This is a genomic window from Stenotrophomonas sp. YJH_SMC_20 (assembly GCF_059367845.1).
Genome location: NZ_JCAFRG010000001.1, coordinates 558,279 through 668,466, shown reverse-complemented (window position 1 = coordinate 668,466; position 110,188 = coordinate 558,279). Strand labels below are relative to the sequence as shown.

General features: G+C 65.6%; 112 protein-coding genes and 6 tRNA genes (2 of these 118 only partly in view). 44 read left to right on the top strand and 74 right to left on the bottom strand.

What is annotated here, in order from left to right; all coding sequences use genetic code 11:
* From secY to AC5P6A_RS03200, 7 genes are all read left to right on the top strand, one after another.
* A protein-coding gene (gene secY, locus AC5P6A_RS03230; protein WP_005408215.1) for a preprotein translocase subunit SecY crosses the window boundary here: on the top strand, positions 1–325 show its 3' portion. It extends 1,043 nt beyond the left edge of the window; the window shows 325 of its 1,368 coding nt (coding positions 1,044–1,368); its start codon lies off the left edge, out of view; the stop codon is at positions 323–325.
* 347 nt (positions 326–672) lie between these two features.
* Complete coding sequence (gene rpsM / locus AC5P6A_RS03225) at positions 673–1,029, top strand: 30S ribosomal protein S13 (protein ID WP_004154500.1); 357 nt, start codon at positions 673–675, stop codon at positions 1,027–1,029.
* An 11-nt stretch (positions 1,030–1,040) separates the two neighbouring features.
* On the top strand, positions 1,041–1,430 hold the full coding sequence (gene rpsK / locus AC5P6A_RS03220; RefSeq protein ID WP_004145443.1) for a 30S ribosomal protein S11: 390 nt from the start codon (positions 1,041–1,043) through the stop codon (positions 1,428–1,430).
* A 15-nt stretch (positions 1,431–1,445) separates the two neighbouring features.
* Positions 1,446–2,075 carry a 30S ribosomal protein S4 gene (gene rpsD, locus AC5P6A_RS03215; RefSeq protein ID WP_004145446.1) on the top strand — a complete coding sequence of 210 codons (630 nt, stop codon included), beginning with the start codon at positions 1,446–1,448 and terminating at the stop codon, positions 2,073–2,075.
* A 55-nt stretch (positions 2,076–2,130) separates the two neighbouring features.
* Positions 2,131–3,129, top strand: a complete 999-nt coding sequence (locus tag AC5P6A_RS03210; RefSeq protein ID WP_005408216.1) for a DNA-directed RNA polymerase subunit alpha — start codon at positions 2,131–2,133, stop codon at positions 3,127–3,129.
* Between the two features lie 190 nt (positions 3,130–3,319).
* Positions 3,320–3,703 (top strand): 50S ribosomal protein L17, encoded by a 384-nt coding sequence (rplQ, locus tag AC5P6A_RS03205; protein ID WP_005408217.1) that lies wholly within the window; start codon positions 3,320–3,322, stop codon positions 3,701–3,703.
* 232 nt (positions 3,704–3,935) lie between these two features.
* Positions 3,936–4,442: a disulfide bond formation protein B gene (locus AC5P6A_RS03200; RefSeq protein WP_180877851.1), complete on the top strand. Its 507-nt coding sequence runs from the start codon at positions 3,936–3,938 to the stop codon at positions 4,440–4,442.
* A gap of 65 nt (positions 4,443–4,507) precedes the next feature.
* Here AC5P6A_RS03200 and AC5P6A_RS03195 read toward each other — a convergent pair whose 3' ends face one another.
* Positions 4,508–6,631, bottom strand: coding sequence for a TonB-dependent receptor domain-containing protein (locus tag AC5P6A_RS03195; RefSeq protein ID WP_180877850.1), 2,124 nt, complete (start codon positions 6,629–6,631; stop codon positions 4,508–4,510).
* Between the two features lie 217 nt (positions 6,632–6,848).
* On the opposite strand from AC5P6A_RS03195, the gene AC5P6A_RS03190 reads away from it, so the two are divergent.
* Together AC5P6A_RS03190 and AC5P6A_RS03185 are read left to right on the top strand one after the other, a co-directional pair.
* Complete coding sequence (locus AC5P6A_RS03190; RefSeq protein WP_155029004.1) at positions 6,849–8,240, top strand: class II 3-deoxy-7-phosphoheptulonate synthase; 1,392 nt, start codon at positions 6,849–6,851, stop codon at positions 8,238–8,240.
* Positions 8,241–9,080: 840 nt separating this feature from the next.
* The gene (locus AC5P6A_RS03185) at positions 9,081–10,268 is read left to right on the top strand and encodes a mechanosensitive ion channel family protein (protein WP_429001258.1); all 1,188 of its coding nucleotides are present in this window, start codon (positions 9,081–9,083) and stop codon (positions 10,266–10,268) included.
* A gap of 72 nt (positions 10,269–10,340) precedes the next feature.
* Here the strand turns inward: AC5P6A_RS03185 and AC5P6A_RS03180 are convergent, their stop codons facing one another.
* The 3 genes from AC5P6A_RS03180 to typA are packed head-to-tail and all read right to left on the bottom strand — an operon-like array spanning position 10,341 to position 14,331.
* Complete coding sequence (locus tag AC5P6A_RS03180) at positions 10,341–11,963, bottom strand: amidase (protein ID WP_180877849.1); 1,623 nt, start codon at positions 11,961–11,963, stop codon at positions 10,341–10,343.
* A 41-nt stretch (positions 11,964–12,004) separates the two neighbouring features.
* Entirely contained in the window at positions 12,005–12,472 is a 468-nt protein-coding gene (locus tag AC5P6A_RS03175) for a DUF2127 domain-containing protein (RefSeq protein ID WP_019659569.1), read from the bottom strand.
* An 11-nt stretch (positions 12,473–12,483) separates the two neighbouring features.
* Entirely contained in the window at positions 12,484–14,331 is a 1,848-nt protein-coding gene (gene typA, locus AC5P6A_RS03170) for a translational GTPase TypA (RefSeq protein WP_026346967.1), read from the bottom strand.
* 267 nt (positions 14,332–14,598) lie between these two features.
* Here typA and AC5P6A_RS03165 point away from each other — a divergent pair, with 267 nt between their 5' ends.
* The 6 genes from AC5P6A_RS03165 (at position 14,599) to AC5P6A_RS03140 (ending at position 21,422) form a co-directional block, all read left to right on the top strand.
* Positions 14,599–15,090: a peptidylprolyl isomerase gene (locus AC5P6A_RS03165; protein ID WP_005408225.1), complete on the top strand. Its 492-nt coding sequence runs from the start codon at positions 14,599–14,601 to the stop codon at positions 15,088–15,090.
* 118 nt (positions 15,091–15,208) lie between these two features.
* Positions 15,209–16,195: a malate dehydrogenase gene (locus AC5P6A_RS03160; protein WP_005415428.1), complete on the top strand. Its 987-nt coding sequence runs from the start codon at positions 15,209–15,211 to the stop codon at positions 16,193–16,195.
* A 122-nt stretch (positions 16,196–16,317) separates the two neighbouring features.
* The gene (locus AC5P6A_RS03155) at positions 16,318–16,932 is read left to right on the top strand and encodes an RluA family pseudouridine synthase (RefSeq protein ID WP_346714624.1); all 615 of its coding nucleotides are present in this window, start codon (positions 16,318–16,320) and stop codon (positions 16,930–16,932) included.
* 810 nt (positions 16,933–17,742) lie between these two features.
* Entirely contained in the window at positions 17,743–19,623 is a 1,881-nt protein-coding gene (gene prpE / locus AC5P6A_RS03150; protein WP_021202251.1) for a propionate--CoA ligase, read from the top strand.
* A 193-nt stretch (positions 19,624–19,816) separates the two neighbouring features.
* Complete coding sequence (locus AC5P6A_RS03145; RefSeq protein ID WP_134734632.1) at positions 19,817–20,320, top strand: hypothetical protein; 504 nt, start codon at positions 19,817–19,819, stop codon at positions 20,318–20,320.
* A gap of 46 nt (positions 20,321–20,366) precedes the next feature.
* Positions 20,367–21,422, top strand: coding sequence for a suppressor of fused domain protein (locus tag AC5P6A_RS03140; RefSeq protein WP_180877869.1), 1,056 nt, complete (start codon positions 20,367–20,369; stop codon positions 21,420–21,422).
* Between the two features lie 88 nt (positions 21,423–21,510).
* On the opposite strand, the gene AC5P6A_RS03135 is transcribed toward AC5P6A_RS03140, so the two are convergent.
* The 5 genes from AC5P6A_RS03135 to AC5P6A_RS03115 form a co-directional block, all read right to left on the bottom strand.
* A complete protein-coding gene (locus tag AC5P6A_RS03135; protein WP_019659563.1) occupies positions 21,511–22,122 on the bottom strand; it encodes a glutathione S-transferase N-terminal domain-containing protein in 612 nt (203 codons plus the stop codon).
* An 84-nt stretch (positions 22,123–22,206) separates the two neighbouring features.
* The gene (locus tag AC5P6A_RS03130; RefSeq protein ID WP_004154513.1) at positions 22,207–22,665 is read right to left on the bottom strand and encodes a cell wall hydrolase; all 459 of its coding nucleotides are present in this window, start codon (positions 22,663–22,665) and stop codon (positions 22,207–22,209) included.
* A 299-nt stretch (positions 22,666–22,964) separates the two neighbouring features.
* Entirely contained in the window at positions 22,965–24,995 is a 2,031-nt protein-coding gene (locus AC5P6A_RS03125; RefSeq protein WP_171952416.1) for an FAD-dependent oxidoreductase, read from the bottom strand.
* 139 nt (positions 24,996–25,134) lie between these two features.
* The gene (yczE, locus tag AC5P6A_RS03120; protein ID WP_180877870.1) at positions 25,135–25,764 is read right to left on the bottom strand and encodes a membrane protein YczE; all 630 of its coding nucleotides are present in this window, start codon (positions 25,762–25,764) and stop codon (positions 25,135–25,137) included.
* A 173-nt stretch (positions 25,765–25,937) separates the two neighbouring features.
* Positions 25,938–26,957: a zinc-binding alcohol dehydrogenase family protein gene (locus AC5P6A_RS03115; RefSeq protein ID WP_134734633.1), complete on the bottom strand. Its 1,020-nt coding sequence runs from the start codon at positions 26,955–26,957 to the stop codon at positions 25,938–25,940.
* Positions 26,958–27,314: 357 nt separating this feature from the next.
* Between AC5P6A_RS03115 and AC5P6A_RS03110 the strand changes: the two genes are divergently transcribed.
* The 4 genes from AC5P6A_RS03110 to AC5P6A_RS03095 all read left to right on the top strand — a co-directional run bounded on the left by AC5P6A_RS03110 (position 27,315) and on the right by AC5P6A_RS03095 (position 30,383).
* Complete coding sequence (locus AC5P6A_RS03110) at positions 27,315–28,406, top strand: OmpA family protein (RefSeq protein WP_019659558.1); 1,092 nt, start codon at positions 27,315–27,317, stop codon at positions 28,404–28,406.
* 220 nt (positions 28,407–28,626) lie between these two features.
* Positions 28,627–29,133, top strand: coding sequence for a hypothetical protein (locus AC5P6A_RS03105; protein WP_014646073.1), 507 nt, complete (start codon positions 28,627–28,629; stop codon positions 29,131–29,133).
* A gap of 20 nt (positions 29,134–29,153) precedes the next feature.
* Entirely contained in the window at positions 29,154–29,963 is an 810-nt protein-coding gene (locus AC5P6A_RS03100; protein ID WP_346714625.1) for a pseudouridine synthase, read from the top strand.
* Positions 29,964–30,047: 84 nt separating this feature from the next.
* Positions 30,048–30,383: a hypothetical protein gene (locus AC5P6A_RS03095; RefSeq protein ID WP_019659556.1), complete on the top strand. Its 336-nt coding sequence runs from the start codon at positions 30,048–30,050 to the stop codon at positions 30,381–30,383.
* Positions 30,384–30,501: 118 nt separating this feature from the next.
* Here the strand turns inward: AC5P6A_RS03095 and kbl are convergent, their stop codons facing one another.
* Positions 30,502–31,710, bottom strand: coding sequence for a glycine C-acetyltransferase (gene kbl, locus AC5P6A_RS03090; RefSeq protein ID WP_021202257.1), 1,209 nt, complete (start codon positions 31,708–31,710; stop codon positions 30,502–30,504).
* 200 nt (positions 31,711–31,910) lie between these two features.
* Between kbl and AC5P6A_RS03085 the strand changes: the two genes are divergently transcribed.
* Positions 31,911–32,606, top strand: coding sequence for a TorF family putative porin (locus tag AC5P6A_RS03085; RefSeq protein ID WP_021202258.1), 696 nt, complete (start codon positions 31,911–31,913; stop codon positions 32,604–32,606).
* A gap of 120 nt (positions 32,607–32,726) precedes the next feature.
* Here the strand turns inward: AC5P6A_RS03085 and tdh are convergent, their stop codons facing one another.
* Positions 32,727–33,749 (bottom strand): L-threonine 3-dehydrogenase, encoded by a 1,023-nt coding sequence (gene tdh, locus AC5P6A_RS03080; RefSeq protein WP_026346966.1) that lies wholly within the window; start codon positions 33,747–33,749, stop codon positions 32,727–32,729.
* Positions 33,750–34,227: 478 nt separating this feature from the next.
* Here tdh and AC5P6A_RS03075 point away from each other — a divergent pair, with 478 nt between their 5' ends.
* The 7 genes from AC5P6A_RS03075 (at position 34,228) to AC5P6A_RS03045 (ending at position 42,823) form a co-directional block, all read left to right on the top strand.
* A complete protein-coding gene (locus AC5P6A_RS03075; RefSeq protein WP_111097983.1) occupies positions 34,228–36,390 on the top strand; it encodes a S46 family peptidase in 2,163 nt (720 codons plus the stop codon).
* Between the two features lie 200 nt (positions 36,391–36,590).
* A complete protein-coding gene (locus AC5P6A_RS03070; RefSeq protein ID WP_005408242.1) occupies positions 36,591–37,235 on the top strand; it encodes a histidine phosphatase family protein in 645 nt (214 codons plus the stop codon).
* Between the two features lie 35 nt (positions 37,236–37,270).
* Entirely contained in the window at positions 37,271–38,542 is a 1,272-nt protein-coding gene (gene folC / locus AC5P6A_RS03065; RefSeq protein ID WP_134730175.1) for a bifunctional tetrahydrofolate synthase/dihydrofolate synthase, read from the top strand.
* Positions 38,543–38,622: 80 nt separating this feature from the next.
* The gene (locus tag AC5P6A_RS03060; RefSeq protein ID WP_021202992.1) at positions 38,623–39,666 is read left to right on the top strand and encodes an SPOR domain-containing protein; all 1,044 of its coding nucleotides are present in this window, start codon (positions 38,623–38,625) and stop codon (positions 39,664–39,666) included.
* A 46-nt stretch (positions 39,667–39,712) separates the two neighbouring features.
* Positions 39,713–40,492, top strand: coding sequence for a CvpA family protein (locus AC5P6A_RS03055; RefSeq protein WP_019659549.1), 780 nt, complete (start codon positions 39,713–39,715; stop codon positions 40,490–40,492).
* A 30-nt stretch (positions 40,493–40,522) separates the two neighbouring features.
* Entirely contained in the window at positions 40,523–41,989 is a 1,467-nt protein-coding gene (gene purF / locus AC5P6A_RS03050; protein WP_019659548.1) for an amidophosphoribosyltransferase, read from the top strand.
* Between the two features lie 9 nt (positions 41,990–41,998).
* A complete protein-coding gene (locus tag AC5P6A_RS03045; RefSeq protein ID WP_346714626.1) occupies positions 41,999–42,823 on the top strand; it encodes a ferritin-like domain-containing protein in 825 nt (274 codons plus the stop codon).
* Positions 42,824–42,845: 22 nt separating this feature from the next.
* Here the strand turns inward: AC5P6A_RS03045 and AC5P6A_RS03040 are convergent, their stop codons facing one another.
* The gene (locus AC5P6A_RS03040) at positions 42,846–44,303 is read right to left on the bottom strand and encodes a phospholipase effector Tle1 domain-containing protein (protein ID WP_346714627.1); all 1,458 of its coding nucleotides are present in this window, start codon (positions 44,301–44,303) and stop codon (positions 42,846–42,848) included.
* A 225-nt stretch (positions 44,304–44,528) separates the two neighbouring features.
* Between AC5P6A_RS03040 and AC5P6A_RS03035 the strand changes: the two genes are divergently transcribed.
* A complete protein-coding gene (locus AC5P6A_RS03035) occupies positions 44,529–45,782 on the top strand; it encodes a M12 family metallo-peptidase (protein ID WP_346714628.1) in 1,254 nt (417 codons plus the stop codon).
* Positions 45,783–45,869: 87 nt separating this feature from the next.
* On the opposite strand, the gene lpxH is transcribed toward AC5P6A_RS03035, so the two are convergent.
* The 10 genes from lpxH to AC5P6A_RS02985 form a co-directional block, all read right to left on the bottom strand.
* Positions 45,870–46,616 (bottom strand): UDP-2,3-diacylglucosamine diphosphatase, encoded by a 747-nt coding sequence (gene lpxH, locus AC5P6A_RS03030; RefSeq protein WP_019659544.1) that lies wholly within the window; start codon positions 46,614–46,616, stop codon positions 45,870–45,872.
* A gap of 65 nt (positions 46,617–46,681) precedes the next feature.
* Entirely contained in the window at positions 46,682–47,221 is a 540-nt protein-coding gene (locus tag AC5P6A_RS03025; protein WP_010483928.1) for a phosphatase PAP2 family protein, read from the bottom strand.
* Positions 47,202–48,347 (bottom strand): glycosyltransferase family 4 protein, encoded by a 1,146-nt coding sequence (locus AC5P6A_RS03020; RefSeq protein WP_346714629.1) that lies wholly within the window; start codon positions 48,345–48,347, stop codon positions 47,202–47,204. Before AC5P6A_RS03020 ends, AC5P6A_RS03025 begins: the two co-directional genes overlap by 20 nt.
* A gap of 143 nt (positions 48,348–48,490) precedes the next feature.
* Complete coding sequence (locus AC5P6A_RS03015) at positions 48,491–51,415, bottom strand: TonB-dependent receptor domain-containing protein (protein ID WP_227844982.1); 2,925 nt, start codon at positions 51,413–51,415, stop codon at positions 48,491–48,493.
* Positions 51,416–51,752: 337 nt separating this feature from the next.
* Positions 51,753–54,722 (bottom strand): TonB-dependent receptor domain-containing protein, encoded by a 2,970-nt coding sequence (locus AC5P6A_RS03010; protein ID WP_227844981.1) that lies wholly within the window; start codon positions 54,720–54,722, stop codon positions 51,753–51,755.
* 303 nt (positions 54,723–55,025) lie between these two features.
* Positions 55,026–56,552, bottom strand: a complete 1,527-nt coding sequence (gene ppx, locus AC5P6A_RS03005; protein WP_019659539.1) for an exopolyphosphatase — start codon at positions 56,550–56,552, stop codon at positions 55,026–55,028.
* A 170-nt stretch (positions 56,553–56,722) separates the two neighbouring features.
* Positions 56,723–58,810: a polyphosphate kinase 1 gene (ppk1, locus tag AC5P6A_RS03000; RefSeq protein ID WP_019659538.1), complete on the bottom strand. Its 2,088-nt coding sequence runs from the start codon at positions 58,808–58,810 to the stop codon at positions 56,723–56,725.
* Positions 58,811–58,814: 4 nt separating this feature from the next.
* Complete coding sequence (gene phoR, locus AC5P6A_RS02995) at positions 58,815–60,146, bottom strand: phosphate regulon sensor histidine kinase PhoR (RefSeq protein WP_346714630.1); 1,332 nt, start codon at positions 60,144–60,146, stop codon at positions 58,815–58,817.
* A 106-nt stretch (positions 60,147–60,252) separates the two neighbouring features.
* Positions 60,253–60,942 (bottom strand): phosphate regulon transcriptional regulator PhoB, encoded by a 690-nt coding sequence (phoB, locus tag AC5P6A_RS02990; protein WP_005408258.1) that lies wholly within the window; start codon positions 60,940–60,942, stop codon positions 60,253–60,255.
* 117 nt (positions 60,943–61,059) lie between these two features.
* Complete coding sequence (locus AC5P6A_RS02985; protein WP_164144128.1) at positions 61,060–62,706, bottom strand: M48 family metalloprotease; 1,647 nt, start codon at positions 62,704–62,706, stop codon at positions 61,060–61,062.
* 142 nt (positions 62,707–62,848) lie between these two features.
* Between AC5P6A_RS02985 and grxC the strand changes: the two genes are divergently transcribed.
* The 6 genes from grxC to AC5P6A_RS02955 all read left to right on the top strand — a co-directional run bounded on the left by grxC (position 62,849) and on the right by AC5P6A_RS02955 (position 67,230).
* Positions 62,849–63,139, top strand: a complete 291-nt coding sequence (gene grxC, locus AC5P6A_RS02980) for a glutaredoxin 3 (RefSeq protein ID WP_019659535.1) — start codon at positions 62,849–62,851, stop codon at positions 63,137–63,139.
* Entirely contained in the window at positions 63,136–63,528 is a 393-nt protein-coding gene (locus AC5P6A_RS02975; protein WP_005408260.1) for a carboxymuconolactone decarboxylase family protein, read from the top strand. Before grxC ends, AC5P6A_RS02975 begins: the two co-directional genes overlap by 4 nt.
* Positions 63,529–63,853: 325 nt before the next feature.
* Positions 63,854–64,858, top strand: coding sequence for an isocitrate dehydrogenase (locus AC5P6A_RS02970; RefSeq protein WP_058980324.1), 1,005 nt, complete (start codon positions 63,854–63,856; stop codon positions 64,856–64,858).
* Between the two features lie 133 nt (positions 64,859–64,991).
* Positions 64,992–65,402: a hypothetical protein gene (locus AC5P6A_RS02965; protein ID WP_279936850.1), complete on the top strand. Its 411-nt coding sequence runs from the start codon at positions 64,992–64,994 to the stop codon at positions 65,400–65,402.
* A 122-nt stretch (positions 65,403–65,524) separates the two neighbouring features.
* Complete coding sequence (locus AC5P6A_RS02960) at positions 65,525–66,268, top strand: cysteine hydrolase family protein (RefSeq protein ID WP_346714631.1); 744 nt, start codon at positions 65,525–65,527, stop codon at positions 66,266–66,268.
* Positions 66,269–66,321: 53 nt separating this feature from the next.
* Complete coding sequence (locus AC5P6A_RS02955; protein ID WP_346714632.1) at positions 66,322–67,230, top strand: LysR family transcriptional regulator; 909 nt, start codon at positions 66,322–66,324, stop codon at positions 67,228–67,230.
* Between the two features lie 78 nt (positions 67,231–67,308).
* On the opposite strand, the gene AC5P6A_RS02950 is transcribed toward AC5P6A_RS02955, so the two are convergent.
* A complete protein-coding gene (locus tag AC5P6A_RS02950; protein ID WP_021202979.1) occupies positions 67,309–68,067 on the bottom strand; it encodes a Bax inhibitor-1/YccA family protein in 759 nt (252 codons plus the stop codon).
* 181 nt (positions 68,068–68,248) lie between these two features.
* On the opposite strand from AC5P6A_RS02950, the gene AC5P6A_RS02945 reads away from it, so the two are divergent.
* From AC5P6A_RS02945 to AC5P6A_RS02915, 7 genes are all read left to right on the top strand, one after another.
* Positions 68,249–68,325: transfer RNA gene (locus AC5P6A_RS02945), tRNA-Pro, on the top strand.
* Positions 68,326–68,364: 39 nt separating this feature from the next.
* Positions 68,365–68,441, top strand: a tRNA-Arg gene (locus AC5P6A_RS02940).
* Between the two features lie 171 nt (positions 68,442–68,612).
* Positions 68,613–68,689, top strand: a tRNA-His gene (locus tag AC5P6A_RS02935).
* 79 nt (positions 68,690–68,768) lie between these two features.
* A tRNA-Lys gene (locus AC5P6A_RS02930) sits at positions 68,769–68,844 on the top strand.
* Between the two features lie 196 nt (positions 68,845–69,040).
* Positions 69,041–69,116, top strand: a tRNA-Lys gene (locus tag AC5P6A_RS02925).
* A 248-nt stretch (positions 69,117–69,364) separates the two neighbouring features.
* Positions 69,365–69,733 (top strand): hypothetical protein, encoded by a 369-nt coding sequence (locus AC5P6A_RS02920; RefSeq protein WP_019659530.1) that lies wholly within the window; start codon positions 69,365–69,367, stop codon positions 69,731–69,733.
* Between the two features lie 134 nt (positions 69,734–69,867).
* Positions 69,868–69,954: transfer RNA gene (locus tag AC5P6A_RS02915), tRNA-Leu, on the top strand.
* A 59-nt stretch (positions 69,955–70,013) separates the two neighbouring features.
* Here AC5P6A_RS02915 and AC5P6A_RS02910 read toward each other — a convergent pair.
* From AC5P6A_RS02910 to AC5P6A_RS02895, 4 genes are all read right to left on the bottom strand, one after another.
* Positions 70,014–71,258: a tyrosine-type recombinase/integrase gene (locus AC5P6A_RS02910; protein WP_150359505.1), complete on the bottom strand. Its 1,245-nt coding sequence runs from the start codon at positions 71,256–71,258 to the stop codon at positions 70,014–70,016.
* Positions 71,259–71,324: 66 nt separating this feature from the next.
* Positions 71,325–71,696: a winged helix DNA-binding protein gene (locus AC5P6A_RS02905; protein ID WP_109337022.1), complete on the bottom strand. Its 372-nt coding sequence runs from the start codon at positions 71,694–71,696 to the stop codon at positions 71,325–71,327.
* Between the two features lie 451 nt (positions 71,697–72,147).
* Positions 72,148–72,276, bottom strand: coding sequence for a hypothetical protein (locus tag AC5P6A_RS02900; RefSeq protein ID WP_004154552.1), 129 nt, complete (start codon positions 72,274–72,276; stop codon positions 72,148–72,150).
* A complete protein-coding gene (locus tag AC5P6A_RS02895; protein ID WP_258014520.1) occupies positions 72,273–72,401 on the bottom strand; it encodes a hypothetical protein in 129 nt (42 codons plus the stop codon). The genes AC5P6A_RS02900 and AC5P6A_RS02895 overlap by 4 nt, the downstream gene beginning before the upstream one ends.
* Before the next feature lie 69 nt (positions 72,402–72,470).
* Here AC5P6A_RS02895 and AC5P6A_RS02890 point away from each other — a divergent pair, with 69 nt between their 5' ends.
* Both AC5P6A_RS02890 and AC5P6A_RS02885 read left to right on the top strand, forming a co-directional pair.
* The gene (locus tag AC5P6A_RS02890) at positions 72,471–72,830 is read left to right on the top strand and encodes a hypothetical protein (protein ID WP_150359506.1); all 360 of its coding nucleotides are present in this window, start codon (positions 72,471–72,473) and stop codon (positions 72,828–72,830) included.
* Between the two features lie 137 nt (positions 72,831–72,967).
* On the top strand, positions 72,968–73,516 hold the full coding sequence (locus tag AC5P6A_RS02885) for a superinfection exclusion B family protein (protein WP_150359507.1): 549 nt from the start codon (positions 72,968–72,970) through the stop codon (positions 73,514–73,516).
* A 14-nt stretch (positions 73,517–73,530) separates the two neighbouring features.
* Here AC5P6A_RS02885 and AC5P6A_RS02880 read toward each other — a convergent pair whose 3' ends face one another.
* From AC5P6A_RS02880 to AC5P6A_RS02745, 28 genes are all read right to left on the bottom strand, one after another.
* The gene (locus AC5P6A_RS02880; protein WP_150359508.1) at positions 73,531–74,253 is read right to left on the bottom strand and encodes an antirestriction protein ArdA; all 723 of its coding nucleotides are present in this window, start codon (positions 74,251–74,253) and stop codon (positions 73,531–73,533) included.
* Positions 74,254–74,317: 64 nt separating this feature from the next.
* Complete coding sequence (locus AC5P6A_RS02875) at positions 74,318–74,578, bottom strand: hypothetical protein (RefSeq protein WP_150359509.1); 261 nt, start codon at positions 74,576–74,578, stop codon at positions 74,318–74,320.
* Positions 74,579–74,793: 215 nt separating this feature from the next.
* Positions 74,794–75,393, bottom strand: coding sequence for a DNA polymerase III subunit beta family protein (locus AC5P6A_RS02870; protein WP_150359510.1), 600 nt, complete (start codon positions 75,391–75,393; stop codon positions 74,794–74,796).
* 64 nt (positions 75,394–75,457) lie between these two features.
* The gene (locus AC5P6A_RS02865) at positions 75,458–75,628 is read right to left on the bottom strand and encodes a hypothetical protein (protein WP_004154558.1); all 171 of its coding nucleotides are present in this window, start codon (positions 75,626–75,628) and stop codon (positions 75,458–75,460) included.
* Positions 75,629–75,696: 68 nt separating this feature from the next.
* Positions 75,697–75,858, bottom strand: coding sequence for a hypothetical protein (locus AC5P6A_RS02860; RefSeq protein WP_155029018.1), 162 nt, complete (start codon positions 75,856–75,858; stop codon positions 75,697–75,699).
* Between the two features lie 1,050 nt (positions 75,859–76,908).
* Positions 76,909–77,109: a hypothetical protein gene (locus AC5P6A_RS02855; RefSeq protein WP_495222228.1), complete on the bottom strand. Its 201-nt coding sequence runs from the start codon at positions 77,107–77,109 to the stop codon at positions 76,909–76,911.
* A 216-nt stretch (positions 77,110–77,325) separates the two neighbouring features.
* A complete protein-coding gene (locus AC5P6A_RS02850; protein WP_495222227.1) occupies positions 77,326–78,159 on the bottom strand; it encodes a hypothetical protein in 834 nt (277 codons plus the stop codon).
* A 157-nt stretch (positions 78,160–78,316) separates the two neighbouring features.
* Positions 78,317–78,769, bottom strand: a complete 453-nt coding sequence (locus tag AC5P6A_RS02845; RefSeq protein ID WP_495222226.1) for a lysozyme — start codon at positions 78,767–78,769, stop codon at positions 78,317–78,319.
* Positions 78,766–78,957 carry an LPXTG cell wall anchor domain-containing protein gene (locus tag AC5P6A_RS02840; RefSeq protein WP_049434054.1) on the bottom strand — a complete coding sequence of 64 codons (192 nt, stop codon included), beginning with the start codon at positions 78,955–78,957 and terminating at the stop codon, positions 78,766–78,768. The genes AC5P6A_RS02845 and AC5P6A_RS02840 overlap by 4 nt, the downstream gene beginning before the upstream one ends.
* Positions 78,958–78,965: 8 nt before the next feature.
* Positions 78,966–80,630, bottom strand: coding sequence for a phage terminase large subunit (terL, locus tag AC5P6A_RS02835; protein WP_495222225.1), 1,665 nt, complete (start codon positions 80,628–80,630; stop codon positions 78,966–78,968).
* A gap of 8 nt (positions 80,631–80,638) precedes the next feature.
* Positions 80,639–80,884, bottom strand: coding sequence for a DNA packaging protein (locus AC5P6A_RS02830; RefSeq protein ID WP_032961803.1), 246 nt, complete (start codon positions 80,882–80,884; stop codon positions 80,639–80,641).
* Positions 80,881–81,150, bottom strand: a complete 270-nt coding sequence (locus tag AC5P6A_RS02825) for a phage holin family protein (RefSeq protein WP_005412393.1) — start codon at positions 81,148–81,150, stop codon at positions 80,881–80,883. The genes AC5P6A_RS02830 and AC5P6A_RS02825 overlap by 4 nt, the downstream gene beginning before the upstream one ends.
* 26 nt (positions 81,151–81,176) lie before the next feature.
* Positions 81,177–81,662, bottom strand: a complete 486-nt coding sequence (locus AC5P6A_RS02820) for a hypothetical protein (protein WP_495222224.1) — start codon at positions 81,660–81,662, stop codon at positions 81,177–81,179.
* Complete coding sequence (locus AC5P6A_RS02815) at positions 81,662–84,436, bottom strand: tail fiber domain-containing protein (RefSeq protein WP_495222223.1); 2,775 nt, start codon at positions 84,434–84,436, stop codon at positions 81,662–81,664. The genes AC5P6A_RS02820 and AC5P6A_RS02815 overlap by 1 nt, the downstream gene beginning before the upstream one ends.
* A 24-nt stretch (positions 84,437–84,460) precedes the next feature.
* Positions 84,461–86,908, bottom strand: coding sequence for a phage tail fiber domain-containing protein (locus AC5P6A_RS02810; RefSeq protein WP_495222222.1), 2,448 nt, complete (start codon positions 86,906–86,908; stop codon positions 84,461–84,463).
* Between the two features lie 39 nt (positions 86,909–86,947).
* The gene (locus AC5P6A_RS02805) at positions 86,948–90,112 is read right to left on the bottom strand and encodes a hypothetical protein (RefSeq protein ID WP_495222221.1); all 3,165 of its coding nucleotides are present in this window, start codon (positions 90,110–90,112) and stop codon (positions 86,948–86,950) included.
* Positions 90,113–90,118: 6 nt separating this feature from the next.
* The gene (locus AC5P6A_RS02800) at positions 90,119–92,293 is read right to left on the bottom strand and encodes a hypothetical protein (RefSeq protein WP_495222220.1); all 2,175 of its coding nucleotides are present in this window, start codon (positions 92,291–92,293) and stop codon (positions 90,119–90,121) included.
* 3 nt (positions 92,294–92,296) lie between these two features.
* Positions 92,297–92,695 (bottom strand): virion core protein, T7 gp14 family, encoded by a 399-nt coding sequence (locus AC5P6A_RS02795; RefSeq protein WP_049397861.1) that lies wholly within the window; start codon positions 92,693–92,695, stop codon positions 92,297–92,299.
* 32 nt (positions 92,696–92,727) lie between these two features.
* Positions 92,728–93,201: a hypothetical protein gene (locus AC5P6A_RS02790; protein WP_495222219.1), complete on the bottom strand. Its 474-nt coding sequence runs from the start codon at positions 93,199–93,201 to the stop codon at positions 92,728–92,730.
* A complete protein-coding gene (locus tag AC5P6A_RS02785; RefSeq protein WP_495222218.1) occupies positions 93,198–95,342 on the bottom strand; it encodes a phage nozzle protein in 2,145 nt (714 codons plus the stop codon). The genes AC5P6A_RS02790 and AC5P6A_RS02785 overlap by 4 nt, the downstream gene beginning before the upstream one ends.
* A complete protein-coding gene (locus tag AC5P6A_RS02780; RefSeq protein WP_495222217.1) occupies positions 95,330–95,920 on the bottom strand; it encodes a phage tail tubular protein A in 591 nt (196 codons plus the stop codon). The genes AC5P6A_RS02785 and AC5P6A_RS02780 overlap by 13 nt, the downstream gene beginning before the upstream one ends.
* A 100-nt stretch (positions 95,921–96,020) precedes the next feature.
* The gene (locus AC5P6A_RS02775) at positions 96,021–96,974 is read right to left on the bottom strand and encodes a major capsid protein (RefSeq protein ID WP_049397857.1); all 954 of its coding nucleotides are present in this window, start codon (positions 96,972–96,974) and stop codon (positions 96,021–96,023) included.
* A 26-nt stretch (positions 96,975–97,000) separates the two neighbouring features.
* Positions 97,001–97,786, bottom strand: a complete 786-nt coding sequence (locus tag AC5P6A_RS02770) for a capsid assembly protein (protein WP_004154576.1) — start codon at positions 97,784–97,786, stop codon at positions 97,001–97,003.
* Complete coding sequence (locus AC5P6A_RS02765) at positions 97,786–97,929, bottom strand: hypothetical protein (RefSeq protein WP_004154577.1); 144 nt, start codon at positions 97,927–97,929, stop codon at positions 97,786–97,788. Before AC5P6A_RS02765 ends, AC5P6A_RS02770 begins: the two co-directional genes overlap by 1 nt.
* Before the next feature lie 16 nt (positions 97,930–97,945).
* Positions 97,946–99,502 carry a portal protein gene (locus AC5P6A_RS02760; protein ID WP_495222216.1) on the bottom strand — a complete coding sequence of 519 codons (1,557 nt, stop codon included), beginning with the start codon at positions 99,500–99,502 and terminating at the stop codon, positions 97,946–97,948.
* Positions 99,495–99,647, bottom strand: a complete 153-nt coding sequence (locus AC5P6A_RS02755; protein ID WP_005412406.1) for a hypothetical protein — start codon at positions 99,645–99,647, stop codon at positions 99,495–99,497. Before AC5P6A_RS02755 ends, AC5P6A_RS02760 begins: the two co-directional genes overlap by 8 nt.
* Positions 99,648–99,667: 20 nt before the next feature.
* On the bottom strand, positions 99,668–99,847 hold the full coding sequence (locus AC5P6A_RS02750) for a hypothetical protein (RefSeq protein ID WP_004154580.1): 180 nt from the start codon (positions 99,845–99,847) through the stop codon (positions 99,668–99,670).
* 64 nt (positions 99,848–99,911) lie between these two features.
* Positions 99,912–100,448, bottom strand: a complete 537-nt coding sequence (locus tag AC5P6A_RS02745) for a deoxynucleotide monophosphate kinase family protein (protein WP_315806040.1) — start codon at positions 100,446–100,448, stop codon at positions 99,912–99,914.
* 68 nt (positions 100,449–100,516) lie between these two features.
* Here AC5P6A_RS02745 and AC5P6A_RS02740 point away from each other — a divergent pair, with 68 nt between their 5' ends.
* Positions 100,517–100,825, top strand: coding sequence for a hypothetical protein (locus tag AC5P6A_RS02740; RefSeq protein ID WP_111007466.1), 309 nt, complete (start codon positions 100,517–100,519; stop codon positions 100,823–100,825).
* A 25-nt stretch (positions 100,826–100,850) separates the two neighbouring features.
* Here the strand turns inward: AC5P6A_RS02740 and AC5P6A_RS02735 are convergent, their stop codons facing one another.
* The 19 genes from AC5P6A_RS02735 to AC5P6A_RS02645 all read right to left on the bottom strand — a co-directional run.
* Positions 100,851–101,057, bottom strand: coding sequence for a hypothetical protein (locus AC5P6A_RS02735; RefSeq protein ID WP_005412408.1), 207 nt, complete (start codon positions 101,055–101,057; stop codon positions 100,851–100,853).
* Complete coding sequence (locus AC5P6A_RS02730; RefSeq protein ID WP_439426633.1) at positions 101,045–101,878, bottom strand: phage exonuclease; 834 nt, start codon at positions 101,876–101,878, stop codon at positions 101,045–101,047. Before AC5P6A_RS02730 ends, AC5P6A_RS02735 begins: the two co-directional genes overlap by 13 nt.
* Positions 101,875–102,018 (bottom strand): hypothetical protein, encoded by a 144-nt coding sequence (locus AC5P6A_RS02725; RefSeq protein WP_495222215.1) that lies wholly within the window; start codon positions 102,016–102,018, stop codon positions 101,875–101,877. The genes AC5P6A_RS02730 and AC5P6A_RS02725 overlap by 4 nt, the downstream gene beginning before the upstream one ends.
* A complete protein-coding gene (locus AC5P6A_RS02720) occupies positions 102,015–102,305 on the bottom strand; it encodes a hypothetical protein (protein ID WP_495222214.1) in 291 nt (96 codons plus the stop codon). The genes AC5P6A_RS02725 and AC5P6A_RS02720 overlap by 4 nt, the downstream gene beginning before the upstream one ends.
* Positions 102,302–102,550: a hypothetical protein gene (locus AC5P6A_RS02715; RefSeq protein ID WP_495222213.1), complete on the bottom strand. Its 249-nt coding sequence runs from the start codon at positions 102,548–102,550 to the stop codon at positions 102,302–102,304. The genes AC5P6A_RS02720 and AC5P6A_RS02715 overlap by 4 nt, the downstream gene beginning before the upstream one ends.
* Entirely contained in the window at positions 102,547–102,672 is a 126-nt protein-coding gene (locus tag AC5P6A_RS02710) for a hypothetical protein (protein ID WP_258013034.1), read from the bottom strand. The genes AC5P6A_RS02715 and AC5P6A_RS02710 overlap by 4 nt, the downstream gene beginning before the upstream one ends.
* 28 nt (positions 102,673–102,700) lie before the next feature.
* Complete coding sequence (locus AC5P6A_RS02705; protein ID WP_005412414.1) at positions 102,701–103,066, bottom strand: hypothetical protein; 366 nt, start codon at positions 103,064–103,066, stop codon at positions 102,701–102,703.
* Positions 103,063–103,401 carry a hypothetical protein gene (locus AC5P6A_RS02700; protein ID WP_050483582.1) on the bottom strand — a complete coding sequence of 113 codons (339 nt, stop codon included), beginning with the start codon at positions 103,399–103,401 and terminating at the stop codon, positions 103,063–103,065. Before AC5P6A_RS02700 ends, AC5P6A_RS02705 begins: the two co-directional genes overlap by 4 nt.
* Positions 103,383–105,257, bottom strand: a complete 1,875-nt coding sequence (locus AC5P6A_RS02695; protein ID WP_495222212.1) for a DNA polymerase — start codon at positions 105,255–105,257, stop codon at positions 103,383–103,385. Before AC5P6A_RS02695 ends, AC5P6A_RS02700 begins: the two co-directional genes overlap by 19 nt.
* 12 nt (positions 105,258–105,269) lie before the next feature.
* The gene (locus AC5P6A_RS02690) at positions 105,270–105,926 is read right to left on the bottom strand and encodes a hypothetical protein (RefSeq protein ID WP_495222211.1); all 657 of its coding nucleotides are present in this window, start codon (positions 105,924–105,926) and stop codon (positions 105,270–105,272) included.
* Between the two features lie 10 nt (positions 105,927–105,936).
* Positions 105,937–106,185, bottom strand: coding sequence for a hypothetical protein (locus AC5P6A_RS02685; protein ID WP_495222210.1), 249 nt, complete (start codon positions 106,183–106,185; stop codon positions 105,937–105,939).
* Positions 106,186–106,351: 166 nt separating this feature from the next.
* Positions 106,352–107,818, bottom strand: coding sequence for a toprim domain-containing protein (locus tag AC5P6A_RS02680; RefSeq protein WP_005412418.1), 1,467 nt, complete (start codon positions 107,816–107,818; stop codon positions 106,352–106,354).
* A 151-nt stretch (positions 107,819–107,969) separates the two neighbouring features.
* Positions 107,970–108,149, bottom strand: coding sequence for a hypothetical protein (locus tag AC5P6A_RS02675; RefSeq protein WP_004154591.1), 180 nt, complete (start codon positions 108,147–108,149; stop codon positions 107,970–107,972).
* Positions 108,146–108,532 carry a helix-turn-helix domain-containing protein gene (locus AC5P6A_RS02670; RefSeq protein WP_004154592.1) on the bottom strand — a complete coding sequence of 129 codons (387 nt, stop codon included), beginning with the start codon at positions 108,530–108,532 and terminating at the stop codon, positions 108,146–108,148. Before AC5P6A_RS02670 ends, AC5P6A_RS02675 begins: the two co-directional genes overlap by 4 nt.
* Positions 108,533–108,543: 11 nt before the next feature.
* Positions 108,544–108,906 carry an N-acetylmuramoyl-L-alanine amidase gene (locus AC5P6A_RS02665; protein WP_004154593.1) on the bottom strand — a complete coding sequence of 121 codons (363 nt, stop codon included), beginning with the start codon at positions 108,904–108,906 and terminating at the stop codon, positions 108,544–108,546.
* On the bottom strand, positions 108,907–109,344 hold the full coding sequence (locus AC5P6A_RS02660) for a RusA family crossover junction endodeoxyribonuclease (protein ID WP_495222209.1): 438 nt from the start codon (positions 109,342–109,344) through the stop codon (positions 108,907–108,909). It lies immediately after the preceding gene.
* Positions 109,328–109,993, bottom strand: coding sequence for a hypothetical protein (locus tag AC5P6A_RS02655; protein ID WP_004154595.1), 666 nt, complete (start codon positions 109,991–109,993; stop codon positions 109,328–109,330). The genes AC5P6A_RS02660 and AC5P6A_RS02655 overlap by 17 nt, the downstream gene beginning before the upstream one ends.
* Positions 109,993–110,151: a hypothetical protein gene (locus tag AC5P6A_RS02650; RefSeq protein ID WP_154267700.1), complete on the bottom strand. Its 159-nt coding sequence runs from the start codon at positions 110,149–110,151 to the stop codon at positions 109,993–109,995. Before AC5P6A_RS02650 ends, AC5P6A_RS02655 begins: the two co-directional genes overlap by 1 nt.
* Positions 110,151–110,188, bottom strand: the 3' portion of a protein-coding gene (locus AC5P6A_RS02645; protein ID WP_005412421.1) for a hypothetical protein. 247 nt of this gene lie beyond the right edge of the window; only the last 38 of its 285 coding nucleotides appear in the window; the start codon falls outside the window, past its right edge; its stop codon occupies positions 110,151–110,153. Before AC5P6A_RS02645 ends, AC5P6A_RS02650 begins: the two co-directional genes overlap by 1 nt.

Here is a 110,188-nt window from a genome sequence, read left to right as displayed (position 1 = left end):
CGCCGACAACCTGAAGAAGTCGGGCGCGCTGATTCCGGGCATCCGTCCGGGCAAGGCCACTGCCGACTACATCGACGGCGTGCTGACCCGCCTGACCGCGGCCGGCTCGGCCTACCTGGTGATCGTCTGCCTGCTGCCGGAACTGATGCGCACGCAGCTGAACGCCTCGTTCTACTTCGGCGGTACTTCGCTGCTGATCGTGGTGGTGGTGGTGATGGACTTCATCGCCCAGGTGCAGGCGCACCTGATGTCCCACCAGTACGAGAGCCTGCTGAAGAAGGCCAACCTGAAGGGCGGCAACCGCGGCGGTTTTGCCCGCGGCTGATTGGCCTGTTATACTTTCGTCTTCCTGACGTGATGGTCCCTCCGCTTCGCGGACTCCGGCCACACAAACGAAGGGCGGCCCCCGCAGCGGTTCCGGGTGGGGGTGTGATGAGGTGGTCCCGCGCTGGAGTAGCGCGGGCGGCCCCGGGGGATACCCCGGGTCCAACCTCATCCGGCGCCGGAGCCTGGGCACACTCCCCAGGCCGGGTTCATGAAACCAGTGGTTTCACGGGCTTCCATGTAAACCGGAACCTTGTTAGTATCGCTAGTTCACTTTTTTGATCCATCCTGCCGGATTGGCGTGCCCGAGGCGCGCTGTCGGCCATCACTCAGCTGGAGAACCGCGTCATGGCGCGTATTGCAGGCGTCAACCTGCCAGCCCAGAAGCACGTCTGGGTCGGGTTGCAAAGCATTTACGGCATCGGCCGTACCCGTTCGAAGAAGGTCTGCGAAGTCGCAGGCGTTGCTTCGACCACCAAGATCCGCGATCTGTCGGAGCCGGAAATCGAGCGCCTGCGCGCCGAAGTCGGCAAGTACATCGTGGAAGGCGATCTGCGCCGTGAGATCGGCATCGCGATCAAGCGCCTGATGGACCTGGGCTGCTACCGCGGCCTGCGTCACCGTCGTGGCCTCCCGCTGCGTGGCCAGCGCACCCGTACCAACGCCCGCACCCGCAAGGGTCCGCGCAAGGCGATCAAGAAGTAAGGGACTGAGAAATGGCTAAGCCCGCTGCTAAGACTAAGAAGAAGATCAAGCGCGTCGTCACCGACGGCGTTGCCCACGTCCACGCTTCGTTCAACAACACCATCGTCACCATCACCGACCGCCAGGGCAATGCTCTGTCGTGGGCGACCTCCGGTGGCGCTGGCTTCCGCGGTTCGCGCAAGTCGACCCCGTTCGCTGCCCAGGTGGCTGCTGAAAAGGCCGGTCGTGCTGCGCTGGACTACGGCGTGAAGTCGCTGGAAGTCCGCATCAAGGGCCCGGGTCCGGGCCGTGAGTCGGCCGTGCGTTCGCTGAACAACGTCGGCTACAAGATCACCAACATCATCGACGTGACGCCCATCCCGCACAACGGGTGCCGTCCGCCGAAGAAGCGTCGCGTCTAAAGGGAGCGATAAGAAATGGCTCGTTATATCGGTCCTACCTGTAAGCTCGCCCGTCGCGAAGGCGCCGACCTGTCCCTGAAGAGCCCGGCGCGTGCGCTGGACTCCAAGTGCAAGCTGGAGCAGAAGCCCGGCCAGCACGGCGCCACTGCCCGCAAGGGCAAGCTGTCCGACTACGCCACCCAGCTGCGTGAAAAGCAGAAGGTCAAGCGTATCTACGGCCTGCTGGAGCGTCAGTTCCGCAACTACTACAAGAAGGCCTCGACCAAGAAGGGCAATACCGGCGAGAACCTGCTGCAGCTGCTGGAAACCCGCCTGGACAACGTCGTCTACCGCATGGGCTTCGCCGTGACCCGTCCGGCTGCTCGTCAGCTGGTGTCGCACCGCGGCGTCACCGTGAATGGCAAGTCGGTCAACCTGGCTTCGTACCAGGTCAAGGCTGGCGACGCCATCGCCCTGTCTGAAAAGGCTGCCAAGCAGCTGCGCGTCCAGGAAGCCCTGACCGTCGCCGCCCAGCATGACCTGAGCCCGTCGTGGGTTGAAGTGGATTCCGGCAAGTTCACCGGCATCTTCAAGGCCGTTCCGGATCGTTCGGATCTGCCTGCGGACATCAACGAAGCGCTGATCGTCGAGCTGTATTCGAAGTAATTCACATTGGAGAGCCCCCGGCGACGGCCGGGGGTTCACTAGGAGAACCCGCAACATGACGGTTACCGCCAACCAGGTTCTGCGTCCTCGCGGTCCGCAGATCGAACGCCTTACCGACACCCGTGCAAAGGTCGTTATCGAACCTTTGGAGCGGGGTTACGGGCATACGCTGGGCAACGCCCTGCGTCGCGTGCTGCTGTCGTCCATCCCGGGCTTCGCCATCACGGAAGTCGAAATCGACGGCGTGTTGCATGAGTACACCACGGTCGAAGGTCTGCAGGAGGACGTGCTCGAAGTCCTGCTGAACCTGAAGGACGTGGCCATCCGTATGCACTCCGGCGACAGCGCCACCCTGTCCCTGTCCAAGCAGGGCCCGGGCGTTGTCACCGCTGCCGACATCAAGGTCGACCACAATGTGGAGATCCTGAACGGCGACCATGTGATCTGCCACCTGACCAAGGACACGGCGATCAACATGCGTCTGAAGATCGAACGTGGTTTCGGCTACCAGCCGGCTGCCGCGCGTCGTCGTCCGGACGAAGAAACCCGTGCCATCGGCCGCCTGGTCCTGGATGCCTCGTTCTCGCCGGTCCGCCGCGTCGCCTATGCCGTGGAAGCGGCCCGCGTCGAACAGCGTACCGACCTGGACAAGCTGGTCATCGATATCGAGACCAACGGCACCATCGATGCCGAGGAAGCCGTGCGCACCGCCGCCGACATCCTCAGCGACCAGCTGTCGGTGTTCGGTGACTTCACCCACCGCGACCGCGGTGCGGCCAAGCCGGCCAACAACGGCGTGGATCCGGTGCTGCTGCGCCCGATCGACGATCTGGAGCTGACCGTGCGTTCGGCCAACTGCCTGAAGGCTGAAAGCATCTACTACATCGGCGATCTGATCCAGAAGACCGAAGTGGAGCTGCTGAAGACCCCGAACCTGGGCAAGAAGTCGCTCACCGAGATCAAGGAAGTGCTGGCTCAGCGCGGCCTGTCGCTCGGCATGAAGCTGGAGAACTGGCCGCCGGCCGGCGTCGCCAGCCACGGCATGCTGGGCTGATATCGGTAATGCCTGAAGGCTCCACCGTTCGCGGTGGAGCCTTCAACGCAACACAACACGCCACGACGAACCGCAGGTTCGCGGGCAGGCCGTCCAGGACGGAGGGCCAGGACCAACCGCAGTCCGCGCAGCAACGCCAGGATGGCGACAACGATCCGCACAGCCTCATCATTAACCAAGGAATATCACCATGCGTCACCAGAAGTCTGGCCGTAAGTTCAGCCGCACCAGCGCCCACCGCGAAGCGATGTTCAAGAACATGGCCGCCTCGCTGTTCAAGCACGAGCTGATCAAGACCACCCTGCCGAAAGCCAAGGAACTGCGCCGCGTTGCCGAGCCGCTGATCACCCTGGCCAAGGTCGACTCCGTCGCCAACCGCCGTCTGGCCTTCGCCCGCCTGCGCGACAACGAAGCGGTGGGCAACCTGTTCACCATCCTGGGCCCGCGCTACGCGAACCGTCCGGGCGGCTACCTGCGCCTGCTGAAGTGCGGTTTCCGCGCCGGCGACAACGCGCCGATGGCCTACGTCGAGCTGGTCGACCGTCCGGTCGTGGCCGAGGAAGTGGCCGAGTAATCGGACCGCTCCAACGCGACACAGCGAAAGCCCGGCCTCTGCCGGGCTTTTGCGTTCTGGTAGCGCCGGGCCATGCCCGGCGTTTCCGTATCCGCTACGCTCGCCGGGCATGGCCCGGCGCTACCTGCGGCACAATGCGACCCGCACCGTTCCGACAGGCGTCACCTGTGGCGGTTCGAATGGCGCGCGCTCTCGGTTACGCTTGGCGCCCTGATCCATTCGAGCGTTGACGATGAATCCACTGCGCTGGCCCTTCCGCGCCCAGTTCTTCCTGGGCTTCCTGATCTGCGCGGGCCTGCTCGGCTACGCGATCTTCCTGCAGCTGAAGATGGGCCTGGAGCCGTGTCCGCTGTGCATCTTCCAGCGGCTGGCCTTCGCCGCGCTGGGCCTGCTGTTCCTGATCGGTGCGCTGCACGGGCCGTCCAACCGCCCGGGACGCGCGACCTACGGGATTCTCGCCTTCATTGCCGCCGCGGTAGGCGTCGGCATTGCCGCGCGCCACGTCTACGTGCAGATGCTGCCGCCGGAGATGGGCGCGACCTGCGGCCCGCCGCTGAGCTTCCTGCGCGAGACCATGGGGCCGCTGGAAGTGTTCAGCACGGTGCTCACCGGTACCGGCAACTGCGGCAACATCGACTGGACCTTCCTGGGCCTGACCATGCCGATGTGGTCGGGCGTGTGGTTCGTGCTGCTGGCGCTGTGGGCGCTGGTGGTGTCGCTGCGCAGGGTCAAGCGCTGAACGCAGGGTAGTGCCGGCCGCTGGCCGGCACACCGTGGGAATACCGGCCAGCGGCCGGCGCTACCTCAGAAATCCTGCTGCAGGCTCAGGTAAGCACCTCGGCGCGGTCCCCACTGCGGGGCGAAGACGCCGACACCGCCACCGTCGCGCAGCTGGTAGCTGCGATCCAGTGCGTTGATCACGGCCAGTTGGACGTGCAACGGATGGCCGCTGTCGGCATTGAAGTCATGCCCGGCGCTGAGGTTCACTTGCAGGTACGACGGCAGCTCGCCGCCGTTGGGTACGCCCTCGATGTCCGAACGCAGGCCGCTGCCGAACACGTAGTTGGCACCGATCCGGTTGTGTCCGGCAAAGGCGTAGCTGAAGCCACCCGATGAGGTCAGTTTCTGGTCGTGGTCGAGGTGGATCCAGTGGTCGGCCACATAGGCCAGCGCGTCCGGATCGAGGTTGTACTGGCTGGTGATCACCTGGGTGCCGATGGCCTTGTTGTACGCCGCGTTGAAGTAGGCGCTGAACGGGCCGTTGCTGTAGTCGGCACTGAACTCCAGCCCACGGATGTGGCCACGGCGATAGTTGAACGTCGAGTAGATGTAGGCGGCGCCGAACTGGCCTTCGTCCTGCAGGCGCGCAACGCGGCGATCGTAGGCGTCCAAGCCCAGGGTGAGGTGGTCGCCCACCTGCTGCGACACGCCGATGTCGTAGTAGTCGCTGCGTTCGGCCAGTGGCGTGTTGTTGCCGCCGCTGGGCCGCTGGTTGGTGGTGCCGTCGTATAGGGCGATATCGCTGCTGGCGATCAGCTCACTGGCCGGTGGCGTGAAGTAACGCGAATAGCCGGCATGCACGGTGGTGCTGTCGCTGGCATTCCAGACCACTCCCACGCGGGGGCTGAGCTGGCCCTCGGTGTGGCCAAAGGCCTTGTAGCGATCTCCGCGCAGGCCGTAGTTGACGGTCCAGTCGTCGCCGATCTTCCATTCATCCTGCACGTACAACGCCAGCGTGCTGGCATGGAAGGCACTGCGGTCAGGTATCAGCAGCGGTGTGGTGCTGGACTGCTGGCCGGCGTCATCGACCGGAAACACCCAGCTGCTGTTGCTGGCCCGCGCATTCTCGTAGTTGCCGTACAGGCCATAGCGCAGCGTGTGGTCGTTGCCCAGTGGGGTGGAGAAATCGGCCTGCAGCGTGTTGGCGCGGTTGCTGCGTTGCACCTGCGAGGCGACGCCACTGAACACCAGGTCGCCGACGACATCCGGATGGAATGCCACATCGCTGTAGCGCTGCCCGGCCGAGAGCTGATATGCGGTGCTGCCCAACGTGCCCTGCAGCACCAGCATGCCGAAGCGGGTGGCCTCGCGCTGGGTTTCATCCAGCTGGCTGGAGTCGAAGGTGGTGGTATCGAGGTAACCGAACTGCGGCGTCTGCCCGGGGTTGACCGGGATCTGGAAGCGATTGTTGGCAAAGCCGGCGAACACGCTCAGGCGGGTGTTCTCGTTGACGAGGTAGGTAAGGTCAGCGAACGCTTTGCCCTGGTGGGTGTCGTCGTGCAGCGGCTTGCGCGAGCGGGTCGGGTTCTCCAGGCCAACCTCGTTCTGGTCGTAGTTGCCAGTCAGGAACCAGCTCCAGCGCCCCTGGTTGCCCCACCACGAGGCGTTGGGATTGATCTTGCCGAACGAGCCTGCGGTCAGCCCGGCGCTGCCGCCGTTGCCGAGCTCGGCGCCGCTGCGGGTGGTGATGTCGACCACTGCAGCGGTGCGCTCGCCGAACTGCGCCGGCAGCGCGCCATCCATCAGGCGGATGCTCTTGATGGTGCGTGCATCCAGCGTCTGGCCGAAGCCCGAGATCGATTCGGGCAGCAGCACGCCGTTGATGCGGTACTGCAGATTGGCGTGGTCGCCACGCACGTGCACGCCGCCGTAGGAATCCTGGACCACGCCGGGCGCCTGCAGCAGCACCTGGCTGAGCGGCGCGGAGGCGCCCAGCGGCTGCTTCTGGATGTCCTCGGCGGTGATCTGGTACTGGCTGCTGCCGATGTCCGGCGACAGCGTGTTGCGGGCCTGGTCGAGCTGGGCGTGGACGGTGACCGCGTCGAGGTCCTTCACGGGAGCGGCGGCATCGGCGGCCACGGCGAGGGAAGGCAGGCTGGCCAGGGTCAGGGCGAAGGTGATGCCGGTAGCAAGCAGGGAGGGCTTCATGGCGGATAGGCTGTGGAAGGGGCCATTGGGGATTGAGTGTTACTTCGTAACAGTGCGTGGCGAATCATGCGCCTGACCGGCTGGCCGTGGGCATGCCGCTTTTGGCCAATGGCGATGCCCTTTCCCCGGCGTTCAGTCATGTGCAGACGCCGTTCGGCCCTTTGCGACAGCGGTCGGCTCTGCGACCATGAACGTCCCCCACCTCCGGAAGCCTGCAATGAGCCTGTCCGCCGTTTCGCCTGTCCCCGATCCCGCCGCAGCCGCCACCGGCGCTGCCTGGTCGCCGGAGAGCTGGCGTGGCAAGACCGCGCTGCAGATGCCGACCTACCCGGACCCGGTGGCGCTGGACGCTGCCCTGCACGAGCTGAAGCGGCTGCCGCCGCTGGTCACCTCGTGGGAGATCCTGGCCCTGAAGCAGCAGTTGGCGGAGGCCCAGGAGGGCAAGCGCTTCCTGCTGCAGGGCGGCGACTGCGCCGAGAACTTCAGCGACTGCGAATCGGGCACCATCTCCAACCGCCTGAAGGTGCTGCTGCAGATGAGCCTGGTGCTGGTGCATGGGCTGCGCCAGCCGGTGATCCGCGTGGGTCGTTTCGCCGGCCAGTACGCCAAGCCGCGTTCGGCCGATACCGAGACGCGCGACGGTGTGACCCTGCCGAGCTACCGCGGCGATGTCATCAATGCCCCGGCCTTCACTGAAGCAGCGCGCCTGCCGGACCCGAAGCGGATGCTGCAGGCGCACGCGCATTCGGCGATGACGATGAACTTCGTACGGGCGCTGATCGATGGTGGTTTCGCCGACCTGCACCACCCCGAGTACTGGAACCTGGAATGGGTGAGCCATTCGCCGCTGGCCGCCGAGTACCAGAAGATGGTGGCCTCGATCGGCGATGCCGTGCATTTCATGGAGACGTTGGCCGGGGCCCGCGTGCACAACCTCAACCGCATCGACTTCTACACCTCGCATGAAGCGCTGCTGTTGCCGTACGAGCAGGCACTGACCCGCCAGGTGCCCCGCCAGCAGGGCTGGTTGAACCTGAGCACGCATTACCCGTGGATCGGCATGCGCACGGCTGCGCTGGATGGCGCGCACGTGGAATACCTGCGTGGCGTGCGCAATCCGATTGCGATCAAGGTGGGCCCGTCGGTGACGCCGGACCAGCTGCTGCGCCTGATCGATGTGCTCAACCCGCATGACGAGCCGGGCCGCCTGAGCTTCATCCACCGCATGGGTGCCGCGCAGATCGCCGAGAAACTGCCGCCGCTGCTGGACGCGGTAAAGCGTGATGGTCGCCGCGTGCTGTGGGTGTGCGATGCGATGCATGGCAATACCGAAAGCACCGCCAACGGTTTCAAGACACGTCGCTTCGACAACGTGCGTGGCGAGGTGGAGATGTCGTTCGACCTGCATGCGGCCGCCGGTACGCGCCTGGGCGGTGTGCATCTGGAACTGACCGGCGAGGATGTGACCGAGTGCATCGGCGGCGCGCGCGAACTGACCGAGCGCGACCTGGAGCGCGCGTATCGTTCAACGGTGGACCCGCGGTTGAACTACGAGCAGTCGCTGGAGATCGCGATGGCGATCGTACGCAAGCAGGAGCAAGTGCGGTAAGGGTTTTTCGGCAGGGCTTGCAGCCCTGCACCTGCTACGAGCCAGAGCAACGTCAACGTCAACGTCAAAAGCGGGCTATCCGTGGGTTGGCGGGACGGTGTCGGAGTGCGGGGACGCCACAAGTACGTCCTTGTAGGCTTGGCAGCCGCATCCATGCGGCTGACACCCCGCACTCCGACACCGCCCCACCTTCGACAGGTTCAGGTCGCTATTGGTGGGTGCCGACCGTTGGTCGGCACATCTGTCAGATGTCGAATGAATCATCCACGCATGGCGTGGATCTACTGGTAACTGCGGCGATTGGCATGCGCGGCTGTTGGTAGGTGTCGACCGTTGGTCGACACGATTTTTCTTTCAGATAGCAGTATTCAAAATGGGCTCCGACCCCGTGCCGACCAACGGTCGGCACCCACCATCAGCATCAGGTTCCGACAGATCGCAGGAAACTGTCGAAGGCGGGGTGGGTCCGGTTGCGGGGGCGTGAGCCGCATGGGCCCGAGGCATGCCTCGGGCGGGTTGGGCAGGACGCCCAACCCCGGTCTTGCCGTGTGCGCAGGACAGCGCACACGAGCAAGCGGCGACCGAGCTTACATGGTTGAGGGCGCTTTGCTTGCGAAGCACTGCTTCGCAAGCGCCCGAACGCACAGCCGCCAGCGGCTGGGCCGGGCCCCGGAGGGGGACTTGCAGCGCCCCCCGCGACCGGACCCATCCCGCCACCCCACAGGAAACCCGCTTCTGCTTCGGCTGTTGCTGTTGCTCCAGCTCGCAGCAGGGTGCAGGGCTGCAAGCCCTGCCGATCAACACCCTGCTTACGAACGGCTGACGTGACGCTCATGCGCCATGCGCGAGGCTGTCCGTTCACGCTTTCACCTGGAGGTGGCAAGAGTGCCTTGGGACCACATGCAGGCCTATGCATGGCCATTGGGTTTGGCCGCATTGGTGGGTGGCATCGGCGCGTGGCTGATCCTGTGGATCTATCACCGGCTGAAAGGGCGTGATCGACGGCGCGCGCGCATCGGGCGCGTGCTCGGCCTGCCGATGGCCACCGCGTGGCCGTTGCTGCTGTTGATTCCCGCCCTGCAGGCCACGCCGCTGCAGGATCCGTTGCTGGGCCATCTGCAGCATGTGCTGCACATCGCGTTGACTGCCTGCTTCATCTGGTTGCTGGTACGTGCGGTGGCGGCGGGCGAGCGCGCAATCCTGCGCAGCCATCCCATTGATGTCTCCGACAATCTGGAAGCGCGCCGCATCCAGACCCAGACGCGCGTGCTCAGCCGGGTGCTGATGGGCGGCATCATCGTGCTGGGCGCATCGCTGGTGCTGCTGACGTTTCCGATGGTGCAGAAGATCGGTACCGCGCTGCTGGCCTCGGCCGGCCTGATCGGCCTGGTGGCCGGTATCGCGGCCAAGCCGGTGTTCGGCAACCTGATCGCCGGCCTGCAGATCGCGTTGGCGCAGCCGATCCGCCTGGATGACGTGGTGATCGTGGAAGGCGAGTGGGGACGCATCGAGGAGATCGGAAGCAGTTACGTGGTGGTGCGTATCTGGGATGAGCGGCGGATGGTGGTGCCGTTGACCTGGTTCATCGAGAACCCGTTCCAGAACTGGACGCGGCGTAGTGCCGACCTGCTCGGCACAGCCTTCCTGTGGCTGGATTATCGTGCCCCGATTGCGGCGATCCGTGCTGAACTGGAGCGCATCTGCCGGGGCGAAGCGTTGTGGGATGGCCGAGTCTGCGTGACCCAGGTGACTGAAACCAGTGAGCGTGCAATCCAGATCCGCCTGCTGGTCAGTGCGCGCAGCTCCGGCGACGCGTTCGACCTGCGTTGCCTGGTACGCGAGCGCATGCTCGATTTCCTCGCGCGTGAGCATCCGCAGTCGCTGCCGCAGGTGCGTGCGCGACTGCAGCATGCAGACGAGCTGGACATGCCGCGTGGTCCTCGTGCACGCACTGCAGATGTGCGTTCGCCGGGGGCTGAAGACGGTGAGGCGGCGATCGTGCCAGCGGAGCCCGACCAGCCGCTGTAGAGCCGAGCCATGCTCGGCTGCTTTCGATTTTCCGTTGAAGCCGAGCGTGGGCTCGGCTCTACAGAAACACGATCACGGCTCGCCGGCGTCGATCAGCGCGTCGGTATCGAAGTGCGGCGGGCGCCGTGCGCGCGTGCGCTGCTCGTAGGCGTAGGCCATCTCGATCAGCTTCGGCTCGCTCCAGGCGGTGCCCATGAACAGCAGGCCGACGGGAAGGCCGTTGATCTGGCCCATCGGCACAGTCAGGCTGGGATAGCCAGCCACGGCGGCAGCGCTGTAGCTCTCGCCGGGGAAATCGTCGCCTTCGCTGCGGATCGGCCACGCCACGCCGGTGGTGGGGGCCACCAGCGCATCAAGCTGGTGGGCGGCGAGGGCAGCGTCAATGCCTTCCGGGCCCGCCAACCGGCGTGCATCGCTGCGCGCGCGGATATAGGCCGGGTCGGCCAGGCCGGCGGTGGCGTTGGCCGCCACCAGCAGTTCCTGGCCGAACAGGCCCAGCTCCTGCTTGCTGTGCGCCTGGTTGAAGGCGATCAGTTCGGCCAGGCTGCGCAGCGGGGCGCGATGGGCGCTGAAGTAGCGCTCCAGCCCGGCCTTGAATTCGTACAGCAGCAGCGTGCGCTCGGCGTCGGCCCAAGCGCCCTGGTTGGGCAGCTCCACCGGCACCACCACGGCGCCGGCGCGACGCAGCTCGGTCGCCGCCTGTTCGATCAGTGGCGGCATGCCCCGGTACTTCAGCAGGGGTGTCTGCAGCAGTCCGATGCGCTTGCCGCGCAGGCCCTGGGGGTCCAGTCGCGCGGTGTAGTCGTAGACCGCGCGGCCGGGCATGGTCGCGGTGGCCGGGTCGGCATCATCGCGGCCGGCGATCGCGGTCAGCACGGCGGCAGCGTCGGCGACACTGCGCGCCATCGGACCGGCGGTGTCCTGGCTGAAGGAAATCGGGATGATGCCGTCGCGGCTGACCAGGCCTACCGTCGGCTTGAGGCCGACGATGCCATTGATCGCCGCCGGGCAGACGATGCTGCCGTCGGTTTCGGTACCGATTGCTGCGCTGGCGAGGTTGGCGGCCACGGCTACCGCGCTGCCGCTGCTGGAGCCACAGGGCGAATGGCTCAGCCGATAGGGATTGCGGGTCTGGCCGCCGCGCGCGCTCCAGCCGGAGATCGAATCATTGCCGCGGAAATTGGCCCATTCGCTGAGGTTGGTCTTGCCCAGCACGATGGCGCCGGCATCGCGCAGCCGGCGCACCAGGTAGGCATCATCTGGACGGAAGCTCTGCAGGGCCAGAGAGCCGGCACTGGTGGCCATCGGCGCGGCGTTGATGTTGTCCTTCAACAGCAGCGGGATGCCGTGCAGCGGGCCGCGCAGGTGGCCGCTACGGCGCTCGCGGTCGCGCGCGGCGGCTTCCTTCAGGGCATCGGAGTTGAGCTCGATCACCGCGCGCAGGCGCGGCCCGGCGCGGTCCAGGGCGGCGATGCGCTGCAGGTAGGCCTGGGTCAGGGTGGTGCTGTCCAGTTCACCGGCGGTCATCCGCGCCTGCAGGTCGGCAATATCGGTTTCGGCGTACGGGAACGGCACGTTGCGGCTCGCAGGTTCGGCCGCATGCGCGCTGGGCGTGGCCGGGCTGCAGCCAGCCGAAAGCAGCGCCGGCAGCGCGGCGAGCAGGCAGGTCAGCAGAGGCGGCAAGGACGGGCGCATGGGGCGGCTTGGTCGGCTCCAATCCCCAGTGTAGCGAGTGCTCAGCGGTGGCGCTTGCGCAGGTCGCGGGCGAGTACGTAGACCACGATCAGGTTGATGGCCAGGATCGTCCACGACGGCCAGCCGGGATGGCGGATGATCGCGAAGATGTCGAAGGGCAGGTACAGGGCAGCGGTCAGGCAACCCAGCCAGGAGGCCCAGGCCTTGGCCCGCCACAGGCCCCAGGCTTCGACCAGGTGCAGCAGTCCGTAACCGATCATCCCCGCCGCGGCCAGGTGGACCGCGTCGGGGCTGATCATGTGCAGCAGCGAGGGCAGGGTGCCGTGGTCCGGATCCAGGCTGAAACGCCGGATCAGGGCCATGATGCCGTGCCGCAGCGGCTGCGGTCCGAGCACTTCCAGCCCGGTGGCAGCCAACAGTGCCAGCATCGCCTTGCTCGCTTCGAGCAGGGCGATGACGTGCAGGCCCGGATGCCGGTGTGGATCCGGGTTGTAGCCGCTCTGGCTCACGGGGTGCTGGCTCAGCCGCCGCGCGAAGCCTTCTTGCGGTCGCTCTCGGTCAGGAACTTCTTGCGCAGGCGGATCTCCTTCGGGGTGATCTCGACCAGCTCGTCGTCTTCGATGAAGTCCAGGGCCTGTTCCAGCGAGTACTTGATCGCCGGGGTCAGCTGGATCGCATCATCCTTGCCCGAAGCGCGCATGTTGGTCAGCGGCTTGGTCTTGATCGCGTTGACGGTCAGGTCGTTGTCCTTGGAGTGGATGCCGACCAGCTGGCCTTCATACACGTTGTCACCTTCGGCGGCGAAGAGCTTGCCGCGTTCCTGCAGTGGGCCCAGCGAGTAGGCCGGGGTGACGCCCGGCGCATTGGCGATCATCACGCCGTTGATGCGCTTGGCGATCGCGCCCTGTTCCTTCGGGCCGTAGTGGTCGAACACATGGAACAGCAGGCCCGAACCCTGGGTCAGGGTCTTGAACTCGTTCTGGAAACCAATCAGGCCACGGGCCGGGATCTGGTATTCCAGGCGCACGCGGCCCTTGCCGTCCGATTCCATGTTCTTCAACTGGCCCTTGCGGGTGCCCAGCTTTTCCATCACGCCGCCCTGGTGGACTTCTTCGATGTCCACCACCAGCTGCTCGATCGGCTCCATCAGCTGGCCGTCGATTTCCTTGATGATCACTTCCGGGCGCGACACGGCCAGCTCGTAGCCTTCGCGGCGCATGTTCTCGATCAGCACCGACAGGTGCAGTTCGCCACGGCCGGAGACCAGGAACTTGTCGGCGTCTTCCAGCTGCTCGACCTTCAGGGCCACGTTGTGGACCTTTTCACGGTCCAGGCGGTCCTTGATCTGGCGGCTGGTCAGGAACTTGCCACCGGACAGGTCCTTGTTGCCGGCGAACGGCGAGTTGTTCACCTGGAAGGTCATCGAGATGGTCGGCTCGTCGACGGTCAGCGCCGGCAGGGCTTCCGGGAAGTCCGGTGCGCAGATGGTGTCGGAGATGGTCAGCTCCTGGATGCCGGAGATGGCCACGATGTCGCCGGCCTCGGCCGAATCCTGCTCGATGCGCTCCAGGCCCATGAAGCCCAGCACCTGCAGCACCTTGCCGTTGCGCTTCTTGCCTTCACGGTCGATGACCGCGACCTGCATGTTCTTCTTCAGGGTGCCGCGCTGGATGCGGCCGATGCCGATCACGCCCACGAAGTTGTTGTAGTCCAGCTGGCTGATGCGCATCTGGAACGGGCCTTCCGGGTCCACTTCCGGCTTCGGCGCGTGCTTCATGATCGCTTCGTACAGCGGGGTCATGTCGCCGTCGCGCACGGTGTCTTCCAGGCCGGCGTAGCCATTCAGGCCCGAGGCGTAGACGATCGGGAAGTCCAGCTGCTCGTTGGTGGCACCGAGCTTGTCGAACAGGTCGAAGACCTGGTCGATCACCCACTCCGGACGGGCGCCCGGACGGTCGACCTTGTTGACCACGACGATCGGCTTGAAGCCCATCGCGAAGGCCTTCTGGGTAACGAAGCGGGTCTGCGGCATGGGACCGTCCATCGCATCGACCAGGATCAGCACGGTGTCGACCATCGACAGCACGCGCTCGACCTCACCGCCGAAGTCGGCGTGGCCGGGGGTGTCGACGATGTTGATCCGGTTCTTGATGCCGGTCTTCTTGTCTTCCCAGGTGATGGCGGTGTTCTTGGCCAGGATGGTGATGCCGCGTTCCTTTTCCTGGTCGTTGCTGTCCATCACGCGCTCGGCGAGGACGGTACGCTCGGACAGGGTGCCGGACTGCTTCAGCAGCTGGTCGACCAGGGTGGTCTTGCCATGGTCGACGTGGGCGACGATGGCGATGTTCCGAAGATTTTCGATGGACATACGAAAGGGGGCCAGTCGGCGCCGGATTTGGAAAAAGAAGTCCAACATTATACGTCGAACTTGACGATTCGCGAAAAGGTGGATTTCACGCCCGTCACGGGGCCCATTCAGCTGGGCCGCCACACGGCCGAGGCCGCCAGACCGTCGCGCGGGCTGCCCCGCCGGCGGCTGAAGCCCGGGTCTGCGCCCATGGTCGAAGCCGCCGCCGCCGCAAGGCAGGTGTAAACTAGGTGGCTAGACGCGTTCCCCTCTGCATCAAGGATCTTCATGTCCCTCATCGCCACTTTCGACACCACCCAGGGCCCGATCAAGGTCGAGCTGTTCGCCGACAAGGCGCCGCTGACCGTGGCCAACTTCGTGAACCTGGTCAAGCACGGCTTCTATGACGGCCTGATCTTCCATCGCGTGATCGCCGACTTCATGATCCAGGGCGGCTGCCCGCAGGGCCGTGGCACCGGCGGCCCGGGCTACAAGTTCGAAGACGAAAAGAATGGCGTGAAGCACGAGGTCGGCTCGCTGTCGATGGCCAACGCCGGCCCGAACACCAACGGCAGCCAGTTCTTCATCACCCACATCAAGACCGATTGGCTGGACGGCCGCCACACCGTCTTCGGCAAGGTCCTGGAAGGCCAGGCCATCGTCGATTCGGTCAAGCAGGGCGACGTGATCCATTCGATCACCCTGGAAGGCGACGTCGACGCCGTGCTGGCCGCCCAGGCCGACCGCGTCGCCGAGTGGAACAAGCACCTCGCCGCCTGATCCCCCTTCGAAACGGCCACCCACGGGTGGCCGTTTCCCTGTTCCCCGCCGCCCGCCAGGCCTGCGTGGCTCCGCCCGCGGCGTCCCATCAAACGCTTGCAAGCAAGAGGAAACCCCCATGAAAGCACCCGTTCGTGTTGCCGTGACCGGCGCCGCCGGCCAGATCGGTTATGCCCTGCTGTTCCGCATCGCCTCCGGCGAAATGCTGGGCAAGGACCAGCCGGTCATCCTGCAGCTGCTGGAACTGCCGGTCGACAAGGCCCAGGCCGCCCTGAAGGGCGTGATGATGGAGCTGGAAGACTGCGCCTTCCCGCTGCTGGCCGGCATGGTCGGCACCGATGACGCCGAAGTCGCGTTCAAGGACGCCGACATCGCCCTGCTGGTCGGCGCGCGTCCGCGCGGCCCGGGCATGGAGCGCAAGGACCTGCTGCTGGAAAACGCCAAGATCTTCACCGCCCAGGGCGCGGCGCTGAACAAGGTCGCCAGCCGTGACGTGAAAGTGCTGGTGGTCGGCAACCCGGCCAACACCAACGCCTACATCGCCATGAAGTCGGCTCCGGACCTGAAGCCGGAAAACTTCACCGCCATGCTGCGCCTGGACCACAACCGCGCGCTGAGCCAGCTGTCGGCCAAGCTCGGCAAGCCGGTCGGTGGCATGGAGAAGCTGGTGGTGTGGGGCAACCACAGCCCGACCATGTACCCGGACTACCGTTTCGCCACCGCCGATGGTGCATCGATCGCCGATGCGATCAACGACCAGGAGTGGAACGCCAACACCTTCATCCCGACCGTCGGCAAGCGCGGCGCGGCGATCATCGAAGCCCGCGGCTCGTCCTCGGCTGCTTCGGCCGCCAACGCCGCCATCGACCACGTGCGTGACTGGGTGCTGGGCAGCAACGGCAAGTGGGTCACCATGGGCGTGCCGTCCGACGGTTCCTACGGCATTCCGGAAGGCGTGATCTTCGGTTTTGCCGTGACCACCGAGAACGGCAAGTACACCCTGGTCAAGGATCTGCCGATCGACGACTTCAGCCAGAAGTACATCGACAAGACCCTGGCCGAGCTGGAAGAAGAGCGCGCCGGCGTCGCCCACCTGCTGGGCTGATGCAGGCGGTACCGGCTCCGGACGGTACGTCTTCCATCAAGGTAGGTACCGACCGCTGGTTGGTACGCAGAAAGCGGGGAGGCTTCGGCTTCCCCGTTTTCATTTGGAATTCCTGGAACCGCATGATCCACCTGCACTACATCGATGACGCACTGCTGGTGGCCGAGAAGCCGGCTGGCCTGTTGTCCGTACCCGGCCGCAGCGCCGAGAACCAGGACTGCGTGGTCGCGCGCCTGCAGGCGCTGTATCCGGATGCGTTGACCGTGCACCGCCTGGACCAGGTGACTTCCGGCCTGCTGCTGCATGCGCGCGGCAAGGACATGCAGGCGGCGTTGTCGATGCAGTTCGAGCAGCGCCAGGTTGGCAAGCGGTATGAAGCGGTGGTGCAGGGGCTGCTCGAGGGTGATTTCGGTGAAGTGGACCTGCCGTTGATCGTGGACTGGCCGAACCGGCCGAAGCAGAGGGTCGACCATGAGCGCGGCAAGCCGGCGCTGACGCGTTGGCGCGTGCTGGTGCGCGATGTTGAAGCGCGGCGCACGCGCGTGGCGTTGGAACCGATCACCGGCCGCAGCCATCAGCTGCGCCTGCACATGGCCAGTCTCGGTCATCCCATCGTCGGTGACGTGCTGTATGACGCGGCACCGGCGCAGCGCGTGCATCTGCATGCGTGCAGCCTGCAGTTCACCCACCCGGTGACGGGCGAGGTGCTCGCGTTCGAGTCTGCGGCTCCGTTTTAGGGATTCGGCAGGGCTTGCAGCCCTGCACCTGCTACGAACCGGAGCAATGCGAAAGGCCAAGGCGGCTCTGGTTTTCTACTTGTTGGGCGGGGCGGTGTGGGTTGGCAGGACACGCCGTAAACCCCCCTCCGGGGGCCGGCCCAGCCGCTGGCGGCTGTGCGTTCGGGCGCTTGCAAAGCAGTGCTTCGCAAGCAAAGCGCCCTCACCCATGGGGGCTCGATGGCGCCATCCATGGCGCCAACGGTCCTGCCCACCCACACCGCCCCGCCTTCGACAGATCTCCGGTGACGGATGGTCTATCCACGCTTTGCGTGGATCAAATCCATCGGAATCGAATATTTCGACAATTGATCGAAAAGGATCCACGCATGGCGTGGATCTACCGTGTCGACCAAGGTCGACACCCACCAGAGCAATACGCCGTTCCGACAGATGGCAGGGAACTGTCGAAGGCGGGGTGGGTCCGGTTGCGGGGGCGTGAGCGCCATGGATGGCGCGACCGAGCCCCCATGGGTGAGGGCGCTTCGCTTGCGAAGCATTGCTTCGCAAGCGCCCGAACGCCCAGCCGCCAGCGGCTGGGCCGGACTGGGGATTCACGGCGTCCCCCGCAACCGGAGCCACCCCGCCATCTCCCAGGAAACCAGCTTCTGCTGTTGCTGATGCTGTTGCCGGCCAGCGGCCGGCACTACCACGGGTGCAGGGCTGCAAAGCCCTGCAGAACAAACCCACCCCCCCTACCAAGGTAGGGCGGCCCGCGCGCCAGCGCCGGACTATCCTCGAACCCATGACTTCGTCTGGGAGGGCTGCGTCATGAACTACGAGGAAACCTACCGTCGCTCGATCGACGAGCCGGAGGCCTTCTGGGGCGAGGAAGCCAAGCGCATCCATTGGCACAAACCGCCGCAGCAGGTGCTCGACTACAGCAATCCGCCGTTCCGGCGCTGGTTCGTCGGCGGCGAAACCAATCTCTGCTACAACGCCGTCGACCGCCACCTGGCCGAGCGCGCCGACCAGCTCGCACTGGTCGCCATCTCCACCGAAACCAACAGCACCCGCGAAATCACCTATCGCCAGCTGTATCGCGAAGTGAACGACTTCGCCGCCGTGCTCAGGCACCTCGGCGTCGGCCATGGTGACCGCGTGGTGATCTACATGCCGAACATGGCCGAAGCCGTGTTCGCGATGCTGGCCTGTGCGCGCATCGGTGCGGTGCACTCGGTGGTGTTTGGTGGCTTCGCCGCGCACAACCTGGCGCTGCGCATCGACGATGCGAAGCCGAAGCTGCTCATCGCCGCCGATGCCGGCATGCGCGGTGGCAAGCTGATTCCGTACAAGCCGATGGTTGACGCGGCCTGCGCCGAAGCGGCTTCGCCGCCACCGCATGTGCTGATCGTGTCGCGCGGGCTGGATGCCGCCGAACCACGCGTGCCGGGCCGTGATGTGGAGTACGCCACGCTGCGTGCACAGATCGGGGAAGTGGATGTGCCGGTGCAGTGGCTGGAAGCGAGTGAGCCGAGCTACCTGCTGTACACCTCCGGCACCACCGGCAAGCCGAAGGGCGTGCAGCGCGATGTGGGTGGCTATGCGGTGGCAATGGCCCAGTCGATGGAGACCGTGTTCGACTGCAAGCCGGGGCAGGTAATGTTCTCCACCTCCGATGTCGGCTGGGCGGTGGGCCATTCCTACAACGTGTACGGCCCGCTGATCGGTGGCTGCACCTCGCTGCTGTACGAAGGGCTGCCGACGAATCCGGATCCGGGCATCTGGTGGGCGCTGTGCGAGCAGTACAACGTGCGCACCATGTTCTCGTCGCCCACCGCCATCCGCGTGCTGAAGAAGCACGATGCGGACTTCATCCATCGCCACGACCTGCGCGCCCTGAAGTACCTGTTCCTGGCCGGCGAGCCGCTGGACGAACCGACCGCGCACTGGATCAGCGAAGCGCTGGGCAAGCCGATCATCGACAACTACTGGCAGACCGAGACCGGCTGGCCGGCTCTGACCCTGCTGCCGGGCCTGGAGATGAAGCCGGTGCGCTTCGGTTCGCCGGGCTTCCCCAATCTTGGCTACCGGATGAAGGTGATCGACGAGAACACCGGCGAGGAAGTCGCACCGGGGCAGAAGGGGGTGCTGGTGGTGTCGCCGCCGTTGCCGCCTGGCTGCATGAGCACGGTGTGGAACGACGACAACCGTTTCCTGCAGAGCTACTTCAGCCATTTCAAGGAACTGCTGTACAGCTCGCTGGACTGGGCGATCCGCGACGACGATGGCTACACCTTCATCCTCGGCCGTACCGATGATGTGATCAACGTGGCCGGGCACCGGCTGGGCACGCGCGAGATCGAAGAGGCCATTTCGAGCCACCCGCGCGTGGCCGAGGCAGCGGTGATCGGCGTCAAGGACGAACTGAAGGGGCAGGTGCCGCTGGTGTTCGTCACCCTCAAGCAGGGCCTGGATGGCGAGGATCCGGCGCCGGTGGTGGCCGAGATGATGGCCACAGTGACCACCTCGCTCGGCGCGGTGGCGCGCCCGGCGCACGTGCACGTGGTCAACGCGCTGCCCAAGACCCGTTCGGGCAAGCTGCTGCGGCGCTCGTTGCAGGCGTTGGCCGAGCAGCGCGACCCGGGCGACCTGTCGACGCTGGACGACCCCGGCGCGCTGGAGGAGATCCGCCGCGCGCTGGGCCGCTGACCTGCTTCTGTAGAGCCGAGCCGATGCTCGGCTCCGCATGCCTTGCCAAAGCAGCCGAGCATGGGCTCGGCTCTACAGGGGAGGCCGTTGCTGCACCGCAGCTTCCTCCCTGCAACCGGTGCGCTAAGCTCGGTTGCAGGGGGGCGTGCCCGCGAGGGCCCGCCGGAGTGGCGCATCGAGGGAGGGGGAGGCAATGGCATTGCTGCACGCCAAGACGGCGGCTGGCCGTCAGGAAATCGAAGACCGTGGCCGGCGCCTGCCGGCGGCACTGCGCTCGATCCTGCTGATGGTCGATGGCCATCGTGACGACACCGAACTGCGCGGCTTGTATGAAGGCCTGCGTGCGCCGCCCGATGCACTGGAGCAGCTGGCCGCGCTGGGCCTGATCGAAGTGATCGGCGGAAGTGCAGAGGCCGTGCCGGCGCGTGGCATCAGCACCGGTCGCGAACAGGACCCGGCGCTGTACCAGCAGCTGTACGACGCGATGAGCGATGCGGTGCGGCGCCATCTGGGCCTGAAGGGCTACTTCATGCAGTTGAAGATCGAACGCTGCACCGATGCGCTGGCGCTGGAACGCCTGTGCCCGGAACTGCTGGCAGCGGTGGGCAAGGCGCGCAGCCCGGCGCTGGCACAGCGCTGGTGGCAGGAAACCCAGGCCGCCGTGGTCAAGGGTGGTGGTGAGGTCGTGCAGGCCTGAGCCACCGCGTAAAGTGATCGGTTCACTTCCCCACAAGGAGTCCCGCGTGCAGGACGACCACGACGACACCGATACCCCCGGCTGGGACGCGATCAATGCGGCGCTGGCGCCGCTGTATGCCGGGCAGGAGCCACGTCACTTCGGCACCGCGCTTCCGTACACGCTCGGTGGCCAGGATCCGCTCGATGGCATCAGCGTGTACTGGGCGCATGCGCCGGTACCCCACTGGCACTACGTGACCTACGGCTTCTCCGAGCTGTATGCCAAGGAGAGCAGTGATGCCGCCACCAGCGGCTATGGTTTCGAGCTGACGTTCCGTCTCGCTGCCGAAGCCGCTGAGAACGCCGACAGCACGCCGCCGGTGTGGCCGATGAACCTGCTGCAGAACCTGGCGCGTTATGTGTTCGGCAGCGGCAACGTGTTCGAGGATGGCCACCATCTGAATGCCAACGGCCCGATCGCACTGGAGACCGACACGCGGCTGTGCCATCTGGCGTTCATTGCCGACCCGCAGTTGCCGGCACGCGACACCGCCAATGGCCACCTGCAGTTCCTGCAGCTGGTCGGATTGACCGATGAGGAAATGGAGGCAGTCAAGCGCTGGTCTACGCGCGGCGTGCTGCAGGCGCTGCAGCCGGCAATGCCACTGTGGATCAGCGACCTGCACCGCGGCAACCTGCTGGAGGACCCTGCGCTGGCGGCAGAGGTGCGGGCCGGCAGCGAGCGCGAAGGCTCCAGCACCGGCATGCTGTTCATCGAGACGTTGGACTGGCGCCAGGAGGCGGGCATGACCACGCTGGTGCTTGGCGCCGGCCAGGTGGCGAGCGTGTGCGAACTGCTGCCGCTGCGCCTGCGCCACGGCAGATCGCTGGAACTGGTCAGCCGCGAGCGGCAGTGGGAGTTCGTCGCGAACGGGGGCGGTGAAGCGGCGGACGTATCCGCCGACAGCGCGCGCTGGTCACTGGACGAGGCGGGCCTGCAGGCCCTGGCAGGGGTGCGCGCCGAGCGCGGGGTTTACCCGCTGGCGGGGGCGCTGCGCATCGAAGTGATGCCGACCTACCTGCGCGATGCCAACGGTGAAGTGATCCGCCAGATCGGTTGACCACGCCCTGGCGTATCGGCCCCCGCCTGCGCAGGGCAGAGGGGTCAGGCCCGTCCGCCACGCGAACGGCTCTGACCCCGGGTCATGATCAGGCCAGCCCTTCGGCCTTCAGTGCGGCCTGCACGCCGGCATCGGCGTCCATGCGCGCCTTGTAGGCGGCCAGGTTGTCCAGGCCCGACAGGTCGACCTTGGTACCGGCGGCCCAGCGCAGGGTGATGTAGAAGTACGGGTCGGCGAAGCTGCGGAAGCCGGCCAGCCATGGCTTGTCGGCCAGCTGCCTGTCAGCGGTCTCGAACAGGCCACGCAGGCGCTTGTGCGCGGCGGCGCGGATCGCATCGAACTGGCTCTCGTCGGCGATGAACTTGCCCGGCGCGAACAGCGGCGAGAAGGCCGGATGCACGTCGGAATTGACGAAGGCCAGCCAGCGGGTGGCTTCGGCGCGCTGGCGCGGGCTGCCGTCACCGCCGAGGCCGGCCTGCGGGAAGCGATCGGCGATATAGCCCATGATCGCGGCGTTCTGCAGCAGCACGAAGTCGCCGTCGACCAGCGCGGGCACCGCACCGGCCGGATTGATCTTGAGGAATTCCGGACCCTTCAGGGTGTCCTTGTTCAGCAGTTCAACCTCGAACGGCTGGCCGGTCCACTGCAGGGCGATGTGGTCGGCGGTGGAACAGGCACCGGGCTTGCTGTACAGCTTCATGGGAACTCCAGGTGATGCGGGCGGGAAACGCCCACTATCCCAGAGCCTGCCGGCAGGCGGCAACGCTGCCGCCGGCACGGATCGTTACGACTGCCGCGGCTTGAGGTTCTGCACCTTATAGAAGGTGTGATCGCCGATGGTGGCCACCTGGTAGGCATTGCGCCAGTTCGGGCTGGCGATGGACAGCGCGGCGAAGTGGCTGGCACCGGGCACGATCTCGCGGCGCTCGCCGGCCGGCAGCGCCCAGTTGCGCTCGGCGTCGAAAGCGACGTTCATCGCCTCGCTCCACGCCGCGTCATTGCCCAGCTGGGTGCCGGGGGAGACGATGGTCGGTGCGAACTGCTTGCGCGCGGTGACGACCTGGCACATCGAGTCGCCCCACAGGCCGCTGTCAAGGCGACGCAGGGCGACCTCGGCGACGGCCTGCTGGCCGCGCAGGGTCTGGTCGCGGGCTTCCAGGTAAACGGTGGTGCTCAGACACAGTGAATCAGCGGCCGGCTGCGGCAACAACTGCGACAGCCAGAGAATCCAGGCCAGTTTCATATAACTCCTTGCTCCGTATGGGCCGCACCTTCCGGTTCCGGCCGCGGGGGCGACAGGAGGCGGGGTACGACTTGGCGTCATGGGGAGGCGGCCATCGGGGCCGCCCCGTGGGCAGCCCCAAAAAGAATCGATCAGTACTGATCGGTGGGGCCACGCCAGCTCACCGGAAACTGGCTGGTGAGCGGAAAGATGGCGCAAGGTAGGGGGGAATAGCCGAACGCATCGTGAACCGCCCGGCTTGACATTCAGGTTCGACGGAGGTGACGGAAATCACATTCCGTCCCCCATTCAGGCGCTCATCAGAGCGTGGCGGCCACCCGGCTGCCCTGGTCGATTGCCCGCTTCGCGTCCAGTTCGGCGGCCACGTCGGCACCGCCGATCAGCTGCGCGTTGATGCCGGCGGCCTGCAGTTCGGCCTGCAATGCGCGGTTCGGTTCCTGCCCGGCGCAGATCACCACATGGTCTACCGGCAGCAACTGTTCGCTGCCTTCCACGCGGATGCGCAGGCCTTGATCGTCCACGCCCAGGTACTCGACGCCACCGAGCATGCGCACGCCCTTGGCCTTCAGTGTGGCGCGGTGGATCCAACCGGTGGTCTTGCCCAGTCGCGCGCCGGGCTTGCCGGGGCTGCGCTGCAGCAGCCACAGGCGCCGCGGTGACGGCTCGACCTCGGGCCGGCCCAGCGAGCCGCGTGCCTCGAAGCTGGCGTCCACGCCCCATTCGGCCATCCAGCGCTGCGGGTCCAGCGACGGCGACTCGCCAGCGTGGCTGAGGAATTCGCCGACGTCGAAGCCGATGCCGCCGGCGCCGATGATCGCGGCAGTGGCGCCCACTTCGACGCGGCCCAGCAGTACGTCCAGATAACTGACCACCTTGGCGTGGTCGGCGCCGGGGAAGCTGACCTTGCGCGGGGTGATGCCGGTGGCCAGCACCACCTCGTCGAAGCCGGCCAGGCTGGACGCGTCGGCGCGGGTGTTCAGGCGCAGCTGCACGCCGGTTTCGGCCAGCTTGTGGCGGAAATAGCGCAGGGTTTCGTGGAACTCTTCCTTGCCGGGGATGCGCTTGGCCACGTTGAACTGGCCACCGATCTCATCGTGGGCATCGAACAGGGTGACCTGGTGGCCACGCTGGGCCGCGACAGTGGCACAGGCCAGGCCGGCCGGGCCGGCACCGACCACGGCAACCTTCTTCGGCGCGGGGGTGGGGCGATAGACCAGTTCGGTCTCGTGCGCGGCGCGCGGATTGACCAGACAGCTGGCCAGCTTGTTCTCGAACACGTGGTCCAGGCAGGCCTGGTTGCAGGCGATGCAGGTATTGATCGCTTCCGCGCGGCCTGCACGGGCCTTGTTGGGCCATTGCGGGTCGGCCAGCAGCGGACGTGCCAGCGACACCATGTCGGCGCCGCCGCCGGCGAGGATGCGTTCGGCGACGTCGGGCATGTTGATGCGGTTGGTCGCCACCAGCGGCAGCGTCACATGCGGTTTCAGTTTGGCGGTGACACCGGCGAAGGCCGCACGCGGCACCGAGGTGGCGATGGTCGGAATGCGCGCCTCGTGCCAACCGATGCCGGAATTGATGATCGTCGCGCCAGCCGCCTCGATGGCCTGCGCCTGCTGCACGATCTCGTCCCAGTTGCTGCCGTCGTCCACCAGGTCGACCAGCGACAGGCGGTAGATGATGATGAAGTCCGGGCCGCAGGCCTCGCGGATGCGGCGCACGATCTCCACTGCAAAGCGCATGCGTTGGTTGGCGTCGCCACCCCAGCGGTCGGAGCGCTTGTTGGTGCGCGGGGCAATGAACTCGTTGATGAGGTAGCCCTCCGAGCCCATCACCTCCACCCCGTCGTAGCCGGCCTCGCGGGCCAGCTTCGCGCTGCGCGCGTAGTCGGCGATATGCCGCTGGACGCCACTGGCCGACAGCGCGCGCGGGGTGAACGGGTTGATCGGCGCCTTCAGCTTCGACGGTGCCACCGACAGCGGGTGATAGGCATAGCGGCCGGCGTGCAGCAGCTGCAGGCAGATCTTCGCGCCGTGCTGGTGCGCGGCGGCGGTGAGCTGCCGGTGCGGGCGTACCTCCCAGGGCCAGGACAACTTGCCGCCAAAGGGCTTCAGCCAGCCCACCACGTTCGGTGCGAAGCCGCCGGTGACGATCAGGCCAACGCCGCCCTCGGCGCGTTCGGCGAAGTAGGCCGCCAACCTTGGGAAGTCGCGGGCGCGATCTTCCAGTCCGGTGTGCATCGAGCCCATCAGGACGCGGTTGCGCAGCTGGGTGAAGCCCAGATCCAGCGGGGCGAACAGATGGGGATAGGCGCTTTCGTTGGCTGGCGACATGGTCGATACGCTTGCGTACGGAAGCGCGAAGCGTGCCGCGAAATGGCGGCCGGGGCAAGGGCCGCTGGATCGCGCCTGCAGCGCTGCCCCCGAACTCGGGGGGCGGTAGTGCCGGCCGCTGGCCGGCATTCGGGTCAACTCAGGGCGATTGTGGTTGTCGGCCTGCGGTCGGCGCGACCGGGCGGCGGCCGATCCCGAACCAGCCCAGGGTGACGCCGCACAGCGGGCCGATCAGCAGGGCGAAGGCGAGGGTGCCGAGGCCGACGTTGCCGCCCAGCCACCAGCCCAGCAGCAGCACGCTGCCTTCGATGAGGCTGCGCACCTTCCAGATCGCCCAGCCGGTGCGGGCATGCAGGCCGGTCATGAGGCCATCGCGTGGACCCGGGCCGAGGCGGGCGCCGATGTACAGGCCGGTGGCCAATGCCACCAGCAGCATGCCCGCGCAGAACATCGTCAGTTGCCAGCCAAGGCCGACGGCCGGCGGCAGCAGCCACAGCCCGAACTGCGCGGAGGGACCGATCAGCATCACGTTGAGCACGGTGCCGACGCCCGGCTTCTGCCGCAGCGGCCACCACAGCAGCAGCACCAGTGCGCCAATCACATTGGTGGCCAGGCCAAACGAGAGCGGGGTCTGCGCGGCGATGCCCTGTGACAGCACATCCCACGGCGCCACGCCGATGGCGGCACGGATCATCAGCGAAGCACCAAAGCCGTACAGGAACAGGCCGGTGATCAGTTGCAGCAGGCGCAGGGGCAGGGCGGTGGGCACGGTGGGCTCGGGGGAGAGGAATCTGTTTCCACCGTAATCCCGATTCAGTCACTTCAATAGATACAGATGCCGACCAATCCGCCGCTACAGGCGGAATCTGTAGAGCCGAGCCCATGCTCGGCTGCTTTGCCTGGCACCACCAGCCGAGCATGGGCTCGGCTCTACATGACGCTTCAGTCGTCCCAGCCCACCAGTGCCAGCTTGCCCACCGTGCGTCCGCTGGCCAGGCGCTGATGCGCAATGTCCAGATTTGCCGCATTGATCGTGCCCAGTGACTCACTGAGCGTGCCGCGCAGCTGGCCAGCATCGATCATGCTGGCGGCGCGGCTGAGGATGCGGTGCTGTTCGATGCGGTCGGCGGTGGCAAAGCGCGAGCGCGCGAACATGAATTCCCAGTGGATGCCGATGCACTTGGCCTTGTAGGGATCGCCGATGCGCAGCGGGCCACGTGGCTCGACGATCAGCCCGACATGTCCCTGCGGCGCCAGCAGCTGGCCCAGCTCATCCCAGTACTGGTCGGTGTCGGCCAGGTTGAGTGCGACCCGCACCGCGTCGATGCCGAGCGCATGCAGCTGGGCCTGGAGCGGCTGCCGGTGATCAATCACGTGCCGGGCACCCATCTGCCGGCACCAGTCGGCCGAGGCTTCGCGCGACGCAGTGGCGATCACCTCGAAACCCGCATGGCGGGCCAGCTGGATCGCCATCGAGCCGACGCCGCCCGCACCGCCGATCACCAGCAGGTTCTGGCCGGCGTGGCGGCAATCATCCAGCCGCAGGGGCATGCGCTCGAACAGCAGTTCCCAGGCAGTGAGCGTGGTCAGCGGCAGTGCCGCGGCCTCGGCGAAATCCAGCGTGGTGGGTTTGCGCGCGACCAGACGTTCGTCCACCCATTGGTACTGCGCGTTGCACCCCGGGCGGGTGACATCACCGGCGTAATAGACCTCATCACCGGACGCGAACAGGCTGGCCTCGTCGCCGATCGCCTCCACTACGCCGGCCGCGTCCCAGCCAAGGATGCGAGGTGCCTGGAGCGTGGCTGGATCCGTGCTGACACGCTGCTTGCCGTCGACCGGGTTGACCGAAATCGCCTCGACCCGCACCAGCAGGTCGCGCCCCCGTGGAGGCAGCGGCGGAGGAAGGCGGATATCGCACAGCGCGGGGGCGGACTCACGACTCAGGGCGACGGCTTTCATCACGGCTCCGGCTGGGTTCGTGGTTCCATCATAAGGTTCCTCACGTTTTCGCAGAGACGCTGAACTGCTCATCGCAGCGCGCTGCGCAATGTGTCGTTTCCAACGCCTAAACCCCGTCAAACCCTTGCAGCGTGAGGGTCTTGCGGATTTTCATCATCCTGTATAGGGTTTCAACGTCGGACCGATGGACGGTCGGGCGCAACACTTCACATGTTACGGGACTGTTAACATGGCCTTCACCCGCCTGAGCATAATGTTCGCGGCGGTGGCGTGCTGAATCGGCTGTCGTACATCGACGCACTTGTGCTGGCCCATGCCTCTACCGGTTTCATACCCCCGAAATAGGAGCTGTACTCAATGAACAAGAAGATCCTTACTGCCGCGCTGCTGGGCGGCCTGGCTTTCGCCCAGGCAGCTTCGGCGCAGGAGTTCGATGACCGCTGGTACCTGACCGGTTCGGCCGGCTTCAACTTCCAGGACAGCGACCGTCTGACCAATGATGCTCCGTTCGTGACCCTGGGCCTGGGCAAGTTCATCAGCCCGAACTGGTCGCTGGACGGTGAGCTGAACTATCAGAACCCGAACTTCGATTCGAACAAGGACCTGAACTGGTCGCAGTACGGCGTCTCGCTGGACCTGCGTCGCCACTTCATCAAGGAAGGCCGCGGCTGGAACCCGTACATCGTCGGTGGCCTGGGCTACCAGAAGTCGGAAGAAGAGTACCCGGCGCTGAATGCCAACGGTCCGCGCCAGCGTAAGGACGGCAACGTTGCCGCCAAGCTGGGCGTCGGCCTGCAGACCACCTTCGAAAAGCGCGTTGCTGTCCGCGCCGAAGTGGCTTACCGCGCTGACTTCGACGACCAGAGCGTTGCCGCTCCGAACGAAGACTGGTTCGGTGACGTGCTGGCTTCGGTCGGCGTCGTGATCCCGCTGGGCCCGGCTCCGGTCGCGGCTGCTCCGGCTCCGGCTCCGGTTGCCCCGAGCTGCGCCGATCTGGACGACGACGGTGACGGCGTCAACAACTGCGACGACAAGTGCCCGAACTCGCAGCCGGGTCAGACCATCGGTCCGGACGGTTGCCCGGTGCCGGTCTCCATCGACCTGAAGGGCGTCAACTTCGACTTCGACAAGTCGAACCTGCGTCCGGACGCCGTGGCGATCCTGAGCGAAGCCACCGAGATCCTGAAGCGTTACCCGGATCTGCGCGTTGAAGTTGCCGGTCACACCGACTCGAAGGGTACCGACGCTTACAACCAGAAGCTGTCGGAGCGTCGCGCCACCGCCGTGTACAACTACCTGACCAAGAACGGCGTTGACGCCGGTCGCCTGGTCGGCCCGATCGGCTACGGCGAGAGCCGTCCGATTGCTCCGAACACCAACCCGGATGGTTCGGACAACCCGGAAGGTCGCGCCAAGAACCGTCGTACCGAGCTGAACGTCCAGAACTAAGTTCTGACGCTCTGCCAGTAGGACACAGCAGGACCCGGCTTCGGCCGGGTCTTGTTGTTTCTGCGGCACTCAATCCAGGCATCTGGTGGTCTGCAAGTAACCGTTCGTCGGGTTTTTATCCTTAAAACCAATGAGTTGCCGTATTCATTGAAAGTGGCGCTTGAAAGCTGTCGCGGCATTGCTAAACTCGCCGCGTCCCTTCCTTTCCTGGATGCCCCTCATGCTGCGCTCTGCATCGGCCGCCTTCCTGGCGCTGGCCCTGGTTCCCGCCGCCCACGCTGCGGTCGATTGCTCGGTCAACACCAGCGCCTCGCCGCTGCCGTTGCCGGCCACGACCATCGCGCCGGTTGCCGACGAGCTGTACATCCGTGGCAACCAGCTGGGCATGCCGGCCGGTGTGCTGAGCAGCAACTACGATCCGTCGCAGTCGCTGGACCAGGTGCTGCAGCGCCTGCGCATCGACGGCTGCCAGAACATCGCCAAGGCCATCCCTAGCGCACCGGCGGTGAAGCCGAACGATCCGGCGGCCTACAAGCCGCAGACCGAATTCGACAACACGCCCTGGCGCTTCGACATGAGCCAGAACGGCAAGCGCATGACCGCCGAAGAGTTCGACGCCTGGATGAAGGCGCGCGGTGTGCGCGTGGTCAAGGCGCGTCCGGCCCCGGCCGCCACGCCGGCGGCGGCTGAAGCACCGGCTGAGACCAAGCCGGTCGACAAGAAATAAGCACCGCGGGGAGCAGAGGCTTGCGCACGCGCCGCCCACCTGCTGCCCCCGCTGCCCGCTCCCACGCACCGCGTGGGCGTGCGACTTCCGCTGCCGCTTCCGCCGGTGTCCGCCATGGCCTGGCGCGCGTACTGTCCAAGGCCGGCGTGTGCTCGCGCAGCGAGGCCGCGCGCTGGATTGCCGAAGGCCGCGTACGCGTGTCCGGCCGGATCGTGCGCGACCCGGAATTTCCGATTGGCCAGCCGGTGCCGCCGATCGAGGTCGATGGCCAGCCCATGAGCGCGCCACAGCGCCTGTACCTGATGCTCAACAAACCGCGCGGGGTAGTGACCACCGCGCAGGACGAGCGCGGCCGCGACACCGTCTACCGCTGTTTCGATGGCGCGGGGCTGCCGTGGATCGCGCCGGTCGGGCGCCTGGACAAGGCCAGTGAAGGGCTGTTGCTGTTCAGCAACGATCCGCAGTGGGCGGCGCGCCTGACCGACCCGCAGACCGGGCCGGACAAGACCTACCACGTGCAGGTTGATGGCCTGCCCGATGACGCCACGCTGGCGGCACTGCGGGCCGGCCTGGAGGACGAGGGCGAGTTCCTCGCCGCCCGTGCCGTGCGCGTACTGCGCAGTGGCGACAAGACCGCATGGCTGGAGGTGGTCCTCGACGAGGGCCGCAATCGCCATATCCGCCGCCTGTTGGCGGCCTTCGACCTGCAGGTGCTGCGCCTGGTCCGGGTCGCGATCGGCGGGCTGCAGCTCGGCGATCTCGGCAAGGGCCAGTGGCGGGTCCTGCAGGTCAGCGACCAGCAGCGGCTGGGGGCCGCTGCACCGGGCTGATCATCGCCCGTGGCCGGCGTTTGCCGGCCGCCGTTCCAGGCGTAGGGGGCGCCTGGCTGTCGAATATCCCGAACGGAGCCTGCCATGTACCACCTGACCCTCAATCAAACCCTGCGCTGCGCAGGCCTGCTTCTGCCGATGGTGCTGCTGAGCGCCTGTGGTGGCCACAAGAAGGTGGCCAAGGCGGAAACGCCGGCCGAGACCCCGGTGGTGGAAGTGAAGACCCCGGAGCTGGATGGTCGCGGCAGTTACCGCTTCCTGATGAGCAACGGCGACAAGAAGATGACCGCCGATGAGTTCGATGCCTGGATGAAGGCCAACGGTATCCGCGTAGCCAAGGGCAATGGCCAGGATGCCGCCGCCAAGCCGGTGGTGGTGGCCAGCAAGGACGAGCCGAAGGGCAAGAAGAAAAAGAAGTGACGCGCGTCGCGCGTCATTTCGGTAGCGCCGGGCCGTGCCCGGCGAGCGCATGGCGCGGCTTTCGGGAAATCGCCGGGCATGGCCCGGCGCTACCCCTGGGGATCCGACCCCGGTGCGGTCAGCCCTTGACCACGCCCAGTTCGACGCCGATGCGCGTGAATGCATCGATCGCGCGGTCCAGATGCTCGCGGCTGTGCGCGGCGCTGATCTGGGTGCGGATGCGCGCCTGGCCCTTGGGTACCACCGGGAAGAAGAAACCGATCGCGTAGATGCCTTCTTCGAGCAGGCGCTCGGCGAACTTCTGTGCCAGCGGCGCGTCGTACAGCATCACCGGGCTGATCGGATGTACGCCCGGCTTCACGTCGAAACCGGCCGCGGTCATTTTTTCGCGGAAGTAGGCGGTGTTCTCGGCCAGCGTGCTGCGCAGGTCGTCGGCGGCGGCCAGCATTTCGAATGCCTTGATGCCTGCGGCCACCACGTGCGGCGGCAGCGAGTTGGAGAACAGGTACGGGCGCGAGCGCTGGCGCAGCAGTTCGATCACTTCGGCGCTGGCGCAGGTGAAGCCGCCAAGTGCGCCACCCATGGCCTTGCCCAGGGTGCCGGTGATGATGTCGATCTTCTCCAGCACGCCCTTGACCTCGGCCGAACCGCGGCCGGTGGCGCCAAGGAAACCGGTGGCGTGGCATTCGTCGATGTGCACCAGCGCGTTGTACTTCTTCGCCAGCGCAGTGATCTCGTCCAGCGGCGCGATGAAGCCGTCCATCGAGAACACGCCGTCGGTGGTGATCAGCTTGGTCTTGCAGCCGGCGGCATCGGCGGCCTGCAGCTGGGCTTCCAGGTCGGCCATGTCGCAGTTGGCGTAGCGGAAACGCTTGGCCTTGCACAGGCGCACGCCGTCGATGATCGACGCATGGTTCAGTGCGTCGGAAATGATCGCGTCATTCTCGCCAAGCAGTGGCTCGAACAGGCCGCCATTGGCATCGAAGCAGGCCGCGTACAGGATGGTGTCCTGCTTGCCGAAGAAATCGGCGATCTGCTTCTCCAGCTGCTTGTGCAGGTCCTGGGTGCCGCAGATGAAGCGCACCGACGCCATGCCGAAGCCGTGGCTGTCCAGCGCGTCCTTGGCGGCCTGGATCAGGTCCGGGTGGTCGGCCAGGCCCAGATAGTTGTTGGCACAGAAATTCAGCACCGTGCGGCCGTCGTCGAGGGTGATCTCGGCCGACTGCGGGCTGGTGATGATCCGCTCGGACTTGAACAGGCCCTGGGCGCGGATGGCGTCCAGTTCCTCGGCGTAGTGGCGGGTCAGGGCGGAGGAGGGGTCGGTCATGGCGTGGGCACGGTTCTGAGCGGGGAAACCGCTGATTCTACCGGGCATCGCCGCTTGCCAACCGGCGCAGTTGCGGCGTCACCAGAGCGGACACATGTTGCATCGCAATAGCAAACGGGTTAAAAATTCGTGAACCGGCGCTGTCCCGCTCCGGCCGCCCCGCCTTCCGCGCCACGCCACCGCCCCCACCGGAGACGCTCATGAAGCACGCCCGTGCCTGCCTCGCCATTGCCGCTGCCCTGTCCATGGCCGCCCCGTTCACCGCCAGTGCCCAGGAAGACGAATCGCCGTACAGCTGGAACGTCACCGCCGTTTCCGATTACCTGTTCCGTGGTGTCTCACAGACCGACGAAAAGCCGACCCTGCAGGCGGGGTTCACCTACACCTCGCCGGTCGGCCTGTATGCCGGTGTCTGGGGTTCGGGCGTCGACTTCGGTCCGGGCGACCCGAGCACCGAGGTCGACTACCAGATCGGCTATGGCGTTGACGTCACGCCCCGCGTCAATTTCGACGCCCTGCTGAACCGCTACACCTACCTCGGTGCCAGCGAGCTGAACTACAACGAGCTGATCACCACCACCACGCTGGATGAGACCTACAAGCTGACGGTGGCCTACACCAACGATGTCTGGAACAGCAGCACCGATGGCTGGTACTTCGGCCTGGGCGGCAGCTGGGGCCTGCCGAAAGACTTCACCCTGAATGCCAACGTCGGTCGCAGCACCTTCGAGGACGGCATCGCCAAGGACTACACCGACTGGAACGTCGGCGTCGCGCGCCAGTTCGGCCTGTTCAACGTCGGCCTGGGCTACTACGGCACCGACGGCAACGGCCGCGACAACTCCGGCAAGCTGGCCCACAGCCGGGTGATGCTGAGCGTGGCCGTCGGCAAGTAACGCCGCAGGCGTTACGGCAGGTGCCAGGCTTGCCTGGCACGCATTGCGAAAAAGGCGCCCATCGGGCGCCTTTTTCATTCCGGTGACGCCGGGCATGGCCCGGCGCTACCGTGGGGCGGATCAGTTCCAGCTCAATACCACTTTGCCGGCCTTGCCTTCTTCCATCAGGTCGAAGCCCTTCTGGAAATCGTCAATCGGCAGCTGGTGGGTCATCACCTTGCCGAGCGGGAAGCCGGACAGCACCAGCTGGGTCATCTTGTACCAGGTCTCGTACATCTTGCGGCCGTAGATGCCCTGCACGGTCAGGCCCTTGAAGATGATCTTGTCCCAGTCGCAGCCGGCGCCCTTGGGCATGATGCCGAGCATGGCGATCTTGCCGCCGTGGTACATGCAGTCGAGCATGTCATTGAAAGCGCGCGGGTTGCCGCTCATTTCCAGGCCCACGTCGAAGCCTTCCATGTGCAGTTCCTTCATCACGTCCTTCAGCGACTGGTTGGCCACGTTGACCACGCGGGTAGCGCCCATGTCGGCGGCCAGCTTCAGGCGGAAGTCGTTGACGTCGGTCACCACTACGTTACGCGCGCCGATGTGCTTGCAGATGCCGGCGGCGATGATGCCGATCGGGCCGGCACCGGTGATCAGCACGTCCTCCCCGATCACATCGAATTCCAGCGCACAGTGCGCGGCGTTGCCGTAAGGATCGAAGAACGCGGCCAGCTCCGACGGAATCTGGTCCGGGATCGGCCACAGGTTGCTGGCCGGCATCACCATGTATTCGGCGAACGCGCCGTTGACGTTGACGCCGATGCCGACGGTGTTCGGACACAGGTGCGGGCGGCCGCCCCGGCAGTTGCGGCAATGACCGCAGACGATGTGGCCTTCGGCCGAGACGCGCTGGCCGATCTCATAGCCGGTCACTGCCGAGCCCAGCGCGGCGACGCGGCCGACGAATTCGTGGCCGATGGTCAGGCCCGGCTTGATGGTGCGCTGGCTCCACTCGTCCCACAGGTAGATGTGCAGGTCGGTACCGCAGATCGCGGTCTTCTCCAGCTTGATCAGGACCTCGTTCGGGCCGGGGGTCGGCACCGGAACTTCTTCCAGCCAGATGCCCTTGGCTGCTTCGCGCTTGACCAGGGCCTTCATCGTTTGCTGCGCCATCGGGGTGGAACTCATCAGGGGGAAAGCGCGGATTATAGGGGGCCGCGCGGATTTCCCATGTTGCGCTGCGGGTGCAGTGGTGGAACGAAAGGCGTGCGCCGGCGGGCGTTTCGAACGTACTGCGAACAGCGGCGCCTCCCTGATCCGGGAAAGGGGGCGTGGTCACCCTGGCCGGGACACGCAAAAGCCCATCCATGGTGCTCGATGGCGCCTTGCTCGTGCGCGCTATCCTGCGCACACGGCAAGACCGGGGTTGGGCGTCCTGCCCAACCCGCCAGTCGCATGCGCCCGGCCCATGGCGCCAACGGTCCCGTCCAGGGTGACCACGCCCCCTCTGGACGATTTCCGTGTGCGCGGCCGACGTGCGCGTGGCAGAGCAAGAAGCAGGCCCATGACTTCCGGGGTTCGGGCCGGGGCAGGGCGGCGGGCTACAATCGAGGGTTCCACTACCAGGGGCCGCTCCATGCGCTCGAACCTGCTTGCATTTTCCATCGTCGCCAGCCTCGGGCTGGCCCAGGTCGCCCATGCCGCTGAAGGCATGTGGGTGCCGCAGCAGCTGCCGGAAATCGCCGGCCCGCTGCAGAAGGCCGGCCTGAAGCTGTCCCCGCAGCAGCTGTCCAACCTGACCGGCGACCCGATGGGCGCGGTCGTCGCCCTCGGCGGCTGCACCGCCAGCTTCGTCTCGCCGCAGGGTCTGGTGGTCACCAACCACCATTGCGCGTATGGCGCCATCCAGCTGAATTCGACCGCGCAGAAGAACCTGATCAAGGACGGCTTCAACGCGCCGACCCTGAAGGACGAACTGAGCGCCGGCCCGAACGCCCGCGTGTTCGTGCTCGACCAGATCACCGACGTCACCGCCCAGGCCAAGGCCGCCATCGCCGCCGCCGGCAATGACCCGTTGGCCCGCAGCCGCGCGCTGGACGCCTTCGACAAGGCCCAGGTTGCCGCCTGTGAGGCCGATGCCGGTTTCCGCTGCCGCCTGTACAGCTTCTCCGGCGGCAACACCTACCGCCTGTTCCGCAACATGGAAATCAAGGATGTGCGCCTGGTCTACGCGCCCCCGGGCAGCGTCGGCAAGTTCGGCGGCGACGTCGACAACTGGATGTGGCCACGCCACACCGGCGATTTCTCGTTCTACCGCGCCTACGTCGGCAAGGACGGCAAGCCGGCCGCCTTCGCCGCCGACAACGTGCCGTACCAGCCCAAGCACTTCCTGAAGTTCGCCGACCAGCCGCTGGGCGCCGACGACTTCGTGATGGTGGCCGGCTACCCGGGCCGCACCAACCGCTACGCGCTGGCCGGTGAGTTCAACGAAACCGCCAGCTTCACCTACCCGACCATCGCCAAGCACTACAACGCGGTGCTGAAGCTGATCGCCGACGCCGGCAAGGCCGACGCCGACGTCAAGGTGAAGTACGCCGCCACCGCCGCCAGCATGAACAACGTGGCCAAGAACTACCTGGGCCAGCTGGAAGGCTTCAAGCGCATCGACGCCGCTGGCCAGAAGCAGGCTGAAGAAGCCGCCGTGCTGGCGTGGCTGAAGAAGCAGGGCGCTGCCGGCAAGCCGGCCCTGGCCGCACACGCGCAGCTGCTCAAGCATCTGGATACCAGCAAGGCCACCCGCGAACGCGACCTGTTCGTCGGCCAGTTCAACAACACCTCGGCCGTTGGCGCGGCGATCACCCTGTACCGCCTGTCGATCGAGCGCAGCAAGCCGGATGCCGAACGCGAAGCCGGTTACCAGGAACGCGACCTGACCACCATCGAAGGTGGCCTGAAGCAGATGGATCGTCGCTACGTGGCGAAGATGGACCAGCAGCTGCAGGCCTACTGGCTGGAGCAGTACGTGGCCCTGCCGGCCGCGCAGCGCGACAATGACGTGCTGAACAAGTGGCTGGCCGGCAGCGATGCCGCTGCGGTGAAGTCGGTGGTGGCCAAGCTGTCGGGCACCGAGCTGGGCAGCCTGGATGCACGCCTGAAGTGGTTCAAGGCCGACCGTGCCGCGTTTGAAGCCAGCAGCGATCCGGCCATCCAGTACGCCGTGGCTGTCATGCCGGCACTGCTGAAGCAGGAAGAGCAGAAGAAGATCCGCGAAGGCGAATCGCTGACCGCGCGCCCGCTGTACCTGCAGGCCGTGGCCGACTACAAGAAGAGCCAGGGTGAGTTTGTCTACCCGGACGCCAACCTGTCGCTGCGCATCACCTTCGGCAACGTCATGGGCTATGGCAAGGACGGCGTGACGTACACCCCGTTCACCACCCTGGAAGGCGTGGCGGCGAAGGAGACCGGTGAAGATCCGTTCGATTCGCCGAAGGCGCTGCTCGATGCGGTCAAGGCCAAGCGTTACGGCGGCCTGGAAGACAAGCGCATCGGTTCGGTGCCGGTGAACTTCCTGTCCAACCTGGACATCACCGGCGGCAACTCGGGTTCGCCGGTGCTGGACGCCAACGGCAAGCTGGTCGGCCTGGCCTTCGATGGCAACTGGGAATCGGTCAGCTCCAACTGGGTGTTCGACCCGGTGATGACCCGCATGATCGCCGTCGACAGCCGCTACATGCAGTGGATCATGCAGGAAGTGGCGCCGGCGCCGCAGCTGCTGAAGGAACTGAACCTGGCGAAATAAACCGGTTGCGGTAGTGCCGGCCGCTGGCCGGCAAACACGACCCGATGGCCGGGAATTCCGAAACCCCGCGACCCACGTCGCGGGGTTTTTTCATGCCCGGCCCGGCCCGGTGCGCCGAACAGGTATCATCCCTGTTCCGCGTGCTTCACAGGATGTGAACGAAACGCGGAAACCTCCTCCCCCCAGGACCCCTTGCACGCATGCGCATCCTGCTTGCCCGCCACGGCGAAACGCCGTGGAACGCCGAAGGCCGCTACCAGGGCCAGATCGACATCCCGCTTTCGCCGATCGGCGAAGCCCAGGCCCAGGCCCTGGGTGCCCGCCTGGCCTCGGTGGACATCACCCGTGCCGTCGCCTCGCCGCTGTCGCGCGCGCAGCGGACCGCGCAGCTGGCGCTTGGCGCCGCCCGCGCCGACATGCTGCTGACCGAGCCGGAGCTGCAGGAAATCGCCCACGGTGAATGGGAAGGGTTGCTGGCCAGCGAGATCCACGAGAAGGATCCGTCGCGCCTGCAGGCCTGGCGCGAGGAGCCGGATACGGTGTTGATGCCCGGCGGCGAATCGCTGCGCCTGGTGCTGGAGCGCAGCTGGCGTGGCCTGGCCCGCGCCACCGAAGGCCTCGGCGAGCACGACACCCTGCTGGTGGTTGCGCACGATGCGGTCAACCGCGTGATCCTGTGCAAGGTGCTGGGCCTGCCGCTTTCCCGGCTGTGGACCTTCCGCCAGGCACCGACCACGCTCAACCTGCTCGAAGGCGCCGACCTGGACAGCCTGGAAGTGGTGCGCCTGAACGACTGCGCCCACCACACGCCGTTCTTCGGCGAAGCCAAGCACCGCGCCCTCTGATTCCCGAACCACCTGCTTCTGCTGGAACCCCTGCCGTGACGAACACCCCGACCACCCTGGCCGACTGGCTGGACTACATTGAACGCCAGCACCCGGCGACCATCGACATGGGCCTGGAGCGCGTGCGCGCCGTGGCCACCGCGATGGGCCTGGGGGCGCCGGGCAAGCGCACCATCGTGGTAGGTGGCACCAACGGCAAGGGCTCGACCGTCGCCTTCATCGAAGCCATTGCACGTGCCGCCGGCTGGAAGGTTGGCGCGTACACCTCGCCGCATCTGCTGCGCTACAACGAGCGCGTGCGCATCGACGGCCAGGACGTGGACGATGCGGCGCTGGTTGCTGCGTTCAACGCCGTCGAGGCCGCACGCGGCGAGACCACGCTGACCTATTTCGAGTACGGCACGCTGGCCGCGCTGCAGCTGTTCGCCGACGCCGGGCTGGACCTGGCGGTTCTGGAAGTGGGTCTGGGCGGTCGCCTGGATGCGGTCAACATCGTCGACGCCGATGTGGCCGTGATCACCACTGTGGACATCGACCATGCCGAATGGCTGGGCGAAGACCGCGAAGCAATCGGCACCGAGAAGGCCGGCATCATCCGTGGCTGGAAGCCGGTGATCCTGGGTGAGACCGACCCGCCGTCGAGCGTGCTCGCACGGGCCTACCTGGTGGGTGCCAACGCGATCCGCGGCGGCAGCGACTATTTCTACGAGCCGATCGATGCCCAGCGCTGGCGCTGGCGGGACGTTGGCCTGCGCATGGAACTGCCAACCCCGGCGCTGGCCGGGCCGATCCAGCTGGCCAATGCGGGTGCCGCCATTGCTGCGCTGCGCGCGCTGGACAAGCCGGTGCCGCGCGCGGCGTGGGCCGCTGGTATCGCGGCGGCGCGTATCCCGGGTCGGCTGCAGGCGTTCGAGCGAGATGGCGTGCAGATCCGCGTCGACGTCGGGCACAACCCGCAGGCGGCGGGCCAGCTGGCCCGCGCGCTGAAGGCCGAAGCGTCGGCCGGGCGCACCTTGGCGGTGTATGCCGCATTGCAGGACAAGGACGCGGTGGGTGTGGTGCAGGCATTGCAGGGCGTGGTTGGCGAGTGGACCCTTGCCGGCCTGGACGGCCCGCGCGGCCAGAGTGCCGCCCAGTTGCAGGCGCGCCTGGCCGAGACCGATGCTGGCAGCGCGCAGCTGGCCGCTTCGGTCGAGCAGGCGCTGGCGCAGGTACTGGACCGGGCCGAGCGCGGTGACCGCGTACTGGTGTTTGGCTCCTTCCATACCGCCGCCGCCGCGTTGCAGTGGCTGCAGCGCAACGCCTGAGCCACGTTCAGCCAATCCCGACGCCGTCCGGTCCGGCACCCGTATAATCGACCGCAACCTCCGGACAGTTGCCGCCTCACGTGGATACGCCTCTGAAACAGCGTCTGATTGGTGCCATCGTGCTGGTCGCACTGGCCGTGATTTTCCTGCCGATGCTGGTCAAGGGACCTGCACCGGACAGCGGTGTGGCCTCGGTGCCGATCGCCGCGCCGGATGCGCCGGCCGATGGCCAGTTCGAAACCCGTGAACTACCGCTGGTGGCTCCGGCCGGTGGTGCCACCGGCCTGCAGACCGGGCAGGCCAAGCCGCTGCAGGACGCCGCCACGCCAGCCACGCCGCCGACCGTGGACACCTCTCCGGCGGTTGCTGCCGGCAACTACGCCGTCACCTTCGGCGCCTACGGCAGCAAGGCCGACGCCGATGCCGTGATTGCCTACCTGCAGCGCTCGCAGCTGCCGGGCTTCGCAGAAGCGACCACCATCAACGGCCGTCAGGCATGGCGTGTGCGCGTGGGGCCGTACGCCGACCGTGCACAGGCCGAGGCCGCCCGCCTGCAGGCGGTGAAGATCCGTGCCGATGTGAAGGCCGAAGTGATCACCCTGGATGCCGCAGCGGACAGCAGCGCCCCGGTGGCAGCCACCCCGGCACCGGCTACGCCGAGCGCCAGTACCCCATCCGCCGCCACCGCGCCGTCGGCCAGCAGCAACCCGGTGCGCAGTGAAAGCCTGCCGCCGAGTACGCCGACTGCAACGACCACTCCGGCGGCCAAGCCCGAGCCGCCGAAGCCGGCGCCGAAGCCCGAAACCCCGAAGCCCGAGCCGAAGCCGGAGGCCACCGCGAGCAAGCCGGCAACGGCCCCGGCCACGCCGGCAGCACCGGCCGCCAGCGGCGTCGGCTTTGCCGTGCAGCTGGGCGCGTTCGGCCAGGCCAACGATGCCAACGCCCTGCGCGACAAGGTCCGCGCCGCCGGCTTCAGTGCTTTTGTCGAACAGGTGCGCACCGAAAAGGGCACCCTGCATCGCGTCCGCGTCGGGCCGGTGGCCAACCGTGGCGATGCCGAGCAGCTGAAGGCGCAGGTCGCCGCCAAGGTCGGCGTCGCCGGCATGGTCCGGCCGCACCCATGACCCACGCGCAGCCGCGTTGCCAGCGCCGCCGAAGGAGCGGGGCGCCATGATCGACGTGGTGCTGCTGATCGTGATCGCCGCCTCCACCCTGCTGGGGATGCTGCGCGGCTTCGTCGGCATCGTCATTGGCACCCTGTCGTGGCTGCTGGCCGCGTGGGCGGCCTTCGCCTTCGGCAATGATGCCGCCCATTGGTGGGCTGCCCCGGCGGCCCCCGGTGGCGAACACTTCGTCGGCGGCTACCTGGGCGTCGGCATCGGCGTGATGATCGTGGTCGCGGTGATCGGCATGGTCATCAAGGCTCTGGTCCACCGCAGCATGCTGACCAGCCTGGACCGCCTGCTGGGCGGGGTGCTGGGGGCCGTGCGGGGCGGCCTGATCGCCGCGATCCTGCTGCTGCTGGGCAGTTTCACCCCGTTGACTGCCGAGCCCTCCTGGCAGCGCTCGGCGGTGCGGCCACTGCTGAATCCCACCGTTGCCTGGATGAACAGCAAGCTGCCGCACTGGGAGGTTCCCGGGGCCGATCTGCTGCCCAAGGCCTTGCCGACCGACGCGCTGTCCCCATCTGCATTAATGGAGTTGGGCAAGAACGCAGGCGCCGGGTTGGGAAAGCCGGGCGCGGCAGGCGATAATGGCATCCTCAACCAGGTAGTGGCAGGCAGCGGATGGCTGCGGCCTGCGAAAGCGGAACAGGGCGATTCCTACGATCCGGCGGAAGTGCGCCCGGATGCTCCTGCACTGCCGGACAGTATCGAGCCGGGCGATCCGGCCAACGTCGACCGCGTGCGCGGCGACCACCGCGGCCAGGTACGGCCACCTTCCTTGTAACTGGGCACAGCCCAGCGGAGACCTCGCATCATGTGTGGCATCGTCGGAATCGTCGGCAACCAGAACGTCGCCGGGCAGTTGTATGACGGCTTGACCGTCCTCCAGCACCGTGGCCAGGATGCGGCGGGCATCGCCACCGCCAGCGGCAGCCGCCTGCGCGTGCAGAAGGCCACCGGCCTGGTCCGCGATGTGTTCGATGCCCGCACCATGTCCACCCTGGAAGGCAGCGTGGGCATTGCCCACGTGCGCTACCCGACCGCCGGTTCGGAAGGCATGGACGAGGCGCAGCCGTTCTACGTCAATTCGCCGTACGGCATCGCGCTGGCCCACAACGGCAACCTGATCAACACCGAGGTGCTGCGCCAGCAGGTGTTCGAACAGGACCGCCGCAACGTCAACACCGATTCGGACAGCGAAGTGCTGCTGAACGTGTTCGCCTACGAACTGGAACAGCAGCGCCAGCTCAGCCCGGAAGCGGCCATCCGCGCGGTGGCCGGCGTGCACCGCCGCTGCAAGGGTGGCTATGCAGTGGTCAGCGTGGTGCTGGGCCTGGGCCTGGTCGCCTTCCGCGACCCGCATGGCATCCGTCCGCTGGTGCTGGGCAAGCGCAGCCATGCCGAGGGCGACGAGTACATCGTGGCGTCCGAGTCGGCCGCGCTGGACGTGCTGGGCTTCCAGCGCGTGCGCGATGTGCAGCCGGGCGAAGCGCTGGTGATCACCGCGCGTGGCGAGCTGTTCTCGGAGATCTGCGCCGAGCCGGCCGAGCACACCCCGTGCATCTTCGAATACGTGTACTTCGCGCGCCCGGACTCGATGATCGACAACGTCTCGGTGCACAAGGCGCGCATGCGCATGGGCATCAAGCTGGGCGAGAAGATCCTGCGCCTGCGCCCGGACCATGACATCGACACCATCATCCCGATCCCGGACACCTCGCGCGACGCGGCGCTGGAAATCTCCAACGTACTTGGGGTGAAGTACCGCGAAGGCTTCATCAAGAACCGCTACATCGGCCGTACCTTCATCATGCCGGGGCAGGGCGAACGCGTGAAGTCGGTGCGTCGCAAGCTCAACCCGATCCACCTTGAGTTCCGCAACCGCGTGGTGCTGCTGGTGGACGATTCGATCGTGCGTGGCACCACCAGCCAGCAGATCGTGCAGATGGCCCGTGACGCGGGCGCGCGCAAGGTCTATCTGGCCAGCGCCGCGCCGCCGGTGCGCTACCCGAACATCTACGGCATCGACATGCCGGCGGCCGAGGAACTGGTCGCGCACAACCGCACCGTGGAAGAGATCGAAGCCCACCTGGGCTGCGACTGGCTGATCTACCAGGACCTGGAAGACATGGAAGCGGCAGTGAGCGAAGGCAACCCGGCGCTGCGCAGCTTCGATTCGTCCTGCTTCAACGGCCACTACCCGACCGGCATTGAACCGGGCTACTTCGAGCGCATCCAGCAGCTGCGGTCGGACGACGCCAAGCACAAGCGGCGCGCCTGAGGACCAGGCGTGGTCGATGTACCCGACGTTGGTGGCGACCTGCTGCGCGCAGCGCAGCAGTGCCTGGCCGAAGCCGACCCGCTGCGCAAGGTTGCGCTGACCCAGGCGTATGCGGCCGCGTTCCGCGCCGGTCGCCTGAAGGTGGTGGCCGATGCGCCACCGCCGGAACCGATCCGCATGCCGGGCCGGCCAGCGCAGCTGATGCTGGTGCATCCGCGCGAAGTTCCGCGGCGCGGACTGGGTGGCGTGGAAGGTCGGGCTGCCTTCATCCACGCCATCGCCCATATCGAACTCAACGCGATCGACCTGGCCTGGGACGCGGTGTACCGCTTCCGTGGCCTGCCGTCGGCGTTTCATGCCGACTGGGTCAGCTGTGCCGACGACGAATCGCGGCATTTCATGCTGCTGCGCGAGCGCCTGCAGGTGCATGACCACGACTACGCCGACTTCCCCGCGCACAACGGCCTGTGGGAAATGTGCGAAAAGACCGCGCACGATGGCCTGGCACGCATGGCGCTGGTGCCGCGCGTGCTGGAAGCGCGCGGCCTGGACGTCACCCCGGGCATGATCGGGAAACTGCGCAATGTCGGTGATGGCGAAACCGCCGATGTGCTGGAGGTGATCCTGCGTGAGGAAGTGGCGCATGTTGCCGCCGGTTCGCGCTGGTACCGCTGGTACTGCGACCGCGCCGGTGTCGAGCCGCGCGCACGTTTCAAGGAACTGCTTGTGGAGTATGCCGGCGGCTACCTGCACGGGCCGTTCAACATGGAAGCGCGCCTGCTGGCCGGGTTCGATGCGGATGAGCTGGCCAACCTTGTCGAGCAGGCCGGCTGAGAACAGGGGAGGTCCCCTTTTCTTATGCGTTCGGCAACACCACGCGCTTGCCATCCACGGTTGGCCGGTTGATATAGAACAAGCCAGGGCCTGGCCGGTACGGCAGTTCGCTGACGCCGGCATCGGCGGCGTAGGTCAGTGCGGTGTCGCCCAGCGCATCGAAGTTCCAGTGCGCCGACTGCATCAGGTAACGCCGACGCAGCAGCGCCTCCTGTGTCGCCGTCAGTGGCTGTCCGGCCACCAGGCGCCGTGCGATAGGCCGCAGGGCGGACGGCAGTTCCCAGCCGGGAACCTCGGCGGCATTTGCAGTCCATTGCACGCCGGCATCGATGGCCTGCTGCTGCATCACCTGCAGTGCGATCAGCTGGTAACGCCAGTCGATGGGCCGGCGCAGTACCACAGCGGCGGTCACATACAGCACCGGTGACAACAGCACGCTGCGGCTGCCGGCGCGTCGCTGCTGCTGCCACTGGTGCCAGACATCCACCCAGATTTCCTTCTCGTCCACGCCCAGCTGATGTCGCCAGCGTTCGGCATCGGCCTGTGTTTCAGCATAGGCCGTGGTGGCCTGCAGCATCGCCAGTGGAGGAATCTGGTAGTCGGCAACCGCGGGGCGGCGCAGCAACTGCCGGCGCGGGCGACTGAGCAGCTTGGGCCCTTCGTCGAGCTGGTTGTAGCCGCCACCGATGTTGGCGTGCACGCCGGGCAGGGCAATCTCGGTGAACGGCGGCGCCACGCTGGTCAGTGCATAGTGCTGGCGATGTTCATCACGCGCGGTGAGCTGCACGACGTGGCGTGCGATGCCACTGCGCAGCGCCAGTTGCGGCTGTTCCTCGGCGCGGCCGCCATTGACCGCGACAACGGTGTCGAACAGCCCGATGAAGCGCAGCACCGGCGTGGACGGGGAGAAGTTCGCAGTGCAGGACAGGCGGGCGGCCTGTAGCAGCTGGCGCCAGCGCACGCTGTCCCAGCCCTGAAGTTGGTTGGCGATGTCACGTGCGGCAGCAGCGCCGCGTGAATAACCGAACAGGTCCAGCTGCACGCCATGCAGCGGTTGCTGCCAGCGTGCGGATAGTCCCGACAGTGCGGCCGGAAGCAGCACCTGCAGCGCGCGCTGCACTTTCGCGCGCACACCACTGGCGCCGATGCCGAACGCCAGTCCGATCAGGTCGTCGTCGGCATCGTCGCGGGTGCCCACGCCTTCCACGTAGATCGACAGCGAAGGTGTGGCCATCGCATCGCGGCGGCTGTCCGGATACAGCTGCTGCAGGCGTGCGATGTTGGTCAGGCCATTGTCGTAGCTGCTGGTCAGCCGGCTCTGGTAGGTCGAATCGTCATCCGCACGCAGCTGCGCCGGACGTGGCTGCGGAACCCGGGGGCGACCGCGTGCCAGGTTGTGTGCGTTGTTGCGGGTGCCATCGAAGAACAGGCCTATCCGCAGCAAGCCGACATCTTCGTCCGTGTCCTGCGATGGAGCCATGTGCATGTCCCGTCGTGGCTACGTCACGGTAGCGCGAAAGCGGTGTATTGGCGAAGTGTAGTGACGCTTTTGACCTTAATTAACGTAGATGCGGTGGATCACAGTTCCTGATTTTCATCTCCGTCTTCTATTGAATTCACACGGCCCACGCAGGCCATATGGCCAAACCCGGCAAACCCGGGCGTGCTGCATCAACGCTGTTCACATCATTCAAGGAGCGACGCAATGTTGTCCAGATCGATTGGCAAAGCGGCAGGTGGCCTGGTGTTGGGTTTGTCGGTGGCAGCGGCCGCGCAGGCGGCACCGTTGTTCGAGCCAGTGACGGTCATCAGCCGTGCATCGGCAAACAGTGAGCCCGCACTGGGCAAGCTGCTGGCCACCCCGTCCACCGCGACGGTACAGGAAGTGCGTGTCGATGCAGCTGCCACCGCGCAGCCGCAGCTCGAGTTCGAACTGCTCGGCCGGCGCGTGCAGGCGGTGCGCAGCAAGGTGGAGGCGCTGCCCGATGGCGGCAGCATCTGGTACGGCCAGTTCCGCTCCCCTTCGGACAAGCTGACCGCTGCCACGTCCAATGGCCAGGACGATCCGGGCAATTCGCTGATCCTGGTGCGCTCGGGCGACACCATCACTGGGTCGATCCGCAAGGACGGCAAGCTCTATCGCCTGCGCCCGCTGGGCAACCGCCACGTGCTGGTGGAAGTGGACGAATCGCGGATGCCGGCCGACCATCCGGCCGACTACAACCAGCTGCCGAAAATCCCGATGGGCGCCAACGATCGCATCGGTACCGCACAGGCGTCGTCCGGCACCCCGGCCACCATCCGCGTGCTGGTGGTGGCGACCAATGCGGCCGTGGCGGCCTATGGCGGCAACATGCAGTCGCTGGTGCAGCTGGCCGTGGCCGAGTCCAACCAGGGGTATGTCAACAGCAACGTGGGCATCACCATGCAGCTGGCCCGCTACGAGACCACCAACTACACCGAATCGGGCAGCTTCGATACTGATCTGGCCCGCTTCCGTGGCACCAGCGACGGCTACATGGACAGCATCCACACCAGCCGGAACACCTACACGGCGGACGTGGGCGTGCTGCTGATCAACAACAGTGCGTACTGTGGCCTGGCCTCGGGCATAGGCTCGACGGCTTCCACCGCCTTCGCGGCGGTGTACTGGGATTGCGCGACAGGCTATTACTCGTTCGCGCACGAGGTCGGCCACCTGCAGAGTGCACGGCATGATATCGCCACCGACCCGAGCACCTCGCCGTACGCCTATGGCCATGGTTATCGCTATGAGCCGTCCAGCGGCACCGGCTGGCGCACGATCATGGCCTACAACTGCACCCGCAGCTGCCCGCGCCTGAACTACTGGTCCAACCCGAACATCAGCTACAACGGCATCCCGATGGGCAACGCCAGTACCGCCGACAACCAGCGCGTGCTGGTCAATACCAAGGCCACCATCGCGGGCTTCCGCTGAGGCCAGGCGCCGGCCAGGGGCGGTGTCTGCCCGGGTGCGTGCACCTGCCCGGGTAGATGCCAACCCTGGTTGGCACCCTGCGATCCATCATTCGCGCGCGAGCGTATCCAGCGACCAGCCGCCGGCATCCACGCGCAGCACCGATCCCTGTTCGTACCAGTCGCCCAGTACGATGCGGGTGCAGGTGCGTCCACCGGCCTGCAGCGTGTGCACCGCCGGGCGATGGGTGTGGCCATGGATCATCGTATCCACGCCGTGGCGCACGAAGGTGGCATCGACTTCGGCCGGGGCCACGTCGGTGACGGTCTCGAACTGTGCGCGGTCACCCTGCTTCATTTCCGCCTGGCGTGCCTGGCTGGCATCACGCGCCTTCTGCGCGAAGGCGATGCGCGCGGCCAGCGGCTGCGACAGGAACTGCGCCTGGAATGCCGGGTCGCGCGTCTGCGCGCGGAACTGCTGGTAGGGAATGTCGTCGGTGCACAACAGGTCGCCGTGCTGCAGCAGCACCGGGCGGCCGTACAGTTCGATCACGCAGGGGTCGGGCAGGATGCGCAGGCCGGCGCGGCGGGCATAGTCCTCGCCGAGCAGGAAATCGCGGTTGCCGCGGATGAAGTACACCGGCACGCCGCTGTCGAAGAGTGCCTTCAGTGCGTCGGCCACCGCATCGGCGGCGGGTGAGGGCGTGTCGTCGCCGATCCAGGCCTCGAACAGGTCGCCCAGGATGTACAGCGCATCGGCGCCGGGCGCCTGGTCGCGCAGGAAGCGCAGGAACAGGTCGGTGATCTCCGGACGGCTGGGGTCCAGATGCAGGTCGGAAATGAACAGCGTGGTCATGCCTGCATTCTAGGCCATCAACGATGACGGTAGCGCCGGGCCACGCGCGGCCGGTGCAGCGGCCATCACACCGGCAGAGGCAGCCAGGCCAGGCTGGCCGAGGCCAACAGGATGGCGATGCCGGTGGCGGCCAGTACATCGGACGGGTAGTGCAGGCCCAGTACCACCCGCGACAGCGCGACGCCGAAGGTGAAGGGAACCAGCAGCGGTGCCAGCCACGGGTAGTAGGCCAGCGCGACGATGGTGAACGACACCGCGTGCAGGGTGTGCCCGGAAGGGAAGCTGAACTCGTCCAGCGGCGCCACCCAGGCGCGGATGCGCAGATCGGCCGCATACGGGCGAGGGCGTCGGGTCCAGCGCTTGAGGCCTTTGTAGAGCAGCAGTGCGGCCAGCCCGGTGGCGGCCATGTGCACCGATGCACGCAGTCCGTCGAAGCCGTCCAGCAGCACCAGTGCGCCCATCAGCACGTACCAGAACACGCCATCGCCGAGCCGGCTGATGACCGAGAACAGCCGGCGCACACGGCGACGCCGGCAGTAGTGGTTGGCCCGGCGGCACAGCCGTGCTTCGCGGCCGGCCAGCAGCTCAAGCGGCGTAGTGCGCATGGCCGCTCCTCCGCGACTGGGCCAGCTCGGCCAGCAGCGCATCGAATTCGGTAACCACCTGTTGTGGATGCAGGCGCTTCATCGCACGCGCGGCGCTGCTGCCCAACTCGCGGCGCCGTGCATCATCGGCGGCCAGCTGCACGGCTGCCTCGATGAACTGCTCATCGTTTTCCACGGCCGCGCCGTTCTCGCCGTCACGCAGGTATTCGCGAGCCGCGCCATAGTCGAAAGCGACGGTGGCCAGGCCGCTGGCCATGCTTTCCAGGGTCACGTTGCCAAAGGTCTCGCTGCGGCTGGGGAACAGGAACAGATCGCCGCTGGCGAAATGCCGGGCCAGCGCATCGCCGCGCTGGATGCCGCAGAAGATGAAATCCGGGTTTTCATGTGCCAGTTTTTCGCGGGCTGGGCCATCGCCCACCCATACGAAGCGGGCTTTGGGCCGGATCTGCTGCAGGCGTCGGAAGGCTCTCACCGCCAGGCCAAGGTTCTTTTCCGCGGCGATGCGGCCGACGTAGATCGCGACCAGGCCATTGCCGTCCACGCCCCATTCCTCGCGCAGCGCCGGGTCGCGCCGGCCGGGATCGAACTGCTGGCTGTCGACCGCGCGCGCCAGCAGGCGCACGCGGTCGAAGCCCTGTTCAACAAGGAACTGCTGCAGTTCGCGGGTGGGCACCAGGGTTGCATCGGCCTGGTTGTGGAACCGGCGCATCCAGCGCATCGCCGCGGCCTGCAGCCAGGCCACGCCGTAGTCGGGCAGGTAATCGTCGAAGCGGGTGTGGAAACCACTGGCGACCGGAATGCCAAGGCGGCGCGCGGTGCGCAGCGCCGACCAGCCCAGCGGGCCTTCGGTGGCGATGTAGACCGCATCGGGACGCTGCTGCTGCCAGTGGCGGTTGAGCCGGATCGGTGCAGGCAGGCCGAAGCGCAGGCCGGGGTAGCGCGGCAATGCGGCACCCGGAACCAGCAGCGTGCCTGGCGCCGAGTCCAGCGCTTCGCTGGTCTGGCGTGGCCGGATCAGGTCGATGTCATGGCCGGAAGTGCGCAGTCCCTGCTCCAGGCCCTGCACGGTGAGGGCAACGCCGTTCACTTCCGGCGGGTAGGTCTCGGTGACGATGGCATAGCGCATGGCGGGCCTCCGGGTTTCCGGCATGCTCGGGCCTGGCGATGTAGCGGATATGACCGCTTTGCGACCACGGGATGACGGCCGTCCGGTTGCCGTGGAGCCACGGCCCCGAAGGGCCGTGGCGGTGCTGCAGCAAGCGCGGTGGATCAGAAGCGCTGCTGGTATTTCATGTAGATGAAACGACCAATGTCGAAGCCACCGTAGTAGGAGAAATTGGCGCTCGGCTGGCTGTACATGACCGGACCCTGGCGGCCGAACACATTGTTGGCACCGATCGAGACGGTCGCATCCCATGGCAGGTTGTAGCGTGCCTGCACGTCGTGGAAGGTGACCGATCCGCGACGGTTGTAGTCACGGCTGCCGCTGAACCATGGTGCGCGCTGGTCGGGGTGCGAACACTCGTTCGGATACTCATCAACGCCCAGGCAGCGCTCCTTGACCGCAGAGAAGTAGCGCAGGCCCCAGGTCAGGCCGAGGTTGCCGCGTTCCCAGCCCAGCGATGCGTTGGAGCGCACGCGGAAGCCGATGCCACCGTCGGTGGCGATGCCATTGCTGGGAATCGGCGGTACATCCGCCTCGTTGGTGGTCCGTTGCTCCGCAGCGACCACATAGGTGGTCTTCCAGTCGGCGCTCAACGTGCCCCAGGAGGTTTCGATCTTGTGGCCGATCTCCAGGTCATAGCCTTCGGCCTGGCGGAAACCGCTGTTGCGGCTGCCATAGCTGAGCGTGTTGACGATGCCCAGCTCCGGGTCGCGGGTAAAGCTGCCGCAGCGCTCGGCGATGCCCAGTTCGTAGCAGTCGCGGAGGATGTCGTTGGGGTGGTCGGCGACAATGGTGTTGTCGATGCGGATCTTCCACCAGTCCAGCGCGATGTTCAGCCCTTCGGCAAACGTCGGGCTCCACACCAGGCCCAGGGTGCGGCTGGTAGAGGTTTCCGGCTTCAGGTCGGGATTGGAACCGTTGGTGAAGGGCAGCGGTGTCTGCCCGCTGCTGCCGGTGATCGGCTCATTGCCCTGGCCGAGCTGGCGGTAGCTGTCTGCATTGGCGATGTCGGCGGCGCAGCGTGCACGCACCTCCGGGCTGCTGGCGGCCGCGCCATACACCGTATCGCAGGGGTCACGGAAGCCGGTGGTGAAGGTCTGCGAACCCCCACCGTACAGATTCGCGATGGTCGGTGCACGGAAGCCCTGCGCCCAGGTGCCACGGACCAGCAGCTGGTCGATCGGCTTCCACGACACGCCGAACTTGCTGTTGAGGGTTCCGCCGAAGGTGGTGTAGTCCGAGTAGCGCGTTGCCGCGTCGAGGGTCAGCTGGCGTGCACCGGGGAGGTCGTGCAGCAACGGCACGCTCAGCTCCAGGTAGGCCTCGTCGACGCGGTAACCCCCTCCAGTGGGGCCCGCCGCCAGGTTGGTGGTGGCACCGGTCTGGGCCAGCGCGTCGGGAATGAAGCGCCCCTCCTCGCGGCGGCTCTCCACGCCCAGGGCGAAGCCCAGTTCCCCCGCAGGCAGCGTGGCAAGGCCTCCACTGAGGCTGGCGAACAGGTTGCGGGTGGTGTTTCTGCCACGGGTGATTTCCTCGGGGAACAGCCAGTCCTGCAGTTCGCTGTTGCCGGTCAGGCCGTAAGGGTCATCCTGGCCATACGGCACCAGCGGATTCCAGGGCTTGCAGCCGGCAATCGGTGCCTCCGGTGTACCGCATTCCACCTTGCCGGTGGCCGGGTTGTAGAACGAAGGGCCGGTGGAATCGGCGACGCGCTGCTTGTGCAGGTTGCCGGTGGCACGCTGCTCCAGTTCGCTGCGGTTGTACTGGTAGCCGGCTTCCCAATCGAACTCGCGACCGACGAACTGGAAGCTGCCTTCAAACGCGGCCACACCCTGCCAGGTGGTCAGTTCGCTGATGCTGACCCGCGGAATCTCCCAGGTGCGGCGGTTCCAGTGCACGTCGCTTGGGTGTTCATAGCCGTGGTGGCTGCCGAACGGGTTGAACCAGCTGTCGGCGGACATCGGCGTGATGCCGGCCGCAGCGGACTGGAACGGATAGCCGGCGACCTGGCGCGTGGTGGTACGCCGGTTGTAGGCCAGCTGCGTACTGAAGCGGACCTGGTCGTTCATATCCATGCGTGCGTCGACAAAGAGCGAATCGCGCTTGATCGGTGTCTGCACGTGCATCTGCTCGTTGCTGTTGCTGACATCACCGGTGAACGGTGTGTTGTCACTGAGGTGGAAACTGTCCGGCCCGCCCGGCTGGCTGCCGCGGTCGAGGGAATAGCTGCAGCCACGGCTGCTGCTGCAGCCCGGGCCCTTGAAGCCGACGATGCGCCCCCACTGGCCGACCGTGGTCCAGCCATCGTCCGGATGACGATCGGTGTAGCTGTAGGCGCTGAAGCCGCGGTCCTTGGCCCATACGCCCTTCTCTTCGACATGCTCGGCGGCGACGCTGATCGAGGCGCGGTCGTTCGACCAGCCGGCAACCACGTCGTACTGGGTGCGCGCACCGTCACCTTCGCTGAACTGCCCGTGGTAGACGTTGGCCGCCACGCCCTGGACGTTGCGCCGGGTGATGATGTTGACCACGCCGGCCATCGCGTCGGAACCGTAGATGGCCGAAGCGCCGTCCTTCAGCACTTCCATGCGCTCCACGGCAGCGGCGGGAATGCTGGAAATGTCCTGGTAACCCGAAGTGGTCATGCCCAGGCGCTTGCCGTTGACCAGCACCAGCGTGCGCTGCGCCCCCAGCCCGCGCATGTCCACGTAGCTGCCGCCGGAGGCTTCGCCACTGCTGAGCGGGCTGGCGCGGCTGAGCGCGGGGCTGCCGGTCGCGGTCAGGTTCTGCAGGATGTCCGCGACGGAATTGAAGCCCTGCCGCTCGATGTCGGCGCGGCTGATGGTCAGCACCGGCTGTGCGGTTTCCAGGTCGACCTGGCGGATGCGCGAACCGGTGATCTCGATACGGTCCAGCGTGGTGGCTTCCGGTGCATGCTGGGCGAATGCGGGGGCGGCCAGTGCGGTGGTGGCCGTCATCGTCAGTGCACGACGGATCGCCAACCCCAGTTCGGGAATACGGATGGTCATGGGTCTCTCTCTCGGTCTTCGAAGTCTTCGGAACACAGCCAAGCGGGGCTGCGTAAATGCCACCGCGGTGGTGGACGTTCGAACCTAGTGAAGACGGGCGTGGAGACGTATGGGCAAACGACGAAAGCACCGTAGACAGTCGTGACGCTTCTGCACAAAGCAGAAGTAAATCAATCGATTGCTGCAAACAGTGGCCGTGCGGCGGAAGCAGATCAGAGGACCGTGCCCCTGATTGAACGCATCAAGGTCAATGTGGAAAGCGACAGTCTGCGCGGAGGCAGAAAAAAACCACGGCCCCGAAGGGCCGTGGTCGTCGAGCTTCAACAGCGTGGATGGATCAGAAGCGCTGCTGGTACTTCATGTACATGAAACGACCGATGTCGTAGCCACCGTAGTAGGAGAACGACGAGTTCGGCTTGCTGTACATCACCGGCGCTTCCTTGCCGAACACATTGTTGGCGCCCACCGACACGGTTGCCTCCCACGGCAGGTTGTAGCGGAACTGCACGTCGTGGAAGGTCACCGCGCCGCGCTCGTTGTAGGCGGTCGGCGACTTCAGCCACGGGGCCAGGAAGGTCGGATCGGAGCATTCGTCGGCATACCGCGAGGCGTTGAGGCAGCGCTCCTTCACACCGGAGTAGTAGCGTGCCGTCCAGCTGACGCCGAAGTCACCCACATCCCAGCCCAGCACCAGGTTCGAGCGCACGCGGAACGCAAGGCTGGTAGCGGTGCCGATGGTGTTGGCAACGCCGTTGATCGGCGTGATCGCATCGCGGACATCATTGGTGGAGCGGTAGACGTTCTTGCTCACATAGGTACTGGTCCAACCTGCGCTCAGCTTGCCGTAGCCGGTGTCGACGCGATAGCTGACATCCAGGTCGTAGCCCTCGGTCTCGGCGAAACCGGCATTGCGGTTGCCGAACTTCAGGCCGGTGACGATGCCGTTGGACGGATCGCGGGTGAAGCGGCTGCAGCGCGATTCGATGCCCTGCTCATAGCAATCCTTCAGGATCTGGTTGGGGCTGTCACCGACGATGGTGTTGTCGATGCGGATCTTCCACCAGTCCAGCGCCACGTTGAAGTTGCTGAGGAAGGTCGGGCTCCACACCAGGCCCAGCGTTTTGCTGGTCGAGGTCTCCGGAACCAGCAGCGGGTTGGAGCCGGACACGAACGGCGTCGGGGTGGCATCCTGCGCCGTGGTTACCGGCGTGTTGCCCTGCTTCAGCTGGCGGAAGTTGGCTGCATCGGCGATGTCACGTGCGCACCGTGCGCGGACTTCGGCACTGCCTTTGGCCGAGCCGAACACGGTGTCGCACGGGTCGCTGAACTGCGCGAAGGTTTCCGAACCACCACCGTACAGATCGTTGATGGTCGGTGCGCGGAAGCCCTCGGCCCAGGTACCACGGACCAGCAGCTGGTCGATCGGCTTCCACTTGAAGCCGAACTTGCTGTTGAGCGTGTTGCCGAAGGTGTTGTACTTGGAGTAGCGGGTAGCGGCATTGAAGCTCAGCTCGCGTGCGCCGGGCAGGTCGGCCAGCACCGGCACGTTGAGTTCCAGGTAGGCTTCCTTCACGTTGTAGCTGCCACCGGTCGGGCCAGCGGCCAGGTTGGTGGTGGCACCGGTCTGGGCGAGAGCGTCGGGGGTGTAGCGGCCATCTTCCTTTCGGCTTTCCACACCGAAGGCGAAGCCCAGGTCGCCGGCCGGCAGGGTCAGGATGCTGCCGGACAGATTGGCGAACGCGTTCTTGGTGGTGGTCCGGCCGGTGGTGTGCTCCGCCGGGAACAGCCAGGCCATCAGCTCTTCATTGCCGGTCAGTCCGTTCGGATCGTTTCTGCCGTAGGGCACCAGCGGGTTCCACGGCGTGCAGCCGCTGATCACCGCGCCCGGACGGCCACACATCACCTTGCCGGTGGCCGGATCCAGGAACGACGGGCCCACGGCGTCACGCACGCGCTTCTTGTGCAGGTTGCCGGTGGCGGTGGCGGTCAGCTCGTTGCGGTTGTACTGGTAGCCCACGTCCCAGTCGAAGTAGCGCTGGCCGATCTCGAAGCTGCCATCCAGCGACACTACCGCACGGTAGGTCTTCAGTTCGCTGGTGCTCACGCGCGGGATTTCCCAGGTGCGGCGGTTCCAGGCCACGTCGGTTGGCCTGGCATAGCCGTGCTGGGTGCCGAACGGGTTGAAGTAGCTGTCCTTGGACATCAGGCCGGTGGCGGTCGGGTCACCGGAGATGGACACCGAGCTGGACTGCAGCGGGTAGCCTGCAATCTGGCGCTCGGCCGAACGCTTGTTGTAGCCGAATTCGGTGCGCAGGTTGACCTGGTCGGTGATCTTGAAGCGACCGTCGAAGTACACCGAATCACGCTTGAGCGGATACATGACGTGCATCTGTTCGTTGGCGTTGCTGACGTCGCCGGTGAACGGGGTTGCGTCGGTCAGGTGGTAGTTGGCCGGGTTGGTCGGGTCAGCGCCGCGGTTGAGCGAGTAGCCACACCCCTGGGTGGCGTTGGTGCAGCCCGGGCCGCCCTTCAGGCCGGTAACCTGGCCCCACTGGCTCAGCGTGGTCCAGTTGGAGGCGTCGTTCGGGTGGCGGTCGCTCACGCCGTACTTGCTGAACCAGCGGTCCTTTGCCCAGACGCTCTTTTCTTCGGAGTGCTCCAGTGCCAGGGTCAGCGACACGCGATCGTTGCTCCAGCCGCCGACCACATCGAAGCGGTCACGGGCACCGTCGCCTTCGCTGTACTGGCCGTGGTAGACATTGGCGGTCACGCCGTTGACGTTGGAGCGGGTAATGATGTTGATCACGCCCGCCATCGCGTCGGAACCGTAGATGGCCGAGGCGCCGTCCTTCAGCACTTCAATGCGCTCCACCGCAGACACCGGCAGCGAGGACACGTCCTGGTAGCCGGAGGTGCTGATGCCCAGACGCTTGCCATTGACCAGCACCAGGGTGCGCTGCGCGCCCAGGTTGCGCATGTCGATATAGGTGCCGCCGGTGTTCTCGCCAGCGCTCAGCGCGTTGGCACGGCTGATCGCCGGGCTGCCCATCGCGGTGACGTTCTGCAGGATGTCGGCCACCGAGCTGAAGCCCTGGCGCTCGATGTCCAGCCGGCTCAGTGCCAGGACCGGCTGTGCGGTCTCCACGTCCACCTGGCGGATGCGCGAGCCAGTGATCTCGATGCGATCCAGGGTGGTCGGCGCGGCGGTGCCGCCACTCTGGGCGAACGCAGGCAGGGCGGCCAGCGCCGCCGTGGTTGCCAGGGCGTAGCGGATGGCCTGCCCCAGGGGGGTAGTACGTGAAGTCATGACGAGCTCTCTCTCTCTAAGGTCTTGCAGGGACGCCAAAAAGGGCGTCGAAGAAATCGGCCGCCGACAAGCGGACCGATGACCCGATAGTAGTCTCGTTGGTTAAGTCTCTGTAAAGAGGATATGTCGGTTTGTACCAGCTTTCTTCATCAGATTTCACGAAAGCTCAACAAAAGCAGTCGCTTAGCGGTCACGCTGAATGCGCTTGCTCGACATGATCTGCTGCATCGCAGCAGATCTATGCGGGGCACGTGCGCCAACTGTAACGGTGTGTGACCTACTCCCCTCGTGGGGGCGCGGCGCTCAGGCCACGAACGGCCGGAACTGGATGCCCAGCCCGGCGATGCCATCGGTCTCGCCGATCAGGTCCGCGCGCAGCAGCGGCCGGGCATCGATGAAGGCCTGCGGCACGATCAGCGACAGGCGGTTGTCGTCGGCGGTCAGTTCCAGTGCCGGCAGCGGATCGTCCTCATGGGCACGGTTGAGCAGCACCGCCAGGCGCAGCAGGGCGGCCAGCCGGCGTGCGGTCAGCAGCAGGCGCTCGGGCAGGGCGTCGAAGGCGGTCTTGGTTACGCTGCGGCGGTGGCTGCGCACCAGCGCGGCCAGCATCTGCTGCTCCTGGCGCGAGAAGCCGGCGATATCCGAGTGCTCCAGCACATAGCTGCCGTGCACGTGGTAGCCGCTGTGCGCGATCATCAGGCCCAGCTCGTGCAGGCGCGCGGCCCAGCCGAGCATGCGCGCATCGTCGGCATCGAGCCTCCAGCGATCCTGCACCTGTTCCAGCAGCGACAGCGCGGTCTCCTGCACCCGCTCGGCCTGCACGGTATCGATGCCGTAGCGCTGGCTGAGTGCGGCCACCGATTCATCACGCAGGTCGTTCTCGCCGGCGCGGCCGACGATGTCATACAGGATGCCTTCGCGCATCGCGGCCTTGCTCACCAGCAGTTTCTGCAGGCCCAGCGCTTGGAACGCGGCTTCCAGTACCAGGATCCCGCCGGCGATGATCGGGCGGCGGTCGCTGGACAACCCGGGCAGCTGGATGTCGTCGATCTTCTTCGCCTTCAGCAGTTCATCGCGCAGCTGCGGCAGGGCCTCGGCGGTGATCGCGCCCTTGCTCAGCTTCATCGTTGCGCAGATCTCGCTGATCGCCTTGTGCGTGCCTGAAGAACCCAGGGCTTCCTGCCAGCCCAGCGCACGGTACTTGCTGGCGAAGGGCTGGAACTCACGGCCGATCTCGGCCAGCGCATCCTTCCAGCGCTTCTTGCTCAGCTTGCCGCCAGGGAAGAAACGCCGTGTGCTGGCGATGCAGCCGGCCTGCAGGCTTTCGCGCTCCAGGGTCTGCATGCCCATGCCGATGATGAATTCCGTGGAGCCGCCGCCGATATCGATCACCAGCCGGCGCTGGCCGGGCTTGGGTGGTTGCGCATGGGCCACGCCCAGGTAGATCAGGCGCGCTTCTTCGCGACCGCTGACCACTTCGATGGCATGCCCGAGCGCGGTTTCGGCGGGAACCAGGAACGACTGCGGCGAGCGCAGCTGGCGCACGGTGTTGGTGGCCAGCGCACGCACCCGGTGCGGCGGCACATTGCGGATGCGCTGGCCGAAGCGGGCCAGGCATTCCAGGGCACGTTGGCGTGCAGCGGAAGAGAGACCACCCTTGCCATCCAGGCCATCGGCCATGCGCACCGTCTCGCGCAGGCGGTCGATCACCCGCAGCTGACCGAGCGTGTAGCGCGCGATGACCATGTGGAAACTGTTGGAGCCAAGGTCGATGGCGGCCAGCAGGTCGCCATCCTGCAATGCGGGCGGAGTCGTGGTGGTATGCGGCATGGACGAATGTTAGCCGAAGGGGCGGTGTGCTCGTCACCGCGCGGCCTTCACATTTTGGAAGGAGGCGTGCAGCACGATGGCAAGGGGTCAGATCCCGCTGTGGGTGGGTGCCGACCGTTGGTCGGCACTGATCGAATCCCGACCAGCGGTCGGGATCCACCGGGGCAGGACTACAGCCCCTGCATCAATGCCATCTGCGCGGAATGCGGCGCTTCGTCGTGCGCCGGCGCGCGCTTGTGGTAGATGCCGTCGGCATCCAGTTCCCAGGCGTTGAGATTGTCGTCCAGGTAGTTCTGCAGCACTTCGCGATAGACCCGCTTGGCCAGCTCCGGGTCGAGGATCGGGAAGCAGGTCTCGACCCGGCGCAGCAGGTTGCGCTCCAGCCAGTCGGCGCTGGCGCAGTACATTTCCGGAGCGCCGTCGTTGCCGAACCAGTAGACGCGGCTGTGTTCCAGGAAGCGGCCGACGATCGAGCGCACGCGGATGTTGTCCGAGATGCCCGGCACACCCGGGCGCAGGGTGCAGGCGCCGCGGATGATCAGGTCGATCTGCACGCCGGCCTGCGAGGCCGCGTACAGGGCGCGCACCACCTGCGGTTCGTTCAACGCGTTCATCTTGGCGATGATCCGCGCGGGGCGGCCGGCGGCGGCGATGCGCGTCTCGCGCTCGATGCGGCCGAGGATGCCGGTATGCAGAGTGAAGGGCGACTGCAGCAGGCGCTTGAGCTTCATCTTCGAGGCGAGGCCGGACAGCTGCTGGAACAGCAGGTGCACGTCGTTGCCGATGTCCGGGTCAGCCGTGATCAGGCTGATGTCGGTGTACGCGCGGGCGGTTCCGCTGTGGTAGTTGCCGGTGCCCAGGTGTACATAGCGGCGCAGTTTGCGGCCTTCGCGGCGCACGATCAGCAGCATCTTGGCGTGGGTCTTGTAGCCGACCACGCCGTACACCACCTGCACGCCGGCCTCCTGCAGGCGATCGGCCAGGCCCAGGTTGGCTTCCTCGTCGAAGCGCGCGCGCAGTTCAACCACCACGGTCACGTCCTTGCCGTTGCGCGCGGCCTGGATCAGTGCATCGACGATCAGCGAATCCTTGCCGGTGCGGTACAGGGTCTGCTTGATCGCCAGCACGTTCGGATCGATCGCCGCCTGCCGGATCAGGTCCAGCACCGCGGTGAAGGCATCGAACGGATGGTGCAGCAGCAGGTCCTGGCGTGTCACTGTCTCGAAGATGCCGTCGCTGTCGCGCAGGGTGCGCGGGGTCATCGGCGGGTACTTCAGGTCCGGCTGCGCGATCAGGTCGTACAGCTGGATGATGCGGTTGAGGTTGACCGGGCCATCAATGCGGTAGACCGCGTTCTCGGTCAGGCCGAAATTCTGCAGCAGGGTGCGCACGATCTCACGCGGCATGTCGTGGGCGATCTCCAGGCGCACCGCCGGCCGGTAGCCGCGGTCCACCAGCTCGTCGCGCAGCGCCAGCGCCAGGTTTTCCACTTCCTCCTCATCCACCACCAGCTCGGAGTTGCGGGTAACGCGGAACTGGTAGGCGCCCTGGACTTCCATGCCCGGGAACAGCTCATCGACGAAGGTGGACAGCACCGACGACAGGAACACGAAATTCTGTGATCCGCCCAGCTTTTCCGGCAGCTGGATGATGCGCGGCAGTGAGCGCGGCGCACGCACGATGGCCAGGTGGCCGGCGCGGCCGAACGCGTCGGTGCCTTTGAGCACCACCACGATATTCAGCGACTTGTTGAGGATCTTCGGGAACGGATGCACCGGGTCCAGGCCCAGCGGCGACAGCACCGGCATGATCTCGTTGCGGAAATAGGCGCGCAGCCAGCGCCTCTGTCGATCGGTCCAGGAATGGCGGCCGAGCACGCCGATGCCGGCGTCCATCAGCGCCGGGCGCAGCGTCTCGTTCCAGCAGCGGTACTGCTGGTCCACCAGTTCGGCGGCGCGGTCATGAATGGCGCTGAGGATGGCCTGCGGGCTCATCCCGTCCGGTGCCGGCGGCAGGCCGAATTCCTGCGCGTGGCGCACGGCGGCGGCGCGGATCTCGAAGAACTCGTCGAGGTTGGTGCAGGAGATGCACATGAAGCGCAGGCGCTCCAGCAGCGGCACCTGCGGGTCCATCGCCTGGGCCAGCACGCGGAAGTTGAAATCCAGCTGCGACAGCTCACGGTTGATGTACAGCGCCGGGTCGCGCAACGGATCGTTGTCCGGGCTCACGGGGAGGGGGAGGGATCCGAGGCTGCTCATGGCGTCATTCTTCGATGGAGGTCAGGGGGGCGGACTCGCGCGGGCGCACGTGGTCGGCATCGAAATGGCAGGAGAACACCGAGCCCTTGCCGACTTCGCTTTCGATCTCCAGCCGTGCGTGGTGCAGGCCGAGGATGTGCTTGACGATCGACAGGCCCAGTCCGGTACCGCCACTCTCGCGTGAGCGGCTGCTGGAAACCCGGTAGAAGCGTTCGGTCAGGCGCGGCAGGTGCGTGGCGGGAATGCCGTAGCCGGAATCGCGCACGGCCAGCACGGCGCCGTCGCCCTCGCGGCGGAACTCCACCGCGATGCGGCCACCGGCCGGGGTGTAGCGCACCGCGTTGGTGACCAGGTTGGAGAAGGCGCTGTGCAGCTCCTTGGTCGAGCCCTGCAGGTCGACGCCGGCCAGATCGTCGATGCTGATCTGGTGGCGGCCCTGGCTGTGCGCTTCGGCCTCGCGGCGCAGGGTTGCCAGCATCGGCTGCATGGCCACGGTCTCTTCCTCGCTGTGTTCCTGCGATTCCAGGCGCGACAGCGTCAGCAGGTCTTCCACCAGCTGGGCCATGCGCTGGCTCTGCTTGCGCATTTCCTCCAGCATCGATCCGGTTCCCGGGAAATCCTCCGGGTCCATCATGTCCAGGTAGCCGTGGACCACGGTGAGCGGCGTGCGCAGTTCGTGTGAAACATTGGCCACGAAGTCGCGGCGCACCTGTTCCAGGCGAAGCAGCTTGCTGACGTCACGCGCGATCAGCAGCCAGTAATCCGACGAATAGGGAATCAGGCGCAGGTTCAGGCGGATCGCCGGGTCGACCGGCGAGGGCACGTCCAGGATCGGCTCGGCGTTGCGGCCACCGGCCAGCCAGTGCGCCAGCGGCATTGGCTGCAGGCGTTCGACCAGGGCCTCGCCAAGGTCGCCGGGATGGTGCAGGCCGAGCAGGGCGGTAGCCGCTTCGTTGAACCACTGCACGCGCTGGCTGTTGCGGTCCAGCACCACCACCGCATCGGGAAGCGCGGCGGCAGCGGCGCGGTAGCTGCGCAGCATGTCCAGCAGGCGGCGCTTGCGTACGCGCATTTCCACCTGGTTGCGGTACAGCAGGCGGTCCAGCTCGTTCCAGACGCCGCTGCCTTCCTCGGCGGTGTCCCAGCGCTGGCGCGCGGTCAGCCGCCGCAGCACGCTGCGCAGCCGCCAGTAGTGCCAGGCCAGGGTGGCCAGCGCGCCCAGTGCGATGCACAGCCACAGATGCCCCGAGAGCCACCCCACCAGTCCGGCGAACAGCAGCACCGCGGCAACGGTGGCCAGGGTCTTCAACCAGGCAGAGCGGATGTGGCGGGGCATTGCGATCTCGTCGTTGAGGTGCGGCGGTTCACTGGGGTGAACCGAGGGTTATAGCAGAGTTGCCGGCGCCGGCACCCGCAGGTGCTTGGCGCCGGCACGACGAGACTCAGGTGGCAGTGGAGAAACGGTAGCCGGCGCCGCGCACGGTCTGCACCATGTTCTCGGCGTTGAACGGTTCCAGCGTCTTGCGCAGGCGGCGGATGTGCACGTCGATGGTGCGCTCCTCCACGTACACGCTGCCGCCCCACACATGGTCCAGCAGCTGGGCGCGGGTATAGACGCGCTCCGGGTGGGTCATGAAGAAGTGCAGCAGGCGGTATTCGGTCGGGCCGATCGGCACCGGCTGGTCATTGGCGAATACGCGATGCGCCGCGCCATCGATGCGGATCGGGCCGACCGCCACGCTGCCGTCCTCGTCGTCCTCGCGGGCGCGGCGCATCACCGCGCGGATGCGGGCCAGCAGTTCGCGCGCCGAGAACGGCTTGACCACATAGTCGTCGACGCCGGCTTCAAGGCCGCCAACGCGGTCGTTCTCTTCACCGCGCGCGGTCAGCATGATGATCGGCACTTCGCGGGTCAGCGTTTCCTTGCGCCAGCGACGGGCCAGGTCCAGGCCACTCGTACCGGGCAGCATCCAGTCCAGCAGGATCAGGTCGGGGACGCGGTCGGCGATCGCAGTCTGGGCCTCCCGGGCATCGCCGGCGTGGACCGGTTCGTAATCGCCCTTGCGAAGGGCGAAGGCGACCATTTCACGGATCGCGGGCTCGTCATCGACGATCAGGATGCGTTTCTGCACGAGGACACCGTAGGGCTCGGTTACTGGAGTGGTGCCAGTAGACTACGGTTTGATGACATGTTTGTGACTACCCGGCCTGGAACCGGCTGGGACTGCCATCGGCCGGTCATGCAGCGCTCAGCGCCGGTCCAGGTCCGGATCCTGCACACCCTGGCGGCGCAGCTCCAGCACGGTCGGGGTGATCGATTCGATGCGCGCGTCAACCCGCGCACGGCCGATGTAATCCAGTGCCGGGTTGCGCTTGAGCGCCTGCAACTGCAGCAGCGCCTGCTCCGGCCGTCCGCTGAGGAAGGCCGCCTCGGCATAGGCCTCGCTGGCACGCACGCTGTCGCCGGCCAGCTCGCTGGCGCGGGCATATCGCTGCTGGAAGACCGGATCGTTACCGCTTTGCGACAGCAGGGGCCGCAGCATGGCCTGCGCGCGCTGGCCGGCCTCGCGGGTACCCTGTTCGTTCAGGATCTCGGCATAGGTCAGTGCCACCGGGCGGCTGTTGGGGTGCTGGCGCAGCAACTGCTCGAAGCGGCTGTTGGCCTGGGCGGCCTGGCCGGCCCGTGACTCCGCTTCGCCCAGCGCCAGCGCCAGCCACAGGTTGTCCGGCCGGCCCTGCAGCAGGCCGGCCAGGGTCTGCCGGGCCTGGGTGGCGCCGGCGCGACCGCCGCGCATCACAGCCAGCGCCTGGCCATAGCGCTGGGCATCGTTGAGGCCGTCCTTCTGGCGCTTGGCCAGGTCGGCATACTCGCGTTCCAGCTCGGGCGCGGAGTCCGCGCTGAGCACGCGCAGGCGCTCGCGCGCCCAGTCGAAGTCGCCACTGGCGCCGCGGCTGAGCTGGCCCATCGGGATGCGCAGCACGTTGCTGGGCAGCAGCGGGTTGTTTCCGCGCAGCAGGGGCTCGGCCAGGCTGGGGTCGGCCGGGTCCACGCGCTCCCTGCGCTCGCCGCTGGGGGTGGTGGTGGTCAGCAGCACCGTGTCCTTCTTCATCTGCTCGGCGCGGGCCTTGGCCTCGCTGATGCGGGTGATGTTGACCGGGTGGGTGCGCAGGAACTCGGGCACGCTGTAGCCGCCTTCGTTGCCGCGCATCGCCGATGCCATCCGTTCGAAGAAGCCGGCCATGGCATCCACGTCGTAGCCGCTGCGCGACAGCGTGCGGATGCCGAGGCGGTCGGCCTCGGACTCGTTGGAACGGGTGTAGTTGATCTGCCGCTGCTGCATCAGGCCCATGCCGGAACTGATCGCGGCCATGGTCGCGTTGCCGGAGGACGTGCTGTTGCTGGCCTGCGCGGCCACCACCGCCGCCAGCATGCCCAGCAGGATCGGGATCTGGTCGCGCTGGGCGCGCTCTACCCCGCGCAGCACGTGCTGCTGGGTAACGTGGGCGATTTCGTGGGACAGCACCGCGGCCACCTCGTCCTCGCGCTCGGCGGTCAGCACCAGGCCGGCATTGACCCCGATGTAGCCGCCGAGGGTGGCGAAGGCGTTGATCTGCCGGTCCTTCATCACGAAGAAGGTATAGGGCTGCCGTGGCTGGTCACTGTTGGAGCCGAGCCGGGTACCCATGGTCTGCAGCCAGTCGTTCACCAGCGGGTCGTCCAGCAGGTAGCCATAGTTGCGCAGCTCGCGCAGCATCATCGCGCCGTACTCGGCCTGGCGGGCCGGGGTCAGCAGCTCACCGGCCGAGGAGCCGATGTCGGGCAGCTTCTCCTGGGCCTGGGCCAGCGGCACGGCCAGGGCCAGGGTGACGGCGGTAGTCAGCAGCAGGGCTCGCAAGCAGGGGGTCCTCGGGCGGGGCGCGCCAAGCGTGGCAGGGCAGGGGGCAACCATTCGTTAATCCACAGTGTTGCGGCCGTGGCGTGGAAATTCCAGCGCACCGGTACCATATGTAGACCGTCGATCCATCGTGGAGTTTCCCGTGACAGCCCAGACCGCCGGCGGTGCCCCCGCCATCACCATCTATTCCACCGCCGTCTGCCCGTACTGCGTGGCCGCCAAGAACTTCCTGAAGAGCAAGGGCCAGCAGTGGACCGAGGTCCGCATCGACCTGGACCCGGCCGAGCGGGAGAAGATGGTGGCCAAGACCCGCCGTACCAGCGTGCCGCAGATCTTCGTCGGCGACGTCCATGTCGGCGGCTACGACGACATGATGGCCCTGCACCGTGAAGGCAAGCTCGAGCCGCTGCTGGCCGGGCAGGGTCAGGCATGAGCGCGGCCGACGACGGCAGCAAGGACCGCATCGCCGAGTTCACCGACTTCCGCAAGCGCATGAACGAACGCATCCTGGGCGAACCGAACCAGGTGGTGCGGCGCTTCTTCGCGCTGGACACGCAGACCTATCAGGCCGGCGCGCTGGACGTGAAGACCAAGGAACTGCTGGGCCTGGTGGCTTCGATGGTGCTGCGCTGCGACGACTGCATCAGCTACCACGTGGCCCAGTGCAAGGACGCCGGGGTGACCCGCGAAGAGTTCTTCGAGACCTTCTCGGTCGGCCTGGTGGTCGGCGGTTCCATCGTGATCCCGCACCTGCGCCGCGCGGTCGACTTCCTCGACCAGCTCGAAGGCGGCGCCGCCGCGCCAGCCGCGCACGAGCACTGAGGGGCGTGCTGGCCGCGGGCCGGCATCGCCTGAATCCGGCATGGCCGGGGTTGCCGGCCAGCGGCCGGCACTACCGGACCTGCAAGGGGGCCTTCCCCGCAATCCAACAGTCCAGGAGCCCCCTTGTTGTTCAAGGGGGGCGCGCCGACAGGCGCGGGGATAAGGTGGAATGCGCGGGCAATTCTGCCTGAGCCGGGGACTGGGACCATGGTCTATTTGGGACCTCGGCCCCGGCTCAGGCATAATTGCCGGTGAAACTTCCTTTGCGCCGGCGTTTCCGGGCACGTCCGGACGGCGTTTTTCCCCCTGTTCGGAACATCGATCAATGACGCAGAAAATTACGGTCATCCGCGGCGACGGCATTGGCCCGGAAATCATGGACGCCACCCTGTTCGTGCTCGACCAGCTCAAGACTGGCCTGGAGTACGAAGACGCCGACGCCGGCCTGGTGGCCCTGGAAAAGCACGGCGACCTGATGCCGGCGGTGACCCTGGAATCGATCGCGCGCAACAAGGTCGCGCTGAAGAGCCCGCTGACCACCCCGGTCGGTGGTGGCTTCACCTCGATCAACGTCAGCCTGCGCCGCCATTTCGATCTGTACGCCAACGTGCGTCCGGCCCACACCTTCCCGAACACCAAGTCGCGTTTCGACAACGTCGACCTGATCACCGTTCGTGAGAACACCGAAGGTGCCTACCTGGCCGAAGGCCAGGAAGTGTCTGCCGACGGCGAGACCGCGTTCTCCGGCACCCGCATCACCCGCAAGGGCTCCGAGCGCATCGTGCGCTACGCCTTCGAGCTGGCCAAGAGCACCGGCCGCAAGAAGGTCACCGCCGTGCACAAGGCCAACATCATCAAGTCGACCTCGGGCCTGTTCCTGAACGTCGCCCGTGAAGTGGCCGCGCAGTACCCGGACATCGAATTCCAAGAAATGATCGTCGACAACTGCTGCATGCAGCTGGTGATGCGTCCGGAACAGTTCGACGTGATCGTCACCACCAACCTGTTCGGCGACATCATCTCCGACCTGTGCGCCGGCCTGGTCGGCGGCCTGGGCCTGGCCCCGGGTGCCAACATCGGCAAGGACGCGGCGATCTTCGAAGCCGTGCACGGCACCGCGCCGGACATCGCCGGCCAGGGCAAGGCCAATCCGTGCGCGCTGCTGCTGGCAGCCGCGCAGATGCTGGACCACATTGGCCAGCCGGAAAACGCCGAACGCCTGCGCAAGGCCATCGTGGCGACCATGGAAGCCAAGGATTCGCTGACCGGCGACCTGGGCGGTACCGGTACCACCATGAGCTTTGCCCGGGCCATCGCCAGCCGCCTGTAAGCGGCTGGCATTCCGGCTGGAGATCGCCCTCGGGCGACGTCCAGTCGGGGACGCGGAGCGTTGAAGACGGGCCGTCCTTGTACGGCCCGTCTACGTGTTCAATCGCGGGATTTGACCAACAGGATGTTTCCAGATGCCTGAGGCGGCCGTGTGGGTCGTGGCGGCCGTTGCCGTCTATGCCATCGGCGTGGCGATCTACGCCACCTTCTACTGGCCGTGGTCCCGTGCCCAGCGTGCGCTGCGCCGCTTGAGCAGGCATGGGGTGCCCCTCCGCAGCCTGCGGGAGAGCGAGGCGCGCATCCTGCGGTTGGTCGAATTTCCGGCAGGATTGCCTGTGTATCTGCTCGAAGGCAGCTGTGCGGCATTCGTGATCAGGAGCAGGATCTCTCCGGCCCAGCATGTGCAGACGCTGGCCGGCGTCCCAGTGAAGTATCCGGCGGGCCTTGCACGTGCCGTGCGTATGGGCAGCAATACCGCCGAAGTGGTGCTGGGTCGTGACCACGCGATGATCGTGCGACTCAATGGGGTCAAGCTGGCCTGGTAGAGCTCGACACTACATGAGCCATCTGTGCAAAAATCGCACAGATCATGTACCGATACGTGGCTGGTTGGTGCGCCATTCGCTCCGCATCCTGTGCCCACTTTCCACTGCACAGGAGTCGCTCCATGAATCTCACCGCCTTCGGCCTGGCCAGCCTGATCGGCATGGCCGCCACCACTCCGGCCGTCGCCGCCGAGCCGGCCCATCCCACCATCCGCCATATGGCGGGCGCGCCGGTCGCGGCCTCGCTGGATGCGGCGAAGACTGCGGTGTTGGTGATCGACTTCCAGAACGAGTACTTCGACGCCAGCGCCGCGCCGGGCTTCGCCGGTGGCCGCATGGTCATTCCCGATGGCGTGGCCGCACTGCGCCAGGCCAAGCGGGTGGTCGCGTTCGCCGATGCCCACGGCATCCGCGTGATCCACGTGCAGCATGTGTTGCCGGCCGGCGCACCGCTGTTCGCGCAGGGCAGCGTCAATGCCGACTTCCATCGCGACCTGCAGCCGCGCAAGGGCGAGACCGTGGTGCAGAAGGACAACGTCAGCGTGTTCGCTGGCAGCTCGGCCGCGGTGCTCGACACGGTGCTGAAGCATGCCGGTATCGACACCCTTATCGTCACCGGCCTGCAGACCCATGCCTGCGTCGCCGGTGCTGCGCGCGACGCAGCGGCCGCACCACGTGGCTACCGGGTGATCGTCTCGTCCGACGCCAGCGCCAGCCGTGACCTGGACCTGGCCGGTGGCCAGCGCATCGGCCATCGCGCGCTGCATGACGCCTCGCTGGCGCAGATCGAAGACGCGTTCGGGGATGTCATGAGTACCGACGCGATCCTGGCGTTGCCGGTGCGCAAGGCTGGCGACGGCGCTTGATAAGCTGGCGGGGCCCGCATGCCGTGGGCACCGCAACGTGGAGCCACTAGCCGATGGATCACTTCGCCGCCCTGCGTGCGCTGCGCGCCATCGTTGACGCGGGCAGTTTCACCGCGGCCGCTGAACGCCTGGGAACCACCCACTCGGCGATGTCACGGCAGTTGCGCCAGCTGGAAGAACATCTGCAGGTTCGCTTGCTCGATCGCAACAGCCGCCGGCTGTCATTGACCGAGGCCGGGCGCGACTACTATCGCGAGGCGGCAACGCTGCTGGACCGCCTGCAGGAGGCGGACGATCGTGCCCGCGCCGGGCAGGCGCAACCCCGTGGCAGGGTGCGGATCAGCGTGCCGCAGGTGGTGGCCAGCCAGGAGCTGCCGCATTGGTTGCCGTCCTTCCTGCAGCGCTACCCGCAGGTCGCGCTGGATCTGTCGGCCGATGATCAGCTCGTCGATGCCGTCGGTGGTGGCTTCGACCTGGCGCTGCGTATTGCAGCCTCGCTACCGGACAGCCAGCTGGTCGCGCGCGAGCTGGCCAGCTGCCCGCGCATCCTGGTCGCCGCACCGGCCTACTTGGCGCGTCATGGCCTGCCACGTCAGCCGTCGGACCTTGCGCAGCACGCGCTGCTGGGGTTCAGTCCTGCAGCGGCGATGTCGCCCTGGCAGCTGCAGGGGCCGCGCGGCGCCAGCGCGAGCATCGAGGCCGGGCAACGCCTGCGGGTGGATGCAACGCCGGCGCTGTATGCCGCCGCGCTGGCGGGCATGGGCATCAGCCTGTTCACCGCACTGACCGTGCAGGAAGACCTGCGCGCCGGTCGTTTGATCCGTGTGCTGCCCGCCTGGCACGCCGGGCAGCGGCGCTACTTCGCGCTGTATCCGCATGCGCGGGCGCTGGCGCCGAAAGTGCGCGCGCTGGTCGAGCACCTTGCGGCGCACTACGCTGCACAGGTGGGCGCGACTGGCTAGCCGGGAAATGCAGCGATGCGCAACAAAGAGAAAAGGGCGCCCAGAAGGCGCCCTTTGTCGTTTATGGCTCTATCCGGTTCAGCGCTGCTGGATCTTCGACAGCAGGCGCAGGAACTCTACATATAGCCAGACCAGGGTCACCATCAGGCCGAATGCGCCATACCACTCCATGTACTTCGGCGCGCGCTGGGCGACACCGGTCTCGATGAAGTCGAAGTCCAGCACCAGATTCAGCGCGGCCACGACCACCACGAACAGGCTGAAGGCGATGCCCAGCCAGCCGGAGTCATGGATCACCGGCACGTTGATGTTGAAGAAGCCCAGCACGAACGAGGCCAGGTAGAGCAGGGCGATGCCGCCAGTGGCCGCGATCACGCCCAGCTTGAAGTTCTCGGTGGCCTTGATCAGGCCGCTGCGGTACGCGAACAGCAGCGCGAACAGGGTGCCGAAGGTCAGCAGCACGGCCTGGAACACGATGCCGGGGAACTTGGCGTTGAACACGGCCGAGATGGCGCCGAGGAACAGGCCTTCCACCAGCGCGTACATCGGCGCGGTGACCGGCGACCATTCCTTCTTGAAGACGGTGATCAGCGCCAGCACGAGGCCGCCGATGGCGCCGCCCATGGCATACAGCTTGGCTCCGGCCATGACCTGGCCATAGTCATCGATGGTCTGGTTCCAGGCGAAAGCGGCCGTCAGCACGGTCAACAGCAACAGGAAGCCGGTCTTGTTGACGGTGCCGTTGAGGGTCATTGCCTGGTCGGGGCTGGTCACCACCGAGCCGCTGGCGAGGTCGAGGAAGGTCGACTCGGAAAGAGCCGGATTGCCGCTGCGCATGCGTGTTCTCCGTGCGAATGAAAGGTCGGGACGGCCGTCCGGCCGATGTCTGCGAGCATAGCCGATGACCACGCACGGCGCCGTGGCGGTTTCATGGCTGGTCTCGCCTGCGTTGACAGCTCACGATGTGCTTGGCCACAATGAACGACTCCCCGGGCCTGGCCCGAGGGGATTGCAAGACCGGGGTATAGCGCAGTCTGGTAGCGCGCCTGCTTTGGGAGCAGGATGTCGGGGGTTCGAATCCCTCTACCCCGACCAATCCCACGTCACGTCGGATTGGACACCGTTCCGGTTCGGGCGCCCGTAGCTCAACTGGATAGAGCACCGGCCTTCTAAGCCGGCGGTTACAGGTTCGATTCCTGTCGGGCGCGCCATCGGCGAGTAAACGGGATCGCATCGGCCGATGTGAAGAAGTGCTTGCAAAAGCGTAAAGACTCCACCAGAATATCGGACTCGCTTCGGCGGACCGGAACTTCGGTGACAGTCTCCAGGCAAAGGTTTCAGTTCCGTCGCCAGCCGCATCGGCAGGAACAAGCGTTTCAGTGGTGGCTGTAGCTCAGTTGGTTAGAGTACCGGATTGTGATTCCGGTGGTCGGGGGTTCGAATCCCCTCAGCCACCCCACTGTTTCAACCGTGCCGGCGCAGCCGAAACGGTATTGCAATAAGAAGAATGCACGCTACAATGTGCGTCTGAGTTTCACGGGCCGTTAGCTCAGTTGGTAGAGCAGTTGACTCTTAATCAATAGGTCCAAGGTTCGAATCCTTGACGGCCCACCAAGACAGAAGCCACCTGGTACGCCAGGTGGCTTTTTTCTTATAAGTGTCACTCCTTCATTTGGATGGATCACGCGTTGCAGGCCCCGCTCGGCGCGGATCTGCAACGGCAGCGGGATCGCAGTGCTGGTTTCAACGGCGTTGAAAAAAGTGCTTGCACCCACCGAGCGGATCGGGTCATAATTCGCGCCCCGATTTCGGGCTGTTAGCTCAGTTGGTAGAGCAGTTGACTCTTAATCAATAGGTCCAAGGTTCGAATCCTTGACAGCCCACCAGACGAAAGCCACTTGGTTCGCCAAGTGGCTTTTTTCTTGTCTGCGCGCCGGGTTGAGCGTGCGGATGCCTGCACGCCCGGTCGCACGTCATCCATGAATGGCGTGGATCTACTGAAGCGATGCTGAAATCAGGGGCATACGCGTCATCAGTGTTTTCAATGCTGTGCGCTGCTTCTCACCGCGTCGTGTCCTGTATCGCACCCAATGGATCTTCCGCGCCAGTGGCGCATACACGAAGGAAGATGTTGATGGCTGATATCAATCGATTGCACCGCACGCTGTGGGTTCCCTTCGCGTTGCTGGCACTGGCGGCCTGCACGCCGGCCAACGATCCCGCGCAGACCGTCGAACGCGATGCTGGCACCGAGAGCGCTCCGGCGCGCCCGGTGGGTGAGGCCATGCAGATGCAGCCGGCTCAGCCCGCGGAAGGGGAGGCCCTGCCCGACGCGGTGGACGTGCAGCGCAATGCGGATGGTTCGGTGGACGTGCGCAAGGCCACGCCGGAGTCGGCGGCACTGCGGCGCACCGAAGACGGGGGCGTGGAGATCCGCAAGGTGGATCCTGCGGCCGAGTCGGGGTCCGATACGGCGCCAGCCAAGGCCAGGCCGCAGCAGTGAACCCTGCCACCCCGGATCAGCTTGCGCTCCCCGGGGTGGTCCAACGCGCGCGCCGCGCGATCGCCATGTTCAGTTTTGTGCAGGCCTTCCGATTCCTGCCATCGCCTGCGACAATGAACGCCTGAGCCGGCCACGCGAAAGTGGCGGAATTGGTAGACGCCCTGGATTTAGGTTCCAGTGAGGGTGACCTCGTGCGGGTTCGAGTCCCGCCTTTCGCACCATCCGGCCGAGCACAGATTGTCTAAGTGATTGAAAAATAAGCTGGCGACGGCCAGTTGTGCTATTGGATTCCCGCTTTGGCAATTGATCCCTGTCTCGGAACGTCACCTGTTCCGTTCGAGGCGGCGGGGAGGCGGAACTGCTCCAGCGCAGACATGCCCTGGAGCGATTGCTCGGCCAGTACCTTCGCGTAGACCGCTGAGGTGGTCTGGATGTCGCGGTGGCCGAGCCACTCCTGCACGAGCTTGATGTTGCCGGTCGCCAGCAGCAGCCGGGTGGCGCAGGTATGGCGGAGCGCATGCGGCACGCACTCCCTCTCGGAAGCGAGATGTGTCCCCTTGATGGCCCATTGCCACAGCCGGTCGGCGCGCGTGCGATTGAGCATGGTGAAGGGGCCGTCCGAGGTGGCCGCCAGGGCGTCCTTGCGCCGCTGTAGAACCTCGGCGACGCGGGCGGTGCAGGGTAGGGTGCGGGGACGCCCCTTCTTGAGCGTAGCGTGCCGCCAGAAGCGGACGTGGAGCCTTCCGCCCTGCTCGACTACTTCGGACCACCGGATGCCGATGGCCTGACTCATGCGGCAGCCCAGGTCAGCGAGGCACACGAACAGGTCGCGGTAGTCCGCCCCGTCGCGCACCCGTGGGTGCCCTCCGGCAGGGCCGTTCGGCAGCGTGTCCCACTCCAGCAGCCGCGCCAGGATCATTTCCTCGTCCTCGACGTTCAGGACGAACGTGCGTGCGTTGTCCCGCTCGTCTGCCAAGCTGTACTCGGGCAGCTCTCCCAAGAATCGGCCGGCCTTCCTCTCGCGTTTCAACAGGGCGAGGAGGCACTGCATCTTGCGGTTCACCGTGGCGGGAGCCGCCTTGTCGGCGAGCATGCGCTGGGCCATGTCGTTGACCCCGGCCTGCGTGATGTCGTTGATGGGCGTTTCCTCGCCCAGGTAGCTCTGGACCACCTTGCAGTTGGTACGCACGGTGTCGATGGATCGGAGCTTGCCCCAAAAGTTGCGGTCGTCCAGCGCTTCGTCCATCGCGTCCTTGAGGGTGCGCTGGCGGACCTTGGCCTTTGCCACGGCCATCTGCACCGACCGGGACTTGCCCCTAATCAGCTCCCGCAGCGCGTCCTCTGCAATCTCGGGGTCGTCGCGCAGGGCGTCGAGGACCGCCTGCTCCTTGCGCTCGGCTGCCACGCGGTCGCGGGTGCCGGTGGACAGGCGCACGCGCCGGTATCCCTCCTGCACGTCGAGCATGTAGTAGCGCTTATCGGGCGCACCCGGCTTGGGCGCGGTCCCTTTGAGGCGAAGGGCCATGTGTATCTCCAGAAAAAGAAAAGGCCCGCACTAGGCGGGCCTCGGGCAATACGGCTGCTGTTGGTCTTACGCGGCGAACTTGGCCGCCATCTTCCTGCTCACCCTCTCCGCGAGAGTGGTCAGCCAATGAAGTGCCTTGGTCGTTGGGAAGATGAGGTTGCGCTTGCGATAAGCGGGGTCAGGGCGCTGCTCCAAGAAGTCAGGGCCAGGCTCACGGTTCCGCTTGATCTGCGACAGGTCGAGCACGTTCCGGCTCACAGCCGATGGAGAGAGTCCGCCGAGCACTCGCTCCAGGTCCACCTGTTGAATCCCTGGCTCATCCACGACGGCGAGCAGGGTCAGGATACGGGTGGCCGTAATGTCCTCGTCGATCTCCTCTCGAAATGCTGACAATGCGGTGGTCAGGATGACCGTCAGTTCTTTCTGCGAGAGATTCATGGCTTCTCAATTTCCAAAGGGGGATGGTTCCCACTAGGGAGCCATCAAGTTCTATCTTGACAACGCAGCGTAAGGATTACAACCCCGAGGCCGATGTTGATGGCGTTTTTGCCGATTTTGTCGATCCAGAAACCCCTCTGCCAAGGGGCCGGGCACAGGTCGAGGTCGATTTCATATCCGAATGCGTTCACGTACAGGTCCAGGCACTTCTTCCGCCCTCGAGGGCTGTCCTGTCCCCCGGCAACGGCTCCGCTATGACGCCGCCAAGTCTCCGGCTGCGCTCCACAAAATATTCCATTAATCAACTACTTAAAGCGGGCAGGACAAGCATTACCCCAATCGTCACGAGTGCCCCAATCACCGCGACATAGAACATCGCTTGCCCGGCTCGCACCGCGGCGGATGTCATTCTCTTTCTCCAGTCTCTCATAGGCTGAGACTGCTCCTGTCGTTAGGTGGCGTGGGTGGCGGACAGCGACCACCCACCGTCTAGCGTGGTGCGGCCGATGACCAGCGGTTGGCCGTAGAAATCACGTACCAGCACTGAGATTGATCCCACATCCGACAGTGAATTGTTCATGATTCCGCGCCCTTGTCGGGCAGCTCGCGGGCGTGCGCGGCCAAGACTTCGACTTCCCCACTGATGACGAAGAACGGGCCGATCTGGTGTGCGCGGAAGGCCAGGTTGACGATGATGATTTCCATGATGGATTCCTTGTGGGTTGAAGGCACCCCGGACAGCTAAGATCAGGTGACCTCATCCGGAGCGAGAAGATGGAACTGAAAGACTTCATTGCGGGGACGCTGGTGCAGATCGTGGAGGGCGTGCACGCCGCGCAGAAGCAAGTGGGACAGTTGGGGGGTAACGTGAATCCCTACACCCGCGAGCACGCGCCAGGGTTCGGGACGAGGTACACAAGAGGGCCAACGCAGGATGTGTCCTTCGACGTTGCTATAACCGCGCAAGAGAACAGCGCGAGCAAGGAGGGGATCGGCGTAGTAGTCGCTGCAATAGCGCTCGGGAAACGAAATGAGACCTCGGATAGCTCTACGAGTGTGAGCCGAGTGGCATTTACTGTGCCCCTGGCCCTGCCAGATGGCGCGAATCTGGCGGACAGCCAACACACTGACTAGTGCGAATGAACCGCCGTTTGACCTTCAGACTCGATAGTTGTGCCAGCCAGTTCGGCGCTCGACCTGTACGTTGGCGTAGTGTTCTTGGGCAAAGCGTATAGAGATATGATTGATCGAAGTGTCACAGGGGGCGATTGATGGAGTGGATCAAGAGCATCGCGGACGTAATAAAACTCGGCCCGCGATATCTTGTCGCGGGGATGGTGCTAGCGGGAGGGGCGTTATTCCTGCCTGCCTCAGTCCACGAGCGACTTGGCGTGTCCGAGTGGGTCGCGGCTTACAAGGGCTGGATCGGACTGGTGTTTGCTGTGTGTGCTGTACTCACCGCCATATCGGTGTTCACATGGTTATGGCGGTTGGCGACCCTCGCTTGGGAAACCAAACAGGAACGCGCCGCGCTCGCGGAGCGTCTCCGGAGGCTCACAGAGCCGGAAAAGCAGATTCTCAGGTACTACTTTGCCAAAAACACCCGGTCCAACTTCCTTCGCCATCAAGACGGAGTTGTAGCCGGCCTGGCCGCGGTCGGTGTAATCCACCTCGCTTCGCGCACTGGCACGCTGACAGAAGGCTTCGCTTACAACATTAGCGATTACGCGTGGAAGATCATTCGGGAGAACCCTGGTCTACTCAACGGCGAGACCAACTTTTACCGTTGTGACAAGCCCGACAGACCTTGGGGCTTCTGACAGCATCAAGAGTGTCAGTGGCTCCAGAAGTAAAAGCCGCTCACCGCGAACGCATCGCCATTGAGCCGCATGTCGCGGCCGTAGCGCTCGTAGTCGAAGTAGCGGGAGAGGGTGTCAGGCACGTCGTGAAGCAGCCCCGTCTCGTCCACGTAGTTCTCGGCGAAGTCCGCCCAGGTATCGAATTGGCCCACGTAGGCTTCGCGGAACTGCTCCACGGTCACGTCGTCGCGGCCCTCGTGGTCGCAGAAGGCCGTGTAGGCGGCGCGTTCGGTGTCGTCGTGTAGCTCGTCCAGTCGCTCCTGCAACGCGCACAGCTTGTCGAGGTTGGGATGCTCGCCCCAGGTATCGCCGAACACGTCGTCGTAGTCGTGGACGGCCCACTCCTCGGCGCTGGGCACCTTGCCGGTGCCGTTGCAGGTGACGCACTTGCAAATCAACTCTTTGGTCCGACAGCCGAAGCTGACCGCAGCGCATGAGTGGCAGCGCGTGTAATCGGGCGGTGACCCCGCCTCGTAATCGGCTGTCGCTCCGCACTTGGTGCAGGTGGTCCGCGTGACCGGGAACGTGACGCCCGCGCAGTCCGGGCACGCCACTGTCACGTTCGGGTGGGGTGACTCGCGCAGGATTCGCGCAATCTCTCCGCCCACGTCGTCGGCGTCGCGTCCCTCCAGGTCGATCCACTCGCCGTGCAGGACGCCCGCGTTATATGAGGCAAGGCAGGCCACGTAGATTTGCATGGTGATGCTCCAGAAATGCGAAGGCCCGCACTAGGCGGGCCTCGGGATCAGCGGTGGTTGTCGGTCAGTGCGCCCAATCGGGCTTGACGTTCAGTAGGTAGGCCGCGGCCACTGCGCGGGCGGTGGCCTCGTCGGCCACGTCGGCAATCCACCACCAGCGGTCCTTACCGGCCCAGCGGTAGACACCCCAAAACTGCGCGGCCATCGGTGCGCAAGGCTCGACGCTTCCATTGAAGTCTTGACGGGGACCATAGGAGACCGATCGGTCGCCCAGGGTGACCAGCTTGTCACCGGCAGGTACAGCCAGCTCGTTGTAGTTGCTCATGCGGCCACCTCCAGCCACCGCGGCTCCTTGCGGACCTTCTCCAGCGCGCCCAGCAGCTCCCGCCGCGTCCGATGCGGTCGCGTCCAGTGACAGCCGCGGCCGAAGACCACATACCACCTACCACGCCCACGGAGGCGCACGATTGAGAATTCAGAATCCACGGGAGTTTCTCCGGGCAACAAAAAAGCCGCCTTGCGGCGGCTGATGGGTTCGGGTTAAGCGCGGAGCGCGTCGCTACACAGGGCTTCCGGGTATGACGAGTCGCGCATTGGCATGACGATCAAAGACGCGCACCTGATGCTCGGATCGGTGATGCCGCCAATACCGAACATGGCCGCCACGTCGCCGCCAGTCACCGGAATCAGTGAAGTGGCCTTGCCGCCGAATGCCTTGCGAATTACACCGGCCGCCTTCACTACGCCTTCGAGGACGGCAGGCGCAAATCCGGACAGCTTGAGTTCGTTCGGCTTGGACACCACAGCACGCCAGTCCGGGTAGGTTCCATCAACTGCAGCAAACTCAATGGCCTGGCCTCCGCGCTCCGCCTTGAACCGGCTGGCATCGCCCACGGCGCTGAAATAGACATCGCCCTTCATCTTGGCGACCAGCTCGCACGCATTGCGCGGCACGATGATCTTGCCAATGTCCCACGGCAGGCTGGTACGCACCACAAGCATGCGGTGGCCGTCTGTAGCAACGATGATCGCACCATCGGCGTGCGACTCAATCAGCACGCCATTCAAGTAAAAGCGAACGTCATTCTTGGGGGCCACATGCAGAGCGGCGGCGATCAGGGCGGAAGGAATTTTGTTCATAGCTTTCTCCGGGCAACAAAAAAGCCGCCTTGCGGCGGCTTCGAGGGATTGGGGTAGGGCGCTGTTAGAGGAACAACTTGGTCAGCGTGACGATGCCAGCCACAAAGGCCGTGGCGACCACCAGTGGATACCACCGGGTCTCCATCATCAGCTTGTCGCTCTCGCGGTTGATCTTGCGAATCTCAGCGGTGAGCTTGCGCACTTGCAAGTCCTCCAGTGGTCCATTGGTGCTCATGGTAGCTCCAAAAAAGACCCGCCGTCACACGTCGGCGGGGTGTGGAAAACCGTGTTGACGTAAGGGGATCAGATGACAACGGGGGATGGACAAGGCGCAACTTGGGTGCGGTTCTTGTTCGCCTGGCGCTCCCGCTCGTTGAGTCGGGCGCGGTGCTCGCGGATGCCGCGGCGGATGCAACCGGCCACGTAGTAGTCGCGGGCGGTCATATCGAACGGGATCATCGTCATTGGTTGCTCTCCAGTGAATCGGACCACCAAAACGCCCCATCACAACGGTAGGGACGCTTTGGCGGTCAGACTCATGCTTGTAAGGCATGGAATCTGACCGTCGCCAGCTTCCGGGAGCGCCTCCAGCTCGCCTAGGAATCCCGTACAGATGGCCCCGCTCTTTCTGGCGGTGACCCGGTATCCGTGGCGGCCTTCATCGGCCCTTACACTTCCCGGCGCGGCTAGTGTTCCCAGCTCCCCGCGTTCTGCCGTGGGCGGCGCTCCTGCCTGCCCCTTTCCTACTGTCCCGACCACACCCTGCGGCCGTTGTTCGATGGTGGGCATTATGCCCGTTTGCTCCCGGTTTGTCAATCACTCCCGGCAGTGGGATGGTTGAGCCGGGCGTTACCTGCGGTGCGCTTAGGGGCCTTTGGGGCTAGTCCTCAGTGCTGGCGGGATAAGCTCTAGGTGCTGTCGATCCATCGGTCGCACGTCTGTCGCCGCCTTTTCCGCTGCCGCCGTGTTGCTGGCGACGGGTATAGATTAGATCAATCCCCGCATGGCTGTCAATACCCCGATGGCAACGATTTTTGATGGTCGCAGGGAGCGCCTAGCGCGCGCGTGGGGAGCTTCTATAGGCGGGGCGGTAGGGATGCCCGTGGCGGGCCTTGCGTGGGCCGTGGTGGCGCATTGGCTGGCCGCAGTGGGCGGCAGGTGGGCATAGGCTGGGGCAGGGTGCGCCGAGGTGGTCGGCAGGTGTGCCGAGGTGGTGCCGAGGTGGGCGCGTGGCGGTCGGGCAAAAAGACAGATAGGGACAGACAGAGGCGCGAACGTTTGAGCGCGGATGTCCGCAGGTTGCCCAGGTATCGCGTGGGATTGCCTAGGCACTGGATACCTAATCCAGATGCTTGCCTTTGGAATCAAAGGGTTAGCGAGGGAGGTGACAGCGTAGGTGACGCGTGCGGGCTATGGGGGCGGCGCTAGAGGGCCTGGGGGCCTACGGGGGGTGATGCGCGCGTTCCGAATCGTCATATGCCTCCTCGGAAATTTGCGGCAAACATTTGCTCCCCCTCAGTTCCTCGTGTCGGACACAGCCGCTTGGCCGCTGCGGCCCCTGGTTGCATGCCAGGCGATCATGGCGAGACCAGAGAAGCCCCACAGGATGCACAGCAGAACAGCCCAGGTCATCCCGTGGCCGTGCGCATAGATCGCTATGAGGGGGTTGATAGGGGTGATGCCGGCGAGCATCAGGATCAGAAGGAAGCGCTGCATGGGTGTTGATCCGCCGAGAAGGACTCAGCTGGACTTAGGACACACCATGAGGACATAGGACTATCTATAGCTATCCTTGTTGATGAATAACTATCAATAGTTCTACTAGTAGAACCTATAGAAGAACTATAGATATATAGGGTAGCACACCTGTCAAGAGGGGGCGCCGACGCACTGACTGTGAGTGCGCACACCGACAACCCCCGATTACTGACTCTACTCCAGCGCAGTCGGCCCATACCCGAAGACCGCAATCAATCTGGTCTGAAGTTGTGTCTTGAGGTCGTTGGCATCGGTCCAGACGATATGGTTGAACTGCCTGGTGTCTAGATGGACTTTGGCAATATCATCGCTGTGCACTGTCCAGACTACGGGCCTGCCAAGGCCGAGGGCGAATCCGGCCTCAAAGTACGCACCTGCGTTCTGTGTCGTTACGTCGACGATTACGCCAAAACTGGAGCGTATGCCCGCCATGATCCGGTCATCGATTTTGTCAATGTAATGGTCGCTATCAACTCTTTTCGCGACATACCCTGCTGCGGCGGCCCCCGGCTTTATTCCCTCTTCCCATGCGGTAACTAAATGGGGGCGGAACGCCATTGCGACAAAAAAATCGGAGCGATTACCGCTTTTGGGGTTTCGAGACTGCTCCAGATGCTCCCACCCTTGGGCTGAGATCACGTTTGCGCCAGTGTCGTTGAGGAGGCCGCGCTGTTTTAAGCAGGCAAGATGGAACTGTAGCTCAGAAGCATTCGATGCATCGCAAATCACAAAGTCAGCAGCTGCATACGCGACTGGGTCTCCAGGATGCCTGGAGTGCGCCGCTAGATCCATCAGAAGCGCATTCTGCTTCTGCAGGACTGTCGTCAGTTCCGGGCCTGTCACTGCATCTAAAAGCTCGGGTGTTACGAAAAGAGGACGCTGGGTTTCGTTCCAATGGCGCCTGGTGCGACCTCGAACAAGGGCGCGATAAGCAGGATTTGCGAGCTTCAGCTGCTCGTCAGCAAGAAAGTGCAAGTAATAAGAGGAGCAAGATTCGCAGTTAACCATGACCCCGCTTCCCTGCGGGGTCGTAGTCACGAATTTGCTGCATAAGGGGCAAAGTCTATCGTCCATCTTCTTAGCCGCAAAAGGCTAAGTTTACCTCAACTTCGTGCCGCGCCGTCCCGTGTTCTTGACGGGCGCTTGAACCTTCAGTCAGGGTGTACTAGGGAGCCACCGAGCGCCAAAGAATGACCTCCGCCTCGCGGCGGTCGATGAGTCCTTGCAGGTCCTTGAGGGCGCCCTTGACGCGACCCTTGGTCCATCGGCGGAGCTGTGCGGGCACCGCCGCGTAGTCGCCCGCGTTGAGCACGCGGAGCAGAGTGGAGCTGGCGAAGTTGCCCTCGCCAAGGTTGAACACGAAGTCGATCAGAGCGGCCTCCTGCGGCGCGCTGAGGGGCACGCGCACGTATCGACGGACGACCGTAGCGGCCTTGCAGAGGTCAGCCTCCAGCAGCTCCACAGCGCGTTCCTCGGTGATGCGGAGGCCGGGCTTCACGTCACTGCCGGTGTGGCCGTAGCCGATGGTCCACTTGTCTGCGGGGCACAGGTAGGCCACCAGGCGCAGACCCTCCGACTTCATCGTCAGAGGGCGCGCGAGCTGGACAGCCTGGCTCACACCGGGGCGTAGGGGTTCGACTGGCCGCCCTGGGTGTGGCAGCAGGGAGCGTGGTTGCAGTCGCACGGCGTTACCGGCGCGGGCGCGCTCGGGCCGTCGTTGTCGTCGTCGTTCTTGCGGCGCAGGAACAGGTACAGCAGGGCAGCGGCGGCGAGCGCCATCAGCCACGCAGCGAGCGTGTTGGACATTGGGTCTCCTACAGGATGTCGAGGTAGTTGTCGGGTGACGGCATGCGGCCGGTTACGGACTGGATGAAGGAGGCGTACTCGCGGTCGAGCAGCTCCTCCAGGTAGCGCTGCTCCTCCTTGGACACGTCTCGGGAGAGCTGGTCGGCCCAATACTTCACGGCCATCGCCAGCGCTTCGAGGCGGTCGTCGTGGCGCAGTGCGCCGCGGTCGCGCGTGATGCGCGTCAGCTGGTAGAACAGCTGGTACTTCTGTTCGGACTTCTGATCGGCGCGGATGATCGAGGCATCGACCACCAGGCGATGCTGGTTCAGCACCGGCTCCAGCACGTCGATGATTCGGTTCTCCTTCGAGGTGCCGTAGTGCTTCACCTCCTCGATGGAGCACGGGTACACGCGCGCCAGGACGCCGGAGAGCATCTTGGCGAACATGCCGTCACCGAAGTTGGCCTCAATGAGGACTGCGGAGACCTTCTCGGCGCGCGCGATGTGCGCCAGGGTCTCTAGCGTGTCGTCGTCGTAGCCGCCCTTGGTCGCACCAGCACGGCGCGCGTAGAGCATGCCGCGAAGCATGCCGACGACCGCGTAGCCGGTTTCGTCGCCGCCTCGGCCCGAGGGGTCGATGGCGAGCACCTTGCCGGTGAACTCCTCCATTTCCGAGGCGAGGTACATGGGCCGGTACAGGCGGTCGCCCGTGAAGCCCACGGACGCGATGTCACTGACGATGTACTCCGGGCCGCTGCTGTAGACCACGCGGATCGGAGCGACCTCTCGGTCCACGTCCATCACGATCAGGTCGGACAGCTTGAGCGGGTACTTCTCGGCGTCGGACAGCGACGCATCGAGCATGAACTGGAGCATGAAGCCGGAGCGTCCATAGGACGCCTCGCGCTCCATCAAGTCCTCGTCGGAGAACCGGACGGACTCGCAGTTCTTCCAGGCGAGCTTGGGGTTCGCATCGAACGCATCGGCGATCATCGGGGCGAGCCGGTCGCCGTACACCTGGCGGTGCTTGGTGTCCTTCGGGTAGCGCGCGGGCCAGATGCGGATGACGTAGCCGCGCTCGGGGAGCTTGTTGTAGAGCGACTCCTCGGTCTGCGGAGTGCCGAGGTAGATGATCTCGCCGCCCGGCTTGAGCACCGCGTCGAACTCCTTGACCAGCTCGGCCAGCTTCTCGCGCTGCACGACGGTCATGGAGTTCTTTGGGACTTCGATGTCGTCCGCGATGATGGTGTCAGCGCGGGAGCCGGTGAGCTGGCCGTTGATACCGACCGACTTCACCGAGGGCGACTGATCCGGCTGCGCGGGACCAACGTCGAACGCAAGGTTCGAGTTGCGCTGGTCGGGGCGCGGACGGAGGTGTTGCAGTTCGGGCAGGGTTTCGATCAGGCGCTTGACGAACACCGAGAACGCATCGGCGCGTTCCTTCGATGCCGATACCACCATGATCTTGTGCTGGGGGTCTTTCCACAGGAGCCAGCAGACGTAGGCGGCCGTCACCCAGGACTTGCCGACGCCGCGGTACGCCATGATGACGCGACGGCGCGGGCCGGTTTTCAGGAACTCGCAGATGTCGTACTGGATCGGAGTGGGGCTTGGTAGCCCCAGCTCCTTCCAGACGTACCAGGCGAAGTTGCGGAAGTCCTCGAAAGGGTGGCGAACGTGGAGGCTCGTCATGCCCTCCATCAGTTCAGCCGCCCATCCTCAGCGGGATCGAACGGGAACTCGGACACCTTGTCGGCCAGCTTGCCCAGCGGTGAGCCGGGCGGCGTGGCCGCAACGTCGATGCCGTTGTCCTTGAGAAACTGCCGGGCCACGTTGAGGATCGAGGCCAGGCCCTTCGCGTCCGACTCCATCGAGTCGATGGTGTCAGCGAGCTTGTCCGCGACTGCGGCGTGCAGTCGCTCCAGGGCATCCTTGGGGGCGGTCACTTGTTGACGACGCGGTTCAGTACGGTCTCCAGCGCGGACGTGCCGAGCGACGCCAGGATGCACGCGAGCGCGACCTGGGCGACGAAGGAGACGCCGGGGATGAAAATGACGATGGCACCAGCGGCAAGGCCGGTAGCGCCGGAGAGGATTGCGCGGCCGAGCGCCTGCTTCCAGGTGATCGGGTCGTTCGACGTGAGCATCTTTGCGATGCCCACGATGAGGCCGACGCCCGCGAGAGCGCCGACCAGCTTCACTTCATCGTGCATTAGGTCTCTTGTAGGTGGTAAGGGCGTTAGATCGGAACGCCGAAGCTGTACTCGTAGCTGCCGCTCAAAGTGATCTGCGTTACGCCATCGGTGACGACTACGGTGAAAGTGCCCATGCGGCTAGTGTTGCGGCCAGATGCGGTCACGGTTCCGCCGAGGCCGCTGCCGGAGATCGAAGCGCCACCGTCCACCGTGCGAGAGATCACCGAGTAGTTGCCGGTGCCGCCCGAACAGCTAACGGTGAACGATCTGCTGATCGTGCCGCTGGTGTTCTGCGGCCAGCTCCCCATCAGCCAGCTCGGCGACAACGACGCTTGGAACGGCGTCGCCTTGACCGCGTTGTAGAACTGCGAGGCGTAGAGCGGGCCGCTCGTGGGTACGCCGTAGTTGGCAGGAACGTCGGGCACCAATCCAGCGGCCCGGTAATACTGGTGCGCGTAGATCGGATACCCGCCGCCGAACTCGGCACGGATCATTTCCCAGGAGATCGCACCGGAGCCAGGGAGGGCCATCAGGCACCTCCCCGCAGCTCTGCGACTTCCTTACGGAGCGCCTGCACCTCGGCAATCAGGAACGGCACGGCCTTGTCCCACAGGATCGTCTTGATCCCGTTATGCTCGGACTCGTAGACCATATACGGCAGAACCTCCTCGACTTCCTGCGCGATTGCGCCGTACTCGTGCTTGGCCGAGTAGGTGAAGCCGGGGTTCAGCTCCTTGATCCGTTCGTCGTTCCAATCGAACTCCCGCACTCGGAACTTCGAGAAGAAGTCGTCCACCGCAGTTCGCGCGATGGGCGCGATGTTCTCCTTGAGACGGGCGTCCGAAGCGTAGGAAATGCTGTTGCTCTGACACTGCCAGTCGTTGTTATTGTTGCGGAAGCAGGCCCAGGCGAAACTGTTAGACGCGAGGAAGCCTAGGTTGTTGTCGTTACAGTGGAGCCAGTGAGTCGTTCCGAGATCGGTGTCGTAGAAGGTAATGGTCGGGGAGGCGCTTTCCAGGCGGAGGTCGCCGTCCGCACCGCCGCCCGACGAGATCAACACGCGCTTGCTGCCGTAGCTGCGGATGTACGAATTGTCTTGCATGAACCAGCCGCCGCCATGCGGCTCCGAGTACCAGCCGGTGCCGGATTGCTGCGAGCGGAACCAGCCCGCGTTGAGGTAAATCTGATCGCCAGCCGTCAGGCGGCCCGCGATATTCGCAGCGCCGTTCCAGTACAGGTTGTACCAGCTGTTCGTGTTCACGCGGGTGATCGAGCAGACGTCATCGCCAGCGCCGTTCGTTCCGTGGATGTACACGGTTCCCGCTGCACCCATGCCGGTCAACCGCAGAGGCGCGGAGTAGGTCAGAGTGACCTGTCCGGTGAAGGTTGCGCCGCCCAGGCTCGCCTTGCCGTCGAGCGCAGCTTGGAGGCCCGTGACGTTGGCAATGGTGTGCGTGTGGCTCACGTCTGCCTTGCTGGCGGGGTTGAAGGTGCCCGAGTGCCAAACAGCGTTGCCGTTGATCTTGATCGCGGCCTTGGCCGGATCGATCTCGATCACGTTGTTGGTCTGCGCCGCTGCGATCTGGAACCTCTTGGCACCAGTGTTGTCATACAGCTGGAGAACGGTCTCAGCGGCCGTGCCCACCTGCTTAAACGACCACGAGCGTTCGCTGTTGAACGTGAGTAGGTCGTTGCCGTCCCCCGCAGAACCAACGCCGACAGGTCCAGTGAAGTTCGCCCCGGACAGGTTCGCCTTCGCGTCCAGCGCCGCTTGCAGGCCCGTGACGTTGGCGATGGTGTGCGAGTGCGACGCCGCGGCCTTACCGTCGAGCGCAGCCTGGAGGCCGGTCACGTTGGCGATGGAGTGCGTGTGCGACGCCGCCGCCTTGCCGTCGAGCGCCGCCTGCGTCGCGGTGCTGATCGGCTTGTTGAGGTCGGCGGTGTTGTCCACCTTGTCGAGGCCGACCTGCGCCTTGGTGTGCGTGTGGGTGCTCGGCGGGTAGGTCGTCGGCTTGCCGGTGACGTGGGTGTTGAAGTCCACGTCGTTGCGGGTCGCCAGCGCGCCCAGCCCGCCGATGTCGCCAGCCACGAGGGTCACGTCGCCCTGCTTCCCGGCGACGCTGGTTACCTGATCGGTGTTGTCGATCTTCTCCCAGGTAGCGCCGTAGAGCGCCTGGTCGCCGACTCGCCAGTGGATGTCCCCCACGGTGCCTTCGCCGACGACCTTGTAGAAGTGACCCTTCACGGGGTTCGCCGGGAATGCCCCGGTGCTCGCGTCCCACGACCCCATGTAGATCAGGGAGCCGGTAGCCGCAGCCTGAGCCTGGGCGGCCCAATGCTTCGCCGAGAACTCGCCCGGCGAAACCTCGGTGCCCTGGGGAGCGTTCGCGTACAGGTTCGCCTTGTCGCGGGCAGCCTCGGCAGCGGTCTTGGCCGACGATGCGGTCTGCGCTGAGGTGGAGGCGGCCGACGCCGAGCCGGACGCTGCGGAGGCATGGCCGGCCGCGGTTACCGCCGAACCAGCCGCTTCGCTGGCCTTGGTGGTGGCGATGGACGCCTGGGCTTCCGCCCGGTTGGCCTGGGAGGTTGCGCTGGTCACCGAGGCGGCAGCAGCGGTTGCGCTGCCAGCTGCGGCGGTCTTGGAGGCGGCGGCCGACTGCGCGTCTGCCTCCACCAGGTCTGCCAGGTCCGTCATTTCCACCAGCACGGCCGCCGAAGCGGCGCGCGAAGCGTCAGCAGCGTTCGCCGCCGCCCGAGCCTGCGACATCGAGTCACTGGCCGAGGCAGCAGAGGCCGACGCTGCCTGCGAGGATGCTGCGGCATCAACGGCCGAAGCACCGGCCTCGGCTGCCTTGGTTGCCGCCGCAGACGCCGATGCGCTTGCTTCGCCAGCCTTTGCGACAGCGGTAGCCGCCGCTTCGGCCGAGGCGATAACGTCGTCCTCGATGCTGGCAGCAGATTCCGCAGCCCGCACGGCGGACGCCTCGGCGGCGTCGGAGAAGCCCAGGGCTTCACTGGCAGACTCGGCCGCTGCGTTCGCCATGCCGGTTGCCACGGACAGCAGGTCGCGTACCTGCACGACCGAGCCGGTCAGCTCGTCGGTCATTGCCGTCACGTCCTTCTGGAGCTGCGGGAACGACGGTAGCGTGTGGTTGACGCCGAGGCCGTCCGTGACAACGACAGTGCCTTCGTCCTGCGTCAGCAGCGAGATCATCTGATTCTCGCGGGTATTCCAGCGGTCAACTACTTTCGACAGGCGAGAGGCCAGTTCCGAGTTGGAGACGTAACCGGGATTGTTGCTCATGCGTTTGAGGATTCTCTATGTTGGTTAGCGAATGCCGAATACGTAGCCGCGAACCGAGCGGACGATTCCGTTCTTACGCAGGCTGTCGAGGTCTTGAACAATCAGAAGGCGAAACTCGGACTCGGAGCCGGTCTGATAACCGGCGCCGCTGATCTGCCCGTAGCGGCCCATAGGGATCGCGGTCGATCCGGACGAGTAGATGCCGTCCATGCCCGCGCGGGTGACGTCGAGCCAGACGGAGCCGACACGCTGCTGAAGTACGTACACAGGGCAGTAGGCTTGGTCGTGGACGATACTGAGGTTGATTGCCGGGATGTGCTGCTCCCCGGCAAGCAGCGGCGCAGGAAGCCAGAAGCGCATCACCTCGACTTCCTCGCGCGGGCCACCGAGGTTGACTGCACCAGACCAAGTGATTGCTGCGGCGGCCTGGAACTGACCGACGACATTGGGCGCGTTGACCTTGCCCCGGAAGAATGCACCACCGCCTCGATCCACATAGAAGACAGCATTGTTGGCGGTCTTCACGCCGGAGCCGATCCAGAGGGGCCAGTCGCCCAGGTTGGAGATTTCGACCCGGAACTCAGCCGCGTTAATGACGTTGCCGTTTCCGTCGAGCGAGTGGGTCTTGAAGGTGCCGCCGTTAATCGTGCCAGCGTTCGCGGTGAGTGCCGACAGGCTGTTCACTCTGAGCTTGTCCGCAGTGATGGTTCCATCCACGACGAGGGCGCCTTGGATGCCTACGGTGGACTGGCCGCCCACGCTGCCAATCACGAACGGGTACTTCACGCTCGCCAGGTTGCCGCCCTGAGTGTACTGCGGGTGGACGAAGGCGAAACGGTCGGCCGTGACGATGAAGTCGCTGCCCGTCGCAGGATTCGCTGACAGGGCAATACCTGCTACGACAGGGACGCCGTTGACAGTGCCTGCGTTGATCTTGACCGAGTAGTTCGCCTGCCACTGCCCGTACATGCCAGCGTGTTCGCCTGCGACGACGGAGAAGTTCTGCTGGAGCGTGGCGAATGCGCCGTCCTTGAACGCCTGCACCTGGGTGCTTGCGATGGACTGTGCCTGCTCTGCGGTGATCTTGGTGGACTGGAGCTGCTGCACCAGCGCACCGGTCGGTGACGTGGCGTCGATGTCGGCCTTGCGCCAGCTCGTGCCGTCCCAAACGTGGGTCAGGTACGCGCCGGTCTGACCGGTCTTGATCCAGAACGTCGGGACCTTGAAGCCGCCAGCGGGAGCCGTGGGCTGCGTCTCGGAGAAGATCGTCGGCGCGGTGGTCGTCCGGAGCGTGGACACCTGGGTTGCCAGGGCCTCGCGCGCGGACGCCTCAGTGTCGATGCGCTGCTCGAAAGCAGCCGACACGGCGGCCATCTGGCCGTCGATCTCGTTGGCGATGCCCTGCGGGACGTTCGCCCCGTAGCTGGCCGCCATCTGCTGCCGGAATGCCGTGTTGGCACCCTCGGCGGTCGTCAGGGCTTCCGTGGTCTGCGCCAGGCCAGCGATGTTCTCGCCGTGCTGGACCACTGCGGTCTCCACGTCGGAGACGCGCGCCTTCGTGGCGTCCACCTCGACCATCACGGCGTCGCGCATTTGCGCCACGCTGTCGTCGATCTGTGCGCCGAGGCGTTGCTCGGTGGCCGCGCGGGCTTCCTCGGTGGTGGATTCCACCTCGTCGATCCGCTGGTTGAGCGCTGCGGACACGACCTCGCCGTTCTGGACGATCTGAGCTTGCAGCCCGGTCAGCGCCTCGACACGCGCCGAGGTCTCGTCTGCGATGGCCCGGTTGACCTTCAGGAACTGAGCCTGGTTGCTCCGCTCGCTGGTATCGACACGCGCGAACAGGTCGATGATCTGCTGGGCGATGACGCGGTTGCCCTCGGTCAGCAGCCCGATCTCGTGGGTTGCCGTGCTGATCTTGTCGCCGTAGTCGCGCTGCACGTCGAAGAACTCGTGCGAGCGCATGATCTCCTCCAGGATCGCCTCGGCGTTCATGTCGATCAGCTCGATGCGCGTCAGGAGGTCCTGGAGTGCGGGAGAGCGGAGGAGCTGCTCGATGATTGCGTTGAGGTCCGAGGAGCCACCGCCGTTGCCGGGGGTGCCACCGGGGAGGCCGCTACCGCCACCGAACTCGGCGAGTTCTTGGTGTGCGTACAGCAGTTGGCGGAACGACTTGGACAAGTCGCGCGCCGGGAGGTTTGCGCCTTCCTTGTAGTTGACCAGGAGGGCGTCAATCGGCGTGAATCGCCGGATGGTCACAGTGTAGGGTGCGTCGAGCACGCCATCCTGCGACGGAATCTCGATGGTGCTGGCGTCCACCCACGACACGGAGACAGCGCGGGCCGCGTCCGGTTCACCGACGAACGCCCGGATGTGTTCGCGGGCGATGTACGGGAACGGCACGGTGAACCGCGTAGGGCCTCCCTCGTAGGTGTAGAGCACGAAGGAAAGGCCGCGCGATAGTTCGATCATGCGTTCTCAAAAAGGTGGAGGCCCCGAAGGGCCTCCTGGTTACGGTCGATCAGTCCCGTCCTTGCGGTCTGGGAACTGCTGTAGGGCTTGATCCGCGATGTTGCGGACGCCCGTCATGTTGTTGAACCACCAAATCTTCCAGAAGTCTCGCATCTGCTTCTCGGTGATCTCCTCGTCGTCGCGGATGGCCGAGCCGATCATCCGCGTGCTGCCGTAGACCTTGTTGAACAGGTCGATGGACGGGATGCCCATCACGCCGTTCTCCAGGCCGGTCGAGCGGTTGTTGGCGAACACCGGGTCGTTGCCCAAGGCGTCCGCCCACACTGCGTCGGTGACGGCGGGGATCACGTTCGACCAGCTCGATTGCGCGACAGCGTTCTTGTAGAAGTTCTCCTGTGTCAGCTGCTTCTTTCGCTGTTCGGGGTTGCCCGCAGTGTTGATGTACGTGCGAGCCGCCCAGCCCATGCCTGCTGCCGAGGTGGACAGCACGACCATCGCGTAGGTGCGCCAGTCGTCGTAGTGGTGGACCGAGTTCAGGAAGTGGCGGGTGTAGCTGTTGACCATGAAGCTGCGGAACTGCGTGACGATGCGGCCGGTGGTGGAGTGCATCAGCTCGATGCTGTCCGAGGCGTCACCTTCGAGAACCTGGTGTCGCGTCACGCGGAACAGGAAAGCCGCCATGCGCTCGCGCGTCTGGAACGGCAGCTTGTCGGGGTCGATCTGCTCGATCTGCCGCTTGCCTTTCAGGTAGCCGAACACGTCGGCCTGGGCCTTCTCGTCGAGACCCCAGGTGCGCAGGCGGGCCACTTCGGCGTCCGACAGCTTCTTGGCGTTCGCCATGTCCAGCAGCCGCAGCAGCGTGGCGCGACCGGCGATGCGTTGGAGCATCGTGTTGATCGGGGCCATGCCGGATGCGACCGAGGTGACGTGCGTCGCCATGTTCATCGCGTTGTCGATCTTCTCGCCGTGCTTGACGTTGAACGTCTGCGGCACGAGCGCGTCCTCGTCCAGGCGCAGGAACGGCGGGTTGCGCAGCCAGTCGGTGCCGGGTGCGAACAGCCGCTCCATCACGCGCGCCTCCTGCGAGGACAGCTTGCCGTCAGCGCCGCGCACCAGGAAGTCGCGGGCGGCACCCACGGACTTCCAGAAGTTGCGGAGACCGGCATGCGCGATGGTCGGGCCAAGCTCGGCGAACAGCGAGAAGCCGACCTGGTTCATCACGCGGGCGAAGTTCCAGTTGCGCAGGAACCGCGCGTAGCGTGCGCCACGGCTGGCGGGATCAAGTTCGGTGCTGCGGCCGAAGGTGGACTTGAGGCCGATGTCGATGAGGCGCTCGATGTCCTTCACGTCGTCGCCGGACTTGCGGGCGTCGCTCTTGAGCTTCGACACGAAGCGGTCCAGCTGTGCTCGGTTCTTGATGCCAGCTTTCGACGACAGCGCCGACCAGCCGGTGATCTCACGCATGTAGCGGGTCATCACCGAGTCCACGTCGTTGTCGAACAGGTCGGCCATCGAGACCTGCACGTCCTCGCCAGCCTCGTTGCGGATGGTGGTGGAGTAGGTCTCGTCGAGGTCGATGCGCTTCTTCGCGCGGTCGAGCTTGCCCGACTCGTAGGTCTTGCGCTCCAGCTTGGACAGCAGCTCTTGCGACCGCACGGGCGAGACGCCCGCCTCGGTCAGCATGTTGCCGATCTCCTCGACCGAATCGCTGTCCAGCGGGCGGACCAGCAGGTCCATCCCGTCGCCCTCGAAGTTCGCCTGAGCGCGCTTGAGGTAGGAGCGTGCAACCGCATCGAGCAGCTCGTCGTCGATCTCGTCGCCTTCGTCGGCGGCGGCCTCCCGTGCGCGTCGCATGGCGGGCTTGATGAGCTGGTCGATCACGTCGTCCTGGTGGAGCTGCATTTCGCCGAACAGGCGCTTGAAGCCCTTGCCGCTCCAGTAGCGCGGCAGGTAGTTGCCGTTCTGCGCCACGTTGGCGAAGCCGTCGAGGTTGCTGTCCTGCGCCAGCTTGAGCGCATCCCGCATCGCCTTGGCGACGCTTCCGGCAGCCTTGGCGGCTTCCGGTGACACGTCCGGCGCGCCGCGCACGGCACGGCCAACCTCCTCGTTGAACTTGGCGCGCTCGGAGAAGTTCCACCAATGCGTGCCCGTCCGTTGCTTGTAGGCGTCCCACGCCGCGTTCACTCCGCTCCGCCATTCCGTCTCCATGACGGCCAGGTGGCGCTTGGCGAACTCGCTGGTGGACTCCTGGACCGCGACGGAGCGATCGGTGTAGCCGACGCCATCGCGGAATAGCAGGCGGCCCGCCTCGCGCACCAGCGGCGACTTGGCGCTACCCATGCGGGCAGCAAGGTCGCGGCGGACGGTGGCGAAGTGGGGCGTGATGTGCGCGTTGACCAGCGCCTTGTCGGTGAACTCCTGCTCGAATGCGCTCTCGTTGCGCAGCGGGAGGACGCCTGGCGTGGGATCGTTGGCGGCGGTGCCTGCCACGCGGGCGGCGGACAGTGAGTCGTCACCGGCCAGCCGCTTCACCACGTCAGGGTTTACCTCGCCGTCATAGAACGCGCCTCGACGAGCGCCCAGGGCACCAGCGAAGGCGAAGGACAGCGCGGCGCTCTGCACGCCATCCGCGAGCGTCTGCTCGGGGTCGTAGGTGGAGGTTGCGGCCGACATCAGTGCGGAGGTGCCCGCCGCCTGTAGACCGGAGCGCACCGCGTTAGCGAGGCGTCCGGCCTTGGCTGCGTACCCTAGGCCGCCCGTGGCGAGATCGAGGCCGGTTGCCACCGGGTCGGTGAAGCCGAGGGCGATCTGTCCGCCCAGGCCAAACTGCGCCAGGTCGTCGTCCGCCATCTGATTCATGAAGGCCACGGATTCCAGATAGGAGAGGTGCTCGTCGGACGTGGCCCGACCGAACAGCTCCCACTGCTCCGGGCGCAGGCCCATCGACTCCCAGCGCTTGCGCGCGTCTGCGGGAATGCGATAGCCCTGCTGCGGCTCGTAGCCCAGCTCGGTGATGAAGCGGTCGATGAAGCCGATGCCGCCCTTTGCCTGGGCAGCGCCCCATCCGTCCCATACGGTCGTCTGATCCTTCCGGCGCTGCGCGGCCTCTCGCTGCTCCTTGCGCTCGCGCACGGCTTGCACGATGGGCTGCTGGGTTGCCGGCTTGACGATGTTCTCGTCTGCGCCGGGTAGGGATTCAAACATGCGGTCTTACTTCCTCGTCAGGTACTCCAGGAAGTCCTCGGGGACTGCCGGGGTGGTGGTGGTTTGCTTGGTGCCCGCGTTGGGGACCAGCGGCTTGGTGAGGTCGAACTTGGGCAGCTCAAAGGCGGGAGCCTCGGCGGCGCTGGCGTCGCGCTTGGCGATGGTCACGGGGATTTCCGTGGTCGCCGACTGCGAGCGCAGGTCGCGGATGTTCCGGGACTGGTCCGCCCAGGTGGTGCGCTGCTCGACTCGACGACGCGCCTGGGATTCCGCAAGGTCTCCCTTCCAGCGCTGGTGCTGTGCCGCGATGGCACGCGGGTCGAAACCGATGGCGCGGCCGGTGTCCGGGTCAGGGATCAGCCAGTTGTCGGGGCCGACGATCTGCCACTGCCCCGGATTGCGGGGATTGGGCAGGGCCGACAGCTCATCCGGGTCGCGGCCGAGCTTGCGCGCGACCGTCTGGATCAGCTCGTCTACCGCTGGCTCGGCACCCTGCGGCATGCCGATGTTTGGCACGCGGCGGCCGTTGACGGTCGTGCGCTGGGCGTCGATCTGACCGACCGCCGCACGGATGGCGGCTTCGCCGGACACGCCGCCACGAGAGGCGATGCGCTCGGCTTCCTGGCGGATGCGGTGCAGCTCACGCGGGTCGCGCGGCTTGCCGTCGATCTCCAGGTAGTCCTTGATGCCAGACTTCCAGGTGTCGTTGATGACCGAGCGGGCCTCCTCGACTTCGCGCTTCGGTTGCGTCAGGACGCGAGCGGCCTCCTGGTGCGACTGACCGCTGCGCCGGGTGTCGTAGAGATACTGGTCCAGCATTGCGGCAGCCTCGCCGCCAGCGACCGTATCGGCGTACTTGGGCGAGACCTTGCGGAGCTGTTCGTACAGCGTCGCGGCGTTCTGGAAGTTCTCCTGGAACGCCGGGTCAGCGCGCTTGAGGATGCGTTCGAGCTGGGGGATGACGATGCCCTGCCGTGCCCACTTCTGGAGCACCTGGCCGCGTGCGGCCTGCGGGGTTTCCTCCCACTCCTTACCTGCCTGCTTCTTGAGGTCGGCGTCGCTGATCTCGTAGGGATTGCCCCCGGCTACCAGCTTGCGGATGCGCTCCTCTCGGGCGCGCTCCTTCGCTTCCTGCTCCCAGCGGCGAAGCGTCTGCTCCTGCTGGTTGTTCCAGTAGCGCTTGAAGGACTGGAGGTCGCCGCCGCTCAGGCCGAACTTGCTGGCCCAGGTGTCGATGGTCTTATGCGTGAGCTGGCCGCGATCCGCGAGGCCCTGGAGCGTCCACTCGGCCGCGGCCATCGCCTGCTTGCGTGCCTCGTCCTCGCGGTGTGCGATTACGCGGGCACCAGCGGCAGCCGCCGCGCGCAGCTCGTCGCCGTGCTCGGTGTTCATCAGGCCGGGCTGGCCGTCGCCGCGGTCCTGCTCCAGGAACGCCAGGATCGACTGAGGATCGCGGTTGCCCGCAGCCAGCTCCTCCTTGGCGGCCTCGACGTAGAGTTCGTCCACGTCGCGCTTGTTGAGGTAGGCGTACTCCTCCTGGTCCAGCATCGCGTACAGGCCGTTCATGCCCTCGGAAGTGAGGAACGTGCCGCCCTTGATGCCGTCGCGGATGATCGCGGTCAGCGACTCCTTCTGCCGGACCAGCATTTCCCGCATCGAGTCGGCCTGCCACTGCTGGCGGACCTGCTGCGCGGCGCGCATGGCGACCGGCATCAGGGCCTTGCGGACCTGCGGGTCTTGGAACTCGGGGTTCTGCGTCAGCGCCGCCATCCGCTCCTTGATGAGCGGCTCGATGTCGGTGCCGGGTTCGGCCTTGGCGATCTCTTTGGCCGCTTCGATCTGCCAGTCGCGGACGCGGATGATGCCGTCTGCCTTGAGGTAGCCGCGACGCCATGACTCCGACTGCTGGGCAACGAAGTCCTCGGCCTGCCGGGGCACACCCTCAGCGTCCTCCTGCATACGTTGGGTCGCCGCGGCGCTGTACTGCTCGCGGCTGTTGGAGATCATCTGCGAGTTGACGGAAGCCGAGACGCGCGTCAGCACCGCAGCGGCGGTGCGAGAGAGGGCACCGGCACCAGCGGAGGACGCTTGGTCAGCCTGCACCGCCAGAACGGGGCGCTCGGCGAGACGCTGCGGCACCTGCGCGCGGCGGATGATCTCTTGGGGTTTCGTGCGAGCCACGGGTTACTCGTCTCCGGGAATGGAATAGCGCTTGTAGGTTTGGATGTTGCTGTAGGCGTTCGCGCCTGACTGCATCACGCCGCCCAGCGCCTCGGCATTGCCGGTGCGGATACGTGCGCGTGCTTCGGAGCCGCTTTCGACGACTCCGTTCCTGCGGTTCTTCTCGATGAGGGCCACGTCACGGCCAGCCTGGGCCATGATGTCGTTCGCCAGCAGCTCGACCGAGTTGCCGGACACTGCCGCTTCTGCTGCGGAGGCGCGCATCGCGGATCGCAGTGCGCGGGCCTCCTCCATGCGCTGTTGGGTGCGCTCGGCGGCCTGGTCGTTGATCTGCTCCTGCTGACGCTCCGCGGCTTCCTCGATGGCCTTGTTGTTCTGATTCTGGCCGTACATGGTCGCCATCGCGCTGACTGCGGCGATACCGACCTGGACTGCTACGGGGTTGCACATGGGGTCTTGGTTACTCGGACGAAGGGTGTCTTGGCCAAGCCGTAGGCGGACTCGACGCCGCTCTCGCGGAAGCCAAGCCAGCCGAGCCATCGCCGCGTGGTGACGGCGTGGACATCGACGAAGTTGAAGATGGTGCCGAAGGTGGCCGCCCACTCGTCGCTGATCCGCCGAGCTTCTCGGAGGAACGTGCGGCGGAACGTGGGAGCCACCAGGGCGTCGGTGCCCAGCAGCCAAACCGAGGCGATACCCTCGGCGTGCTGGGTGAAGCCGAAGATGCACACGGGGGAACCGTCGTGCATTGCGGCGAAACTGCGGTCGCTCGCGGTCACTGCGTATGCGAGCGCCTGGAGCGGGGTGTGACCATGCGAAGCCGCCACCTCCAGGATGTCCTCCTGCCGCATGTTCTCGGCGACGTGGAGGATGTCGCTGGCGGTGGGGCTTCGATAGGTCAGGGTCATACTCGGCTGCGGGAGACGAACATGCCGCGCCACTGTGCTGACTGGAACCAGCACTGGAACGGCAGGCGGTTGACGAGGTGCATGCGGACGCTGTTGGCGTCGCCCAGCACGGGGAACCGGCGAGAGCCGGAGTGGAACGTCGGGGCGCTGGTGCGGAACACCGAGTCGTTGAGGACGCGCGCGGTGTATGCACCGGAATGCGACGCCACGTAGGTCTCGACTCGGCCGTTGCCGTGCTGCTCGACCTCCAGCTCGAAGTACGCACCATCCTTGTAGGCGACCTCGATGTCACGCACCTGCGTGCGGCCCACCAGCACGGCCTGGTTCTGCCCGCCGCGAACGATGGGCTTGGTCAGGGTGAGTCGGTGCTCGTAGTCCATGCCGACGACCACGCGGCCCTCGGTGTGGTTACCGGGGAGCGCGAGGCGGGTGCGGGCGTTGTCCCAGCGCGCCTTGGTGATATCCAGGTACGCGCCGGGGTCTTGCCAGTCGTCCGTCTTGAGGACGGTGACCGTCATGCCATCGGGCACGATGTAGGGCAGGTCGATCCAGGTCTCGTTTCCGAACTGCTGATAGGTGGGCTGCACCACCAGCATGCGGTCGAGCAGGAAGTTGTAGTCGCCCGTGGCATCCGCGTCGTGCTGGTTGAGCACCATACGGAACTTGAGCAGCTCGCAGCCGCCTCCCGGCGCTTCCGCGACGGCGTACAGCACGTCGTTGATGGCGTGCATGTGGACGATGCGGCCGACGCCGGAGATTGACCAGCGCGTCCATGCGGACTGCTGCTTCTCGTCGCCGATCCAGCGGACGAAGTAGACGTAGAGCTGCGCGTCGGTCGGCCCGTCAGGAGCGAAGAACACGCAGTCAGCACCACTTGCGCTCGCCATCGCTCGCATGCGGCCCGGCATCAGCTTGGGCACATGCGCGGTCACGTCGGCGGCGTCACCGGTCACCGACAGGTCGTCGATGAAGTATTCGCGCACGCTTGCGTATGCGCCGCTGTCCTCGGTGAAGTACAGCGACTCGCCCATCAGCTTCGGCCGGATGTACGGCGAGCTGCTGTAGCTGTTGACCGGATCGCTCTTGACGTTCTTGGCGGCCAGGTACGGCTCGGCGGTCAGTAGGAACTGGCCGCCCGCAGCGGCAAGGAACAGGGCCGACTGGAACGGGACTGCGTGATAGAGCGTGGTGACGCCGTTCGACCCGCTGACGCTCACGTCGATGGGGTCGGCGTCGAGCACCTGGGTCACCGAAGTGCGCCAGAGGTTGAACGGATCGGAGACCTCGGACATCAGCACGTTCTCCCCGGCCAGGAAGCCCAGGCGGTCCCGGTGCTTGAACACCTCGCGGATGCGCTGGCCGTCGATGGACGGGAACGGGTTGCTTTGCTCGTCACCTGCGAGGCGCGCGGTCCACTCCGGTCCACCGAAGGAGAACCAAAAGCCGTCCGCATGCACCGGATCGGGGATGCGCTTGAGGATGTGCGGCATCGTCTTGGCATCGAAGCGGTGCTTGATGCCCGGCCGGGCGACCTCCAGGTAGACCGAGGAGGACTGCTTCTGGACGTAGTAGTCGTCGAACTGCGATTCGGACGAGCCGATGATGTTGTAGATCGCGCCGGTCGGCACAACGGCCGAGCCTTTGTCACCGGGCTTCGGCAGGTCGGACATCGTTTGCGCCGATCCGTACAGCGAACCGGGCGACAGCTCATCGCTCTGCTTCACGTCTACCAGCCGGTTGACGATGAAGGTGGTGTCGGAGAACGTCGCCAGCGCGAAGCACGACCACGCACGCTGTCCCTGGGTGTCCAGGTAGTTGAGCGCGTCGCCCGTGGCGTTGACGGTGTATTCCTTGCCGGTCTCGTGGTCGAACACGCGGATGCTGCGGTGACCCACGGCGACGATGTAGCGCTCGTTCTCATCGCGGACGATGGAGTGGAAGGCACAGTCGTGATCGAGGGTGACGCCAAGGCCAGCAACGAACTCGGCGGGCGGGCGCTTGCCAGCGCCCATTGCGGCATGCAGCCAGGCGTTGATCGCCTTGGTGAGCTGGTTCGGCGAGCGGACGGTATCGTCCTGCTGCGACTCGCCTCCCAGGAACGAGGGATAGTCCCCCGTGATTAGCGGCATCAGCGGTCCCAAATATCAGACACGTCCGTCGAGCCACTGAGGAAGTTGTGGCCGCGGGCGTAGGTGAAGTCGGCGTGCTCCTGCGCGAAGATGAGGTATGCCTCCTCCTCGTGCTTCTCGGTGAACACGTAGAGCTGGTCGCTACCCAGCACGCTCGTCTGGAACAGACGCGCAGCGCGCACGGCGATGTAGCGGCGGGCGGACTCGGGCAGCTCCTCGTAGGCGAGGAACCAGGTCACGAAGTCGGCGGTGGGTGCCGACGAGAACGTGTCGGCGAGGGTGAGCGGGTTGATGAGGCGCGTGCCTCGGATCACCAGCGGCTCGCTTCCGCGTGCGGGGACGAGCTTGAGGATCGACTGCGGCGGCAGCACCTTGCCTTCCGCGTTGAGCGTGAAGGTGAACGACTCGCTAGTGTTGAACCACCAGCCAGCGGTCTGGACCTCGCGGCTCACCGTGCGGAGGGTGTCGCGCGCCTGCGAGGCGTACAGGTTGCCGAGCGCTTCGAGGTCGCTGATCGGCGCTTCGCCGATAGCACCGAGCAGCACATTGACGGCTTCGAGTTCCGTGGTCGGAGTGAGTTCGAGGTTCATGGATTCGGGGCAAAAAAACGGGGGACACCCATGTGGATGTCCCCCGTAGATGGAGAGAGATTGAAAGCGCCGCGGGATTTGCCCAACGGCGCTGTATTGCTTACGGGGCCTTCGACAGCTCGATGGCACCGCGCGGAGCCAGGATGCCGTGACCCAGCGCGTACTTCGCCAGCATCAGGGTGCCCTGCTTCTCGCCCTGGTACACGTCCTCCAGGGACAGGTCCAGCAGCTTGAGGGTGCCGACCGCCGAGCGGTGGAAGATCACGCCCACGGTGTCCGCGAAGTTGCCGCGGTACTTGGCCGGGATCGAGGCCAGGGACGACTCATCGACACGCGGCATCGCGTTGATCTTCACCAGCGGGATGCGGGCGACCGAGGAAATGACCGCCTGTCCGTAGGAGCCGTTCGATTCCGCGTTGATGTCGCGGTCGATCAAGTCCTTGTTCTCGGTCAGCAGATACCACTGAGCCGGGGCCAGTGCGCCAGTGAACTCCTGCGGGTTGTCCGGCAGCAGCTTCTCGTCGAACAGCATGCGGGCGTTGCGGAACGCATCGGCCAGCACGGTCGGATCGGAGGCCATCGTGGCGGCCTTGATGATGGCACCACCCGGCTGGCCTTCGACCTTGCCTTCGGTGGTACGAGCGGCCAGGATCGCGCAGCGCAGCTCGTTCTGCATGCGCTTGAGCGCCAGCTCCGCACCCTGCTGACGGGTGTACTCGGAACGCACGTCGTAGTGGTTCATCGCTTCGTCGATGTTGGCGATGAAGGCGTGCGAGATCAGCATCGGATCGAGGGTGATGATGGTCTCGTTGTGCTCGACCACCAGGCCCTTGATCTCGGTGCCCGGCACATGGTACTCGGAGCCGATGGTGCCGACGTTCGGGAACGAGGCGGACTTGCCGCTCTCGATGTTGCGCACCGACACGCGGCCGTCCAGCTTGTAGTTCTCGACGAAGCTGGTGATGGTTTCAGCAGTGTAGTTCTGCTTGAACAGCGCCCAGGCGTCGCCGTTGGCCTGGGCTTGACCCAGGCGGGAGGGGATTGCGTCCGACATTTAGTCCTTGCTTGAGGTTGAGTGGATTACTTGAACAGCGGCGACACGGCCAGGCGGGCGGAGACTTCCGCGCGGTAAGCCGGATCACGGTGGTAGCGCACATCGCGCATCGCTTCGACGACCTGCGCCTGCGACTGGAACGGCTTGGGGCCAGCATCGGCGTTCGATGCGGTCTTGCCATTCAGAAGGCGGCCGTTGCCGCCACGGAGGGCGACGAGGCCCTGGACTGCCAGCGCTGCGCGGCCGGCGTCGCCGGACTGCACCGCTTCGTTGAACGCCCGCTTCTGCTCGGCGCTCAGGTTGGTCTTGGCCCACTGGACCAGGCCGTCGTAACCGGCCTTGCCACCTGCGGGCGAGTAGACGGCGTTCTCGTAGGTCTGCACGCGAGCGCGCAGGCCATCGACGTACACGTCCACCAGCTCCTTCGGATAGCCCGCGTCCTGGAGCTTCTTGTAACTCTCCTCGGACAGCGAGCCGTTCGAGTTGAACTCGGTGGCGAAGTCGTCCAGGTTCAGGCCAGCTCGCGCCAAGGCGTCACGCGCGTCATCCGCGGTGGCGTCGTCGATGGTCGCGGGGCCGCCCTTGCCACCCTTGTCGTCGGCTGGCGTGCTCAGTTGTGCGTAGGCGGCTTCCAGCTCCTCCACGGTCTTGTACTTGCCGCCGAACAGGCGCTCGCCATCGGTGCCACCCTGCGCGCCCTGTGCGGGCTGCTGGGTGTCCTGGGAGTTCTGCGGCGGCTGCTGACCTGGGGTCGGCTGGCCGTTGATGCCGTCAAGGCTGACGGTCACTTCGGACTTGCCCGGCTGCGACATTACTTGTCCTCGGGCTTGTAGTTGACGATGACCAGGCCGTTCGTCTTGCGGGTGATCTCGGCCTTGCCCTTACGCTCGACGCTCGGAGCCTTCGGGGCTTCCTTGGTCGGCTTGGCGGGCTTCTCGGTGGTTTCGTTCGACATTGCGTCCTTCTCGGGGTTACAGGGTTTGGGTCATCGCTGAGGCGATATTCGGAGCGGCACGGACCATCGCCTCCTGCGCCGAGGCGTCCTGCTGCTCGGCAGCAAGCTCGTCGTCGGAGCGGATCAGGCCCTTGGTGGAAATGTCGGAAGCGGCGGCCAGTCGGGAGATCGCCTCGCCACTGTTGAGGCGGCGTGCCTTCTCCTCTGCGCCGACAAGTGCATCCACTGCCTGACCGAACTCGATCAGCTTGTTCAGGTCGTGACCGCGGCCGAGGGCAGCGATGCCAACGGTGATGCGCGGCTTGATGAGTTCCTGCGGCAGCTCGGGCAGGCGACCCTGCTTCTGGAGCTTGTGTAGGCGGCGGCGGATCAGCGGCAGCAAGAGCTGCTCGCCCGACATCGCCATGAATCCGCTGAGGGCGTCGTCGAGTTCCTGGGTGAGCACCCGGATTTCGTAGGCGGTCACACGCTCGCCGGGGCGCTGCACGGCGGACTTCACGCCGAAGATCAGCTCCAGCGAGTTCGCCAGCCCTTCGGCCTCCTGACGCACGAAGTTCAGGTCGTAGGCTTTCTGGAGCTGGAGCGTGGTCACGTCGCTGGCCTCGCCACGCAGCACCGCGCCGGATTCGGCCTCGGTGAGCTGGCGCTCGCGGATCGTCGAGGTCGGCTTGAGGAACATGATGATCTTCGCCAGCGCGGCGGCACCCTTACGGATCGCCTTGCGCAGCGCCTCCAGCGACTCGAACGCGCCCACGTAGTCGTAGACCAAGCCCTCGCCGTAGTCGTCCACGAGGGACGGCGGGGCGCACAGGGGAATCCACGGGCAGGCGTCGATGGGGTAGGTGCCCACGGTCTCGGGGACTTCGACGCCCTCGACCTCCTGGACCACTTCCCACTCCTTGCCATCTTCCGAGCGACGTACCCAGGTGTAGAGGTTCACGTCGTCGTTCTTGGTCTTTTCGTCGCGTTCTTGGGCGAGCTTCTGCATCACCGCCGCGCGGATCGAATCCGGCAGCATCGCCGGGGCGATCTTGTCGAGCGTGATGATCTCCAGCACGTTGCCCAGGCCATCGCGGTCGGTCACGTAGGAGGTCAGCGGGTACAGCTTGGGCTTGCCCTCGTCGGGGTCGTAGAGCAGGAAGTTGCCGAGGACGATGGCGTGCTTGGCCGCCTCGCTGAGGACCGGGCGGACGCCGCTGGTCTCCAGGTCGTTGACGATGACCCGCTCCACGTCCACCAGCGCGGCCTCCAGTTCGGAGGTCTCCACGCCAGCCTGCTCGGCGATGTTCTCGGCGACGGCCTGGTCAGGCGCGAGCTTGAACACAGAGGCGTTCGGCGGGAGCCAGGCCAGCACGATCTTCGAGGCCAAGGCGTTGACGCACTTCGGGCCGGTGTCGATGTAGGCGGAACCGGGGGTACGCGATTTCGCGCCCTCGTCCACCCACAGGCGGGGCAGGGTGACCTTGGCGCAGCGCTTGGCGCGCGTCTCGGCTTCTTTGCGGTTGGACTTGAGATCGCCGTAGCGCTTCGCGGCCGTCTGCTTCTCGGCCGAGGTCTGCTTGGCGTCAGCCATTCGGAATGGTCAGTCCTTGGTACTGCGTTGCGTTGTTCAGGTCCAGGCGGACCTTGGACTTACGCCGCTGATCGGCCGCGTGGCCGGTCGGCTGGGTGTCCTGGCGGGTCAGCAGGATCGGGTCTTTCTCCTGCTGGTCCGGCATGTTGGGCTTGCTGCACATGGTTAGCGGGCGCGGTGCTCCATCTGCTCGACCTTCCGCAGCGCCTTGAGCCGGAGGATCAGGCGACGCTCGCCCTGCCGGAGCAGGAACTCCTCCTTCGGCTGGGCGGGGTCGTAGATCACTTCGGGGTGCAGTTCGTCCAGGAGGTCGATCAGGTCGTAGGAGTGCAGAGGGATTTGCATAGAACTCCTGGGTTATGAATAGGTGGGGAAACTGTCGTTTCCCCCGATGATGACCACTAAACCCTTAGAGTCGGGCCAGCGATTCCGCGACCATCCGCAGGCGGTGGATCGGGCCGTTGTTGTCGATCACGGTGTCGATCAGGTCGCCGTGGACGCCTGCCTCGGAGGCATGCGCCGAGACCGGGGTCGCGCTGTCGCGGAGCACCTGGACCACCTGGCCGCCCCACTCGCGGATGAACTGCGCCTCGTTATCGAAGCGAACGTCCGAAACCACGACGCCAGCAGCGCCGTCGCGACGGGCCTGACGGATCTTCTGCGCGACCACCTTGACCCACAGGTCGCGGTCGATCATTTCGCGGCCCCACTCGGTGCCCACGGTTTGCATCAGGCGGCGGGGCGTCTGCCCGTTGAGCCAGTCGAGCGGCTCCTCCTTGAGCGGGCCGTCCTCCATCGCGGACACCGGCAGGCCGGTAATGTCCGCCACGAAGGCGCGGATCGGGGCCGCGAAGGAGAGCTTCACGAAGCCGTGGTCGCTGACCAGGAACTCGGCCAGGGTGTCTTTGCCGCTACGGGCGCGGCCGGTGATTCCGATGATCTTCATGGGGACTCCAAAAGAGAAACCCGGCCTTAGCCGGGTACAATTCGTGTTCGTTATGGAAGGAGACAGGTATGGCGAGTTCTACGCCGAGTAACGCAAACGGAGCTGAAATCTCTGAGCTTGCACAGAAGCTCTATGGCCTACAGGAGGCGATGGATGCGCTCGTGGCATCAGGGCAAGCACAAGGAATTCAGCGAGAGCGCTACGATGCGGCCAAGCAGCTCATCACAGATAAGCTCACCGAGTTCAGCTGCACGTATGAAACGTTGACTACGCCGAAGGCGATCCAGCTTTGGGTTTTCAATAGCCGAGAACCCGTAAGTCGGAATCCATCAGAGATTGCACACTGGAAGCAGTTCTACCTGGACGAGTTGCGGTAAGCAGGATCAGGTGGCTTGGTTGTCGTCAGGCGAAACACCGGGCGATCAGCCAAGCCGCGCCAGCAACGCCGACAGCGGCCGGCCACAGCTTGACGCTGCCAGCCGAGCGGTACAGGGTGCGTTCGAGAGTGTTGAGGCTGCGCCACCACAGCCAGGCAGCGCCGTAGGCGACGAAGGCGAACAGCACGGCCAGCACGGCGACGATGGTGATGAACAGGATCAGGGTTTCCACAGCTTCACTTCCTTGGTCTTGGGGTTGTAGTCGCCGTAGCGCAGGATTCGCGCGAGGCGTGCTTGGCGGATCGCATCGTGCTTCGACAGCGGCTCGGTGCCGCCGCGGGGGATGCGGGTGGTGTAGGTGGTGACGACGGTGTTCCACAGCGCGCCGAGGTGCTCCTCGACGGACGCATCGCGGTACGCCTCGTGGATGGGCATGAGCAGCTCGTCCGCTCCCTTGTGGCCGATGCCGGGGAAGCCGGGGTAGTTGTCCACCTGGTCGCCCGTGAGCACCTGCTTCATCCAGAACAGGTCAGCGTCGTGAGCCGAGATTGGCCGGACGCCCACGTCGGGACGGTTTGGGTTGTAGAGACGGATGCCGGGGATCGTCTGCATGTCCTTGTCGATGGACACGACGATGCGGCTGCCTGGCGCGCGCTTCGGATTCGGGTGCGAGGCCAGCAGCCCCAGCACGTCGTCACCTTCCAGGTTCTCGATCTCCACGATCTTGTCGCCGAACTCGTCGTATACGAACTCGTCGAGGACGTACCACAGGGCAGGCTTGTCCTTGCTGGCACGGTTGAGCTTGTAGGTGGGGTCGATGTCCTTGCGGAAGTTGTGCTTCTTGCAGGACAGGGCCAGCAGGTAATCACGCGCGCCGAACTTCTCGACGATCTCGTCGATGTAGTCCTCCAGCTTCGCCTTCGCGCGCTCGGGCTGGATCGCTTCGACCTTGTTGCCGTCGCCGTTCCAGTCGATGTTCGCGGTGTTCGAGAACGCGAGCTGGTAGCGCAGCACGTCGGCGTCGATCAGCAGCAGGGGGCCGCGCTTGCTCATGCGTCCACCCACTGCCATCCCAGGAGAGTCAGGGAGAACCAGCGGTGCAGCAGGCACGGCCGCTTGTGGGCCTGGACCATGAAGCTGTTACCAATCCTCCAGTATCCGGCCACCTTCGGCAGTTGGAATACGGAGGTCATGGCCGCTTCTCCGGGTGACGCTCGTACCACGCCTGTAGCTCGGCGGCGTAGCGCTTCATTCCGGCTTGGTACTCCGGGCCGTCGCCGAGCGGGTACTCGTACTCGTCGCAGACGTAATCGCTGGTGGGGATGTACGAGAATCCGCCATTGCCGTTGGGGATCAGCATCAGGCTACTCTCGGTGTGCCCTTTCAGGCACGAGCCGTAATCGGCGCGTGGCGGCCAGGGCTTCATGTCGCACGCAGCGAGGCCAGCGCACAGCGCCAGGATCAGGAGGGCGCGCTTCATGCCATGCTCTCGTGTACGGCGACCCAGCACTTCTCGCCAACGCGGCGGATGAAGTACATCGCGGGGTTCCACTCCACGGGGCGCAGCATGCGCTCCGTGCAGCACGGGCACTTGGCGTTGTAGGCGTGAACCTCGGGCTGATGTTCGAGCACAGCCACGCGGTAGGTAGTACATGGAGCGATCAAGCGGACATCGCCGTCAGCGGGGCCGCCAATGAAATGCACGCGAAGCTGATTCTCGTTCATCGGTTCGATTCCTTGAGGACTTCCAGGGCGCTCGCCTTGTCGGCGTTGCAGCGCAGGAGGCCGTCCTCGGCGTTGCCGCCGAAGCGGTAGAGGTCGTAGGTGGTGGTGGTCGGGTCAGCCATCACGGCGTCGAGTGAGGAGTGCGTGCCCTCAATGACGGTCGGCTGGAGGAACTGCTCCGGCACGACTTTCGAGGTGTGCGCGGCGCAGCTCGTCAGGAATGCGGCGAGACAGGTAATCGCCAGTTTCCGGGTCAGCATTTGCTGCAATCTCCACAGAGCGGTTGGTGGTGGCGCGGGCGTTCCGCAGCGCTGCATCGAAGGCAGAGCGGCGCACGGCTTCGCGGTTGAGGGTCTCGACGGTCTGCTTGAGGTCGGCCAGTTCCTTTGCCGACTCCTCCAGCTCCGTCACGCGCTGGGCCATTGCGGTGTACTTCCAGGCTGCGAAGCCGCCAGCCGCGAGCGCGGCAACGACCAGCAGCGCCGCTAGGGCGCGCAGGATGTTGGTTGGGTTCATCGGTTCTCTTGGACGTAACAGGCGACTCGCAGAAGCTCCGAGGGAGTCGCGTCGGACTTGATCTGATTCGCGCGTGCGGAGATCACGCGCACGTTGCCCCGGACGTAGCCGAGGTCAGGTTCGATGCGGTCGAGCGTGGGTGAGTTGGGGCCTTGGGCCTTGCGCCCGACAGCGCGGTACAGCGGGATGCCCAGCGCCGGGCAGAAGTCGGGGACCACGATGTCGTCCGACGTGAGGTCGAACGGCAGTCCCTTCCTTGCTGCCCGGCGTTTCGCTTGGCGCACCAGGGCGAGTGCAATGTCCCGCTTGCCGCGGGTCAGTGCGTCTCGGCCCAATTCCTTCCGATCTTGAACTCGCCATCGAGCGGACAGCGGAAGCCGAAGTAATCGCCAGCCTTGCGGATGGCAGCCTGGGCGGTCTTACCCACGAACTCGGCCTTGTCCTCGTCCACTTCGATCTGCCACTCGTCATGGACGTTGGCGAGGAACTCGTAGTGGACGCCCGGCACCAACCCTGCGGCTTGCAGGTCGGCGTCGAGGATCACCAGGGCTTTCTTCATCACCAGCGCACCGGCCGACTGGAGCAGGGTATTGAGCGCGGCGTGGTCGCTGCGGATGTGCAGCTTCCGGCCGTCGAGACCGATCAGGTATCCCTTCTCGGCCGCGCGCTTCTTGACCCCGCGTACCAGCTTCTCCAGCGCAGGCAGCCCCGCCAGGAACTTCGAGCGGAGCTTCGCCCCGGCCTGGCGACCCTTGCCCACGATGGAGCCGAGCTTCGCGTCGCCTGCCCCATAGAGGAAGGCGTAAATGAAGGTCTTGGCGTTGTCGCGGGTGGGCAGTCCTGCCGCTGATTGGTTGACGGAGTGGATGTCGCCTTCGAGGATGACCTTGGCGTACTCGCCGCCGTCGTGCTTTGCCATGAAGTGCGCCAGGCAGCGCAGCTCCAATCCCGAGGCGTCCGCGCCGACCTGGAGCTTCCCTGTTGGGACGCAGAACAACGAGCGGCACTCGAATCCGTAGCCGCCTTCCTGGCCCTTGAGGATTCCCTTCTCCTTCGAGTGCTGGACCTTCGGCACCTGAGCGATGTTCGGCTTCGAGTGCGTCATGCGGCCGGTCACCGCTGCGTTCTGATTCACGCTGCCGTGGATGCGGCCGTCCTTCTTGATGGCCTTGAGCCACGCCTCGTCGCCTTCGGCGAGCTGGCCGAGGCGCTTGTTGACGATGAAGTGCTCCAGCAGGAGCGGGATGATCGGGAACTTGAGCGCGCCCAGGACTTCTTCGTCGATCTTCGGCTGGCCCTTCTCGGTGAACTCCTGGGGCTGCCAGCCGTACATTGCAGTCAAGCGGTCAGCAATGTGCTGGCGGCTTGCCGGGTTGAACACCACGTCCTTGTAGGTCGTGACCTCCACGCCCTTGACGTAACCGCGGCGCTTGTCGTCGCGCTTCGGTACGAACTTGCGCTTCACCACCTTCCACGGCGGAATGACCTTGCGCAGCTCGGCCTCCAGCGCAGTGCGCCGGGACACGAGGATGCACTCCAGCTCACGCGCCTTCTCCTGATCGAACAGGTAGCCGTAGCGCTGCTGACGCGAGAGGATCGGCGCGACGGCCTGCTCCAGCTCGATGGCCTCGGTGGGGAGGCCCTTGCTCATCAACAACGCGAACAGCGCTTGCGTGACCGCAACGTCCTGGTCGCAGTAGTCGTCCATTTCCTGAGACCACTGTGCCCAGGGGTCGAGGCCGCGTGCGGCCATCTGCGCCGCGTAGTCGCCTTTCCAGCGGCCGAGGCGGTAGCCCCACGCTTCGAGGGAGTGGCGGCCGATCAGCTTGCCGGGCAACACCGGGTTCGCTCCCTGCTTCTTGCGGGCCTTGAAGTCGCGGTCCTTGAGGTCCGGGTAGACCAGCGTGGACATCAGCAGCGTGTCGAAGTACGCCTGGAGCTTGAAGTCCGGGAACACCTTGGCGATAGCCGGAATGTCGAATCCGGCGATGTTGTGGCCGACAACGCGCTTGGCCTTCTTGAGCCTCTCGACGGCCTGACGGACTGTCATTTCGCCCGTGCCGTGATCGTTGGCGGACAGGATGGGACCGCGCGGTGCGCCGGTCTCATCTACCTCTTGGAGGGAAATGCAGTGGATCGTGTCAAGTTCGTCGAGGAGGCCATTGGTCTCGCAGTCGAATACGAGGATCAACGGCGGTCCTCCTTACGGGTAGCCGTGGTTGGTTACGGGGATTGCGCGGACGCGGCGGCGGGCGCGGAGGATGTACTCCGGCTCGGGGGCCTTCGGCGGCGTGTGGACGCCCTGCGGCGCGTGGCCGCGGAAGTCGTCGTCCTCGAACAGTTCGTCCTGCTCGGGCTGGTCGGGATGCAGCGTGTAGCCGTAGTCCTCGACGTAGTGCGTGATGCGGCGGATGGTTCGCTCGGTGCCGTTGTTGTTCAGAACGAACAGCAGCCTCTCGGTGCAGTCGCGCACCACTTCGGCGAGGTCGTAGTAGCACACCACCACCTCGTCGTACTTTTTCAGGAACACGGCGGCCATTGCGCAGCAGCGCAGGTCGAAGCGGCGCACATGCTCATCCACAGTGCCGAACTCGAAGCCGATCAGGCTGACAAGGCGACCGCAGGGCGAGCGGAAGTTGCGGATGCCGGTCGGGGCATCCTCGCTGGTCCACCCAGGCATGTCGTCGAGCACGTTGGAGACGTAGTAGTAGTCGGCGCTGCACTTGAAGAAGCAGTCGATGTCCTTGATTTCGGTCCCGTCGTAGAACGCGCGCAGGCTTCCGCCACCCAGGATGACCAGGTGGCGGACTTCGGCCGGCAACACGTTGAACAGGGACCGAGCGTGTTGCTCGGCAGTCATGGTTGGTCCCTTAGCGAATCAGGTTGGTGAAGCGCTCGGCGACGCGCAGGGCGCGCTCGGCTTCGTCCTCGTGCTCGTCGGCCTGCGAGTGCAGGACATCGGCCTTGTCGCGCAGCGTCGATGCGGTGGCGATGCGGTCGGCGCTGATCTTGAACAGCTTGTCCACCTGGCCCTCCAGCACCTTCACCACGTCGGTCACGGTGTCCTTGCGGAACGGAGCGGTCAGCAGGTCGATTGCGATGGCGACGATCTCTTTCATTGGGGGTAGTTCCTCGGCTTTGATGTGGATGACCACGCGCCGCCCAGGCTTGCCGTACATGACACGGCAGGCTTGGTCGGAGCGCGGGAGTTGGTAGGGGAGAACGAGGCTCTCAGCGAAGGAGAGCGGCGCATCAGCTGGGATGAAGCCGACGACCGAGCGGCCGTCAGTAGTCGGAGGTGGATACATCGGATGACTCGTCGGCGAAGTCGCCGTATTCGCCCGGAGCATCTGCATTGAGCAGACGGCCGGATGCGTGGTCGTAGCTGTAGTAGAGAACCTGGCCGTTCGACTGGCCGGTGAAGCGATCCTTGAGGACGCGGAAGGTCGTGCAGTTGCGCTCGGCCTCGTTCTCGGCCTGCGTGTTGCGCTCCAGGCCGAACGCGAAGTGAGTCCAGAAGCCAATCGCGCGGCTGCCCTTGAAGTGACGGAGCATCACGCGTCCGCCTTCCTCGTGGGGCTTGCCTTCCGGCGTGGCGAGGTGCGAGACCAGGTAGATGCAGATGAGGTGGCGCTGCGCGAACTGCGCGATCTTCGCCATCGTGTCCTCCAGCATCTTCCGCTCGTCCTCGGCACCGGCCGCGAACGACGTGAGGTTGTCGAGGACGATGTGCTTGACGCCCTCGGCGACGACCATGTGGGCCATCTTGGCTTCGATCACGTCCCACTCGGACGAGCCGAAGTGGTCGTAGATGAACACCTGGCCCTTGTCGAGAATCTCGAACGCGGCTTCCAGTTCCTCCTGCGTCCAGCTCCCATCGGGAACGTGGAAGCGGCGGCCTGCAACCTTGCCCGCCATGCGCTTCGCCGTCTCGACCGGCTGCTGCTCCAAGAAGAACAGGCCAACACGGTCGCCGGTTTCCTGCGCGATGAAGGCTGCTTCCTCCATCAGCCAGTCGGTCTTGCCGATGCCGGTGCCTGCGCCGAAGGTGTAGACCTCGCCGTACCGCTTGCCATAGGTCAGCGCGGTGAGGCGCGGGTCGTGCCAGGGCATGCCCATCGAGACCGGCTTGAGTGCCTTCTCCTTGAGGGAGCCGAACGTCACCACGCCATCGGGGCGCTTGGTCTGCGCTTCGTAGATGGCGCGAGTGATCGCCTCGGCGTCGCCACGCTGGAGCAGCTCGTTCGGGTCTTTCGCTGGGAGCTGTGCGATCTTGGCCTTACCGGGAGTCAGCAGCAGCGCCACTTCCTGCGCGGCGGCCTGGCCCGGTTCGTCCATATCGAACATGAGCACAACCTCGTCGAAGCCGTTGACCCACTCCAGCTCGCGCTTGATGGACTTGGCTGCGCCTTGCGCGCCGTTCGGGACGGACACCACCGGCCAGCGGAGGCCGAGTGCCTGCGCCACGGAGAGCGCGTCGATCTCGCCTTCGGTGATGACGAGGCGTCGCCCCGGTTCGTAGAGGTGCTGGCCGAACAGCCCGCACGCCTTAGAGTCGCCGATGAACGAGAACTTCTTGTCGGGGTAGCGGAGCTTCTGCGCGACGATGCCGCCATCGCGCTTGTAGTTGGCGATCTGCACGGTCTTGCCGTGCTTGTCCTTGCCAATCCAGTAGCCGTACTTACGGCATGCTTCCTCAGTGATACCGCGCTTCGCCAGGGCTTGCGGTTCACCCTTCGCAAAGTCGCTCATGGTTTTCCTGCTGGTGGGTTGAGAGACCTCCTCGCCTTCGGCTGGCTCGTAGTGACCGCAGCCGAAGCAGTAGCCGTGCCCGTCGCTGTAGCGCGCAAGGTTGTCCTTGCTGCCGCAGTTCGGGCACGGCTCTTTGTGGAGGTATTCGGAGTCAGCGCTTTGCACGCTCCACGGACCACATGCGCTTGCGGTAGGAAATGCCGAGGCGACGATTCAGCGCACCCTTGACGGTGCGGCCCAGGCCGCGGAACGGCTTGTCGGCGCGCGCCCATGCGCGCTCGAAAGCCAGGCGCATCGCGGACGGAATGACGGTAGTGGCGGTGTTGGTCATGCGTTCTTCTCCAGCAGGAACTTGGTGAATGCGGCGACTTCTTCGGTCGCATCGTTGGCGTCGAGGCCCAGCTCGTCGGTGCAGTAGTTGCGATACAGCTGGAGCAGCGCATCGACGCGGTACTGCTTCGGAGCGCGGCGCGCTTCCAGGAGCGGAGCCTTGCTGCGGCGCTGACGGCGCGACAGGCGATAGCGCGTGTACCGCTGCCCCGAGGCGTCCTCGCAGGTCTGCGTTTCGATCTCGAAGCCAGCAGCGCGCAGCTCATCGACGCGCGAGGCGAGGCGGCGGATGCGGTAGACGCCTTCGGCCTGCCACGAGGTCAGGTGCGAGTGGCGACGCAGGTGATCCAGGACGACCTGGGTTTGCGGGGGCAGCGGTTTCACGTTGGGTTCTCCTATCGAGGGAAGTCAGGTGCCCACACGACGGGCTTGCCGTAGGCGGCGAGCAGGCGTCGCAGCGCGGCGTGTTGGGCTTCGGTGAAGTTGTCCTCGGGCTGCATGGCGTCGTTGACGCCGCCCAGGAGGCAGACTTGGTATGCGGATTGGTTGTGCTTACCGGCGAGAGCGCCGGGCTGATTCAGCGGGCGACCGTCGTAGATCGAGCCGTCACGTTCGATGACGAAGTGGACGGCGATCTTCGAGTAGCCCTGCGAGCGGTGCAGGCGTGCGAGTTCTTCGCCGGTCGTGACCTGCTCGGGGCGGGTCATGCTGGCGAGGACGAACAGCGCCTCTACCGATTCCAGAGGTTTGAGGCGCACTTAGAGTTTGTAGAGGTGGACTTCGGTGCGTGGTTCTTCGTCCGGCTGCGCCCAGCGCTTACCGGAGAGCAGCCACATGACTTGCTTGTCGTCGGCCCAATAGCCGGTGGCTTTGGTCACAACGTCCATCGGCCCCTTGGCGAGGTTGTCCACGTCGCCCTTGGGAAACGCGGCCTTCGAGGTCTTGGCGCGTTTGCATACCGCGATGATGACCACTAAAACCGGAGCGGTCGGCGACAGGTCCAGGTCACCGGCTGGCAGATGCTTCTCTGCGGCTTCCTTCCAGGTCTTGTAGGTCTTGCCGTAGTAGACGCCCCAGCGCGAAACCTTCGGGCGCGAGGCGGGCACCGGGTCAAACGGGAACGTGAGGGAGGCCAAATGCTTGGCCCCCCTCGCGGTGTCCACGATGACCGACAGCGGATCAGTAGTCGCCGTCATCGCCCTCGTCGTCGGAGTCGCTGTCGTCGTCCGAGTCGTCATCGCTGTCGCTGAACGGCGCGCTGTCGGCGGCCTCGTAGCCGTCCTCCTCGCCGAAGCCGTAGTCCTTGGCGTTGCGCTGGCCGAACTCGACCAGCTCGATCACCTGGACGGCGACCATGTAGCAGGTCAGGTAGAACTTCTTGGCCGATTCGACGAACGAGCCGCCGATCTCGTAGGAGACCTTGAGTTCGCTGCCGCCGCCGATCTGCGGCGGGTTGTCGATCTTCTTGCCGCGGGCGTCGAAGATGTCCGGGCGCATGGTGAACTTCTTGCCGGTGCGCTTGCTGACGCCGCTGGCCTTCATCTTGAACTTCACCAGCACGCGGCCGGTGTCATCGCCGTTCTCGTCGGTTTCTTCGGTGAACACCGGGGCCACTTCGGCACCCTTCTTCTTCTTCGGGTTCTCGCTCAGGAACTCCTGGAACAGTTCGTCGCGCCGGGTTTCCAGCTTCTTCGCCAGCGCCTTGAAGTCCTTGTCGTTCGGGTCGAACGCCAGGCTCACGGTGTATTCGCCTTCCGGCTTGAACTTGGTGTCCGGTTCGTTCAGGCGCGGCCACACGGCGGTGCCCTTGGGGGAGACGAATCGTTCGCGCTTCTTGGTTGCCATCAGTTGTCGGTCTCGTAGTTGGTCGGGAGATAGATGCCCGCACGCCACAGGTCAGCGGCGGCGGTCAGTGGGGTGTCGGCGGAAATGCCGAAGGCTTCGTCGATGTCGAAGCCGATGAGCGCCTCGTCGATGAAGGCGTCGGTGATCGGGTCACGCATCACGGGTAGTGCGGTTTCAGCTCGCGCTCCGCGTAGC

What these genes read in the sequence shown, in the direction of transcription:
- rpsM (WP_004154500.1), top strand. Translation starts at nt 673, where the DNA reads ATGGCGCGTATTGCAGGCGTCAACCTGCCAGCCCAGAAGCACGTCTGG.
- rpsK (WP_004145443.1), top strand. Translation starts at nt 1,041, where the DNA reads ATGGCTAAGCCCGCTGCTAAGACTAAGAAGAAGATCAAGCGCGTCGTC.
- rpsD (WP_004145446.1), top strand. Translation starts at nt 1,446, where the DNA reads ATGGCTCGTTATATCGGTCCTACCTGTAAGCTCGCCCGTCGCGAAGGC.
- AC5P6A_RS03210 (WP_005408216.1), top strand. Translation starts at nt 2,131, where the DNA reads ATGACGGTTACCGCCAACCAGGTTCTGCGTCCTCGCGGTCCGCAGATC.
- rplQ (WP_005408217.1), top strand. Translation starts at nt 3,320, where the DNA reads ATGCGTCACCAGAAGTCTGGCCGTAAGTTCAGCCGCACCAGCGCCCAC.
- AC5P6A_RS03200 (WP_180877851.1), top strand. Translation starts at nt 3,936, where the DNA reads ATGAATCCACTGCGCTGGCCCTTCCGCGCCCAGTTCTTCCTGGGCTTC.
- AC5P6A_RS03195 (WP_180877850.1), bottom strand. Translation starts at nt 6,631, where the DNA reads ATGAAGCCCTCCCTGCTTGCTACCGGCATCACCTTCGCCCTGACCCTG.
- AC5P6A_RS03190 (WP_155029004.1), top strand. Translation starts at nt 6,849, where the DNA reads ATGAGCCTGTCCGCCGTTTCGCCTGTCCCCGATCCCGCCGCAGCCGCC.
- AC5P6A_RS03185 (WP_429001258.1), top strand. Translation starts at nt 9,081, where the DNA reads ATGCGCGAGGCTGTCCGTTCACGCTTTCACCTGGAGGTGGCAAGAGTG.
- AC5P6A_RS03180 (WP_180877849.1), bottom strand. Translation starts at nt 11,963, where the DNA reads ATGCGCCCGTCCTTGCCGCCTCTGCTGACCTGCCTGCTCGCCGCGCTG.
- typA (WP_026346967.1), bottom strand. Translation starts at nt 14,331, where the DNA reads ATGTCCATCGAAAATCTTCGGAACATCGCCATCGTCGCCCACGTCGAC.
- AC5P6A_RS03165 (WP_005408225.1), top strand. Translation starts at nt 14,599, where the DNA reads ATGTCCCTCATCGCCACTTTCGACACCACCCAGGGCCCGATCAAGGTC.
- AC5P6A_RS03160 (WP_005415428.1), top strand. Translation starts at nt 15,209, where the DNA reads ATGAAAGCACCCGTTCGTGTTGCCGTGACCGGCGCCGCCGGCCAGATC.
- AC5P6A_RS03155 (WP_346714624.1), top strand. Translation starts at nt 16,318, where the DNA reads ATGATCCACCTGCACTACATCGATGACGCACTGCTGGTGGCCGAGAAG.
- prpE (WP_021202251.1), top strand. Translation starts at nt 17,743, where the DNA reads ATGAACTACGAGGAAACCTACCGTCGCTCGATCGACGAGCCGGAGGCC.
- AC5P6A_RS03145 (WP_134734632.1), top strand. Translation starts at nt 19,817, where the DNA reads ATGGCATTGCTGCACGCCAAGACGGCGGCTGGCCGTCAGGAAATCGAA.
- AC5P6A_RS03135 (WP_019659563.1), bottom strand. Translation starts at nt 22,122, where the DNA reads ATGAAGCTGTACAGCAAGCCCGGTGCCTGTTCCACCGCCGACCACATC.
- AC5P6A_RS03130 (WP_004154513.1), bottom strand. Translation starts at nt 22,665, where the DNA reads ATGAAACTGGCCTGGATTCTCTGGCTGTCGCAGTTGTTGCCGCAGCCG.
- AC5P6A_RS03125 (WP_171952416.1), bottom strand. Translation starts at nt 24,995, where the DNA reads ATGTCGCCAGCCAACGAAAGCGCCTATCCCCATCTGTTCGCCCCGCTG.
- AC5P6A_RS03115 (WP_134734633.1), bottom strand. Translation starts at nt 26,957, where the DNA reads ATGAAAGCCGTCGCCCTGAGTCGTGAGTCCGCCCCCGCGCTGTGCGAT.
- AC5P6A_RS03110 (WP_019659558.1), top strand. Translation starts at nt 27,315, where the DNA reads ATGAACAAGAAGATCCTTACTGCCGCGCTGCTGGGCGGCCTGGCTTTC.
- AC5P6A_RS03105 (WP_014646073.1), top strand. Translation starts at nt 28,627, where the DNA reads ATGCTGCGCTCTGCATCGGCCGCCTTCCTGGCGCTGGCCCTGGTTCCC.
- AC5P6A_RS03095 (WP_019659556.1), top strand. Translation starts at nt 30,048, where the DNA reads ATGTACCACCTGACCCTCAATCAAACCCTGCGCTGCGCAGGCCTGCTT.
- kbl (WP_021202257.1), bottom strand. Translation starts at nt 31,710, where the DNA reads ATGACCGACCCCTCCTCCGCCCTGACCCGCCACTACGCCGAGGAACTG.
- AC5P6A_RS03085 (WP_021202258.1), top strand. Translation starts at nt 31,911, where the DNA reads ATGAAGCACGCCCGTGCCTGCCTCGCCATTGCCGCTGCCCTGTCCATG.
- tdh (WP_026346966.1), bottom strand. Translation starts at nt 33,749, where the DNA reads ATGAAGGCCCTGGTCAAGCGCGAAGCAGCCAAGGGCATCTGGCTGGAA.
- AC5P6A_RS03075 (WP_111097983.1), top strand. Translation starts at nt 34,228, where the DNA reads ATGCGCTCGAACCTGCTTGCATTTTCCATCGTCGCCAGCCTCGGGCTG.
- AC5P6A_RS03070 (WP_005408242.1), top strand. Translation starts at nt 36,591, where the DNA reads ATGCGCATCCTGCTTGCCCGCCACGGCGAAACGCCGTGGAACGCCGAA.
- AC5P6A_RS03055 (WP_019659549.1), top strand. Translation starts at nt 39,713, where the DNA reads ATGATCGACGTGGTGCTGCTGATCGTGATCGCCGCCTCCACCCTGCTG.
- purF (WP_019659548.1), top strand. Translation starts at nt 40,523, where the DNA reads ATGTGTGGCATCGTCGGAATCGTCGGCAACCAGAACGTCGCCGGGCAG.
- AC5P6A_RS03040 (WP_346714627.1), bottom strand. Translation starts at nt 44,303, where the DNA reads ATGGCTCCATCGCAGGACACGGACGAAGATGTCGGCTTGCTGCGGATA.
- AC5P6A_RS03035 (WP_346714628.1), top strand. Translation starts at nt 44,529, where the DNA reads ATGTTGTCCAGATCGATTGGCAAAGCGGCAGGTGGCCTGGTGTTGGGT.
- lpxH (WP_019659544.1), bottom strand. Translation starts at nt 46,616, where the DNA reads ATGACCACGCTGTTCATTTCCGACCTGCATCTGGACCCCAGCCGTCCG.
- AC5P6A_RS03025 (WP_010483928.1), bottom strand. Translation starts at nt 47,221, where the DNA reads ATGCGCACTACGCCGCTTGAGCTGCTGGCCGGCCGCGAAGCACGGCTG.
- AC5P6A_RS03020 (WP_346714629.1), bottom strand. Translation starts at nt 48,347, where the DNA reads ATGCGCTATGCCATCGTCACCGAGACCTACCCGCCGGAAGTGAACGGC.
- AC5P6A_RS03015 (WP_227844982.1), bottom strand. Translation starts at nt 51,415, where the DNA reads ATGACCATCCGTATTCCCGAACTGGGGTTGGCGATCCGTCGTGCACTG.
- AC5P6A_RS03010 (WP_227844981.1), bottom strand. Translation starts at nt 54,722, where the DNA reads ATGACTTCACGTACTACCCCCCTGGGGCAGGCCATCCGCTACGCCCTG.
- ppx (WP_019659539.1), bottom strand. Translation starts at nt 56,552, where the DNA reads ATGCCGCATACCACCACGACTCCGCCCGCATTGCAGGATGGCGACCTG.
- ppk1 (WP_019659538.1), bottom strand. Translation starts at nt 58,810, where the DNA reads ATGAGCAGCCTCGGATCCCTCCCCCTCCCCGTGAGCCCGGACAACGAT.
- phoR (WP_346714630.1), bottom strand. Translation starts at nt 60,146, where the DNA reads ATGCCCCGCCACATCCGCTCTGCCTGGTTGAAGACCCTGGCCACCGTT.
- AC5P6A_RS02975 (WP_005408260.1), top strand. Translation starts at nt 63,136, where the DNA reads ATGAGCGCGGCCGACGACGGCAGCAAGGACCGCATCGCCGAGTTCACC.
- AC5P6A_RS02970 (WP_058980324.1), top strand. Translation starts at nt 63,854, where the DNA reads ATGACGCAGAAAATTACGGTCATCCGCGGCGACGGCATTGGCCCGGAA.
- AC5P6A_RS02965 (WP_279936850.1), top strand. Translation starts at nt 64,992, where the DNA reads ATGCCTGAGGCGGCCGTGTGGGTCGTGGCGGCCGTTGCCGTCTATGCC.
- AC5P6A_RS02960 (WP_346714631.1), top strand. Translation starts at nt 65,525, where the DNA reads ATGAATCTCACCGCCTTCGGCCTGGCCAGCCTGATCGGCATGGCCGCC.
- AC5P6A_RS02955 (WP_346714632.1), top strand. Translation starts at nt 66,322, where the DNA reads ATGGATCACTTCGCCGCCCTGCGTGCGCTGCGCGCCATCGTTGACGCG.
- AC5P6A_RS02950 (WP_021202979.1), bottom strand. Translation starts at nt 68,067, where the DNA reads ATGCGCAGCGGCAATCCGGCTCTTTCCGAGTCGACCTTCCTCGACCTC.
- AC5P6A_RS02920 (WP_019659530.1), top strand. Translation starts at nt 69,365, where the DNA reads ATGGCTGATATCAATCGATTGCACCGCACGCTGTGGGTTCCCTTCGCG.
- AC5P6A_RS02910 (WP_150359505.1), bottom strand. Translation starts at nt 71,258, where the DNA reads ATGGCCCTTCGCCTCAAAGGGACCGCGCCCAAGCCGGGTGCGCCCGAT.
- AC5P6A_RS02905 (WP_109337022.1), bottom strand. Translation starts at nt 71,696, where the DNA reads ATGAATCTCTCGCAGAAAGAACTGACGGTCATCCTGACCACCGCATTG.
- AC5P6A_RS02900 (WP_004154552.1), bottom strand. Translation starts at nt 72,276, where the DNA reads ATGAACAATTCACTGTCGGATGTGGGATCAATCTCAGTGCTGGTACGT.
- AC5P6A_RS02895 (WP_258014520.1), bottom strand. Translation starts at nt 72,401, where the DNA reads ATGGAAATCATCATCGTCAACCTGGCCTTCCGCGCACACCAGATCGGC.
- AC5P6A_RS02890 (WP_150359506.1), top strand. Translation starts at nt 72,471, where the DNA reads ATGGAACTGAAAGACTTCATTGCGGGGACGCTGGTGCAGATCGTGGAG.
- AC5P6A_RS02885 (WP_150359507.1), top strand. Translation starts at nt 72,968, where the DNA reads ATGGAGTGGATCAAGAGCATCGCGGACGTAATAAAACTCGGCCCGCGA.
- AC5P6A_RS02880 (WP_150359508.1), bottom strand. Translation starts at nt 74,253, where the DNA reads ATGCAAATCTACGTGGCCTGCCTTGCCTCATATAACGCGGGCGTCCTG.
- AC5P6A_RS02875 (WP_150359509.1), bottom strand. Translation starts at nt 74,578, where the DNA reads ATGAGCAACTACAACGAGCTGGCTGTACCTGCCGGTGACAAGCTGGTC.
- AC5P6A_RS02870 (WP_150359510.1), bottom strand. Translation starts at nt 75,393, where the DNA reads ATGAACAAAATTCCTTCCGCCCTGATCGCCGCCGCTCTGCATGTGGCC.
- AC5P6A_RS02865 (WP_004154558.1), bottom strand. Translation starts at nt 75,628, where the DNA reads ATGAGCACCAATGGACCACTGGAGGACTTGCAAGTGCGCAAGCTCACC.
- AC5P6A_RS02860 (WP_155029018.1), bottom strand. Translation starts at nt 75,858, where the DNA reads ATGACGATGATCCCGTTCGATATGACCGCCCGCGACTACTACGTGGCC.
- AC5P6A_RS02855 (WP_495222228.1), bottom strand. Translation starts at nt 77,109, where the DNA reads ATGCAGCGCTTCCTTCTGATCCTGATGCTCGCCGGCATCACCCCTATC.
- AC5P6A_RS02850 (WP_495222227.1), bottom strand. Translation starts at nt 78,159, where the DNA reads ATGGTTAACTGCGAATCTTGCTCCTCTTATTACTTGCACTTTCTTGCT.
- AC5P6A_RS02840 (WP_049434054.1), bottom strand. Translation starts at nt 78,957, where the DNA reads ATGTCCAACACGCTCGCTGCGTGGCTGATGGCGCTCGCCGCCGCTGCC.
- terL (WP_495222225.1), bottom strand. Translation starts at nt 80,630, where the DNA reads ATGACGAGCCTCCACGTTCGCCACCCTTTCGAGGACTTCCGCAACTTC.
- AC5P6A_RS02825 (WP_005412393.1), bottom strand. Translation starts at nt 81,150, where the DNA reads ATGCACGATGAAGTGAAGCTGGTCGGCGCTCTCGCGGGCGTCGGCCTC.
- AC5P6A_RS02820 (WP_495222224.1), bottom strand. Translation starts at nt 81,662, where the DNA reads ATGGCCCTCCCTGGCTCCGGTGCGATCTCCTGGGAAATGATCCGTGCC.
- AC5P6A_RS02815 (WP_495222223.1), bottom strand. Translation starts at nt 84,436, where the DNA reads ATGAGCAACAATCCCGGTTACGTCTCCAACTCGGAACTGGCCTCTCGC.
- AC5P6A_RS02810 (WP_495222222.1), bottom strand. Translation starts at nt 86,908, where the DNA reads ATGATCGAACTATCGCGCGGCCTTTCCTTCGTGCTCTACACCTACGAG.
- AC5P6A_RS02805 (WP_495222221.1), bottom strand. Translation starts at nt 90,112, where the DNA reads ATGTTTGAATCCCTACCCGGCGCAGACGAGAACATCGTCAAGCCGGCA.
- AC5P6A_RS02795 (WP_049397861.1), bottom strand. Translation starts at nt 92,695, where the DNA reads ATGGCGACCATGTACGGCCAGAATCAGAACAACAAGGCCATCGAGGAA.
- AC5P6A_RS02790 (WP_495222219.1), bottom strand. Translation starts at nt 93,201, where the DNA reads ATGACCCTGACCTATCGAAGCCCCACCGCCAGCGACATCCTCCACGTC.
- AC5P6A_RS02780 (WP_495222217.1), bottom strand. Translation starts at nt 95,920, where the DNA reads ATGAACCTCGAACTCACTCCGACCACGGAACTCGAAGCCGTCAATGTG.
- AC5P6A_RS02775 (WP_049397857.1), bottom strand. Translation starts at nt 96,974, where the DNA reads ATGTCGGACGCAATCCCCTCCCGCCTGGGTCAAGCCCAGGCCAACGGC.
- AC5P6A_RS02770 (WP_004154576.1), bottom strand. Translation starts at nt 97,786, where the DNA reads ATGTCGCAGCCGGGCAAGTCCGAAGTGACCGTCAGCCTTGACGGCATC.
- AC5P6A_RS02765 (WP_004154577.1), bottom strand. Translation starts at nt 97,929, where the DNA reads ATGTCGAACGAAACCACCGAGAAGCCCGCCAAGCCGACCAAGGAAGCC.
- AC5P6A_RS02760 (WP_495222216.1), bottom strand. Translation starts at nt 99,502, where the DNA reads ATGGCTGACGCCAAGCAGACCTCGGCCGAGAAGCAGACGGCCGCGAAG.
- AC5P6A_RS02755 (WP_005412406.1), bottom strand. Translation starts at nt 99,647, where the DNA reads ATGCCGGACCAGCAGGAGAAAGACCCGATCCTGCTGACCCGCCAGGAC.
- AC5P6A_RS02750 (WP_004154580.1), bottom strand. Translation starts at nt 99,847, where the DNA reads ATGCAAATCCCTCTGCACTCCTACGACCTGATCGACCTCCTGGACGAA.
- AC5P6A_RS02745 (WP_315806040.1), bottom strand. Translation starts at nt 100,448, where the DNA reads ATGAAGATCATCGGAATCACCGGCCGCGCCCGTAGCGGCAAAGACACC.
- AC5P6A_RS02740 (WP_111007466.1), top strand. Translation starts at nt 100,517, where the DNA reads ATGGCGAGTTCTACGCCGAGTAACGCAAACGGAGCTGAAATCTCTGAG.
- AC5P6A_RS02730 (WP_439426633.1), bottom strand. Translation starts at nt 101,878, where the DNA reads ATGAGCAAGCGCGGCCCCCTGCTGCTGATCGACGCCGACGTGCTGCGC.
- AC5P6A_RS02725 (WP_495222215.1), bottom strand. Translation starts at nt 102,018, where the DNA reads ATGACCTCCGTATTCCAACTGCCGAAGGTGGCCGGATACTGGAGGATT.
- AC5P6A_RS02720 (WP_495222214.1), bottom strand. Translation starts at nt 102,305, where the DNA reads ATGAAGCGCGCCCTCCTGATCCTGGCGCTGTGCGCTGGCCTCGCTGCG.
- AC5P6A_RS02715 (WP_495222213.1), bottom strand. Translation starts at nt 102,550, where the DNA reads ATGAACGAGAATCAGCTTCGCGTGCATTTCATTGGCGGCCCCGCTGAC.
- AC5P6A_RS02710 (WP_258013034.1), bottom strand. Translation starts at nt 102,672, where the DNA reads ATGGCTGACCCGACCACCACCACCTACGACCTCTACCGCTTCGGCGGC.
- AC5P6A_RS02705 (WP_005412414.1), bottom strand. Translation starts at nt 103,066, where the DNA reads ATGAACCCAACCAACATCCTGCGCGCCCTAGCGGCGCTGCTGGTCGTT.
- AC5P6A_RS02690 (WP_495222211.1), bottom strand. Translation starts at nt 105,926, where the DNA reads ATGACTGCCGAGCAACACGCTCGGTCCCTGTTCAACGTGTTGCCGGCC.
- AC5P6A_RS02685 (WP_495222210.1), bottom strand. Translation starts at nt 106,185, where the DNA reads ATGAAAGAGATCGTCGCCATCGCAATCGACCTGCTGACCGCTCCGTTC.
- AC5P6A_RS02680 (WP_005412418.1), bottom strand. Translation starts at nt 107,818, where the DNA reads ATGAGCGACTTTGCGAAGGGTGAACCGCAAGCCCTGGCGAAGCGCGGT.
- AC5P6A_RS02675 (WP_004154591.1), bottom strand. Translation starts at nt 108,149, where the DNA reads ATGACCAACACCGCCACTACCGTCATTCCGTCCGCGATGCGCCTGGCT.
- AC5P6A_RS02660 (WP_495222209.1), bottom strand. Translation starts at nt 109,344, where the DNA reads ATGACGGCGACTACTGATCCGCTGTCGGTCATCGTGGACACCGCGAGG.
- AC5P6A_RS02655 (WP_004154595.1), bottom strand. Translation starts at nt 109,993, where the DNA reads ATGGCAACCAAGAAGCGCGAACGATTCGTCTCCCCCAAGGGCACCGCC.
- AC5P6A_RS02650 (WP_154267700.1), bottom strand. Translation starts at nt 110,151, where the DNA reads ATGCGTGACCCGATCACCGACGCCTTCATCGACGAGGCGCTCATCGGC.